117 protein-coding genes, 1 tRNA gene and 1 other RNA gene (1 of these 119 only partly in view) are annotated in these 112,746 nt (G+C 50.0%); 58 read left to right on the top strand and 61 right to left on the bottom strand.

The window, feature by feature from the left end:
* Positions 1-1,350 carry a chromosomal replication initiator protein DnaA gene (gene dnaA, locus AWQ22_RS00005; RefSeq protein ID WP_012305643.1) on the top strand — a complete coding sequence of 450 codons (1,350 nt, stop codon included), beginning with the start codon at positions 1-3 and terminating at the stop codon, positions 1,348-1,350.
* Between the two features lie 73 nt (positions 1,351-1,423).
* The gene (locus AWQ22_RS00010; protein ID WP_065709792.1) at positions 1,424-2,353 is read left to right on the top strand and encodes a cobalamin-binding protein; all 930 of its coding nucleotides are present in this window, start codon (positions 1,424-1,426) and stop codon (positions 2,351-2,353) included.
* A 478-nt stretch (positions 2,354-2,831) separates the two neighbouring features.
* Here the strand turns inward: AWQ22_RS00010 and nrtS2 are convergent, their stop codons facing one another.
* From nrtS2 to AWQ22_RS00045, 6 genes are all read right to left on the bottom strand, one after another.
* Positions 2,832-3,110, bottom strand: coding sequence for a nitrate/nitrite transporter NrtS2 (nrtS2, locus tag AWQ22_RS00020; protein WP_030008056.1), 279 nt, complete (start codon positions 3,108-3,110; stop codon positions 2,832-2,834).
* Between the two features lie 41 nt (positions 3,111-3,151).
* Entirely contained in the window at positions 3,152-3,406 is a 255-nt protein-coding gene (nrtS1, locus tag AWQ22_RS00025; protein WP_012305647.1) for a nitrate/nitrite transporter NrtS1, read from the bottom strand.
* A 34-nt stretch (positions 3,407-3,440) separates the two neighbouring features.
* Positions 3,441-4,133 (bottom strand): N-acetylmannosamine-6-phosphate 2-epimerase, encoded by a 693-nt coding sequence (locus tag AWQ22_RS00030; RefSeq protein ID WP_065709793.1) that lies wholly within the window; start codon positions 4,131-4,133, stop codon positions 3,441-3,443.
* Positions 4,134-4,151: 18 nt separating this feature from the next.
* Complete coding sequence (purN, locus tag AWQ22_RS00035) at positions 4,152-4,796, bottom strand: phosphoribosylglycinamide formyltransferase (RefSeq protein WP_065709794.1); 645 nt, start codon at positions 4,794-4,796, stop codon at positions 4,152-4,154.
* A 92-nt stretch (positions 4,797-4,888) separates the two neighbouring features.
* Positions 4,889-5,230 (bottom strand): phosphomannose isomerase type II C-terminal cupin domain, encoded by a 342-nt coding sequence (locus AWQ22_RS00040; protein WP_045442496.1) that lies wholly within the window; start codon positions 5,228-5,230, stop codon positions 4,889-4,891.
* 40 nt (positions 5,231-5,270) lie between these two features.
* Positions 5,271-5,630 (bottom strand): Spx/MgsR family RNA polymerase-binding regulatory protein, encoded by a 360-nt coding sequence (locus AWQ22_RS00045; protein WP_065709795.1) that lies wholly within the window; start codon positions 5,628-5,630, stop codon positions 5,271-5,273.
* A gap of 110 nt (positions 5,631-5,740) precedes the next feature.
* Between AWQ22_RS00045 and AWQ22_RS00050 the strand changes: the two genes are divergently transcribed.
* From AWQ22_RS00050 to AWQ22_RS00070, 5 genes are all read left to right on the top strand, one after another.
* Positions 5,741-6,823 carry a class I fructose-bisphosphate aldolase gene (locus AWQ22_RS00050; RefSeq protein ID WP_198166531.1) on the top strand — a complete coding sequence of 361 codons (1,083 nt, stop codon included), beginning with the start codon at positions 5,741-5,743 and terminating at the stop codon, positions 6,821-6,823.
* A gap of 226 nt (positions 6,824-7,049) precedes the next feature.
* Positions 7,050-7,619 carry a Uma2 family endonuclease gene (locus tag AWQ22_RS00055; protein ID WP_065709797.1) on the top strand — a complete coding sequence of 190 codons (570 nt, stop codon included), beginning with the start codon at positions 7,050-7,052 and terminating at the stop codon, positions 7,617-7,619.
* A 95-nt stretch (positions 7,620-7,714) separates the two neighbouring features.
* The gene (locus AWQ22_RS00060) at positions 7,715-7,948 is read left to right on the top strand and encodes a hypothetical protein (protein WP_065709798.1); all 234 of its coding nucleotides are present in this window, start codon (positions 7,715-7,717) and stop codon (positions 7,946-7,948) included.
* A gap of 118 nt (positions 7,949-8,066) precedes the next feature.
* Positions 8,067-8,822 (top strand): DUF1995 family protein, encoded by a 756-nt coding sequence (locus AWQ22_RS00065; RefSeq protein WP_065709799.1) that lies wholly within the window; start codon positions 8,067-8,069, stop codon positions 8,820-8,822.
* Between the two features lie 19 nt (positions 8,823-8,841).
* Complete coding sequence (locus AWQ22_RS00070) at positions 8,842-9,756, top strand: TIGR04168 family protein (protein WP_071925371.1); 915 nt, start codon at positions 8,842-8,844, stop codon at positions 9,754-9,756.
* On the opposite strand, the gene AWQ22_RS00075 is transcribed toward AWQ22_RS00070, so the two are convergent.
* Both AWQ22_RS00075 and AWQ22_RS00080 read right to left on the bottom strand, forming a co-directional pair.
* Positions 9,740-10,105 carry a VOC family protein gene (locus AWQ22_RS00075; protein ID WP_065711578.1) on the bottom strand — a complete coding sequence of 122 codons (366 nt, stop codon included), beginning with the start codon at positions 10,103-10,105 and terminating at the stop codon, positions 9,740-9,742. The two genes, AWQ22_RS00070 and AWQ22_RS00075, sit on opposite strands and share 17 nt — an antisense overlap.
* 82 nt (positions 10,106-10,187) lie before the next feature.
* Positions 10,188-10,490, bottom strand: a complete 303-nt coding sequence (locus AWQ22_RS00080; protein ID WP_065709800.1) for a hypothetical protein — start codon at positions 10,488-10,490, stop codon at positions 10,188-10,190.
* 719 nt (positions 10,491-11,209) lie between these two features.
* On the opposite strand from AWQ22_RS00080, the gene AWQ22_RS00085 reads away from it, so the two are divergent.
* Genes AWQ22_RS00085 through rsmD form a run of 3 tightly spaced genes read left to right on the top strand, consistent with a single transcriptional unit; the run spans position 11,210 to position 13,554 of the window.
* Positions 11,210-11,440: a hypothetical protein gene (locus tag AWQ22_RS00085; protein WP_030006814.1), complete on the top strand. Its 231-nt coding sequence runs from the start codon at positions 11,210-11,212 to the stop codon at positions 11,438-11,440.
* 26 nt (positions 11,441-11,466) lie between these two features.
* Positions 11,467-13,005: an AAA family ATPase gene (locus AWQ22_RS00090; protein WP_065709801.1), complete on the top strand. Its 1,539-nt coding sequence runs from the start codon at positions 11,467-11,469 to the stop codon at positions 13,003-13,005.
* Between the two features lie 9 nt (positions 13,006-13,014).
* Positions 13,015-13,554, top strand: a complete 540-nt coding sequence (rsmD, locus tag AWQ22_RS00095; protein ID WP_065709802.1) for a 16S rRNA (guanine(966)-N(2))-methyltransferase RsmD — start codon at positions 13,015-13,017, stop codon at positions 13,552-13,554.
* Positions 13,555-13,722: 168 nt separating this feature from the next.
* On the opposite strand, the gene AWQ22_RS00100 is transcribed toward rsmD, so the two are convergent.
* Together AWQ22_RS00100 and AWQ22_RS00105 are read right to left on the bottom strand one after the other, a co-directional pair.
* Positions 13,723-14,610 carry an alpha/beta fold hydrolase gene (locus tag AWQ22_RS00100; protein ID WP_065709803.1) on the bottom strand — a complete coding sequence of 296 codons (888 nt, stop codon included), beginning with the start codon at positions 14,608-14,610 and terminating at the stop codon, positions 13,723-13,725.
* 62 nt (positions 14,611-14,672) lie between these two features.
* Positions 14,673-18,833, bottom strand: coding sequence for an eIF2A-related protein (locus AWQ22_RS00105; protein WP_065709804.1), 4,161 nt, complete (start codon positions 18,831-18,833; stop codon positions 14,673-14,675).
* 81 nt (positions 18,834-18,914) lie between these two features.
* On the opposite strand from AWQ22_RS00105, the gene AWQ22_RS00110 reads away from it, so the two are divergent.
* From AWQ22_RS00110 to thiD, 3 genes are all read left to right on the top strand, one after another.
* Positions 18,915-19,763, top strand: a complete 849-nt coding sequence (locus AWQ22_RS00110) for a cell division protein FtsQ/DivIB (protein ID WP_065709805.1) — start codon at positions 18,915-18,917, stop codon at positions 19,761-19,763.
* 259 nt (positions 19,764-20,022) lie between these two features.
* On the top strand, positions 20,023-21,171 hold the full coding sequence (gene ftsZ, locus AWQ22_RS00115; RefSeq protein ID WP_083764478.1) for a cell division protein FtsZ: 1,149 nt from the start codon (positions 20,023-20,025) through the stop codon (positions 21,169-21,171).
* 4 nt (positions 21,172-21,175) lie between these two features.
* The gene (thiD, locus tag AWQ22_RS00120; protein ID WP_065709806.1) at positions 21,176-21,979 is read left to right on the top strand and encodes a bifunctional hydroxymethylpyrimidine kinase/phosphomethylpyrimidine kinase; all 804 of its coding nucleotides are present in this window, start codon (positions 21,176-21,178) and stop codon (positions 21,977-21,979) included.
* Here thiD and AWQ22_RS00125 read toward each other — a convergent pair.
* Positions 21,976-23,328, bottom strand: coding sequence for a GTP-binding protein (locus AWQ22_RS00125; protein ID WP_065709807.1), 1,353 nt, complete (start codon positions 23,326-23,328; stop codon positions 21,976-21,978). The genes thiD and AWQ22_RS00125 overlap by 4 nt on opposite strands.
* 142 nt (positions 23,329-23,470) lie before the next feature.
* On the opposite strand from AWQ22_RS00125, the gene AWQ22_RS00130 reads away from it, so the two are divergent.
* The 3 genes from AWQ22_RS00130 to AWQ22_RS00140 all read left to right on the top strand — a co-directional run bounded on the left by AWQ22_RS00130 (position 23,471) and on the right by AWQ22_RS00140 (position 25,229).
* The gene (locus tag AWQ22_RS00130; RefSeq protein ID WP_198166507.1) at positions 23,471-23,662 is read left to right on the top strand and encodes a hypothetical protein; all 192 of its coding nucleotides are present in this window, start codon (positions 23,471-23,473) and stop codon (positions 23,660-23,662) included.
* Complete coding sequence (locus tag AWQ22_RS00135; protein WP_065709808.1) at positions 23,616-24,023, top strand: hypothetical protein; 408 nt, start codon at positions 23,616-23,618, stop codon at positions 24,021-24,023. Before AWQ22_RS00130 ends, AWQ22_RS00135 begins: the two co-directional genes overlap by 47 nt.
* Before the next feature lie 126 nt (positions 24,024-24,149).
* The gene (locus AWQ22_RS00140; RefSeq protein ID WP_065709809.1) at positions 24,150-25,229 is read left to right on the top strand and encodes a glycerate kinase; all 1,080 of its coding nucleotides are present in this window, start codon (positions 24,150-24,152) and stop codon (positions 25,227-25,229) included.
* Positions 25,230-25,254: 25 nt separating this feature from the next.
* On the opposite strand, the gene AWQ22_RS00145 is transcribed toward AWQ22_RS00140, so the two are convergent.
* On the bottom strand, positions 25,255-25,872 hold the full coding sequence (locus tag AWQ22_RS00145) for a LysE family translocator (protein WP_012305671.1): 618 nt from the start codon (positions 25,870-25,872) through the stop codon (positions 25,255-25,257).
* 131 nt (positions 25,873-26,003) lie between these two features.
* Here AWQ22_RS00145 and csaB point away from each other — a divergent pair, with 131 nt between their 5' ends.
* From csaB to ssrA, 3 genes are all read left to right on the top strand, one after another.
* Positions 26,004-27,035 carry a polysaccharide pyruvyl transferase CsaB gene (gene csaB, locus AWQ22_RS00150; protein ID WP_065709810.1) on the top strand — a complete coding sequence of 344 codons (1,032 nt, stop codon included), beginning with the start codon at positions 26,004-26,006 and terminating at the stop codon, positions 27,033-27,035.
* Positions 27,036-27,196: 161 nt separating this feature from the next.
* Positions 27,197-27,664, top strand: coding sequence for a Dps family protein (locus tag AWQ22_RS00155; RefSeq protein WP_369009151.1), 468 nt, complete (start codon positions 27,197-27,199; stop codon positions 27,662-27,664).
* 98 nt (positions 27,665-27,762) lie between these two features.
* Positions 27,763-28,158, top strand: a transfer-messenger RNA (tmRNA) gene (ssrA, locus tag AWQ22_RS00160).
* A 75-nt stretch (positions 28,159-28,233) separates the two neighbouring features.
* Here the strand turns inward: ssrA and AWQ22_RS00165 are convergent.
* From AWQ22_RS00165 to AWQ22_RS00180, 4 genes are all read right to left on the bottom strand, one after another.
* Positions 28,234-29,553, bottom strand: a complete 1,320-nt coding sequence (locus AWQ22_RS00165; RefSeq protein WP_030006803.1) for a hemolysin family protein — start codon at positions 29,551-29,553, stop codon at positions 28,234-28,236.
* Positions 29,554-29,694: 141 nt separating this feature from the next.
* A complete protein-coding gene (locus AWQ22_RS00170; protein WP_157094555.1) occupies positions 29,695-30,540 on the bottom strand; it encodes a 3'(2'),5'-bisphosphate nucleotidase CysQ in 846 nt (281 codons plus the stop codon).
* Between the two features lie 31 nt (positions 30,541-30,571).
* Positions 30,572-32,125, bottom strand: a complete 1,554-nt coding sequence (lysS, locus tag AWQ22_RS00175; RefSeq protein WP_065709812.1) for a lysine--tRNA ligase — start codon at positions 32,123-32,125, stop codon at positions 30,572-30,574.
* 88 nt (positions 32,126-32,213) lie between these two features.
* Positions 32,214-33,182 (bottom strand): hypothetical protein, encoded by a 969-nt coding sequence (locus AWQ22_RS00180; protein ID WP_157094556.1) that lies wholly within the window; start codon positions 33,180-33,182, stop codon positions 32,214-32,216.
* 239 nt (positions 33,183-33,421) lie between these two features.
* Here AWQ22_RS00180 and trpS point away from each other — a divergent pair, with 239 nt between their 5' ends.
* From trpS to AWQ22_RS00195, 3 genes are read left to right on the top strand one after another with little or no spacing between them, the layout of a single operon-like run.
* A complete protein-coding gene (gene trpS, locus AWQ22_RS00185) occupies positions 33,422-34,432 on the top strand; it encodes a tryptophan--tRNA ligase (RefSeq protein WP_065709814.1) in 1,011 nt (336 codons plus the stop codon).
* A gap of 43 nt (positions 34,433-34,475) precedes the next feature.
* Complete coding sequence (locus AWQ22_RS00190) at positions 34,476-35,387, top strand: methylenetetrahydrofolate reductase (protein WP_065709815.1); 912 nt, start codon at positions 34,476-34,478, stop codon at positions 35,385-35,387.
* Positions 35,388-35,404: 17 nt separating this feature from the next.
* On the top strand, positions 35,405-36,307 hold the full coding sequence (locus tag AWQ22_RS00195) for a PhzF family phenazine biosynthesis protein (RefSeq protein WP_065709816.1): 903 nt from the start codon (positions 35,405-35,407) through the stop codon (positions 36,305-36,307).
* 80 nt (positions 36,308-36,387) lie between these two features.
* Here the strand turns inward: AWQ22_RS00195 and ftsH3 are convergent, their stop codons facing one another.
* The 3 genes from ftsH3 to AWQ22_RS00215 form a co-directional block, all read right to left on the bottom strand.
* Positions 36,388-38,250 carry an ATP-dependent zinc metalloprotease FtsH3 gene (gene ftsH3, locus AWQ22_RS00200; RefSeq protein ID WP_012305681.1) on the bottom strand — a complete coding sequence of 621 codons (1,863 nt, stop codon included), beginning with the start codon at positions 38,248-38,250 and terminating at the stop codon, positions 36,388-36,390.
* 141 nt (positions 38,251-38,391) lie between these two features.
* Positions 38,392-44,187 (bottom strand): translocation/assembly module TamB, encoded by a 5,796-nt coding sequence (locus tag AWQ22_RS00205; protein ID WP_065709817.1) that lies wholly within the window; start codon positions 44,185-44,187, stop codon positions 38,392-38,394.
* Between the two features lie 306 nt (positions 44,188-44,493).
* Positions 44,494-44,835 carry a hypothetical protein gene (locus AWQ22_RS00215; protein ID WP_065709819.1) on the bottom strand — a complete coding sequence of 114 codons (342 nt, stop codon included), beginning with the start codon at positions 44,833-44,835 and terminating at the stop codon, positions 44,494-44,496.
* Between AWQ22_RS00215 and AWQ22_RS16655 the strand changes: the two genes are divergently transcribed.
* Positions 44,834-44,971 (top strand): hypothetical protein, encoded by a 138-nt coding sequence (locus AWQ22_RS16655; protein ID WP_157094557.1) that lies wholly within the window; start codon positions 44,834-44,836, stop codon positions 44,969-44,971. The two genes, AWQ22_RS00215 and AWQ22_RS16655, sit on opposite strands and share 2 nt — an antisense overlap.
* Before the next feature lie 132 nt (positions 44,972-45,103).
* Positions 45,104-46,645 (top strand): FAD-binding oxidoreductase, encoded by a 1,542-nt coding sequence (locus AWQ22_RS00220; RefSeq protein WP_065709820.1) that lies wholly within the window; start codon positions 45,104-45,106, stop codon positions 46,643-46,645.
* Positions 46,646-46,668: 23 nt separating this feature from the next.
* Here the strand turns inward: AWQ22_RS00220 and AWQ22_RS00225 are convergent, their stop codons facing one another.
* Positions 46,669-47,346: a uracil-DNA glycosylase family protein gene (locus tag AWQ22_RS00225; RefSeq protein WP_012305685.1), complete on the bottom strand. Its 678-nt coding sequence runs from the start codon at positions 47,344-47,346 to the stop codon at positions 46,669-46,671.
* A gap of 479 nt (positions 47,347-47,825) precedes the next feature.
* Between AWQ22_RS00225 and AWQ22_RS00230 the strand changes: the two genes are divergently transcribed.
* The 5 genes from AWQ22_RS00230 to AWQ22_RS00250 all read left to right on the top strand — a co-directional run bounded on the left by AWQ22_RS00230 (position 47,826) and on the right by AWQ22_RS00250 (position 57,787).
* Positions 47,826-49,034 (top strand): response regulator, encoded by a 1,209-nt coding sequence (locus AWQ22_RS00230; RefSeq protein ID WP_065709821.1) that lies wholly within the window; start codon positions 47,826-47,828, stop codon positions 49,032-49,034.
* Between the two features lie 82 nt (positions 49,035-49,116).
* Positions 49,117-49,479, top strand: a complete 363-nt coding sequence (locus AWQ22_RS00235; RefSeq protein ID WP_030006793.1) for a response regulator transcription factor — start codon at positions 49,117-49,119, stop codon at positions 49,477-49,479.
* Between the two features lie 74 nt (positions 49,480-49,553).
* Positions 49,554-50,045, top strand: coding sequence for a chemotaxis protein CheW (locus AWQ22_RS00240; RefSeq protein WP_030006792.1), 492 nt, complete (start codon positions 49,554-49,556; stop codon positions 50,043-50,045).
* Between the two features lie 95 nt (positions 50,046-50,140).
* Positions 50,141-54,538: a GAF domain-containing protein gene (locus AWQ22_RS00245; RefSeq protein WP_232321408.1), complete on the top strand. Its 4,398-nt coding sequence runs from the start codon at positions 50,141-50,143 to the stop codon at positions 54,536-54,538.
* A 114-nt stretch (positions 54,539-54,652) separates the two neighbouring features.
* Positions 54,653-57,787, top strand: a complete 3,135-nt coding sequence (locus tag AWQ22_RS00250; protein WP_065709823.1) for a hybrid sensor histidine kinase/response regulator — start codon at positions 54,653-54,655, stop codon at positions 57,785-57,787.
* Between the two features lie 12 nt (positions 57,788-57,799).
* On the opposite strand, the gene AWQ22_RS00255 is transcribed toward AWQ22_RS00250, so the two are convergent.
* From AWQ22_RS00255 to AWQ22_RS00290, 8 genes are all read right to left on the bottom strand, one after another.
* Positions 57,800-58,453: a DUF3318 domain-containing protein gene (locus tag AWQ22_RS00255; protein WP_065709824.1), complete on the bottom strand. Its 654-nt coding sequence runs from the start codon at positions 58,451-58,453 to the stop codon at positions 57,800-57,802.
* A 117-nt stretch (positions 58,454-58,570) separates the two neighbouring features.
* Complete coding sequence (locus AWQ22_RS00260; protein ID WP_012305692.1) at positions 58,571-58,918, bottom strand: helix-turn-helix transcriptional regulator; 348 nt, start codon at positions 58,916-58,918, stop codon at positions 58,571-58,573.
* Between the two features lie 63 nt (positions 58,919-58,981).
* Positions 58,982-59,479 (bottom strand): acetyl-CoA carboxylase biotin carboxyl carrier protein, encoded by a 498-nt coding sequence (gene accB, locus AWQ22_RS00265; protein WP_065709825.1) that lies wholly within the window; start codon positions 59,477-59,479, stop codon positions 58,982-58,984.
* A gap of 85 nt (positions 59,480-59,564) precedes the next feature.
* Positions 59,565-60,122: an elongation factor P gene (gene efp / locus AWQ22_RS00270; RefSeq protein WP_012305694.1), complete on the bottom strand. Its 558-nt coding sequence runs from the start codon at positions 60,120-60,122 to the stop codon at positions 59,565-59,567.
* 68 nt (positions 60,123-60,190) lie between these two features.
* Positions 60,191-60,883 (bottom strand): ComF family protein, encoded by a 693-nt coding sequence (locus AWQ22_RS00275; RefSeq protein WP_065709826.1) that lies wholly within the window; start codon positions 60,881-60,883, stop codon positions 60,191-60,193.
* Positions 60,880-61,299, bottom strand: a complete 420-nt coding sequence (locus AWQ22_RS00280; protein ID WP_065709827.1) for a type II toxin-antitoxin system VapC family toxin — start codon at positions 61,297-61,299, stop codon at positions 60,880-60,882. Before AWQ22_RS00280 ends, AWQ22_RS00275 begins: the two co-directional genes overlap by 4 nt.
* A gap of 6 nt (positions 61,300-61,305) precedes the next feature.
* A complete protein-coding gene (locus AWQ22_RS00285; RefSeq protein WP_012305697.1) occupies positions 61,306-61,545 on the bottom strand; it encodes a FitA-like ribbon-helix-helix domain-containing protein in 240 nt (79 codons plus the stop codon).
* A gap of 95 nt (positions 61,546-61,640) precedes the next feature.
* The gene (locus AWQ22_RS00290) at positions 61,641-62,540 is read right to left on the bottom strand and encodes a hypothetical protein (RefSeq protein WP_232321410.1); all 900 of its coding nucleotides are present in this window, start codon (positions 62,538-62,540) and stop codon (positions 61,641-61,643) included.
* A gap of 281 nt (positions 62,541-62,821) precedes the next feature.
* Here AWQ22_RS00290 and AWQ22_RS16520 point away from each other — a divergent pair.
* Positions 62,822-63,531 (top strand): IS1 family transposase gene (locus AWQ22_RS16520; protein ID WP_397428282.1). Its coding sequence is split into 2 segments (ribosomal slippage): positions 62,822-63,107 and positions 63,107-63,531, totalling 711 coding nucleotides; the frame shifts between segments, so codons are not numbered across the junction.
* Between the two features lie 14 nt (positions 63,532-63,545).
* On the opposite strand, the gene accD is transcribed toward AWQ22_RS16520, so the two are convergent.
* Together accD and AWQ22_RS00305 are read right to left on the bottom strand one after the other, a co-directional pair.
* Positions 63,546-64,505 carry an acetyl-CoA carboxylase, carboxyltransferase subunit beta gene (gene accD, locus AWQ22_RS00300; RefSeq protein ID WP_062431589.1) on the bottom strand — a complete coding sequence of 320 codons (960 nt, stop codon included), beginning with the start codon at positions 64,503-64,505 and terminating at the stop codon, positions 63,546-63,548.
* A gap of 26 nt (positions 64,506-64,531) precedes the next feature.
* Positions 64,532-64,741: a hypothetical protein gene (locus tag AWQ22_RS00305; RefSeq protein ID WP_012305700.1), complete on the bottom strand. Its 210-nt coding sequence runs from the start codon at positions 64,739-64,741 to the stop codon at positions 64,532-64,534.
* A gap of 151 nt (positions 64,742-64,892) precedes the next feature.
* Between AWQ22_RS00305 and mutT the strand changes: the two genes are divergently transcribed.
* Positions 64,893-65,291, top strand: a complete 399-nt coding sequence (mutT, locus tag AWQ22_RS00310; RefSeq protein ID WP_065711581.1) for an 8-oxo-dGTP diphosphatase MutT — start codon at positions 64,893-64,895, stop codon at positions 65,289-65,291.
* A gap of 106 nt (positions 65,292-65,397) precedes the next feature.
* On the opposite strand, the gene rnc is transcribed toward mutT, so the two are convergent.
* Positions 65,398-66,123: a ribonuclease III gene (gene rnc, locus AWQ22_RS00315; protein WP_041443295.1), complete on the bottom strand. Its 726-nt coding sequence runs from the start codon at positions 66,121-66,123 to the stop codon at positions 65,398-65,400.
* A gap of 89 nt (positions 66,124-66,212) precedes the next feature.
* Between rnc and AWQ22_RS00320 the strand changes: the two genes are divergently transcribed.
* The 3 genes from AWQ22_RS00320 to AWQ22_RS00330 all read left to right on the top strand — a co-directional run bounded on the left by AWQ22_RS00320 (position 66,213) and on the right by AWQ22_RS00330 (position 71,373).
* On the top strand, positions 66,213-66,713 hold the full coding sequence (locus AWQ22_RS00320; protein WP_030006783.1) for a hypothetical protein: 501 nt from the start codon (positions 66,213-66,215) through the stop codon (positions 66,711-66,713).
* 43 nt (positions 66,714-66,756) lie between these two features.
* On the top strand, positions 66,757-69,759 hold the full coding sequence (locus AWQ22_RS00325) for a UPF0182 family protein (protein ID WP_065709830.1): 3,003 nt from the start codon (positions 66,757-66,759) through the stop codon (positions 69,757-69,759).
* A gap of 105 nt (positions 69,760-69,864) precedes the next feature.
* Positions 69,865-71,373 (top strand): bifunctional UDP-sugar hydrolase/5'-nucleotidase, encoded by a 1,509-nt coding sequence (locus AWQ22_RS00330; RefSeq protein WP_065709831.1) that lies wholly within the window; start codon positions 69,865-69,867, stop codon positions 71,371-71,373.
* Between the two features lie 86 nt (positions 71,374-71,459).
* Here the strand turns inward: AWQ22_RS00330 and AWQ22_RS00335 are convergent, their stop codons facing one another.
* Positions 71,460-71,714, bottom strand: coding sequence for a chlororespiratory reduction protein 7 (locus AWQ22_RS00335; protein WP_062436418.1), 255 nt, complete (start codon positions 71,712-71,714; stop codon positions 71,460-71,462).
* 37 nt (positions 71,715-71,751) lie between these two features.
* Between AWQ22_RS00335 and AWQ22_RS00340 the strand changes: the two genes are divergently transcribed.
* The gene (locus AWQ22_RS00340) at positions 71,752-73,182 is read left to right on the top strand and encodes a YdiU family protein (protein ID WP_065709832.1); all 1,431 of its coding nucleotides are present in this window, start codon (positions 71,752-71,754) and stop codon (positions 73,180-73,182) included.
* A 6-nt stretch (positions 73,183-73,188) separates the two neighbouring features.
* On the opposite strand, the gene AWQ22_RS00345 is transcribed toward AWQ22_RS00340, so the two are convergent.
* The 6 genes from AWQ22_RS00345 to AWQ22_RS00370 form a co-directional block, all read right to left on the bottom strand.
* Positions 73,189-73,431, bottom strand: a complete 243-nt coding sequence (locus AWQ22_RS00345) for an HNH endonuclease (protein ID WP_065709833.1) — start codon at positions 73,429-73,431, stop codon at positions 73,189-73,191.
* The gene (locus AWQ22_RS00350; RefSeq protein ID WP_065709834.1) at positions 73,431-73,826 is read right to left on the bottom strand and encodes a KGK domain-containing protein; all 396 of its coding nucleotides are present in this window, start codon (positions 73,824-73,826) and stop codon (positions 73,431-73,433) included. The genes AWQ22_RS00345 and AWQ22_RS00350 overlap by 1 nt, the downstream gene beginning before the upstream one ends.
* A gap of 8 nt (positions 73,827-73,834) precedes the next feature.
* Entirely contained in the window at positions 73,835-74,191 is a 357-nt protein-coding gene (locus AWQ22_RS00355) for a KGK domain-containing protein (RefSeq protein ID WP_071925372.1), read from the bottom strand.
* A 3-nt stretch (positions 74,192-74,194) separates the two neighbouring features.
* A complete protein-coding gene (locus tag AWQ22_RS00360) occupies positions 74,195-74,563 on the bottom strand; it encodes a KGK domain-containing protein (protein WP_065709836.1) in 369 nt (122 codons plus the stop codon).
* 1 nt (position 74,564) lies between these two features.
* Positions 74,565-74,966, bottom strand: coding sequence for a KGK domain-containing protein (locus tag AWQ22_RS00365; RefSeq protein WP_065709837.1), 402 nt, complete (start codon positions 74,964-74,966; stop codon positions 74,565-74,567).
* A gap of 83 nt (positions 74,967-75,049) precedes the next feature.
* On the bottom strand, positions 75,050-77,476 hold the full coding sequence (locus AWQ22_RS00370; protein ID WP_065709838.1) for a dynamin-like GTPase family protein: 2,427 nt from the start codon (positions 77,474-77,476) through the stop codon (positions 75,050-75,052).
* 283 nt (positions 77,477-77,759) lie between these two features.
* On the opposite strand from AWQ22_RS00370, the gene AWQ22_RS00375 reads away from it, so the two are divergent.
* Positions 77,760-77,939 (top strand): PCP reductase family protein, encoded by a 180-nt coding sequence (locus AWQ22_RS00375; RefSeq protein WP_065709839.1) that lies wholly within the window; start codon positions 77,760-77,762, stop codon positions 77,937-77,939.
* Positions 77,940-77,941: 2 nt separating this feature from the next.
* On the opposite strand, the gene lpxB is transcribed toward AWQ22_RS00375, so the two are convergent.
* The 4 genes from lpxB to AWQ22_RS00395 form a co-directional block, all read right to left on the bottom strand.
* On the bottom strand, positions 77,942-79,114 hold the full coding sequence (gene lpxB, locus AWQ22_RS00380; protein WP_065709840.1) for a lipid-A-disaccharide synthase: 1,173 nt from the start codon (positions 79,112-79,114) through the stop codon (positions 77,942-77,944).
* Between the two features lie 6 nt (positions 79,115-79,120).
* The gene (gene lpxA / locus AWQ22_RS00385) at positions 79,121-79,924 is read right to left on the bottom strand and encodes an acyl-ACP--UDP-N-acetylglucosamine O-acyltransferase (RefSeq protein ID WP_315862069.1); all 804 of its coding nucleotides are present in this window, start codon (positions 79,922-79,924) and stop codon (positions 79,121-79,123) included.
* Positions 79,925-79,967: 43 nt separating this feature from the next.
* Positions 79,968-80,435 carry a 3-hydroxyacyl-ACP dehydratase FabZ gene (fabZ, locus tag AWQ22_RS00390; RefSeq protein WP_012305711.1) on the bottom strand — a complete coding sequence of 156 codons (468 nt, stop codon included), beginning with the start codon at positions 80,433-80,435 and terminating at the stop codon, positions 79,968-79,970.
* A 118-nt stretch (positions 80,436-80,553) separates the two neighbouring features.
* Positions 80,554-81,894: a transposase gene (locus AWQ22_RS00395; protein ID WP_065709841.1), complete on the bottom strand. Its 1,341-nt coding sequence runs from the start codon at positions 81,892-81,894 to the stop codon at positions 80,554-80,556.
* Positions 81,895-82,483: 589 nt separating this feature from the next.
* On the opposite strand from AWQ22_RS00395, the gene AWQ22_RS00400 reads away from it, so the two are divergent.
* The 5 genes from AWQ22_RS00400 to AWQ22_RS00415 all read left to right on the top strand — a co-directional run bounded on the left by AWQ22_RS00400 (position 82,484) and on the right by AWQ22_RS00415 (position 85,049).
* Entirely contained in the window at positions 82,484-82,924 is a 441-nt protein-coding gene (locus tag AWQ22_RS00400; RefSeq protein ID WP_065709842.1) for a hypothetical protein, read from the top strand.
* A 26-nt stretch (positions 82,925-82,950) separates the two neighbouring features.
* A complete protein-coding gene (locus AWQ22_RS00405) occupies positions 82,951-83,229 on the top strand; it encodes a hypothetical protein (RefSeq protein WP_065709843.1) in 279 nt (92 codons plus the stop codon).
* A gap of 2 nt (positions 83,230-83,231) precedes the next feature.
* Complete coding sequence (locus AWQ22_RS16660; RefSeq protein WP_157094558.1) at positions 83,232-84,122, top strand: hypothetical protein; 891 nt, start codon at positions 83,232-83,234, stop codon at positions 84,120-84,122.
* A 185-nt stretch (positions 84,123-84,307) separates the two neighbouring features.
* Positions 84,308-84,841, top strand: a complete 534-nt coding sequence (locus tag AWQ22_RS00410) for a lysozyme (protein ID WP_198166508.1) — start codon at positions 84,308-84,310, stop codon at positions 84,839-84,841.
* Positions 84,831-85,049, top strand: a complete 219-nt coding sequence (locus AWQ22_RS00415) for a hypothetical protein (RefSeq protein ID WP_065709845.1) — start codon at positions 84,831-84,833, stop codon at positions 85,047-85,049. Before AWQ22_RS00410 ends, AWQ22_RS00415 begins: the two co-directional genes overlap by 11 nt.
* 108 nt (positions 85,050-85,157) lie before the next feature.
* Here AWQ22_RS00415 and AWQ22_RS00420 read toward each other — a convergent pair whose 3' ends face one another.
* The 4 genes from AWQ22_RS00420 to AWQ22_RS16665 form a co-directional block, all read right to left on the bottom strand.
* A complete protein-coding gene (locus AWQ22_RS00420) occupies positions 85,158-85,415 on the bottom strand; it encodes a TIGR03643 family protein (protein ID WP_065709846.1) in 258 nt (85 codons plus the stop codon).
* Between the two features lie 61 nt (positions 85,416-85,476).
* Entirely contained in the window at positions 85,477-86,313 is an 837-nt protein-coding gene (ylqF, locus tag AWQ22_RS00425) for a ribosome biogenesis GTPase YlqF (protein WP_012305713.1), read from the bottom strand.
* A gap of 180 nt (positions 86,314-86,493) precedes the next feature.
* A complete protein-coding gene (gene eno, locus AWQ22_RS00430; RefSeq protein WP_012305714.1) occupies positions 86,494-87,786 on the bottom strand; it encodes a phosphopyruvate hydratase in 1,293 nt (430 codons plus the stop codon).
* Positions 87,787-87,888: 102 nt separating this feature from the next.
* Positions 87,889-88,092: a hypothetical protein gene (locus AWQ22_RS16665; protein ID WP_143589370.1), complete on the bottom strand. Its 204-nt coding sequence runs from the start codon at positions 88,090-88,092 to the stop codon at positions 87,889-87,891.
* 74 nt (positions 88,093-88,166) lie between these two features.
* Between AWQ22_RS16665 and rbfA the strand changes: the two genes are divergently transcribed.
* The 4 genes from rbfA to AWQ22_RS00450 all read left to right on the top strand — a co-directional run bounded on the left by rbfA (position 88,167) and on the right by AWQ22_RS00450 (position 90,911).
* Complete coding sequence (gene rbfA / locus AWQ22_RS00435) at positions 88,167-88,562, top strand: 30S ribosome-binding factor RbfA (protein ID WP_012305715.1); 396 nt, start codon at positions 88,167-88,169, stop codon at positions 88,560-88,562.
* Between the two features lie 11 nt (positions 88,563-88,573).
* A complete protein-coding gene (locus AWQ22_RS00440; RefSeq protein ID WP_065709847.1) occupies positions 88,574-90,166 on the top strand; it encodes a glycoside hydrolase family 3 N-terminal domain-containing protein in 1,593 nt (530 codons plus the stop codon).
* Between the two features lie 186 nt (positions 90,167-90,352).
* The gene (locus AWQ22_RS00445) at positions 90,353-90,601 is read left to right on the top strand and encodes a DUF4327 family protein (RefSeq protein WP_065711582.1); all 249 of its coding nucleotides are present in this window, start codon (positions 90,353-90,355) and stop codon (positions 90,599-90,601) included.
* A gap of 67 nt (positions 90,602-90,668) precedes the next feature.
* Positions 90,669-90,911, top strand: a complete 243-nt coding sequence (locus AWQ22_RS00450; protein WP_012305718.1) for a DUF4327 family protein — start codon at positions 90,669-90,671, stop codon at positions 90,909-90,911.
* Between the two features lie 120 nt (positions 90,912-91,031).
* On the opposite strand, the gene AWQ22_RS00455 is transcribed toward AWQ22_RS00450, so the two are convergent.
* The 6 genes from AWQ22_RS00455 to AWQ22_RS00480 all read right to left on the bottom strand — a co-directional run bounded on the left by AWQ22_RS00455 (position 91,032) and on the right by AWQ22_RS00480 (position 95,064).
* A complete protein-coding gene (locus tag AWQ22_RS00455) occupies positions 91,032-91,421 on the bottom strand; it encodes a hypothetical protein (RefSeq protein ID WP_012305719.1) in 390 nt (129 codons plus the stop codon).
* A gap of 102 nt (positions 91,422-91,523) precedes the next feature.
* Positions 91,524-91,871, bottom strand: coding sequence for a hypothetical protein (locus AWQ22_RS00460; RefSeq protein WP_065709848.1), 348 nt, complete (start codon positions 91,869-91,871; stop codon positions 91,524-91,526).
* Positions 91,872-91,974: 103 nt separating this feature from the next.
* Complete coding sequence (locus AWQ22_RS00465; RefSeq protein WP_062431665.1) at positions 91,975-92,775, bottom strand: ion transporter; 801 nt, start codon at positions 92,773-92,775, stop codon at positions 91,975-91,977.
* A 13-nt stretch (positions 92,776-92,788) separates the two neighbouring features.
* On the bottom strand, positions 92,789-92,983 hold the full coding sequence (locus AWQ22_RS00470; protein WP_012305721.1) for a heavy-metal-associated domain-containing protein: 195 nt from the start codon (positions 92,981-92,983) through the stop codon (positions 92,789-92,791).
* Positions 92,984-93,058: 75 nt separating this feature from the next.
* Complete coding sequence (locus tag AWQ22_RS00475; RefSeq protein ID WP_232321413.1) at positions 93,059-93,736, bottom strand: peptidoglycan-binding protein; 678 nt, start codon at positions 93,734-93,736, stop codon at positions 93,059-93,061.
* 38 nt (positions 93,737-93,774) lie between these two features.
* On the bottom strand, positions 93,775-95,064 hold the full coding sequence (locus AWQ22_RS00480; protein WP_065709850.1) for a pitrilysin family protein: 1,290 nt from the start codon (positions 95,062-95,064) through the stop codon (positions 93,775-93,777).
* Between the two features lie 115 nt (positions 95,065-95,179).
* On the opposite strand from AWQ22_RS00480, the gene AWQ22_RS00485 reads away from it, so the two are divergent.
* Both AWQ22_RS00485 and AWQ22_RS00490 read left to right on the top strand, forming a co-directional pair.
* A complete protein-coding gene (locus AWQ22_RS00485) occupies positions 95,180-95,953 on the top strand; it encodes a biotin--[acetyl-CoA-carboxylase] ligase (protein ID WP_084448931.1) in 774 nt (257 codons plus the stop codon).
* Between the two features lie 78 nt (positions 95,954-96,031).
* Positions 96,032-96,697 carry an SDR family oxidoreductase gene (locus AWQ22_RS00490; protein WP_065709851.1) on the top strand — a complete coding sequence of 222 codons (666 nt, stop codon included), beginning with the start codon at positions 96,032-96,034 and terminating at the stop codon, positions 96,695-96,697.
* Positions 96,698-96,714: 17 nt separating this feature from the next.
* Here the strand turns inward: AWQ22_RS00490 and msrP are convergent, their stop codons facing one another.
* Positions 96,715-97,692, bottom strand: coding sequence for a protein-methionine-sulfoxide reductase catalytic subunit MsrP (gene msrP / locus AWQ22_RS00495; RefSeq protein WP_065709852.1), 978 nt, complete (start codon positions 97,690-97,692; stop codon positions 96,715-96,717).
* Positions 97,693-97,838: 146 nt separating this feature from the next.
* On the opposite strand from msrP, the gene AWQ22_RS00500 reads away from it, so the two are divergent.
* The 4 genes from AWQ22_RS00500 to AWQ22_RS00515 are packed head-to-tail and all read left to right on the top strand — an operon-like array spanning position 97,839 to position 100,531.
* A complete protein-coding gene (locus AWQ22_RS00500) occupies positions 97,839-99,092 on the top strand; it encodes an MFS transporter (protein WP_084448932.1) in 1,254 nt (417 codons plus the stop codon).
* Between the two features lie 28 nt (positions 99,093-99,120).
* On the top strand, positions 99,121-99,423 hold the full coding sequence (locus tag AWQ22_RS00505) for a hypothetical protein (protein ID WP_065709853.1): 303 nt from the start codon (positions 99,121-99,123) through the stop codon (positions 99,421-99,423).
* A gap of 31 nt (positions 99,424-99,454) precedes the next feature.
* Positions 99,455-99,952, top strand: coding sequence for a 2TM domain-containing protein (locus AWQ22_RS00510; RefSeq protein WP_065709854.1), 498 nt, complete (start codon positions 99,455-99,457; stop codon positions 99,950-99,952).
* Between the two features lie 39 nt (positions 99,953-99,991).
* On the top strand, positions 99,992-100,531 hold the full coding sequence (locus AWQ22_RS00515; RefSeq protein WP_157094559.1) for a Uma2 family endonuclease: 540 nt from the start codon (positions 99,992-99,994) through the stop codon (positions 100,529-100,531).
* 43 nt (positions 100,532-100,574) lie between these two features.
* On the opposite strand, the gene thrB is transcribed toward AWQ22_RS00515, so the two are convergent.
* From thrB to AWQ22_RS17230, 5 genes are read right to left on the bottom strand one after another with little or no spacing between them, the layout of a single operon-like run.
* Positions 100,575-101,492, bottom strand: coding sequence for a homoserine kinase (gene thrB / locus AWQ22_RS00520; protein WP_065709855.1), 918 nt, complete (start codon positions 101,490-101,492; stop codon positions 100,575-100,577).
* Positions 101,493-101,513: 21 nt separating this feature from the next.
* Positions 101,514-102,317 (bottom strand): hypothetical protein, encoded by an 804-nt coding sequence (locus AWQ22_RS00525; RefSeq protein WP_065709856.1) that lies wholly within the window; start codon positions 102,315-102,317, stop codon positions 101,514-101,516.
* Between the two features lie 30 nt (positions 102,318-102,347).
* Positions 102,348-102,671, bottom strand: a complete 324-nt coding sequence (locus AWQ22_RS00530; protein ID WP_030006753.1) for an MgPME-cyclase complex family protein — start codon at positions 102,669-102,671, stop codon at positions 102,348-102,350.
* Positions 102,672-102,724: 53 nt separating this feature from the next.
* Positions 102,725-103,465: a pyridoxine 5'-phosphate synthase gene (locus tag AWQ22_RS00535; protein ID WP_065709857.1), complete on the bottom strand. Its 741-nt coding sequence runs from the start codon at positions 103,463-103,465 to the stop codon at positions 102,725-102,727.
* Positions 103,466-103,494: 29 nt separating this feature from the next.
* Positions 103,495-103,623, bottom strand: coding sequence for a hypothetical protein (locus AWQ22_RS17230; RefSeq protein WP_254903487.1), 129 nt, complete (start codon positions 103,621-103,623; stop codon positions 103,495-103,497).
* 145 nt (positions 103,624-103,768) lie between these two features.
* Between AWQ22_RS17230 and AWQ22_RS00540 the strand changes: the two genes are divergently transcribed.
* The gene (locus AWQ22_RS00540; RefSeq protein ID WP_062431685.1) at positions 103,769-105,058 is read left to right on the top strand and encodes a glucose-1-phosphate adenylyltransferase; all 1,290 of its coding nucleotides are present in this window, start codon (positions 103,769-103,771) and stop codon (positions 105,056-105,058) included.
* Between the two features lie 119 nt (positions 105,059-105,177).
* Here AWQ22_RS00540 and rimI read toward each other — a convergent pair whose 3' ends face one another.
* Positions 105,178-105,732: a ribosomal protein S18-alanine N-acetyltransferase gene (rimI, locus tag AWQ22_RS00545; protein WP_012305736.1), complete on the bottom strand. Its 555-nt coding sequence runs from the start codon at positions 105,730-105,732 to the stop codon at positions 105,178-105,180.
* A gap of 269 nt (positions 105,733-106,001) precedes the next feature.
* Here rimI and AWQ22_RS00550 point away from each other — a divergent pair, with 269 nt between their 5' ends.
* The 6 genes from AWQ22_RS00550 to AWQ22_RS00575 all read left to right on the top strand — a co-directional run bounded on the left by AWQ22_RS00550 (position 106,002) and on the right by AWQ22_RS00575 (position 111,917).
* Positions 106,002-106,283, top strand: a complete 282-nt coding sequence (locus AWQ22_RS00550; protein ID WP_062431691.1) for a hypothetical protein — start codon at positions 106,002-106,004, stop codon at positions 106,281-106,283.
* Positions 106,284-106,380: 97 nt separating this feature from the next.
* Positions 106,381-107,769 carry a diaminopimelate decarboxylase gene (gene lysA / locus AWQ22_RS00555; RefSeq protein WP_065709859.1) on the top strand — a complete coding sequence of 463 codons (1,389 nt, stop codon included), beginning with the start codon at positions 106,381-106,383 and terminating at the stop codon, positions 107,767-107,769.
* A gap of 163 nt (positions 107,770-107,932) precedes the next feature.
* Positions 107,933-108,814, top strand: a complete 882-nt coding sequence (gene cdaA / locus AWQ22_RS00560; protein WP_012305738.1) for a diadenylate cyclase CdaA — start codon at positions 107,933-107,935, stop codon at positions 108,812-108,814.
* 15 nt (positions 108,815-108,829) lie between these two features.
* Positions 108,830-109,567 (top strand): isoprenyl transferase, encoded by a 738-nt coding sequence (locus AWQ22_RS00565; RefSeq protein WP_012305739.1) that lies wholly within the window; start codon positions 108,830-108,832, stop codon positions 109,565-109,567.
* A gap of 136 nt (positions 109,568-109,703) precedes the next feature.
* Positions 109,704-109,777 (top strand) — tRNA-Asp (locus AWQ22_RS00570).
* Between the two features lie 133 nt (positions 109,778-109,910).
* Positions 109,911-111,917: a caspase family protein gene (locus AWQ22_RS00575; protein ID WP_065709860.1), complete on the top strand. Its 2,007-nt coding sequence runs from the start codon at positions 109,911-109,913 to the stop codon at positions 111,915-111,917.
* Between the two features lie 165 nt (positions 111,918-112,082).
* On the opposite strand, the gene AWQ22_RS00580 is transcribed toward AWQ22_RS00575, so the two are convergent.
* Complete coding sequence (locus tag AWQ22_RS00580) at positions 112,083-112,415, bottom strand: YbaB/EbfC family nucleoid-associated protein (RefSeq protein ID WP_065709861.1); 333 nt, start codon at positions 112,413-112,415, stop codon at positions 112,083-112,085.
* Between the two features lie 127 nt (positions 112,416-112,542).
* Positions 112,543-112,746 carry the 3' end of a UDP-N-acetylmuramate dehydrogenase gene (gene murB / locus AWQ22_RS00585; protein ID WP_065709862.1) on the bottom strand. Its footprint extends 741 nt past the window's final position, so only the last 204 of its 945 coding nucleotides appear in the window; the start codon falls outside the window, past its right edge — the gene reads right to left on this strand; the stop codon is at positions 112,543-112,545.

The following is a 112,746-nucleotide window of genomic DNA, read 5'->3' on the forward strand; positions in this document are numbered from 1 at the left end:
GTGACTCAAAATCCCCAATGGCTTTGGCAAGAAGTCCTGACAAAACTTGAACAACAACTGAGTCGCCCCACCTACGAAACTTGGATTCAGCCGACGGCGATCCAACAGTGGCGAGAGGATGAAATCGTACTCTGTGCCCCAAATGCCTTTGTCCTGAACCATATCCAGAAATATTATGGTGCGTTGATCACCGAAACCATCGCCGAATTATTGCAGCAGCCCGTTAAGGTACGCCTCACTTCTCCAGAAGGGAATACCCTCGCAGCGACCCAGAGTTTCTATAGTTCCCGCAGTGGCCAATCGACCCGTCCAGGTAAAAAGACCCCAGAACTCAACTCGAAATATACCTTTTCACGGTTTGTGGTTGGCCCAACCAATCGCATGGCCCATGCTGCAGCTCTAGCGGTGGCGGAATCACCGGGGCGGGATTTTAATCCCCTGGTGCTCTGTGGGGGGGTGGGTCTGGGAAAAACGCACCTGATGCAGGCGATCGGCCATTACCGTTTGGATACCCAGCCGGATGCGAAGATTTTTTATGTTTCCACGGAGCAATTTACCAATGATTTAATTGTTGCGATTCGCAAGGATAGTCTGCAAACGTTCCGGGAGCATTACCGCACCGCCGATATTTTACTGGTAGACGACATTCAGTTCATCGAGGGGAAAGAATACACCCAAGAAGAATTTTTCTATACCTTTAATACTCTCCACGAAGCGGGTAAACAAATTGTTCTCGCGAGCGATCGCCCACCGCACCAGATTCCAGGCTTGCAACAACGGCTATCTTCCCGTTTTTCTATGGGGCTAATCGCCGATATTCAACCGCCTGATCTAGAAACCCGGATGGCGATCCTCCAGAAAAAGGCTGAGGCGGAAAATTTAAACCTATCGCGCTCGGTGATTGAATATATCGCCACCCACTACACGGCGAATATCCGCGAATTGGAGGGGGCGCTCCTGCGGGCAGTGACCCACATTGCGATCTCTGGGTTGCCGATGACGGTGGAAAACCTCGCCCCCATTTTGAACCCGACGGTGGAATATGCTCCGGCGGCCCCGGATGTGATCTTGCAAATTGCCGCCGAAGCCACGGGGGTGAGCATTGAAGATTTGAAGGGGGCTTCTCGACGACGGGAAATTAGTACAGCCCGGCAAATTGCAATGTATTTGATGCGCCAACACACCGATCTCAGCTTGCCCCGCATTGGTGAACTGTTCGGTGGCAAAGACCATACCACCGTGATGTACAGTTGCGACAAAATTGGTCAGTTACTGACGAAAAATCAAAAAATCTCCCAATTGGTGAGCCAAATTAGCGATCGCATTAACCACCACCACCAAAACCTCTAGGGACAAGCGGCCCACATCGTGCCAAAAAAGACACCGCTACAATGAGCAGTAGTTCATCGATTGTGTTTTATTCATGGTTGCTTCCTGCCGGATTGTTTCGCTCTTGCCCAGTGCCACCGAAATTTTAGATTGTCTGGGTTTAACTCCGGACGTGGTGGGCCGGAGCCACGAATGTGACTATCCCCCAGAGATTGGCGATCGCCCCGTGTGTACCGCTGCCCGCCTCGATTCAGAATGTCCCAGTGGCGAAATTGACCAAGAAGTTTTGGCCTTACTCCAAGGAGCCCTGGGGATCTATGAAGTGAAGCTCGATGTCTTGCAAGCCCTACAACCAACCCACATTGTCACCCAAGATCAGTGCGATGTTTGTGCCGTCACCCTGGCCGATGTGCAAAAGGCGATCGCCCAGTTGAGTGATCATCCGCCGCAGTTGATTTCGCTCCAGCCCAATACCCTAGCGGACGTTTACCAGGATATTCGCCGTGTTGCCCAGCAGTTTAACCGTGATCCCCAACCCGTTTTGCAGGATCTACAACAGCGGGTACAAGCTTGCCAAAAACGAGGCAAGACTTTAGCAAAACGGCCCCGGGTAGCAGCCATTGAATGGATTGATCCCCTCATGGGCGGCGGTAATTGGCTCCCGGAACTCATTGAACTCGCGGGCGGCGACAACATTTTAGGCAAACCCGGCAAACATTCCCCCTACATCAGTTGGGAAACCCTCCTGGCGAGTGATCCCGATGTGGTGGTGGTGATGCCCTGCGGCTTTGACCTCGAACGTACCCGCCAGGAAATGCTCGCCGACTTGGAGTTGCACCCTGAGTGGAAACAATTACGGGCGGTGCAAAATGATCAGCTATTTATCTGCGATGGCAACGCTTATTTCAACCGACCAGGGCCGCGCCTCATGGATTCCCTAGAAATTCTCACGGAAATTTTGCAACCGACTGGCGATCGCCTTTATCCAAAAACTGCCTGGCAAAAACTCTCTTTATTCAAATAAGTAATATTTCAACAAATAGTAACTATCCAAAGAAATATTACATCTGAGCCTAGTTTTACAACATTTTCTATCAAGTTTATGTTGGCAAAAAAGGAATTATTAGGACAAATTAGGGGATATTTTCGCAAAAACGAGCATCCTCCCCAAAAAAGCATCCCTTTGGCTTCGCCTGGGAATTTGGCACATTAAAGACATAGCAAGATTTTGAGGGCAGGCGTTTCGTGATGTACCGCCGCTTTGCGATTCAAAAAATATTATCTAAGGTGAGGATGCTGTCTATGTGGCTCAAAATTAGGCACCTAGTCGATCCTGTATTTCAATATCTCAATCAACCCGTGGGACACACAGATCGGCATACCGTATGGAACCCGAATCGGTTTTGGTATCTCTATAAAATCAACCTGTTAGAAAAATGCTGGCAAAAAGAAGCGGCCAACAAAGGCCAACATACCTATTAATCTCTTAACTTTGATGCCAGTTACGACGTCAATTTTTGGGGATCTGCTTGGGAACTCTCCTGGGTCGCTTCTGCTTCGGCTCGCAGTCGGCTGACCAATTGACCATGGACATTGACACAGTAGGGCACACAGTAGGTTATGGCCGCCGCCAGCCAGCGGGTACTGGTCATGGTGCCATTCAACACAGCAACACCATGGTTAATACAAAAGTGGACAGTTCCCACAAACAGGGCAACCCGAATCGCCGTTGGTCGAAAGGTGCGATCGCCTAAGGCCCGGAAATAGATTGTCAAGCGCATCGGTGCAATCCCCAAACTAATAAAAAAGTGGCTCTAGATCTTTATGGCTCGGAAGAGGGGTGGGCTTTGGCTTGCTGGCGCATCCGGCTGGCTATTTGGCCATGGAGGTTAACGCAGTAAGGCACAAAGTAGGTCAAAACCATGGATGTCCAACGGGTTCGGGTCATTGCCCCATGGAGAAAGGCACTACCGTGGTTAATGCAAAAAATCACAGTGCCCACAATTAGGGCGACGCGGATGGCAGTGCTGTGGAGGGTGCGATCGCCCAGGGTTTGAAGATAACTTTTTAGGCCCATCGGTGAACCTCTAATTTGTATATCTGAATTTTACTCATGGGTGGCCTGGGGCGATCGCCTGACAAAATTTTTGTGCCAAGAGATCAACACCGGTAATCGCTGTCCCAACAACGACGCTATCAGCCCCCAATTGGAAGGCTTTTTGCAGCATTTCTGGGGTGTGGATGCCTCCTTCGCAGATGATCGGCTGGTCAAAATCCTGAGCAAGTTTTTCAAGCAACCCAAAACCAGGGGGCGTTAAATCTTTGGTGTTCCCCGTATAGCCGTAGAGGGTCGTCCCCAAAATATCAGCACCAGCTTGGGCGGCCCATTGAGCATTTTCGTAGGTGTCGAGATCCGCCATCACCAATTTGCCTGTTTGCTGGTGAATCCCGGCGATCAGATCCGCGAGGGTTTCTCCGTTCGGGCGGGGGCGGGCCGTGGCATCAACGGCAACAATATCGGCTCCCGCTTCGACCACCGCCAGGGCATCTTCTAACCGGGGGGTAATGTAAACATCTGATGCGGGAAAAGTACGTTTCCACAAACCGATAATCAGGATCTGGGGTAGTTTGGCCCGCACAGCGCGGATGTGTTCGGGGCTATCGATGCGCACCCCAACGGCTCCTTGATTGACGCAAGCTTGGGCGATCGCCGCAATCATTTCAGGGTCATGGAGGGGAGAATCAGCGGGGGCTTGGCAGGAAATAATCAGGCGATTTTTAAACTGGGCAATCAGATCAGACATGGGCTTGATGGGAAATTTCTAGGAATATTGGGACACAGCTAAGGCGATCGCCGCTGGAAAAATACGGTGTTCTTGCACTTGAATACGGCGATGGAGCGTTTCAGGAGTATCATCGGCCAAAATCGGCACCACTGCCTGCATAATAATGTCGCCACTATCGACTTCGGGACTAGCAAAATGCACCGAACAGCCCGTCACTTTTACGCCAGCCGCTAAAGCCTGTTCTACAGCGCGAATCCCTTTAAAGCTGGGTAATAAACTGGGGTGAATGTTCAAAATCCGATTTTCGTAGCCCGTGAGCAAAACATCCGTAACGATGCGCATCCAACCCGCCATAATCACCCACTCCACCCCATGGGCGCGCAGGCAATCTAAAATTGCTTGGTCACAGGCTTCCCGCGAGGCAAACTCCCGGTGGTTAATCAGTTGGGTTTTCGTGCCAAATGTTGCGGCCCGTTCTAAAACCTTCGCCTTGGGGTTGTTGTAAATCAGAATCGGGATCTCTGCGTTAAGTTCTTTGGCGATCATGGCCTTGGCGATCGCCCCGTAGTTACTGCCGCTACCGGAGGCCAAGACTCCCAACTTTACCGGACGGGATAAGGGCACATCCGCCAGGGTTACAGGGGGAGAAATTAAAGCAGAATTTAGCGTAACATTACCCATCAATCGCGGTAATCCTCGGAAGTACAACCACTAAGCATATCGGTTCCCTAGTCGAAAGTCAGATATTTTTGCTCGGTGGCATCGGGGTAGGGCTAGGCTGAATCTCGATCCTCGAAACGAATAATATCTTCGTCTCCCAAAAATTCGCCGTTTTGAATTTCGATCATCACCAGATCAATTACCCCCGGATTTTCGACCCGGTGCCTGGTATTCATCGGGACATAGGTAGATTGGCGGGGAGTCAAGATAATTTCTTGGTCGTTGCAAATCACCTTCGCTGTCCCGGAAACGACGACCCAATGCTCGCTGCGATGGTAGTGCATTTGGGTGCTGATGTGGTGACCGGGTTTCACTTCGATGCGGTTAATGCGGTAGCGATCGCCTTCTTCGAGGATCGTGACTTTGCCCCAGGGGGGTGTGCGGGTTTCAAGCATAGGGATAAGTCCGGCGGGATTTCAAGATTATTTTAAAGGCTTACTGAGTACCGAGGCGATCGCTTAGTTCCGCTTCACTGGCCCGAAATCCCACCAAGACCGCCTGGTTATCCCGCACGAACAAAGGCCGTTTTAAGAGCATTGCATCTTGACTAAAAGCCTCGATCCACTGGTTATCATCCCAGGTTTTCTTTTCTTCTCCCAAGGCCCGATAGGATTGCCCAGAAGTATTGCGCATTGGTTTGCTGCCTAGTGTTTTGACCCATTGGGCGATCGCCTCTCTGCTGGGAGGTTGCTCTTTGGTATTGATAAATTCGTAGGAAATTCCGGCTGTTTCTAGCCATTTCAAAGCTTTTTTACAGGTGTTGCAGGTGGGAATGCCGTAAACTCGCAGGGCCATTTTGTGATCGGTTAAACAAAAGATAACTTTGTTTATTATCCATGATCCTCAGGGCAGCCCACTTTGGCAGAAGTGTTACAACGGAACTGTAGCAAGTCCCCAAATTTTTCATCATGACGACCATTTCTGCCGAAAAATCAATTGCAGCTTGGCTTGGAGAGGAAGCAGAAAGTCTCTTGGGTCACAGCGCGAAAATTAATCAAAATCTGCTCACCCTCCCTGGAGCCGATATCGTGGAACGGGTCTATGCCCAAAGCGATCGCCCCACTCCAGTGTTGCGGGCGTTGCAACAATTGTTTGGTACGGGACGACTGGCAAATACAGGCTATCTCTCAATTTTGCCCGTTGATCAAGGCATTGAACATTCCGGGGCGGCTTCCTTTGCGCCCAACCCGATTTATTTTGACCCCGAAAATATTATTCGTCTGGCGATGGAAGGGGGGTGTAACGGCGTGGCGACGACCCTCGGCGTGTTGGGGATGATGTCCCGCAAATATGCCCACCGCATCCCGTTTATCGTCAAACTCAACCACAATGAACTGCTCACCTATCCCAACGGTGCGGATCAAATTATGTTTGCGACGGTGGAACAGGCATGGAATTTGGGGGCGATCGCCGTCGGTGCAACGATTTATTTTGGCTCCCCAGAATCGAGCCGACAAATTCAAGAGGTTAGCCGTGCCTTTGCCCGCGCCCACGAGCTAGGAATGGCGACGATTCTCTGGTGTTATCTGCGCAACGATGTGTTTAAACAGGACAAGGATTACCATTTGGCGGCGGATTTGACGGGACAAGCGAACCACATGGGCGTAACCATTGAGGCGGATATTATCAAACAAAAATTACCAGAAACCAATAACGGTTACGGGGCGATCGCCAAAGCGACGGGCCAAAAATACGGCAGAACTCACCCCAAAATTTACGACGAACTCACCAGTGATCACCCCATCGATCTCACCCGTTATCAAGTGTTGAACTGTTATGGCGGGCGGGCTGGTTTAATTAATTCCGGTGGCTCCTCCGGCGAAAACGATTTTGCCCAAGCAATTCGCACTGCTGTGATCAATAAACGTGCGGGTGGTTGTGGTTTGATTTCTGGTCGTAAAACCTTCCAACGACCCATGACAGAAGGGGTTAAACTCTTTCACCTCATTCAGGATGTCTATCTTGATTCTGAAATCACCATCGCTTAAGGGGGTGTCGTCCTGGGGCAAAGGAGGACTGTTCTTTAAATATTGATCAAGTCTCAGTTCTCAGTAATGATTGCCATGGCATTTTTTAGGAGGCTTGAGCAAGAGATGATTATGCACGTTTTTTAGCCTGCCAAAAGCACCCTTAGCTCGTCATCTAATACCGCTTAAGTATCTTTGATTCCAGAAATGCTATAACGGTGAATATCCCGATTGCAAGAAAGACTATATGGTTATTGCTGAAGAAAAATTTCCCCGATTCACTCCTGACGAATATTTACGTTGGGAGGAACAGCAAGTCGAAAAATACGAATATATCGATGGTCAAATCTATGCCATGGGGGGCGGCAACAAAAACCATAGTCTAATTGCCGTGAGGCTGTCGAGTTTATTTTTTAATCATCTGGATGGTAGCGGTTGCGAAACCGGAAATTCTGATCTCAAAATCAAAATTCCTAACAGCCATAACTATACCTATCCAGATATCAGCGTCACCTGCGATGAGCGAGATCAGTCCACCACCCAATTCATTACATATCCTTGTCTGGTTGTCGAAGTTTTATCAAAAAGCACTGAGGCTTATGATCGGGGTGGCAAATTTAGACTCTATCGCCAAAATCCGGTCTTAAAAGATTATTTACTGGTGAGTTCTACCGCCATTGAGATGGATTTGTATCATAAGAATAAATCAGGAGAATGGCTGATCACTAACTATCAAGCCGGAGATATGGTCACCCTAGAAAGTATTGGCCTCACTTTTTCTATTGAGCAAGCTTACCAAGGACTAAGATTTTTATAAAAAAGAATAAGTTCAGCACTTTTTTAGGTCTTTGATAGCGTTAACAATACAAAATACTAGCTAGGATAGAAAGAGCATATTTTTTTAGTAAAATAATGAAAAATAACGATTCTCAATATTTAATTTCTCCAGAGAAAGTTCTTCGTGAGAAAACGCTTTTACAAGCACCCGTTGATTGGAAAAAACTCATCGATAATAGAATTTTAGAGAAGGTAGGGCTTAAAAAATATCGATGCCTTGTTAACTCCGATGAATTGACAGAGGAAGTCAGAGTAAAAATAGAGTCAGTAAAACAATGCACAACTGGGGTGATTATTGGCATTTATTGAAACATACTCAATGAGCCTCAAAGATTGTGGAAATTTAAAGTCATCCGTAGAAAGCTTTTGACGAAGCGATGGGGAACATTTGATAATGAATCGATGTTCTGTTGTGCGTCGGTAAACCATGTCCAATCTGCCCCAATCCTTTGAAGAAACCCTCGAACAAGCGAAAGCCGCAACCCTAAACAGTTTAGAAGCAGGCTGTGGGCGGATTTTAATTGAATTGTGCTTTCCTGAGATTGCCCTACAGGCCCAGGCCTTGGCGTGGAATTGGGCGCAACTATTTGTCGAAGAGTACGGTTCGGGACTGAAAATCTTCTTTCCGGATACGGGGGCAGCGGCGTTGGCGCGGCGGGATTGGGGCGAAATTCCCTTTAAGGTGACGGATATCGGCACGTCGCGATCGCCGATCGAAAATAAAATCGGCGATGATGACCAAATTTTTATTATTGTCTGCCCGTCGGCGGTGGAAGTTGCCCAGGTCGAAAAGCTCTGTAACTTTGCTGGCGATCGCCCGGTGATTATGCTGATTCCCCAACTGGAGGATGTGTCCATTGTCGGGATTGGCTATGCGGCGCGGCAACTGCGGGAACGGTTTATCAGCACCCTCGAAACCGCCTACTACATCCGACCCTACGAAAGCGCGATGGTTTGGCGTTCTTATCCCTCGGCGTGGGAAGTGTATCTCGAAAAAGAAGCAGACCAATACGAACTGATTGCCAGCGAAACGACCAAACCCCTTGGCGAATATTTAGAGCGGCTGCTGTTGGCGGCGGTGGAACCCGAAGCGGGGGAAGCGGCTAATCCCAACGCACCGAAAATTAAGAAAACAGGACTGCTTGGGGGTCTGCAAAACTTCCTAAAAGCCCTCAGCAATTAAGTTTGAGACCGCATAACTAATGATTGATAACCGTTCACTAACCATTGCCGTGGTGGGAGATGTCCATGACCAATGGGATGCCGTTGGCGATCGCCAAGCCCTAGAGATTCTTGGGGTAGATCTCGTGTTGTTTGTCGGGGATTTTGGCAACGAAGCGGTGAAATTAGTGCAACAAGTGGCGGATCTTCCTTTCCCGAAAGCCGTGATTTTAGGGAACCATGACGCCTGGTACACCGCCTCCGATTGGGGTCGCAAAAAAGCCCCCTACGACCATGCCAAAGAAGACCGTGTGCAAGCCCAGCTAGAGATTCTAGGAGAAACCCATGTGGGCTACGGCCATTTAGATTTACCGGAATTTCGGCTTTCGGTAGTCGGGGCGCGGCCCTTTAGTTGGGGGGGCGAAAAGTGGAAGAATAAGAAATTTTATGGCGATCGCTATGGCGTCCATGACTTTACGGAATCCACCGCGTTAATTGAGAAAAATATTGCGGCCTGTCAGTACGAAACCCTGATCTTTCTCGGACATAATGGCCCTACCGGATTGGGTTCGGAACCAGAAGATATGTGTGGTCGCGATTGGAATCCCCTGGGGGGTGATTTTGGTGATCCGGATTTTGCCCTGGCCCTGGCGATCGCCCGCCGTCAGAATAAGACAATTCCCCTAGTCACCTTTGGCCACATGCACCACAGCCTCCGGCACCGCAAAGATCGCCTGCGCACCCAATGCCAATTTTTAGACGAAACCCTCTATTTCAATGCCGCCCGCGTCCCCAGAATTCAAACCTACAATAATGGCGATCGCCGCCACAGTTTTTCTGTGATTACCCTCACCCAAGGCCGCCCAAGCAAAGCCGAACTGGTGTGGGTCAACCCAGCCAACCAGCAGCAAACGAGAGCAATCCTCTGGTCGCTGCCCCTCAGCTCTCTTCCGTAATCTCGATCACGTTGCCGTCTGGATCTTGCAAAAATAAGGCCCGTCGCCCCGATGCGCTCATCTCATAGGGATAATTTTCTTCGTCCAACTGCGATCGCACTGCGTTCAGATCCTTCACACCGAAAGCAATGTGGGGATTCCGACCTAACTTTTCTGGATTGGCTAATTTCGCCTGGAACGTCGGATCTTCGATCAAATGAACCTGCATCTGGGGTAATTGGTACCACACGCCACCGTAGTTAAAGGGTCGTTCTACCTTTGGTAGCCCCAGCAGTCGATCATAAAAGGCCGCTGCCCGCTGCACATCCGCCACCAAAATTGCTGTATGTAGACAACGGGTTACTTGAATCTGAGGCGTTACCATACTGAATTGCTTGCTTAATGCTTAGTTTGACTGCTCACGTTTCCTAAATTCAAGGGGAGACAACTCCCTAGGAATCCGTAGTTGCAAAATTAATCCAGCCTTCAATTTTAGGCCCGAGGCGAAACAATAGAGATTGGGCTAACCCTAAATGGTCAGCGACTAACAACAGTATCATTGCCTGGTCTTTTACGGTCGTCAGTTGGGTTGGGCAGGCCTCAAAATCTAGGGTTAAGACAGTAGATTCGCCCCAGACTTCACGATAAATTTGGCACCGACTGGGAAGCAGGGCCGTGAGTTGACGAAAGCGTTCTAAGGCTTCTTTTTCAAAGGCAGCACTACTACCTTGGGTCGAAAAAGGTTGGTGGTTCATAGGGGGATTGTCGTTGATGACAAAACGCTGGCTTCTTCTTTTACCTTAAGGGTTGCTTTGGGGCTGTGGGGGCAGGCGTTAGAATTGTTATCAGAAAAGTCGCAGTAAGACTCCGCTGTTCTAGGGCGGTGATATAAGATGATCGCCTGACGCGAGGCAGAAGCAATTCCAATATCTAGGCATTTTGCTACACTGAATTCTAGCGGATAGGGTAATCAACCGCTCTAAAAACCCAGTAGCCTCACGGCTCTACGCTGAACCTTGACAATCAAAGATATCGGGTTCTATCCAATAGTTCTAGGTTCCCCCGTTCGGCTGAGCTCACGCGGAAGTCTCACAGCCGAAGCCTGTGGATAGGTAAAATCTTTGCAGGAACTAGACGACCAGCATTTGAAACAAAGCGTTTCAAGTCAAACAAACATTGGACAAATCCAACTACCCAGGGGCACTGGGAAAGTAACGCTTGGGGAGAGACCCACCTCTGGTTAGGGCTTCGCAAGGAATCCTAGGTAAGTGGACTCGCTGAACCAAGAATCCTCTCGCCTTTAGGCAGGGGAGTGTCAACTTTGTGAATTGAGCATGACAATAGTATGAAGAAATATCCCGGTCTTTCTTCTGGGCTTAGAGAAAAATTTTAAATTTGGAGGGGGTTTGGGAAAATAACGTAAGATCAAAATACCGTTTTCTTTTCACGGCCAATGTTTTTGTGGGGAACCTCAATGGTTGAGTTTAATAGGCTGGTCAAAAAGGGAATTGATCGTAGTGTGAGACGGGGTCTCCTGAATCAAATTCGCCACGGCCTTGACATCAAATTTCCCCAGGATGCAGATCGCATTTTTGCCGATATTCAACAAATTCCCAGTCTGCACGGCCTCAAAATGATTGAGAATCAACTTTATCACCTCCAGACAGTCGAGGAACTCCGTTTGCTCTATCGCAATTTACTCTAAGTCGGGTCGGGAGTTTGGGGAGAACCATGGGCTTTTTGGATAACATTCACAGTTTAAAAACCTTCATCTGTGCGTTTCATCCGATCATCGTCATTGAGACTGTCGAAGAGGAACGGGTAGAGGCGCTCCTGCGGGAAGTGGTCAAAGATTTACACATGCCCTTATTTGAATGGACGGTGAATTTGGGACTGGCCCCGACCCCAGGGACAAAATATGCGCCCCGCACCAATGACTATGCTCGACCGGGGGCGAACAAACCGATCGCCTTTGAAAATACGGCAGATCCCCTCGATGTACTGAAATATATGGGCCAGATTGAACGCAATGGCATTTTTTGGCTCAAGGATTTTGCGCCCCACCTGGAGGATCCCAAAGTCATCCGGGAAGTACGGGAGTTGGCTGAGATTTATGGGGTTGTGAATTCGGCGATGGTGCTGACGGGGGAGTCGATCACTTTACCAAAGGCGATCGCCCACGATGCGGTGTATTTTGAACTGACCCTCCCGGATGGGGACGAACTGTACCAAACCCTGTCGGAGGTGATGCGGGAACTCAAGGTGCGCCACAAGCTAGCCATTACGCTCCAGGGGGAAGAACTGAATCAATTTGTTCACGCCCTCAGTGGGATGACCCTCAAGCAGGCGCGCCAGGCGATCGCCTATGCTGCCTTGATCGACGGAGAACTCAACGGGGCCGACATCCTCAAGGTGATCCACCGCAAGGCCCAGATCCTCCGGGAAGAATCTCTCCTGGAACTCTTTCCCGTGGAAGAAAATACGGCGAAATTGGGGGGCTTTGTGGGTCTCAAACAATGGCTCAAGCGGGCTCAAGTAGGCTTTAGCTCGGCGGCAAAACGGGTGAATCTCCCGGCTCCGAAGGGGATTTTAATCGTTGGGGTGCAGGGTTGCGGGAAATCCCTCGCGGCGAAAACCATTGCTAGGGAATGGCAACTGCCCTTGTTAAAACTGGATGCGGGCCGCCTGTACAACAAATTTGTCGGTGAATCGGAGAAAAATTTCCGCCAAGCAATCAAACTGGCTGAATCCATGGCTCCGGCGGTGTTGTGGATCGATGAAATTGAAAAAAGCTTTGGTAATCCCAGCGGTGAGGGCGATGGGGGTCTGAGTTTACGTTTGTTTGGTTCGTTTTTAACTTGGCTCCAGGAGAAATCCCAGGAAGTTTTTGTCGTTGCAACGGCCAATGATCTATTGCAACTGCCGCCGGAACTACTGCGGAAAGGCCGCTTCGATGAAATTTTCTTTGTGGACTTGCCCAATGCCCAAGAGCGGGCGGCGATCTTTTCGATTCACCTGGCGCGCCATCGACAAAATGTCCAAGAGTTTGATCTACGCATCCTGGTGACGGCGGCGGCGGGCTATAGTGGCGCAGAGATTGAACAGGCAATAATTGCCGGGCTATACCAGGCTCTCTACGCCCAAACTCCCTTAACGACGGATGCGCTGGTGGCCCAGATGAAAAGTACGGTGCCCCTGTCGGTGTCGCGGCGGGAAGATGTGGAAAAATTACGGGCGATCGCCTCGGAACGTTTTGTGTCAGCGCGGTAAAATACCGGGATGCGCATCTATGGCAATCGACAAATCAAAACTCTCCCTGGCGAACTAACGCGGCCCACCCTGGCAAAGGTGCGGGAGGCAATTTTTAATGTTTGGCAAGGACAGGTGTCTGGCTGCCGCTGGCTGGATCTTTGTGCGGGTTCTGGCTCCATGGGGGCTGAAGCATTATGTCGCGGCGCGGTGAAAGTTGTCGGCATTGAGAAAAATTCCCAGGCTTGCCGCATTATTCAAGAAAATTGGCAGAAAGTGGCTAAAGTTGACCAGGAATACCAAATTTTAAAAGGTGATCTCCTCAAACGCTTAGAAAATTTAGGGGGTGAAACCTTTGATTTGATTTATTTTGATCCACCCTACGCCGCGAAACTCTACGACCGAGTTTTAACCAAAATTGTTGATTTAGAATTGCTCGCTCCCACCGGAGAATTGGCCGTGGAATATGACCCGAAACTCTGGCAACCCCTTGAATTACCGGGACTAGAGCTATTTAAAGAAAAAAGCTATGGCAAAACGGCGATCACCTTTTACTGTCCTGCTGATTGACACTCCCCTGACCCCTCTCAAGAGGGGAATGGTTTGTGGGTGTTCTGGAAAGTCCCTAACATCCTCCCTAGAGGGAGGTGGCGCAGCCGGAGGGTGTTCTCTTCCCTGGAGGGGAATCAGAGGGGTGTCACCTAGAGGGAGGTGGCGAAGCCGGAGGGTGGAAGGGTGTTACCCCAAACGCTGCAACCAATCAAGGATCAAAGAATTAACCAAACTGGGATTTTCGTCGTGGGGACAGTGGCCTGCCCCCGGAATGGGATGAAACTCGACCCCGGCATTTTGCGCGGCGAGATCTTGGTAAATTTGCGAGCCTTTGATCGGTGTCCAGGGATCGCGATCGCCCCAAAGCACCAGTAAAGAATGTTGCCGTTTTGGTAAAAGTTCCGTCGGGCTATCCCCAGGAGGAGCCGTAATCACCGACGCAAAGACCTGTTGCGCCCCTGGATCACAGGAAGGTTCGTAGAGCATCTCGACCAATTCATCGGTGACGGCTTGGCGATCGCCATAGACTTGATAAAGGGTATTTTTGATGCGCGATTTTTGACGCACCTGATTAAAAATAAATGGCCCCGTTAATCGCGAACTAACCAATTTCGCGAAAGTACCCATCACCACCCGTAACGGTAGAGCCAGTTCATCGGGGCGATGGTTGAGGCCGCCCGCGCAGTTAATTAACACGCCCCCCGCACAGAGGTCAGGATAATTCGCTAACATCGCTAAACTGAGCAGACCGCCGATGGAATTGCCCACAAATACCGTGGGTTGCTGGATTTTCGCTTGCCAAAAATCGCGGAGTAAATCTTGCCATAGGTCGAGGCTATAGTCCCAGGCGGGTTTCGCTGAAGCGCCGAAGCCTAATAAATCTAAAGCAAAAACTTGATAACCCTGGGCTGCCAGGGCGGGAATGTTGTGTTTCCAGTGACCGATCGAAGCGCCAAACCCATGGATCAGCAGGAGCGGTTGACCTTTCCCTTGGACGGTGTAGCGGATTTGTTGGTCGCGCCAAGTCCAATCGAGGGGCGTTAGGGCGGAAAGAGGAGTGACGGCCTGGGTCATGGTTTTTGCGAAATGAAATCGGTGTAATGAAGTGAATGACTTACTTTTGTGAGTATAACGTGCTACTCCGGTGGGAGGTCGAGGAGGGCCGTACACAATTGGCGATCGCCTGGGCGTTGGCTGGGAGAAATTTTTAAATCGCCATAGATTAATAGTCGGCAACTTTTCTGGAGTAATTCATCGAGATCGAGATTCCAGAGAATGAGTTGATTGTTTTGATCTAAAGTGGCGATCGCCTTTCCTTGGGGCTGCCAGTGGAGTTGCGTGATCGGAGCTTGGTGCCCCGTGAGGCTGCCGAGGTAGGTGCCATCCAGTTGCCAAAATTGCAGATGATGGTTTTCTGTATTGGTGATCAACAAAGGTAAAGCACCGTAGAAACCGATGCGGTCGGGGCCATTGCTTTGGTGGTTGATTGCGCTGGGTTCCCCAAAGACGGGATTATTATTGTCGTAGGTCATTGGGTAAACGAACACCTGATGATTCCGCCCCGTCAAGCCAAGGTGACGACTATCCGCCCCAAATTGGAGATCCATGATTTCTGTGGCAAAGGGGGGAAATTGGGTCACAAGGAAGAAAGAATTATTCCGTCGCCGCTGCCAAATTTGCACGGTGCGATCGCCCGCTGCCGTCGCCAATAATTTTCCGTCGGGGCTGAATTGTAGGGCGGTAATTGGCCCCCGATGTTCCGTCAAGATCTGCAACAGTTCCCCAGTTTCCGTCCAGAGGCGCACCGTTTGATCCTGGCTGCCCGCCGCAAACATTTTCCCATCACGACTCCAGGCAACAACGTTAATTTTGTCCTGGAAGCCCCCCAGGGTTTGCAAAATCTGTCCATTTCTTTGGCGGAGCTTCACCCGGCGATCGTCTCCCCCGGTGACGAAGTGGTGACCCCGTGGTTGCCAGGCGAGATTGGTAATCGACTCATTGCTGGATTTTACGACTTGATCCTGGTGGGGCCACTGCCGCAAAGGTTGGTTGGGCTGGGCGAGCAGAAGCTGGAAACTATTCCCCACAAAGGCAAAGTCCGTAATGGGCACATCTGGGGCCATGGTTTGGCGATCGCCTGGGGGCCGAAAAACAGCCGGAATAAAATTTTGACTAAAGTCCCGCACCGTTGTTGCAGTAGTCGATGCAGCGAGGGTGCTGAAATTTTGTTCTAGGGCAAGGAGCACCTTAAGTCTGGTTGCGGGGGTAACGACATCATCGTCCTTATCATCCAGTCGTTGCAAGACCACCGCCGCCCGGATACTTTCCCGGAGAGCCTCGACGGGTTGGGCACCATCCTGGAGCACCTTGGCAGCCTCGGCCAATTTCATCAAAATGGCGTTTTGCGCCCCTTGCCACCGTTGGTACCGTTGTAGTTCCACCCAGCGCAGACCAAATCCCAAGGCGATCGCCACCAGCCCCAAGCGCCAAACGGTGCCTACAGACAGCTTCCACCAGCGCCGCCAGAGCATTTCCCGTTCCCGACCAGTGATGCGCTGGAGCCACTGTTGGGACTGAAAGGCTTGGTAGTGGTGCCGAATGGGTTCAACGAGATCGGGCCGGGCCAGTTGGTAGGACTCTTGGCCGCCATAGAGTTGAGCGCGAATTAGCCCCGTTGTTTTAAAAATATGCAAAATGAGTTCTGCCTTTTCTTCCCCCAGGCGGCGATCGCCAAGGAATTGACGACCCAGTTGGAGGATGTCCGCCTTGGTGAGCACCAGTTGACTATGGCGCAAATCCGTAAAGTAATGGAGAAATTGCCAGGCCAAATCACGGTTTTCATCGCCGCAGTAGCGAATGATCCCCAGCAGCGATCGCTCCAACAGCAGCAATTTAGGCGGAAAGCCCAACCCTAAATATTCTTCCCTGGTATAAAGATGATCCTGGTGCAGTTGCGCGCCGATGACCTGGAGTTCGAGGGGGCGAATTTCCCCGTGGCCATCCTGCAGATCCTGAATTAGTTGCTGCATTAACCCTTTGTCTAGGGGCAGTTTGGCCCAGGTTGCCACCTGTTCTAAAAGGGCGATCGCCGCATCGGGACACAGATTTCCCAGGCGATGGCGGAGACGGTGGTCAAAAAGATTGTGGTTCGCCTCCCCTAGATCCGCCCCTGCTTCCCAATCCAAAAGGGGCGCTAGGGCCTCGTTACGACAGGACAGGATTACTTTCACCGTTGGCAGTTGCAGACTTTGGGCCAAAAAGCGTAAAAAATCCTGACGCTCTTCCGGGTTGGGATATTGCAAGAAAAACTGCTCAAATTGATCAAAGATCAACACCGTCAAAGGGGCAAAATCTTGCTGCTGTTGGAGGTGAACGAGGGGATCTAAGCTGGGGGGATTGGGCCAGGGACAAAAAGGGCGATCGCCATGGAGTTGTTGCACCAGGCGGCGGGCCCACTGACCATAATTTTTAAAATAAATAACCTGTACTGGCCGTCCATCTAGGGGTTGGCTTTGGAGTCTGGGGATCAGTCCTGCTCGAAGAAGGGAGGTTTTGCCCACAGCGGTAGCCCCATGGAGCAAAATCAGGTTGGGTTGGGGGCGCTGCAACCGATGGAGCAAGGTCTGGAGATCCTGATCTCGTTGGGAACCCTGGAGCATCACCAGACTGAGAGGATCATAGGGCGAACACAGGTTCCGTTGCAGCTGATCTGGTAGGGGTTGAGTCCCCACAAAAGGCCGCCAACCCCAGCTTTGTTCGTATTGTTGGCGTTCCCAGGCGAGGTCAAAGGCCTGGCGATAGTCCTTACCTTGTCGGTAAAGATCACCCAGACAAGCAAAAATCTGATCATAGAGCCGTTGTTGCCAGTGGCCCCAGGGAATAGGTAATGTTTTGGGCGCTGTGAGTTGGCTGCGGCTGGGCGGCAGAATTTCTTCTAGGGTGGCGATCGCCTGGGCAAATTGACCAAGGGCTTGGTTTGCTTGGGCCAAAATAAAGGCACTCCAAGCTCTGACCACCACTGGGGGCGCTTCATCCAGGGCTTGGCAATGTTCTAGGGCTGTTTGGGCGAGGGTTTGAGCTTTGTGCCATTGTTGTTCCTGAAGGGCGATCGCCGCCATTAGACCGTAATGCTGGGCTAGTAGTTCGGGTGGCCAAGGCTCCTGAACCCCCTTAAGGAGTGACCAAGCCAAATCCCCTAGGGCTGACCTGCGCTGCCACTGCTGTAAAAATACGCCGATCAGTAAACTCAGTTGACTAACCCAAACCCATTGTTCCTGTCGTTCCCAGAGGCAACGGCTTAGGCGGAGATAATAGAGAGCTTGTTCTCCTTCTGGACTGGGGGCCTGATAATTCTGGGGGCGATCGCCTAGGAGTAGACCCAAATGAAACAAAATCAGAGCTAGTTGTTGACCCTGAGAACGCGATAATTGCTCTAGCAACGGCGAATTTGGATTGTCCCGCAGCACCTTGAGCCAATCGATCCCCTGCTCCCCACGGCAATAGTGGCGCAGACTATCCTGATAGGCTTGCCGGGCCGTTTGCCATTGCTGATCTTGGTGGGCTTGTCGTCCCTGGATAAAACAGAGCAAACCCGCGCCGTCACCCAGGGTCTTGGTGGCTAACTCTAATTCTCGATAACCCCGTTGACCGGGCGCTAAATTCCAGTGGCGATGATCGAGAAAAATTAGGGGGCCAGCGGCGGTTAGTCTTTGAAAGTAGTCCTGTTCTGTACGTTGCCAAAAATTCTGAAGCGCTTGGGAAGGCCAGGTAATTTCTCCCAAATCCGTTGCGGTGGCCAGCCCATCAGAAACTTGCCGTTGTTGATCATCTGCCGTTGGTAGCGTCACAATCCAGGGGAAAATTTGATGTTGAAACGTTGCCGCAGTTAAGTTAATGGCTGGGGTTAACCCAAAAACCATGGCTCCATTAATGTGAGACGGTTGGATACCCAGATTGGTTAGGGTTGTCTCTAACAGATTTAAAATCGCTCCGAGATCATCGGCCTGGGGTTCGAGCCACAGACAAAGTAGCCCCTGGGCGATCGCCTTTTTTTCTAAATCTGCCAATGCCTGGTCACTGTAGTATGCCGCCGTAAACTGAGAAAAAACCTGGTGCCATCGCAGTTTTAGATTGCCCTGGAGTTGTCCCAGAAGTTCCTGTTCTTGGGCTTGATAGTTGCAGCGAACAAGATAAAGTCCTGGTTGAGCATCACTACGGGGAGAAGACCACAATCGGTCGGCCAACCGCTGCACAATGGGGCGGGACGTGGGAAATGGCGGGCCAGGGCGATTGATCATGGCAAATCCAAGGGTAATTTCCAGGAAAGAGAACTAACTTCAGTAAGATAGTCATACATTGTGTCGGTTTTAACGTCACCTATGACAGAAATCACCATGGCAACACGGGAGCAGCTCCGGGAACAACGGAAGCAAAAACAACGACAGCGTACCCTCCGCTGGTTCCAGGGTCTATGGCGATCGCTGGCCCTGATAGGGTTGGCCTATGGGGCATTCTGGGTCTTAGACCGACCCGATTGGATTATCAAAAGTGCCGCCCAAATCACCATTGAAGGCAATCAAGTCCTGCCCGCAGAGCGGATTCGTCCCCTGATCCCCCTCACCTATCCCCAACCGATCCTAACCCTCAAGCCCCAGGAACTAGAGCAAGCCATTGAAGCCCAAGGGGCGATCGCCGAAGCCCTGGTTTCCCGTCGTCTGGTGCCCCCCAGTCTGGCGATCCAAGTCCAAGAACGCTTCCCCGTCGCCCGCTCCCAAACGCCCATCTCTAGCCAAGGCGATCGCCCCCTCGAACCGGGATACCTAGATGCCGAAGGGCAATGGTTACCCGCCGCAGTCTACGAACCCCTCAGTGAATATCAGCCCTTACCGACCCTCGAAGTGACCGGAATTCGAGAACTACAACTGTCCCTTTGGCCCGAACTCTATCGCACCCTAGGGCGATCGCCCGTTGAAATTTTGAGCATCAACTGGCAAGACTCCAACAATTTGATTTTGAACACCGAACTTGGTAGTTTTCACCTGGGGCCAGATCTGACGCAACTCGAGGCCCAATTAGCGGCGATCGCCAAGCTCCAACAAACCCTTGGCACAACCATTCCCGCCCAGGATATCCAATACATCGATCTGCAAAATCCTGACGAGCCGATTATCCAGAGCAACAAACCCATCCTTCCCCCAGCCTCCCAGCCCGAAACCCCCCAAACCTAAAAAAATGATGCCCCTGTAACAGCAACATTTCCCAAAACCTGGCAGTCTAAAAAAGCTTGAAGGTCTTATGATCTAAGAAATTTCTCCCAAAAGATACTTAATAAATCCTGTTAAACGACTAAACTTAAATATTCATATCCATCACACTTTTTTTGTGACCGTGAGCCAAAACCATCTATTCCAACCCCATAACGCCTCCTTCGATGCGACTGGAAATCATTCCGCCAGCGCCGAAGAAACCGCGTCGCAATTTCCGATCATGCCCAGCAGCGTTGCTCAAATCAAAGTCATCGGTGTGGGTGGTGGTGGCTGTAATGCGGTGAATCGGATGATTGAAGGGGGCATGTCGAGTATCGACTTTTGGGCGATTAATACCGATGCCCAGGCCCTAACCAACTCCAAAGCAAAAAAGCGCCTGCAAATTGGTCAAAAAATCACCAGGGGTCTTGGGGCTGGTGGTAACTCAGCCATTGGTCGCAAAGCCGCCGAAGAATCTCGCGATGAAATCGCCCAGGCCCTCGAAGGCGCAGATCTCGTCTTTATTACTGCTGGCATGGGGGGCGGTACTGGCACTGGCGCCGCCCCCATCGTCGCCGAAGTCGCAAAAGATTTAGGTTGTCTCACCGTTGCGGTGGTGACCCGACCCTTTAAATTTGAAGGCCGCCGCCGCTCGAACCAAGCCGAAGAAGGCATCAAAGAACTCCAGAGCCGCGTCGATACCCTACTGGTTATCCCCAATACAAAGCTCCTGGATATGATCCCCCAGGAAACGTCGATGTCCGAAGCCCTGCGCGCTGCCGATGAAGTGCTCCGCCAAGGGGTACAAGGGATTTCCGATATTATTACCATCTCTGGCCTGGTGAATGTAGACTTTGCCGATGTGCGGGCGGTAATGGCCGATGCCGGTTCTGCTCTGATGGGGATTGGTGTCGGTTCTGGTAAATCCAGAGCACGGGAAGCAGCCTTGATGGCTATTTCTTCGCCACTGATGGAGTCGTCCATTGAAGGAGCCCAAGGCGTTGTCCTGAATATTACCGGGGGCCACGATCTGACCTTGCATGAAGTCAATGATGCTGCGGAGGCCGTTTACGAAGTGGTCGATCCCAATGCCAACATTATTTTCGGGGCGGTGATCGACGAACATCTCCAAGGGGAAATCAAAATTACGGTCATTGCCACTGGGTTTGCTGTAGAGTCCCAAGCCGCAGAAACGCCCCAGCCTTTACCCCAACAGCGACGGATGCAGGCGGTTCCCCAGCCGGATCTTTCCCAGGCTCCACCAGTACCAGAAACCCCTAGGCCCCGTCCCGCTGCACCACCCCAGGCCCAGCAGCCCCCCGCCCCCCGGAATGGTTTTCCGGATATTCCTGACTTTTTGATGCGTCGTTCTAATCGTTCTAAGCAGTAGGTCGATGGCAATCACTCCGGCGATCGCCTTAACCATTGCCGGCTCCGATAGTGGCGGTGGGGCAGGCATCCAAGCCGATCTCAAAACCTTTGCCTTCCATGGTGTCCATGGCACCAGTGCGATCACCTGTATCACGGCCCAAAATACCATTGGCGTCACCGATGTGGTGGCCCTGAATTCAGCTATGGTGACTGCGCAAATTGAGGCAGTGGTCAAAGATATTGGCGTCCAAGCGGTGAAAACAGGGATGCTCCTGAACGAGAACATCATGGCGGCGGTTTTGGCGGCTGCAGCAATCGGTAGGCTCCCCAACTGGGTTTTGGATCCGGTGATGGTTTCCCGCACGGGGGTACAGCTCATCGACGACGGGGCGATCGCCTTTTTGCAAAAGCAATTAATCCCCCTAGCCCAGATCCTCACGCCAAACCGCTACGAGGCAGAGATTCTCAGCTGTCTAGAAATTACCGATCTCGCTACCATGGAACAGGCAGCCCAAAAAATTCACCAGCTTGGTTGTGGGGCAGTGCTTGTGAAAGGGGGAGCGATGACCGGGACATTGCAAGGGGTGGATGTGTGGTTCGATGGTGAACGGCTTGAAATTTTAAAAACGGAATGTATCCAGACCCCCCATACCCACGGCACTGGTTGTACCCTTTCGGCGGCGATCGCCGCTCGCTTAGCCCTGGGAGATCCTCCATTCCAAGCCGTTAACAAGGCAAAGACCTACGTCACAGAAGCCCTAAAACATAGCCTAGCCATTGGTCAGGGGACGGGGCCAGTGGGCCATTTTCATCCGATTTTGCCCTAAACTGCGGCGATCTCTGCTTGTAGTCGATATAGCAGGGTTTGGCGGTCGCACTGGGCGAGAATTTCTTTGATCGTCGTACTTGCCCCCAGGTTTCCCCAACTGCAGCCATTTTGCAGATAGGTCTGGGTCACTTTTCCGATCACGTAGCTACCATAGGCGGCAATTCCTCCCTGGGCGAGGGCGGCAGTGCCATAGAGACCGAGGGTACTCGGATTGGTTAGAGATTCAAAACTGAGGGCCGTTTTGCCTAAACCCAGAAAGACTCCGCTACCCAGTTCCGCCACAAACAAAATTCCCGCACTGATTAGAATATTGCGCCAGAGTTTGGCTGCCTCATGGCTGGTCATTGGCAATCCATACAAACGGGCGAGGGCACGGATCAAGGCTAAATCAGCAAAGGTCCCCCCAAGGAGATCCAAAAAGCCAATGGGATTTAGGGCGATCGCCGCACCTTTGGTTTTGGCATAGTTCCAGATCAATTCTTCGGCTTCAGTTTGGCGATGGGAAAGCGTTTTTTGGGCGATCGCCGTTTGCAAGTGACGCGCCTGGACAAGGGCATGGACAGCCATCAAAGATTTCCCTTCGCGGCTGAGGATCGTAAAAATCTTTTCCCGTAGGGGATCAATCTGGGCGTTGGGGGTTTCCCAAGCTTCTTCGACACGGCCATCGGGATGTTCGATGCGGACGGCGAGGGGTTGGGGTTCGGCGGCAACCATGACGATTTCTTCGGGACTGAGGGGAAACTGGGTGCCCGTTGATTCTTGGCTCAGTTGTTGGAGTTGCTGGAAAATACTTTGGCGATCGCAGTCGGGATAGAGATCAATTTTGTTAAATACCACGAGCAGTGGTTTGTGCTGTTGGCGCAGTTCGTAGAGAGATTCATATTCGGTGCGGGTAATATCGCCGGCGATGATAAACAAAATCAAGTCAGAGTTTGCCGCCACTTCCGCCGCCATTTTTGTGCGGGCTTCCCCGGCAATTTCATCGAGGCCTGGGGTATCGACTAATTCAATTTTGAGTTTTTCCGTTGTCAGGGGCCAACGCACCGCCCGTGGATATTGGGTTACCCCGTGGAGGGGGCCAGTTTCGAGCATTTTTTCGCCAATGAGGGCATTGATCACCGCTGATTTGCCGCGACTGACCAGGCCAAAGGTGGCAATGCGCAGGAGATTTTGATCGAGTTTGGCGATCGCCGTTTGGAGTTGTTGCAATTCGGGCCGTACAGCCGCTTTTAATGCTGGGTCGGGGGGATAGTGCCAATGGCGGCGGGTGTTGCCATACCAAGCCAGGGCCTGCTGGAGACTGGCCCGCGCTAGGGTAAAGTGCCTTTCCTGTTGTTGACTATCCATCGATGACACAAGAAACTACCTTTCCTATTTTCCATGATTTACGGTTTATCTACACAGTGATCATCATAGAATGACGAATAAAGCCATTGGGCGATCGCTGAACCGGATTTGCCACCAGTTAAAATTAAAATAACTTGAAATTATGACAAACGATATGGAAAAAGTTATTAAAAAAGCCCCCTTACATGAAAGAAAAAATGATCGGCAATTTTGGCTAACAAAATCTTATTTAGAACGATTAGCCGCCCTAGAAAATATCCGCAAAGAGTATCATCAATGGCAATACAATGCTGAACCAAGATTTCAAAGAATTTATACAATTTCTCAACGCTAATCAGGTTCGTTATTTAGTTGTTGGGGGCTATGCTGTGGCGTTCTACGGCTATCCTCGCTACACAAAAGACATTGATATTTGGCTTGAAGCTTCCCAGGAAAATGGCGTGAAAGTCATGCAGGCACTGCGGGATTTTGGTTTTGGTGACCTTGACTTACAAACAGAAGATTTTGCAATGGCTAATCAAGTTATTCAGTTAGGATATCCGCCGAGTCGTATTGATTTGCTGACTTCAGTAGACGGAATTCAATTTGCAGATTGCTATGATCTGCGGGTACCAGTTGAAATTGAGGGGACTGTCATTGATTTCATTGATTTGGAAAATTTGCGGTTAAATAAACGTGCTTCGGGTCGATGGTAGGATTTAGCTGATTTGGAAAATTTACAGGATTGAAGTGTCAAAGCGGGCCAACTTTTCGATCCGGTTTCAGGCATTTGGGTTTACCCTAAAGCCAAGTAATCGCCGGGACATGGGCAGAGTTTCATCATGCAACTGGAAACGATCTTAATCAACTGGTTAATGGCTCAAGAAACCCAAGCAGCAGACTTGCTCTACTTACTGGAACAAGCCCAAGCGGATCCAAACCAAGCTGCAGCCCTCAATTATGATCTGAGTCTGGCCGGCATTACCCATCGGGCTAAGGATTTTTTGGCGATCGCCCCGGAAATTCTCCAGCTTTGTAAGACTCTCAAATTCCACGATCAAGGCGCAATTCTCAAAACCCTCTGGGAACTGTGGTTGCCCCTGGCCCAACAAATTCGTACCGCTCGCCAACAGCAGGATCAACCGCTAATCTATGGCATCCTCGGCGGCCAAGGCACAGGCAAAACGACCCTCTGTCGGGTGTTGCAAACGATTCTGGCGCAGTGGCAATATCCCTGTGTGGCGATTTCCATTGATGATCTTTACAAAACCTATGCCGAACGTCAGGATTTACGGAAAGCTCAGCCGGAACTAATTTGGCGTGGCCCCCCCGGTACCCACGATGTAGACCTGGGCCTAGAAGTTTTAACGCAACTACAACGAGCCAACCTGGGGGATAAAATTGCCATTCCCCGCTTTGATAAGTCTTTACATAATGGTGCGGGCGATCGCCTTGGGCCGGAGTGGATTGATCCGGTGGAAATTGTGCTTTTTGAAGGGTGGTTTGTGGGTTGTCGGCCCGTTGCTCCGGAAGTTTTTGACACAGCCCCAGAGCCGATTTTAACCGCAGGCGATCGCCTTTTTGCCCGCCGCATTAACGAGGCTTTAGCAGAATATGTTCCCCTGTGGGAAAAGCTGGATCGGTTGTTGGTGCTCTCCCCGGAAGATTATCGTCTGAGTAAACAGTGGCGCAAGGATGCAGAACACCAAATGATCGCCCAGGGTAAAACGGGAATGAGTGATGCAGAAATTGATCAGTTTGTGGATTATTTTTGGCGATCACTCCACCCAGAACTCTTTATCCAGCCCCTCACCCAAAATCCCCATTGGACAGATCTGGTGATTGAAATTGATGCCGCCCATCGCCCCCACAAAATCTATCACCCCAGCGATTTAAAGTCAGTTTCTCTTTTCCCTCGCTAGATTCAACATGGGTTGTTGGCAAAAATCACTGCTTGAAAATCAGATAAGTGCCACCACAAACCATTGCTGTTCCTGCCGCGACCCTACCTGCTTTTTGAGCCTTGGGTGATTTGACTCGCTTGACTAATTGTTCTGCAAAATAAGCGTACACAGCTTTGACTCCTCCCACCGTCACAATGGTGGTAAGCACAATGGTGATTGCTTCAGAAGATCCAAGAGTTTTCAGATCAACGATTGCCGGAAATAAGCTGGCATAGAAAAAAATAGCCTTAAGATCCCCAAGGGTAAGAGCAAACCCACTCAGAAAACTTTCCAAAAAATTTGTGCGACGTTGATTGTTTACCTTGAATTCAAAAGTCTGTTTTGTCCGAATTAAGCCGATCCCCAGCCAAATTAGGTAAAGTCCCCCCATGATTTTAATGAGGGTAAATACTGAGCCGAGTTGTTGCGCTAACGCACTCAACCCCAACAAAGCAAGGCAGACAAAGACTAAATCTCCAGCGACAATCCCAGAGGCCACAGCCAAGCCATTGCGAAAGCCTGCCGTCGCAGAACGGGTCACAACAAGGGCAACACTGGTACTAGGCAGTGCCGCCAACGCGATCATTGTTGTAAAGAAATAAACAAAATTTAAATAGTCCATGGACGCATTCAAGCCTCTGTTGAAGATTTTTGTTTCTAGGGGGACATAGCCCGTCACTCAACTTTAGGCGGACAATTGGGCGCAATCAAACACGCCGATATAATAAAGCCTATCTTTTCGTTAACGACACAATGCCAAATGTTGTTCTGTGTGGCTATTACGGTCAGGGAAATGCCGGGGATGAAGCCCTGCTATTGACTCTGTTACAGATGTTGCCCCCTGGGGTGAAGCCCATTGTCCTCTCCCACAATCCAACCGCGACGACCCAAGCCTATGGTGTGACCGCAATTCCCCACAAATCCTGGGCAACCCTCAAGGCGATCGCCAAAGCAGATGGTTTTATCTTTGGGGGCGGCAGTTTATTGCAGGATGTCACGAGTTTAGGAAGCCTGCTATATTACGCTGGTTTGATGAAATGGGCGCAACTCCTAGGAAAAAAGACCATCGCCTGGGGCCAGGGCATCGGCCCGTTGCAGTCTAGTTTGGCGAATCAGGTTACGCGCTTTGTGCTGCGGGGTTGCACAGGAATCACTGTGCGGGATCAAGCTTCAGCAGATTTATTAAAAAATTGGCAGATTCCCCACAGGCTCGCCCCAGATCCGGTGTGGGCTTTAGCCGCAAAACCTTTTCTGGAAATGCCAGATTTACCCCATCCCCGCATTGCGGTCAATCTCCGCTCCCACCGCACTTTAACCGCCCCAAAAATTGCTGTTCTGGGGGAAGCCCTCAAACAATTTCAACGGCAGCATCAGGCCAGTGTGATTCTTGTGCCGTTTCAAAAAAGCCAGGATGAGGCGATCGCCAAGCAACTTTACGACGAATTAGCAGAACCCAAGGCAATCATTACCCCATTGCAACCGCAACAGTACAAAAGCCTGTTTGCCCAAGTGGATTTTCTGATTGGGATGCGCCTCCATAGTTTGATCCTCGCCGCCGCCGCTTGTCCCTGCTTTGCCCTGAGCTACGATCCTAAGGTGGCCCAGCTACAGCAACAATGTCACCTCCCTGGCCTTGATCTGGATCAACTCCCCCGCGATGCAACTGCGATTACCGAGCAGTGGACAGCCGCTTTGCAAACCGCCGAAAAGCTGACCCCAGCCCAGCAGCAAACGATTCAATCCCAGGTACAGACCCATCAGGAAATACTGACAATCTTTCTTTAAAAATGCGCTCGGTTTTGACACCTAGGATGCGATCGCCGAAAAAATTGTTGATAATGGGCGTAAAAGTACTCTAACTGGAAAATCTTCACATAATGGGTAGTAAATCCAAAACTAAGACCAAAGCCAAAGAAGAAGTAGCCATGAGCACTGTCTCTGGCCCGATGCCCATCAACACTGGCATTAGCGAAGCCGATCGAGAGGCGATCGCCAAAGGCTTAAGCCACCTCCTCGCCGACACTTACACCCTCTATCTCAAAACCCATAATTTCCACTGGAACGTCACTGGGCCAATGTTCCAGACTCTCCACCTCCTCTTTGAAACCCAGTACAACGAACTCGCCCTCGCCGTGGATCTCATTGCCGAACGCATCCGCGCCCTGGGTGTACCGGCCCCCGGTACCTACCAAGAATTTGCCGAACTCTCCGCCATCCCCGAAGGCACAGGAGTACCCACTGCCGAAGAAATGATTCGTCTTTTGGTAGAAGGCCAAGAAACCGTTGTCCGCACTGCCCGCTCCATCTTCCCCACCGTGGACAAGGCCAACGACGAACCCACCGCCGATCTGCTCACCCAACGGATGCAGGTTCACGAAAAAAATGCCTGGATGCTCCGGAGTTTGTTGGGCTAGAACCTCTTACGAAAAATAATGGGAGGCGATCGCGAACTTGATAGCGGGTTTTCCCTCCCTAAGAACCAAGGCCCAATGCTATACTAAATACATTGCACGGGGCCGCAACGGTTTCGACAGGTTGGCGAAAGCTTCCACTGTGATGCAGGTCGAGAGTGGGTCTCCTCTCGCAAATCAAAGATCCAAACAAAATGTAACTGCGAACAACATCGTTCCTTTCGCTCGCAAAGCTGCTGCTGTAGCTTAATAAGAACACCTTAACTTAGGTTCGAGCATTCATAATTCGACTCCGTTAAGGATTATGACTAAACCCCCAACGGATGCTCTCTAGGAATACATCTGGTTTGCACTAGAGCTAAGACTAGACCAGAGATTCTTGGCGACTCGGAACAAGCAGTCGTTCCCGTTCTGAGGATTAGAAGGACTAAACCTGTGAATGAGCTAGGGGTGAATACCCAGTTTGGACAGCAGTTCGACTCTGCTCGGCTCCATTTCATTTAATCAGTTACAACAAAAAGCCCCCTAAATTAAACGAGGGGGTTTTGTTTTGCGTTAAAGCCTAGCGAATTTTAAGCTTGGTCAAGTTCTTTGGCATCCAGCAGCGAAACCAAAACTTTGTCCACCCTTGCGCCGTCCATGTCCACCACCTCAAAGCGGATCCCACTCCACTCAAAATGCTCACCCGATTGGGGAATATGGTTTAGGAGGTGCGTCATAAATCCGCCTAAAGTATGGAATGCTCCTGTGTCTTCATCGGGGAGCGTTTTCTTTTCCAACAAGGCTTTCAATTCATCAATGTCTAAAAGTCCATCTAATAGCCAGGAATTGTCATCCCGCTGAATAATCATCGGTTCCTCATCGTGTTCCATAGAGGGCAAGTCCCCAACGATCGCCTCCATCAGGTCATTCAACGTCACCACACCTTCGATTCCGCCATATTCATCTGTGACCAAAGCAATGTGAATCCCTGTGGCTTTGAATTGTTCAATCACACTCAGGGTACGTGTTCCTTCGGAAATGTAAAGGGGAGGTTGGAGCATTGCTTGTATATCGATGGGCTGACCCGATAGTTGCGCACTCAATAGGGTTGTCCCTCGCACTGTCCCCAGGCAATGGTCAAGGGTGTCGCGACCTACAGGAAACCGGGAATGGTTACTCTCCATCACTTCTTTGAGGTTTTCTTCTAGGGGAGCGGTGATATCTAGCCACACAATGTCTGTGCGGGGAGTCATCATGGCTTTAATGGGGCGATCGCCTAGTCGAAAAACCCGTTGAACAATGTCATGCTCTGCCGCCTCAAAGAGACCGGATTCTGCCCCTTGACGAATCAAAACCTTAATTTCTTCTTCTGTGATGTCCGGTTCATTGGAATCCTGAATCCCCAAAAGATGTAACAGGGCCTCCGTTGAACTGCCCAAGATCCGTACTAATGGCGTTGTTAAACGAGATAGCCAGCGCATGGGCTTAGCGACAGTACAGGCAATTTTTTCCGGAGCATTAAGGGCAATCCGTTTTGGGACTAATTCCCCAATGACGAGGGATAGATAGGTAATAATCGTCACCACGATCACGACGCTAATGGCTTCACTGTAGGGTTGTAAGCGCGGAATATTATCGAAGGCAGGTTTGAGGCGTTGGGCAATGGTTGCACCACCCACTGCGCCGCTCAGGATACCGATTAAGGTGATGCCAATTTGTACAGTCGAGAGAAATTCATTCGGATTATTCGCTAATTTCAGCGCCGCTCTCGCTTTTACGTTTCCTTGCTCTAACAGTTGCTCTAATCGGATTTTTCGGGCAGAAACGACGGCAATCTCTGAACCGGAAAAGATGCCATTCAGGATCGTTAGCAGAAGAATGACCAAAATTTCAAGGACACTCGAAGACATGGTGGCAAATCAAAAACAAATGAGTCTCTTTAGCATAAGGGGTGATTGTGGGAAAAGGTGTAAATTCCTGGTTTAACCCTCGCCGTCGTTGAGATGGGTCATGACCCCTTGATTGATCCCAACCTTGCTTTTGGTGACAAACTATGTCCGATCTAGTTCTGCAAGGATGGCGATCGCCTGCTGACAAAGTTCTGCATGACACGGCCCATTAGACGCCATAATGCCGCCCCACTTCACTACATCGCCTTGGTTATAGAGCACTTCATTGCCCTCAAAGTAGCTAAATTTTCCCCCTGCTTCCGTGAGGATTAGTTCCGGGGCCGCAAAATCCCAATCTTTTGCTGCAGATTTCCCCGATAGAGAAATATAAACGTCAGATTTTTGTTCGAGAATATGGGCAATTTTACAACCGACACTCCCCACATAATTTCTATCTTTAAAGGGTAGGCGATCTAACAAATCCTGGAAGCGTTGATCCCGGTGGGTACGGCTGGCGACTAGATATAGATCTTCTGGCTGATGGCGCTCAGAAACTTTAATCGGGGTGACGGTGCCATCACGAGTTTCCACAAAAGTGCCATTCCCTTTCGACGCGAAATAAAGTTTTTCTGCTTCGGGGACAACCACTACCGCAATGACCGGGCGGCCTTCATGAACTAAACAAATGTGGACGGCATATTCTCCTGTTTGGTCAATAAAATCACGGGTGCCATCGAGGGGATCAATAATCCACACCCAAGGATGTTCAACTTTATTGCCGTCGTAGGTTTCTTCGCTGAGATAGGCAAAATCTTCAGTGCCTAACTTTTCTTGAAACGCTTCCAGAATATAGTGATTTGCTGCTAAATCTGCCTTGGTGACGGGGCCATCTTTTTTATCAGAAATATTTTTAATATCTCCTTTGTAATAACTTTGGAGAACATCCCCTGCGCCCCAACCGATTTGTCGGGCGATCGCCAAAACTTCTTCTAACCGTTGCTGATCCATTGTTCTCAAATTCTACCCAGGTAAATAAGCTTTAAACTGATGTTTTCTCTGCTGGAGAAATCTCCTCAGTTTCTTTGCGGTTTTTCAATAGCGGGAAGGCGATCACATCGCGGATACTTTCAGCATTAGTCAACAACATCACCAGGCGATCAATCCCAATCCCTAGACCAACCGTGGGAGGCATGCCGTATTCCAGTGCTGTGACAAAATCCTCATCCACATCACAAGCTTCCTCGTCCCCCGCTGCTTTCTTGGCCGCTTGTTCTTCCAACCGTTGCCGTTGATCGACGGGATCCGTTAACTCAGAGAAACCATTGGCAAGTTCTCGGCCCACAATAAACAATTCAAAACGCTCCGTTAAACCCGGTTTATCGCGGTGGGGCTTGGCGAGGGGAGACACTTCCACAGGATATTCTGTCACAAAAGTGGGCTGAATTAAAGTTGCTTCTACCTTTTGCTCGAAGGCTTCATTCAGTAATTGCCCGATGGTTTTACATTTTTCGGGAATGTGCATTCCTACAGATTCAGCGGCTTGCTTTGCGGCGTTAAGGTCATCAAAGCTGAGGAAATCGATCCCTGTGGCTTCCTGAACGAGGTTTTGCATGGTTTCCCGGCGCCAGGGAGTACCCACATCAACGATCACCTCACCATAGGGCAGTTGAGCTTGACCGACGACGTCCTTCGCAAGGGTACGAATTAGATCTTCTGTGAGATCCATCATGTCGAAATAGTCACCATAGGCTTGGTAGACTTCGATGGAGGTAAATTCGGGGTTGTGCTTAGTGGAAACGCCCTCATTGCGAAAGATGCGCCCTAATTCAAAGACTCGCTCAAAGCCACCGACCACTAATCGCTTCAGGTGTAATTCCGTGGCGATCCGCAGATAGAGCGGCATATCAAGGGTGTTGTGGTGGGTAATGAAAGGACGGGCTTCTGCGCCGCCAGCTTCGGCTTGGAGGACGGGGGTTTCAATTTCGAGGAAATCGCGGTCTTCAAGATAACGGCGGATGGCGGCAGTAATTTTGGCGCGACGGCGAAATGTCTCTTTAACTTGGGGATTAATAATCAGATCAACATAACGCTGACGGTAGCGTTTTTCGATGTCGGTGAGGCCATGCCACTTATCAGGGAGGGGCAGCAGGGATTTGGTGAGCATGGCAAATTGACTCACTTTAATGGAGAGTTCCCCTTTTTCGGTGCGCTTGATAATACCTTTGACACCAATAATATCGCCGACGTCGGTGAGTTTTTTGAGGTGGTTGAATGCGCCTTCGAGGTCGGGCATTCCGCCATTAATTAATTTCTTATCGAGGTAAAGCTGGATCGTGCCAGTTTCGTCCTGGAGGCTAAAAAACGCAAGTTTACCGAAGACACGACGGGCGAGAATTCTCCCAGCAATGGATACGGTGTCTTCGACTTCTTCTCCAGCTTCGATGTCTTTATATTTTTCCTGTAGTTCGGCGGTGTGGTGGCTGATCTCCCATTTGTAGGCGTAGGGATTCATGGCGATCGCCTTGAGTTGATCAACCTTTTCTAATCGGGTAGCACGAATGTCATCGAGGGAGGAATGGCTAGACTCAGACATGGGAAAATTAAAGACTGTGAAGGCTCGTCGCAGAACTCGGTTATTATAACGGCTTCGTTCTCAAAACAGAACCGCCACGGCCTTTAACTCACGGGGAGCGAGAATAGCTCAGGGGAATTTGGGGTGTGAGGTGCCGGAGGAAGCCGAGGAAAAATTGGGCCGCCGCTTCGGTGGCATAGGCACGGAAGGGCAGGGGGGGTTGAGGATTTCCGTAGCTCTGCACCGCTTTGATCACAATGGCAGGACAGTCTATTGCAGTAGCCAGGGTTGTGGTGGCGGCACTGCCGATATCTAGGCCAAATAGGTGAGTCTGGGTCGCAAAAGGATCCTCCTCGGTCTGGAAATTGGTATTGGTCACATCGGCGATCGCCCCTAGGTGGACTGCTGGAACTGCTGGATCGTGGGGGAAACCCGTCGCTAAATGGAGCGCGTGATTATCACGGATTAAATCGATGGCCAGGGCCGTGAGACGAACCGGGTCGGCAGTGAGTAATTTTTCGGTGACTAATTGCTCGAAAATCAAAGGCCAGTCGGGACAGTGATAGCGGCGCTCAGGGTGGGCCTGGGGTGGGGGGCAATGGTCAGGCTTGAGTTCGTGGTCGTAGAGAGTGTGGAGTAACCAGCCCCGCTGGTGCAAGCTTGATTTAGGACGCGGCGTTTGGATTTGCTGTTGCCAAGCGCTAGATTGCCCCAGAAGTCGCGTTTGCCAAGGTTGGGCGAGGATGTAGGCGGAGTCACTGGTGCGGTTTGCTGTTGGTAGCGTGAAAATTTTCTGGGCAACGATAATATCCCCTAAAACAACTTTGGCCGGATTGCCTCGACAGATGCCAACCATCACAACTAACTGCGGCTTTAGATGGTCGCCTAGGGAAATAAGACGCTGGGGATTAGCAAGGGATTTGGTAGAAAGATGCACAAGGGCGAGTTGTAACCCGTTGTAATCGGTGGCGAGGTAGGGAGTACCACAAGGGGTTAAGGTTTCCTGCCAGGGGTGATGGATCGCCCTTTGGAGCGCAAGAAACTCATCGGGAAAAACCGTAAGACAAAGAATTTTCATGGCATGGGCCGCAAGACAATACTGGCGCAAATGACCGCAGGAAATCTCAAAAATTGTGCCCTTAAAATTAACGGGAAAAAAGGGGCAAATTTTAGGATCCTGTATCTCTATTGTAATCTGACCTCTTGGTGATAGATCTCGCTAAAAGGAAGGCGATCGCCCCTGGGCTTTGTCAGGCAACTTTACAGTCTGAAACATTTGGCCGATAATCATTGGGGCATTCCACACCGTAGCGATCCATGGCGAAACAGCGCATTCTCTCTGGGGTACAACCCACCGGTAATCTTCACCTCGGCAACTATCTTGGGGCGATCCAAAACTGGGTGGAAATTCAACAGGACTATGACAGTTTTTTTTGTGTGGTAGATCTCCACGCGATTACGGTGCCCCATGACCCCAAGGTTCTAGCAAATAATACAAAGGCGATCGCCGCATTATATTTAGCCTGTGGCATTGATTCAGAGCACTCCACAATTTTTGTTCAATCCCACGTTAAGGCCCACAGTGAACTGGCTTGGTTACTAAATTGTGTGACCCCCCTGAACTGGTTAGAGCGGATGATTCAGTTCAAAGAAAAAGCCCAAAAACAAGGGGAAAACGTCAGCGTTGGCCTGCTCGATTATCCGGTGCTGATGGCCGCTGATATTCTCCTGTATGATGCCAATAAAGTGCCCGTGGGCGAAGACCAAAAACAACATTTAGAGCTGACCCGCGACATTGTGATTCGCATTAACGACAAATTTGGCACGAAGAAAAACCCTGTGCTGAAAATGCCGGATCCGCTGATTCGGACGACGGGCGCTAGGGTGATGAGTCTCACCGACGGCACCAAAAAAATGTCCAAGTCCGATCCCTCGGAACTAAGCCGGATTAATCTTTTGGATCCTCCCGATGTGCTGACGAAAAAAATTAAAAAGTGCAAAACCGATCCCGAACGGGGCCTAGAGTTTGACAATCCTAACCGCCCGGAATGCAATAACTTGTTGGGGTTGTATGCTCTGCTCAGTGGTAAACCCAAAGAAACTGTAGCCGCCGAATGTGCCGATATGGGCTGGGGTCAATTTAAACCCCTCCTCACAGAGACCGTCATTGCCGCCCTGGAGCCAATCCAAACGAAATACCATGACATTATGGCGAACCCCGATTACCTCGATCAGGTGTTGCGGGAAGGCCGGGAAAAAGCTGACACTGTTGCAAATGCGACCCTCAAGCAGGTGAAAGACGCCCTTGGTTTTCTGCCGTCCCTGTAGAATGGTTCATTACCTGTGATTTTTTTACCCTAAAACTGCTTCCATGACCACCCGTCTGCGTCGTGCCATCGAAAATCGAGACTTTGTCGTTACGGCTGAGGTTGCGCCTCCAAAGGGGGGTGACCCAACAAAAATGCTACGGATGGCAAAATTGCTTGGTGATCGCGTCCATGGGGTGAATGTGACCGATGGGAGCCGGGCCGTGATGCGAATGTCTTCTATTGCCGCCTCAACTTTACTCTTGCAAAACGGTATCGAACCAATTTTTCAGGTGGCCTGCCGCGATCGCAATGTCATTGGTCTCCAAGCAGATTTAATGGGCGCCCATGCCCTCGGTTTACGGAATGTGTTGGCCCTTACGGGGGATCCCGTCAAAGCGGGCGATCACCCCAAAGCCAAGGCGGTTTTCGATCTCGAATCGGTGCGTCTGTTAAAACTGATCACCAAATTAAATAACGGCCAAGACTTTAACGACAAAAAAATGCCCGATGGCCCCCTGGATTTGTTCCCTGGGGGTGCGGTGGATCCCCAGCTGAAAAGTTGGTACACCATTGAATCTCGCTTTGCCCGAAAAGTAGAGTCTGGGGCGCAGTTTTTCCAGTCGCAAATGATTACGGATTTCCAGCGACTCGAAGAATTTATGAACCGGGTGGCCAGTCAATATGATGTGCCCGTATTTGCGGGAATTTTTCTGTTGAAATCGGCAAAAAATGCTCAATTTATCAACCGCTGTGTACCAGGGGCGCAAATTCCCGATGCGATTATTGAGCGCCTAGCCCAAGCGGAAAATCCCCTCGAAGAAGGTCTCAAAATTGCGGCGGAGCAGGTAAAAATTGCTAAAAATCTCTGCCACGGTGTCCATATGATGGCCGTCAAAAAAGAAGATCTGATTCCGCAAATTCTTGATTTAGCGGACGTTTCCATTCAAATCTCCACGGCACCGGCCTTAGTTTAAGTTTATTTTTAACCTATATGTCACAAACCTATACTTTCCATACCCTCGATGTGTTTACAGAGCAAATTTTCGGGGGTAATCCCCTGGCGGTGTTCCCCCAGGCCCAAGGGTTAAGTTCGCATCAAATGCAGGCGATCGCCAAGGAGCTTAACCTTTCAGAAACTGTCTTTGTTTTCCCGACAAAAGATCCTGATACGGACTTTCAACTGCGGATTTTTACGCCCGCCGCCGAAATTCCCTTTGCGGGCCATCCCACCGTGGGAACCGCCTACCTTCTGGCCCATCTCGGTTATCTACCCGCAAATTGTCAGCTTGTGCGTTTCCAAGAAGAAGTGGGAATTGTCCCCGTCTCTATCTATTGGGAACAGGATCAAGTTCGTACCACTGCCCTAAGTGCGGCCCAGTTGCCCCAGTTTATTGAGCGATCGCAGCCCATCGATTACGCTTCCCTGGTAAATCTCCAGGCCCACGACTTACACCCGGTGTTAAAGCCGGCGGTGATTTCCTGTGGACTGCCCTTTTTATATCTGCCCCTCAAGGATCTAGACGCCCTGAGCCGTTGCTCCCTCAACCGCACCCTTTGGGAAGAAGCATACCAACATCAATTGACGGCCCACATCTATCCCTTTGTCGTAACCGAAGACAATCAAGTTTATGCGCGGATGTTTGCCCCCGGCCTGGGCATTGCTGAAGATCCGGCAACGGGTTCAGCGGCCACGAGTTTAGCAGGTTATCTACATCGCTACCTACCCAGCCAGGCGACATTACAAACTTGGCAAATTTACCAAGGCATTCAAATGGGGCGGCCCAGTCAACTAATGCTGACCATGCAACAGCAAAAAGGGGAATTGACGGAGATCGCCGTGGGCGGGTCTTCTGTGCTCGTCAGTGTCGGCCACATTAATGTGCCAACGTTTTAAGCCAAAAAAAGATCCCTAAAACAATTAGGGATCTCGTTTCTCACCGTAGTGATTAGCAATAATTCAATTTTCCGAGTTGCTTAAGCTGCAGTACTGGAGAAAGCGGCCATTTGCACGTCACTTTCCATGAGTAGGGTTTGTAACTCCTCAGCGTCAACGGTCTCTTTTTCGACGAGCATCGCTGCTAATTTATCGAGGACACTGCGGTTACCGACAAGCACATCTTTCGCGCGCTTGTAGGCTTCTTCCACGAGGCCCCGGACCTCTTCGTCAATTACGGCGGCTGTTTCATCGGAGAAGTCCCGATCAGAGGCAATGTCACGACCCATGAAAACGTTACCGTTTTGGCGACCCAAGGCCACAGGCCCCAGGCGATCGCTCATCCCGAAGCGGGTAATCATTTGTCGGGCAACATTAGCGACCTGCTGTAAGTCATTAGAAGCACCTGTGGTCACTTCTTCTTCACCGAAGATAATTTCTTCAGCAATGCGGCCACCGAGGGCAACGGCCATCTGGTTCTGTAAATAGGCACGGGAGTATAGACCAGAATCCATGCGATCTTCACTGGGGGTAAACCAAGTTAAACCGCCAGCACGACCCCGGGGGATAATGCTAATTTTTTGGACTGGGTCATAGTCAGGCATCAAAGCACCAACGAGGGCATGGCCCGCTTCATGGTAAGCAACAAGGGTTTTGCGCTTTTCACTCATGACGCGGTTTTTCTTCTCAGGGCCAGCGAGGACGCGATCAATTGCATCGTTCACTTCGTCCATGGAAATTTCCGTCAAATTGCGACGGGCTGCCAGAATTGCTGCCTCGTTTAGGAGGTTCGACAAATCTGCACCGGTGAAGCCGGGAGTCCGACGGGCAATTTTTTCGAGATCCACATCCTTCGAGAGGGTTTTACCCCGGGCATGGACATTGAGAATTTCTAAACGACCGGAATAGTCGGGGCGATCAACGACTACCTGACGGTCAAAGCGACCGGGACGCATTAACGCCGCATCCAAGACATCGGGACGGTTAGTCGCAGCAATGATAATGATGCCAGTGTTACCTTCAAAACCATCCATTTCTGTCAGGAGCTGGTTTAGGGTTTGTTCCCGCTCATCATTACCGCCACCGAGACCAGCACCACGGGAGCGACCCACGGCGTCAATTTCATCAATAAAGACGATACAGGGGGCATTTTGTTTGGCCTGTTCAAAAAGATCACGGACACGGGAAGCACCGACCCCGACGAACATTTCGACGAATTCAGAACCAGAGATGGAGAAGAAAGGTACACCGGCTTCCCCAGCAACAGCTTTCGCCAAGAGCGTTTTACCGGTTCCGGGAGGGCCAACGAGGAGCACCCCTTTGGGAATTTTTGCACCGATTGCAGTGAACCGATCAGCGTTTTTCAAGAAGTCAACAACTTCGGTTAACTCAAGTTTGGCCTGCTCAATCCCTGCCACATCACCAAAGGTGACTTGGGTCTGGGGTTCCATTTGAACCCGTGCCTTTGATTTGCCAAAGTTCATGGCCTGGGAACCGGGGCCACTCTGGGCGCGCCGGAGCAGGAAGAATAACCCCACGAGTAGTAGGATTGGGAAAATGAGTGTACTGAGGGCGCGGAAAATCCAATTGTCGTCACTCTGGGGCAACACGGCAATATCGACATTGTTTTCGCTGAGGATGTCGATCAACTCCGTATCACCGGGGGGGAGGTTGACGAGGATAGGCGTGCCATCTTGGGCCGGGACAAAAGCTTTAGTGCGATCGCCACTAATTTTGACACTTTCGATATTGCCCTGCTGGACTTCTTGGAGAAACTGACTATAACGCCAGGTCTCTCGACTTTGGGGTTGCTGATCCAAGAAAGACACAGCCAAGGAGATCACGACGATCGCCAATAGGGCGTAAAGCCCGGTACTGCGCCATTTTTTGTTATTTTTGTTCACTACTGAGAGCCTCCTAGGATTTGAGGATAAGCAGAATAATTATGCGATTCTTAAAAGAGCGTCTTATCCTGTGTTTCAGGTTGGTTATTAAATAATGTTAACGTTTCTCAGGAGAGATTGTTAAATTTTCTGCTTTTGTGTCTAAAATCGCAGGTCATATTCGACAGAAAAACGATTATCGTTGTTGAGATCCGTTGAGCCTCGGACAAAAATCTCATCGTTGACCCGATACCGGAGACCAAACTGAGCGGGCTGGCTACTATTCAGAATTTGCAGCACTGACAGGGACAAATCTGGGCTGATATTGGCACTGAGTTCTGCCCCCAGTCCCAAGGTTGAACTGCTCTCATCTTCATCTTCTGTAATCACCGTGGGGAAGAGGCGTAGTTCACTCAAACCAAGGGCATTGCCAATGACATCTTGGATATTACTCAAAAGGGCAGAACCAGCTAAGTTAGCCAAAGCTAGGGTTTCGTTGGTGCTGCCCCCGGTGAAGTTTTCTAAGAAAGATCCCCCCAAAAGAGAAATCAACTCCGTTTCACTACGGGGCGGACTACTGGTCAATTCAATATTTTCATCTAAATTGCTCGCCCGTCCCCGCACATTGGCTTGGATACGGATGGTTTCGACGGTGCCGATCTGGCTGGGGCCAAAGACGCTATTGTCACGAATTTCAGCAGAAAGGGGATCGGTAGTGGCAAGAAATGACCGGGAATTTTCCAATAGAGAAGTCTCTAGGGTGATGTCAAGCTCTGGATCGAGGCCAAAGTTGGGGGTAAAGGTCGCGGTATTACGATTGCCCGCAAGCCGCAGTTGGGCAGCAAAGAGATTGACCTGACCCCGATCTAACTGAATCACCCCGGCAGGACGCAGATCATTGAGGGTGCCATTGAGGGTTAAATCCCCCGTTGCGAGGAAGTTCAGAATCGGTTGCCGGGTAATTTGCACGCGATCGCCAAGGGTGATTTTCAGGTCTTTAAACTCTGTGATCGCCCGCAGATCGACATTGGAAACGCGTTTCGGTGTTGGGGATGTCCCTGGGTCAAGCTGTTTATTCCCGGCCGTGGTTTGTTGGTCTGTGGCTGCGGCTGAGTTGCCATTACCATTGCCATTTTCTTGGTTCCCTGCCAGCGAAATACGCCCTTCTCGGAGGGTTAAATCGCCCCCAATGGTCGGCTCTAGGCTTGTACCAGCAATGATCAGATTGCCCGCAACGCCCCCTTGGTAGAGATCAGGCAGCACAAAGTTGAGATCTTCTAGGCGCACATCGAGGGTTTGGCTCTCGGTCGTCGCCCTGGCGAGGGGCAGTTGCCCAGAGATCGCCACCTGGCCACCACTAAAATCACCGGTGAGTTCTTGGACGGTCAGGGTATCTAGATTAAAGTCAATTTGCCCATGGACATTGGTCAAGGGGGCATCAGGCAGTACCTGGGCTTGGATCTCTGCCTGGGCGATCGCCACCTGACCATCCGCCACCAGATCCACTGGCCGCCCCGTATCGGGATCAATTTCTCCGTCAATGGACAGATCCACTTCCCCTTCACCCCCCAGCCAAGCCACTTGACCCCGCGTCAAAATATTTAAGAGGGCAAATCCCTCATTCTCAAGGTTAAATGTGAGATTGAGCGCGTTACTCTCCGGGACAACCGTCGCATTGGGGAGTTGGTAAGGAATACTGCCTGTAATTTGGAGGGGGTCAGCCTCGGCCACCAGTTCACTATCAACGATGAAATCGAGGCGGGCATCATCATAGGTGAAGTTCCCCTTGACGCTATTGATCGGCGTGTCATTAATACTGGCGTTAGCCATGGTCATTTCGCCCCGGGCCGAGGGATCATCAGGAGTTCCCGCAAGGGCAGCATTGGCGTTAATAAAACCGTCGATCGCCACCGCCTCAGGTAAATCAACAAACTTTTCTAAAAAGGCTACAGGGACTTCGGTGAGGCGCAATTGTCCCGTTTGGGTATCGCCCCCAAAGCTACCAATAAAGCTTAGGCGTCCCCCGCCATCTTGTTCCGAGAGACGAATGCCCACGGGCCGCAACGTTAAGACCCGATCCCGCAGCACACCCCGCGCAATAATTTGGGGCATCGTGATTTCGCCCCACTGCCAAGGGGAACCGACAATTTGTGATTCGCCAAATACAGCCACTTCGCGGTATCCGCCAGTGAGATCAAAGTCTGCCTGGAGGCCAGTATCTGCATTGTAGGCAAGGCTCAAATCGCCGCTAAATTCCCCCCGTAGGTCTGCTAATTCTGCGGGCAGGAGTGGTTTACTCTCGGCGACATCTAAATTGAGTTGGCTTTGGACGCAACTGAGGAGAGCGATTCTTTCGGCAAAGGATTGTTGGCGATCGCCACGGCTGTAGAGGGCCGGATTTTCGCCATTATTTTCCGGCGGAGTCGCTTCAGCCATGCCGTTGAGGAGGGTATCACAACGATATTTTTCCCGTTCAGGGGGCGTGGCATCGGCTAATTCCAGGGTGGGTTGGGCTGGCACGGCCACAGACTCAATTTCAGTGGTAATGGGGGGCGGATCCTGGGGACGGTTGGCATAGAGATCGGCGCTCTGATCGAAGCGACTGGAACGGCCAAAATAATCCGGTAGGGACAAACTACCGAGATTTTGGAAATCACCGTAATCGAAAATTTGCAGGGCCGCTAAAACATCTTCAATCCGGCCTTGTTCGATGGTGCCCGTGGTTTGAATAGTTGGGTTAGGACGGTTTTCGTTGGCTAGGGCAATGGTGCTATCGACGCTGTAGAGGCCACCGTTTTGCGCCCATTGGAAATCCTGGAGCCTGAGGGTATCGTTGGCAAAGTAAAAGTTTCCACTGAGGCGATCGCCTTCAAGATAACCCAGCATCGGTTGGGCGATCGCCACCTGACCGGACACCGAATTCGCCTGGAGATCCGCCCGCAGTTCACTGGAGAGTCGTCCCCCCAAGACCATCGTTTCTAGGGGAAAATCAAGCCGTTGCAAAGCGGGTTGTCCCTGGGCCACCTGTTGAATCAAGGTAACGGGGAGGTTGCCACTACTCAGTTGGAGTCGGGTCGGTTCGAGGCCCGCTTGGTTGTACTCCAGGGCGAGGTCTAGGGTCGAGCCATCGAGCTTGAGTTCGGCCTGTTCTGGGCGGAGACGGGAATTCAGACGGGCAAAAATCTGGTCTTCTTCCCCTTCGATAGCGATAATGGTGCGGCGATCGCTGCGGGTTTGAATGGTGCCCTGGAGGGTGGGGTCGAGGGTTAATTCGGCTAACTGTACATTATTGAGAGCGACTTGACCATTGATCTGGGGCTGCTGGAGCGTCCCTTGGATCGTGCCCCGAAAATCCCCTTGACCTACAACATCGAGGGCCTGGGCCACCTCCGGTAAAGGCAGTTGCTGGAGATCGAGATTTTGGGCTTCTAGGTTGAGGGCCAATTGTGTAATTGCTTGGCTTGCATCGCGACCGAGGCGATCGCTATCAATGGTTAAGACCCCATCGGCCCGGAAATTTTCGGCGATCGCCCTTTGGATTTGCAGTTGCTGCCCATTCCAAGCCCATTGACTGGTTAACGGAGAATTAATCAGGGCGACTCCTTCACTGAGGCGCAGATCCCCTTCGGCCCGCACATTCTTCAGGTCTGGCTCGGTCACATCCGCCGTTAATTGCACAGCGCCACTGCCAATTCCCTCCAGGCTACTATTGAGGCGATTCAGAGCCAAATTTTGAGCGGTAAAATCCCCTTGGAGTTGGCCATTCTGGAGCGTTAACAATCCGCCGTCAATGACACCGCCTGCTAGTCTGGCGCTCAGGGAACCCTGGGCCAACATCCCCTCTACTGAGAGATCTTCTAAATTACCCCGCACTTCAAACTGACCCTGGCTGGGGACTGTATTTGCCACATTGGCCAATTGGGGGGCAAAGCTCACTAAATCTACATTATTTAGGGCGGTGCGACTGTACCATTCCCCCCCAGCGACGGTGACGCCCTCGGTGCGAATCTCGCCATTGCCCACCGTGAGGCGTCCGGAACCCGTTGCTTCGACGGTATTTAAGTTCACCTCAGCTAAGGTTCCCCCAGTCTGGAACTGGCCGGAGTAGTCCGCCACTAGGGTACGAGGAACAGCGGGTAAAATTTCTTTAAGATCGAGGTTATTTAAAGCCAGGTCAGCGCGCCACCGACCATCCCCAACGCGAATATTGCGGGCGATCGCCTGACCATTGGCAAAACTGGTGCGGGCCTGACCAGTAATGTCGAGGGAACCCGCTTGTGCCTGGGGTTCTGACTGGCCAAAGGTGCCCGCAACTTGGAAATCACCATTGACGATACTGCGCTGGAGAAAGGAGGGCAGTTCCTGTTCCGTAAGCTGGGCGAGACGCAGTCCCTGGGCGCGGGCAGGGGTTTGGAATTGGGTTTGGGTAATGCGCAGGTTGGGCATCGTCACCAGGCCCCCAGCCACGGGCACCACAGCGGTACCTGAGACGACAAATTCTGAGACTTGGTTCAGGGGCGCTTCAAACACCACATCCGTGCGGCCCGGCCCGGCAGTGACGGGTAAATTGAGTTCGTAGAGTTGGGCCAGGGCATTCGTCGGTAGTTGATCCCCCTGGGCTGCAATGGCGATCGCCCCAGGCGAATATGTATTTTCATCGGCCAATTGAATTACCCCTTGGCCGGTGATATTGCCTCCCAAGGTAGGTTGGGCGGTGAACTGCTCAACCAGAAAACGATTACCCGTAATGGTCAGATCGCCCTGAAAACGCTCCAGGGTCAGGCGATCAACTTTTAATTGGCTGGCATTCGTTGCCGCAACGGCCAATTGAATTTGTTCCAGTGGCCCCCCAAAGGTCACCGTCGTTGCCAATTGACCCTCTACCGGAAAGGCCGGGGATTCTAATTCAAAGGTGTCCAGGATTTGGGCAATTTCTGTGGGGGCAGTCTCAATTTGCCCCGTAAAACCCGTTTCAAAATTGATATTGAGATCGCCATTAAATGGAAGCGTCCCCAGGCGGCCTGTCGTCTGTTGGAATTGAAGTTCTTGGTTTTGAAAGCCAATTTTGCCGGAAAAATCTTCTACGGGTTTGGCAAGGGCCGGAACGATTAGGGTCGAACCCTCGGCCATTAACTCCCCATTCCAATCGCTGAGGTCGCCTTCTTCTAGGAATAACTCGATGGCACCATCTACTACACCACCGGAAAAGGTAACAGGGGGAACCACCAGGTTAGAAATGGCGACAGGGTCTAATTTCTGGGCGCGAATCCTGAGATTGCTGGTTTCTTGGTCAAAATCGAGGATTCCTTCGATGTTTAAGTCTCCCCCCGATGCCAACTTCCCCTGGACATCAAAATTGATCACTTTGTTTTGGTTCGTGAGGCGGCCTTTCCCGGAGGTGATCGCCAACTGCACAGGGGGACTCAGGGTGCCGGAACGTTGGCGGGCAATTAACGTCAGTTGACCCCGGCGGAGGCGGATGTTATTGATATTGACTTCGAGACCTTCGGTGTCTGGGTCATCGGGAGCAATGTTCAAATCTAGCCATCTGCGGGCTTGGTTTTGCTCAACGGTCACCTGGGGATTAATCAGGGTGAGGTTTAAGTCTAAGCGCCGTCGGGTAAGCAACGTCCACAGGTTAAAATCAACGGCGATCGCCTCAACCAGAAGCTGATCATTGGAATCCGCCGTTGGTGGCAGTTCAGACGGGCCAAACCGTAATCCCCCCAAGGAAAATCCTTGCACTGACCCCAGGTTAATGGGGCGATCAATTTGCTTATTAAGCTGCTGCTCAATTTGTGGCGATAGGCGCTGGTAGATGTAGTAACGCCCATAGCCTAGGCCCGCTCCCACGGCTAACACAAGGCCCACAGCCGCTCCTGTAATGAGACGTTGACGCCGACGGGATGGTGGAACTTGCACTGAGTTTTCGGAAGAAGGGGGAAGGTTTTGGCTCATGGTGGCAACAGTTTGCAAGTGTTGCGATCATTATAGAGAGGATGACCCTATCGCAATGGCTTTTGTCGCTTTTTAATTACCACAGATTTTGGATCTGCCCCAAACGGTCAGCGAAAAAAATTTTGGTACCGATTCCATGCAGCACAGATTCCCCATGGCCCCAGTGTCAAAGATTTATTTTTTGACCGTCGCCACATTAATAAATTTGTCACAAAAAAAGGGAAGTGATCACTTCCCTTTTTCAACCCTAAATCATGAATGGATGTCGTTGTCCCTGACAGAAATTCTGTTGGCTCAAGCCTCTTTCTAGAATTTGATGTTTTGGGCCATCGCTTTAAAAGCAGCCATGTTTGCCCCTGGGCGGCGACGATTGGAACGGTTGCCGGGTTTGAGGAGATAGTTTTCTGCAAAGGCTCCAACTTCTACTGTCTGTGCGAGGACGGCTTCTCGGCTTGCAGCTTGAATGGCGGCAACAATCACATCGGTGGGGTCATTAACATTGGGGGCCGGGACACTGGCTACGGGAGCGGGGGCCTCTTGGGAAGCTTCAGTAGTAGGGGCTTCTACCTGAGGTGTTTCCTGTACCCGCACTTCGGGCGCAACGGACGCTTCGGCGATTGTGTCGTTACCTTGGGAAGGTAATTCCATGAAAAAGTTATCTTTCTTTTTTCCTAAAATTTTTCCTAGCACGGGCAAGCTCCTGAATATTAAAAATGAATTAAAACAGCACTCAACGCACCAAATGATTAAGCCTGAATATTTTGGCGGTGTTAAGTTACGCTGATTCTATTGATTAAGTTTTATGAAGTCAAGGCAATCCCGGAAATTCAAGATTTTTTAAGTATTTATAACCATCACTCCCAGGGAAAATGATAAAAAAGAGCCACAGTGTGCAGAAAAATGAGAGGCGATCGCCATGGGTCAGGTAGAAACAATTTTGGGCGCAATGCCAGGGGATCCCCTCAATGGGCTACGGGCCGCTGATCAACGGTGGCAAAATTGGCGACAGGGTAAGATTGGCGCTCCGGCGATGGTGGAAATTGGTACGGAAGACTGCCCTGACTATGATTGTGATGTGCTCGTCTGCGGGGGCACTTTAGGCTTGCTCCTCGCGGCGGCCCTGCAACGGCGGGGATGGCGGGTGATTATCTTGGAGCGGGGGCCATTGCAAGGGCGCGTTCAGGAATGGAATATTTCCCGGAGTGAGTTGCAGACGCTTCTGGATTTAGAACTGCTCAGTGAGACCGAACTGCGCGAAGTCATCGCCACGGAATTCAATCCCCTGCGTATCCAATTCCATGGGGGAGATCCCCTCTGGGTGAAAGATATTTTAAATATTGGTGTGAGTCCCCGGCGATTACTGGCGGTTTTGAAGGAAAAATTCCTCACCTGGGGCGGCAAGATTTTTGAGAATCACCCTTGCACAGGGATTACGGTTTCGCCGCAGGGGGCGATCGCCAGGACTGAAAAATTCACGTTCCACACCCGCTTAATTTTGGATGGTATGGGGCATTTTTCTCCCATTGCCCAACAGGTGCGCCAAGGCCAAAAGCCCGACGGTGTCTGTCTAGTGGTGGGAAGCTGCGCCCAGGGGTTTGCAGCGAATAGTAAGGGAGATTTAATCTATTCATTCACGCCGATTCGCAACCAATGTCAATACTTTTGGGAAGCCTTTCCCGCCCACGATGGCCGCACTACTTATCTATTTACCTATCTCGATGCCCATCCCCAACGGTTTGACCTAGCTTTTCTCCTGGAGGAATATCTAAAATTACTGCCTGACTATCAACAGGTGGATTTAGCCGCCTTAGATTTTCAACGGTTTTTGTTTGGTTTTTTCCCAAGCTATCGTCGTAGTCCTCTGCATTATCCTTGGGACCGCATTTTGCCCATTGGCGACAGTAGTGGCGGCCAATCCCCCGTTAGTTTTGGTGGCTTTGGGGCAATGTTGAGGCATCTGGAGCGACTCACCAACGGTTTAGATGATGCCCTGACCCAGGACTGTTGCGATCGCCAATCCCTCGCCCAGCTACAACCCTACCAACCGAATCTTTCGGTCACCTGGCTGTTCCAAAAAGCGATGAGCGTGGGGGTCAACCAAAGCTGTCCACCAAACCAGATTAATGACCTGTTAAATGCGGTCTTTGGGGTGATGGCCCAGTTAGGGGAAGATACCCTCAATCCATTTTTGCAGGATGTGGTGCAGTTCCAAGGCCTAACGAAGACATTACCCAGGGTGAACTTTAAAACGGTGTTGCCCCTGTTGCCCCATTTGGGGGTGGGCGCGTTGGCCGATTGGTTGCGCCATTACCTTGCCCTGGGTCTCTACACTTCAAGCTATGCGCTCAGTCAGCGTCTGCCCATGGGAGATAGTTACCAGGCCAAACGACGGCGTGAAGCGTGGCAATATGGGTCGGGCCAAGATTTTCATCAGGCAGGACTCACGGAACAGGACTAAGTGCAGCCCGAAACGGCGAGGTCTCAAAAGGCGATCGCCCCCAGACGATTTTGCAACATCTGAGGAAACTGGGCGTAGTAGCGTTGATTTAGGGGGGATGGGTGGGGCAAAGGCGACAAAGTAACGATCTTTTGGTGTTCCATTCCCAGATCGTCCACCGCCCGGAGGGTCACTTGCAAGGATGTCTCAAAGCGATCGCCCCGCCGGAAGAACCCGTTTACCTCTCCCCGTCGTCCGTAGGGGTCAAACCACTTAAAGGCTTCCGTACCCAGGGTGATGATTTGGTTGCCCTGCCAGTGCAACACCAACAGCCGCTCCACAAAAGGGCGAAATCGTTCCTTAACCGACACCGGATAGGCCTTGTTGCCCGGTGGTTTGTAGGGCACCGTATTGGTCAGCAAAATGCGATCGCACACCGTCGCCAATTGCGCCTTGTCATGGATTTTTTTGTGGTGAACTGCATAATAAAATCCCTGGCGTACCAGGGTTCCCGCAGCACCATAGAGGGGTTGGCGGGCGTGCACCTCATCCCGTCCCAAATCCCGCCCAAAAAAACACAGGGATGCCTTGAGATTCCCCGCATAGAGCACTGGCTCCGTGGGATTAAGGCGTGCTGCTTGGTACACAGGCACATCAATGGGAAATGGTTCCCGCTCTGCCTCTGTCTTTACCTGGGCAATTAACGTCGCAATATCCGTCATGGTCTCAACTGGAGAGGGCTAGAAATCTATGTCATTGTTGGCGATCGCTACTGCCCTTTGTCAACCCAAATCATCGTTAACGGCGTCTTTTTCTCGCCTAGAACAGTAAAAGCTACATCAAATCTTCACAAAATTGTCTAGGAGAAATCTCTATAATTTTTTCTTAAGAATTACTTTCAAACGTCCCACAGTCAACATGTTCTTGAACTTCACAAAAGTTAAAACAAGCTTCAGTGTTTATACGTAGAAAGCAACAGCGGAATTAAGAACCGCCTCAATACTTGTGCGGCAATAAAAATCAAAATAAAGCGAATAAATTCCCATGCAAAGAAAATATTGTTTGGGTTTATTGTGCTGCTAATTGCTTGATTTCTAGGGTTTTAAATCAATAAATTGATTTGTGTATTGTTGCAAAGTTTTTGTTAGGTGATCGTGATGTTATGGGTATATTAAAATCGAGAATGCTCTAGACACAGAATATGACTGCTGCAGGCAATACACTCAGTTTCATCGCCGATCAACTAAACCAGTTGTGCCAAACCCGGGCTACGGGTGAGTTGATTGTGGGGAATAGTCAATACCAGGGGCATATTCATCTCCTGTCCGGGCGTCTTCTCCATGCCACCGCCGGTATCCACTCTACCCGTCGTTGGAACCGCATTACCCAACGGCTCGCCCCCCAGTGGACGCCAAATCCCCAAGAACTGATCAGCTCGCAAATGTGGGAATATCAGCTCCTTTACCAAGGGATCACAACCAAACAACTGACGGTCATGCAAGCGAAGGCAATTATTCGGGCGATCGCCCAGGAAGTCTTCTTCGATCTTGGTTGCTATGCCGATGCCACCATCGAATCCCATGAAACCCAAAAAAATGCCACAGAAATCGCCCTCAGTTTGTCCTTGTCTTACCTAGAAGTCGAACCCGACCTCAAGCGAGTGATGCAACTCCAACAACAATGGCAAGCCGCTGGTCTTGGCAACTTGAGTCCCACCCTCGCCCCAGTGCTAAAGGCAGGTATTGATGCCAGTGCCCTTGGCAGTTTGGGTCAGTATCTCAATGGACAATTCACCATGTGGGACATTTCTGTGTGCCTTGGTAAATCGGTTAATAGCGTTGCCAATGCCCTAATTCCCCTATTAAAAAAGCGCATTGTTCAACTGAAAAAAATTGCCGATTTACCCCCTCCCCTAGGCCATCTTGCAGAATCTACCGATGCTGATGGCCCCACTTCCGGCAGTCTGAGATCGCCCGAAAAGCGTGATGCCCTCATTGCTTGTATTGATGATAGCCCCGTGATTCTCCAAACCCTACGGAAAATCCTCGAAGGGGCTGGTTATCGCACCATCGGCATTAGTGAACCCATGCGGGGCGTTGCCAAGCTCATCGAGAGTCAACCAGACGTGATCATTCTTGACCTCGTGATGCCCAATGCTAGTGGTTACACCGTGTGTAAGTTTCTCAGGCAAACCTCTGTGTTTGAAAAAACGCCAATTATTGTCTTGACCAGCCGCGATACCTTGATTGATCGCAATCGAGCCAAGCTCGTGGGAGCTTCAGATTTTTTGGGGAAACCACCGGATCCAGAGAAAACCATTGCCTTAATTGAAAAATATTTAGATGAAGTTGCCGCACAGGATAATGAAACAGAAGATGTCACCTTAAAAGTTTCTAGCTCTACCCGATAAAATTTGACTTTTCAAAGTTTACTTAAGGGTTGCTCTCAAACAAAAATTGTTATTTAATTTGAATTTTTCTCAGAGGTTTGTAATGGCAACTTTATTATTAGTTGAAGATAGTCCGACAGAAGCACAAATTATCACAAGTTGCCTAGAAAATGCCGGGTTTAGCTTGCTAAAGGTGACGACGGCAGAGGCAGCGCGGGCCATCCTGGATCACAAAATGATCGATGGCATTGTCTTGGATGTGGTGCTGCCGGGCCAAAGCGGTTTTGGCTTTTGTCGTGAGGTGAAAAATAATCCAAAAACCCAAAATATTCCTGTCATCATGTGCTCTAGCAAAGCTGAAAAAATGGATAAAAAATGGGCCAGTAAACAAGGGGCCAATGATTATGTCACCAAACCCATTGACCAAAATGAATTGTTAAACGCGGTACGGCGTTGGATCCCTTAAGCTTGGCGCTGCCTGATTTGCCATCCCGTCTAGCGCAACTTTTGTTGACTGAAGTTTGATTTGGAGCGTTGTTTATGGCCCCTGTGACCTCTGCCCCGGAAAGTAGCACAACACAATACATTGGTATTCTTTTGGCCGATGGTTTTCGGGCCATGGTGCCCACGGCTCAATTGGTCGAAACGATCAATGTCGAGTTGGGACACATTGTGCAAATGCCAGATTTGCCGCCTGCGGTGGTGGGGGTCTGTGGCTGGCGCGGCGATGTGCTATGGCTGGTGGATTTAGCCTATGCCCTGCGTTTGCCTCCTTTATTGGCTGGTGATTATGGGCGATCGCAATGCCATGTTTTACGGGTTACGGTCAACCACCAGACATTCGGGATTCTCGTCGCCGAGGTGCAGCATCTCATACGCGGCGATCGCCTGGAGTTATTACCTGGTCCTCCAGGGCAAATCCCCCCTGAGGTTTCAGCTTTGGTGGCTGGCCAGTTTCGGACAGCTTCGGGGGAAACCATCTTGAGCATCAACCTCGAAGCCTTGCTAGATCACCTCAAATCCCCAGGCTGATTTTTCCAGACTGAATAATGAATCGGCCCAATGTTTTGGCCCCTCATTTTTTCATTTCCCTGCGTTTATCTAAATTGAAATTCCCTGAAACTGCCATGACTCAAGCTCCCTTCCGCCCCAACAGCTCCCAAGACAACCGTCTTCAGTCCCAATCCCTCGGCCACGACCGCAAAGAACGACCCATTGAAGAAACGGTGACCATTGTGCCGGTACAGGCCACCAACGCCAACAACGGCAAGCATTCCACCCTCACCTCAAAGGCTGGCACCCTTGTGAGTGAACTCAGTAATCTTCGTTCCAACATCGACATGATGACGGAAGAACTCCAATCTCTGTTAGCCACAGAACGGGCGGCAGTGGAACGGGCTGAGCTTCTCAATGCGATGACTTCCCACATTCGTGAGTCCTTAAGTTTTGAATATATTCTCAATGCGACGGTCTCGGATGCGCGCAATGCCCTAGATGTAGACCGGGTGGTGGTGTATGTCTTTGATGACCCAGATTGGCTCGGCAAAGTGATGTACGAGTCCGTGGAACGGCGGTGGCCCAGCGCTTTGGGAATGTCCTATTCTCTAGTGGGGTTATCAGACCATGCCATTCGGCTCTTTCAGCAGGGGCGGGTTGAAGCGTTCAACAATCTCGGCCACGGAACAACAACAGATGATACCCAACTGGATCAATGGCAACAATTGGAAGTCCAGGCAAGTTTAACGGCACCGCTGCTTTTGGGGGGAGAGTTGTATGGGTTATTGGTGGCCCACCAATGTGCGATCGCCAGGGAATGGTCAGAGTCGGAGATCGAATTTTTCCGGCAGTTAGCGGTACAGGTGGGTTATGCCCTCGACCAAGCTCAATTGTTAGATCAACAGCGGGCGGCAGCAGAACAGGCCCAATGGTTAAACCAAATCAGTGCGCGGATCCGGGAATCTCTCACGCCAGCGGATATTTTTGCGGCGGTGGTTCAGGAAGTGCAAACTGCGCTCCGGGGCGATCGCACGGTGGTCTATCAGCTCGGTGAAAATGCCCTTGGGGGTCAAGTGGTTGCTGAGGCTGTGGAACGGCAGTTTCCGACAATCCTGGGCCTAGAACTCGATCTTCCCTGGCTGGAGGCCTCCCACCAAGACGCCTATCTCCGGGGTCAGGTGACTGTCATCGAGGATATCTACGATGCCAATCTTGATGAAGCGGTGCTCAATCACCTAAAGGCGAAAGGGATTCGCGCCAGTGCGATCGCCCCCATTATCGCCCGCCAAAAACTCATGGGCTTTTTGATGGTGCACCAATGCTCACTACCCCGCCGTTGGGCCGATAGTGAACTAGAGATTTTGCGCCAGGCCGCCACCCAGGTCAGCACTGCCCTCGATCAAGCCTTTGCCCTCCAACAGCAAGAAAATGCCGCCCTCCAGGCCCAAATTCTCAATGAATTGTCGTCCCGTCTCGGTAGTTTTAACGACACCGCAGAGATCCTCGAAACAGCAGTAGACGATGCCCGCGAAGCCCTCCAAGCCGACCGAGTGCTCATTTTCCGGGTCGATGGCCCCCAAAAAGCCATGGCGATCGCCGAAGCTGCCGATCCCCGCTGGAAAAGCCTCATGGGCAAAACACTCCAGGACTGTGGCCTCGATGAACGCTACCTCAAGCAGGCCCAGCGCGGCAAACTCACCGTCCTAAATCGCCTCAGCGACATCGGTTTGAGTGCCTCCCAACTAGAAACCCTCGACCAGGCCCAGGTGCGGGCGATGATGATTGCTCCCATTACCATCGAACGCAATCTTTTCGGCCTGATCGTTGTCCACCGTTGCCAAGGTGCCCACCCCTGGCAAGAAGTCGATAGCAACCTGCTCCAGCAAATTAGCAACCAAATTAACTTTGCCCTCGAACGCATTAGCCTCATTGAACAGCGGCAGATGACTGCCGAGCGCGCCCAACGCCTAAGTGAGATGAGCGCCCGTCTCCAGGAATCCCTCGAAGTCCAAGAAATTCTCAGCGCCGCCGTCGAAGAAGCGCGAGACATCCTCACCGCCGATCGAGCGATCGTCTATCGCTTAGATCAAAACTGGCGCGGCCTGATCAATGCAGAATCCGTTGTGTCTGGTTTTGAGTCGATCCTGGGATTAAAAACCAACGAACCCCGTGTCACCGAAAAATTTGCCAAGGCCTACATCCGGGGGAAAGTGACGGCCTATGCCAACATCTACGAAGCCGACTTTATCGACTGTCACATCACCGAATTTGCGACCCATGCCGTTAAAGGCTACATGGCCGTTGGCATCGTCGCTAACCAAAAGCTCTATGGCATGTTGATCGTGCATCAATGTTCTGGGCCGCGCCAATGGACTGACCTAGAGATCAATACCCTAAAGCAAATTGCCCAGCAGATTGGCTATGTTCTAGAGCAGGCTTTCCTCAAGGAAGAACAAGACCGTGCCAAGCGCCTGAATGAAACCCGGATGCGACTCCAGGCCGCCTCGACGGTAGAGGCCATTCTCAATGTCGCCGTCGAAGAAGCCCAGGATCTTTTGGGCACAGACCGGGCAATTGTCTATGAATTTGATTCCTCTTGGAAAGGGCTGATCACCGCAGAATCAGTGGAGCAGGGCTACCCCACAACCCTCGGCTTACGCACCAATGAACCCCGGGTCACAGAAAAGCTCTCAAAAAATTACCAGAAGGGTCACATCGTCGCGATTCCCGATATTTTTAATGCTGATTTTGTTGACTGCCATGTGAATGAGTTTGCTCCCTATGGTGTCAAGGGTTATATGGCCACCGGGATTAGTGCGAACCAACGTCTCTATGGCATGTTGATTGTGCACCAATGTGCCAGCACCCGTCTTTGGAGTGAGGTGGAAATTGATATCCTCCGTCAACTCTCAGAACAGGTGGGGTATGCCCTAGACCAGGCCCTCCTCCGCCGGGAACAGGAACAGGCACTCGTCCGGACACGCCAAGTAAACCTCATCAGTTTCCGGATCCGTGAATCCCTCGATCTAGAACGGATCTTCCGGACTGGCGTCGAAGAAGCCCTCAAGCTCATGAAGTGCGATCGGGTCGTAGTTTATCGCTTTGATGACAACTGGGATGGCCGGATTAAATACGAAGCCGTCAAATCCGGTTGGCGCAAACTCAGCGAAGATATGATGACCTCCGGCGATGCCCCCTGTTTCCCCGAAGATTACGTTGAACCCTATCGCCAAGGGCGGGTGCAAGTGACCCCCGATGTCTCCCAAGCTGGCCTCACCGCTTGTCACGAAGAACAACTCGGTAAATGGCAGGTAAAGGCCAACGTGGTGGTTCCCATTCTCGTTAACCAAAAGCTTTATGGTCTTTTGGGGGCGCACCAATGTTCGAGTACCAGAGAATGGGAAGCTCCCCTGGTAGAGTCCTTCCGTCAGGTGGCGATCCAGTTGGGCTATGCCCTCGACCAAGCCCTCCTCCTCGAAGAAGTCGAAACATCCCGTCGCCAAGCAGAAGCCGTTTCCGAAGAACAGCGTCAACAGCGGGAGCAACTCCAAGGGCAAATTGAAAACTTCCTCGAAGAAATCGAAGAATCCTTTGAAGGGGATTTGACCGTGCGGGCTGGGGTCACTGAAGGGGAAATGGGCACTGTCGCTGACTTTTTCAACGCCACCCTTGAAAATCTCCAACTGCTGGTACAGCGGGTACAGGAATCGACAACCATTGTGTCAGACACTGCCCAAGAAAGTGAATCCTTGATTCAAAACCTGTCTGCGGAAGCGCTGCGCCAAGCCGAAAGCGTCAATGTGGCCCTCGATAAGCTCTTTAAAATGACTGGATCCATCCAAGAGGTCGCCAGCAACGCCCAGGAAGCCCAAGCCAAAGTCCAATTGGCGAACAAAACCCTCCAATCAGGGGACATGGCCATGAACCGTACGGTGCAAGGGATTGTGGCGATCCAACAAACCGTTGAAGCAACGGCCCGCAAGGTTAAAAATCTGGCGGATTCTTCCCAGAAGATCTCCCGGGTCTTAAACCTGATCCGCGAACTGGCCAACCAAACCAATTTACTCGCCCTGAATGCTTCTGTGGAGGCAACTCGCGCTGGGGAAGAAGAACAGGGATTTGCCGTCGCCAATGAAGTGCGCACCCTAGCGGAACAATCGGCCAACGCCACCAAGGAGATTGAGGCGATCATCGAAGAAATCCAGGCGGAAACCAACGAGGTAATCAAAGCCATGGATGTGGGCCGGAAGCGGGTCTTGATCGGGACGAAATTAGTGAAAGGGACACGCCAAGCCCTCACGGATCTTGCCAAGGTCAGTATGAGTATCAACCAAACCGTCGAAAAAATTGCGGATTCGGCGTCTACCCAGGTTGATATTTCCAATGAGCTGAACCAAACGATGCAGGATGTGGCCAATGTTTCTAATCAAACCTCCGCCCAATCGGTGAAGGTGGCGGAATCGTTCACCAAGCTCCTGGGGGTAGCCGGGGAACTGCAACAGAGTGTGTCTCGCTTTAAGGTGCAGTAGTTGTCGGGGTATCGGGGAGAGGCGATCGCCCTTTCCCCACCCTGTCGAGTAACATCGCATCGCAACATTATTTTTTATCATCACATCGGTTGAGTAGGGGATCATCATCCAATCATGGCCAAGGAAACAGTTGATACAAACGATCAAGCCTATGAATTCTTTGTCCAGGAATCACAGGCGCTTTTGCAGCACCTCGAAACGGGTTTGATGAACCTCTGCCAAGACCACGAAACACCGACAATCCATGGTTTGATGCGGGCCGCCCATTCCATTAAAGGGGGCGCTGCCTGTGTGGGCTTGATGGCCATCCAAGCGATCGCCCATGATCTAGAAAACGGCATCCGGGCTCTTTATAAAGAAGACACTGTATTCGATGTGGAGCTGGAAAACCTGTTGCTCGAAGCCTATGACGCCCTCCAAGACCCCATCAATCAGCAAATTCACCAAGGAGAATATGACCCTGACCACGCTTTAGGACGGGCAAAACCGATCTTTAGCCAGTTAGAAGAAAAGTTAGGCCATGCCCTAGATGAAGCGGCAGAACTGCCAGAAATGCAGATGGAAGGGGATATTACTGAATTTATTTTCAAAGAAGAAGTCCCCCAGGCCCTTGGTCGCCTCGAAAATTACGTCAACAAACCGCCGACGAAAAATCCTCACGGGGAACTCGTTTCCCAAATGGAAGTTTTGGCAACCCTAGGCGATATGTTGAACCTCGAAGGCTTTGCGGCGATCGCCCAGGTGGCCCAAGCGGCCCTCGCAGCCAATGCTGAACAGTATCTGGAGATTGCCCGCTGCGCCCTTGCTGATTTTCAAGCAGGCCAAGCCGCTGTCCTCGCTGGCGATCGCACCCAGGGAGGAGAACCCAGCGCCGCCCTCCAGCAACTCAGCCAAACCCAGACTCCCTCCCCGTCAACGGCACCAGAAACTCTTCCCCTAGAGACGGTCAATGACCTCGTGAATAACGGCAATGGCGAAGATTTAGGAAACGGTCTTTCCCTCGATGCCGATGAACTGGCCGCCCTCCAATTTTTAACCCAAAATGCCCGACCAGAAGCCGAGATGCGACCCGTCCTGGGTGACATTGATCTGGCTGAACTGATCCTAGAGGCCGATGATGCCCTAGGGGAGGTCGATGTGGATCTCACAAGCTTGGTGCTCATGGATGAACCGGAACCCAGCGAACCGATCATCCAGAATGATATTGTTTCCACCGAGGACGAGACTCCCCCCAGCTCTCCTGAGACTGAGGCGTTAGAACCCAAGTTAATTCCAAATTCTGCAGCAGCAGCTCCGGTTCCAGAAAAGGCTCCAGTTCCAGAAAAGGCGATCGCCCCCCCTGCCAATCCCGTTCTACCAAGCATTGACACCAATAGCCTCAGCGTGCGCCTCGACATGGGCCGCCTCAATCACCTCAACAGCCTGGTTGGCGAATTAGTCACCCAGGACAACAGCGCCCTACTCCGGAATAAACAAAGCAGCGATGCCCTCGATTCCCTCAAACGCTGGTATGGTCGCTTCGATAAAATTACCGCGCAATTCCAAGAATATGCCAAAGAACTGGTGGTCAAAAATCCCCAGGCCCGGGCTCAGTTGGCGCAATTTGTCATTTTTGCTTCGGCCATGACCGAGGAAATGGCCCAGCTCAGTGAAACCATTGAAGACACTACTCTTATTGCTCAGCAGGATCAGCAAGCCCTCAAACAACGACAACAAACCCTCAAACAACTAGAAAATAATCTAATCCAAGCGCGGATGTTGTCCATTGGGGAGCTTCTGAACCGTTTTCCGCGTACTGTGCGTGATCTTTCCGTTAAGGGTAATAAACCCGTCAGCTTGAACCTAGAAGGAACCGATACCCTTGTGGATCGAGCGATTTTATCGAAGCTCTATGATCCTCTGGTTCACTTAGTTCGTAATGCCTTTGACCATGGCATCGACTCCCCCGAAGAACGCCTTGCCCACAATAAATCAGAAGCGGGCACGATTACAATCAAAGCCTACAACCGGGGCAACTCTACCTACCTTGAAATCCAGGATGATGGTCGCGGCATTGACATTGAGAAAGTCCGTGCCAAAGCCGTGCGCAAAGGCTTAGTCAGTGCCACTGAAGCGGCGGAATTATCTCGGTCACAACTGTATGAATTACTCTTTGTTCCGGGTTTTTCAACAGCAGAAAAAGTCAGTCATTTATCGGGTCGGGGGGTGGGCCTCGATGCGGTACGTCTGCAAATTCGCGCCCTCAAGGGGAATATTTCCCTGACCTCTGAGCTAGGCCAAGGGACAACTTTTACCCTCCGGCTCCCCTGGAGTATGACCATTACAAAATTGTTGATTTTCCGTTGTCAGGAGAGTGTCTTTGCGGTTCCTATCAATAGTTTGTCGGCGATCGCCGCTGCCGAAAAAGCAGATCTCACAAAAGACGGTCACCAAGAACAGTTCCGCTGGCAGGGGAAAACAGTGCCCCTCGTCCAGGCCCTCCTGAGTGGCTTTAATTATCCCGCTTCGGCCATTGCCAGTCGCCAACAAATTGGCTCTTTAGCCCAGGGCAATATTAGTAATATTTGGAATCAAGTGGGCCAACAGATGGTTTTGGTCATGGCCCAGGCCAATGAAGTGATTGGTTTGCGGGTCGATCAAATTCTCCTCGAACAAGATCTGGTGATCAAACCCTTTGGGACGGCGATCGCTTCACCTCGGTATATTTCTGGTTGCACTATTTTAGGGGATGGTCGTCTCGTTCCTGTCCTAGATAGTGCTGCCCTCATTGAACGGGTCTGCCAAAAAGATAGCCACAACACAACCATCATTAATCCCCAATTCCAGACCCGCCAGCCAAAATTAACTTTGCCGACTGTCCTCGCCATTGATGATTCTCTAACGACCCGACAAACCCTCTCCACCACCCTGCAAAAGGCCGGTTATCGCGTCATCCAGGCCCAAGACGGTGCCGATGGCCTCAACCAACTGGAGCTTCACCCTGAAGTAGTCGGGATCATCTGTGACGTGGAAATGCCCAATATGAACGGCTTTGAGTTTCTCGGCCGCTGTCGCAAAAAACATCCGAAAGCGGAACTTCCGGTGCTGATGCTGACTTCCCGGGGCAGTAAACGCTACCGTCAGTTGGCCCAGCAGTTGGGGGCAAATGGCTACTTAACGAAGCCCTATTTAGATCAAGAGTTAATCGAAACCCTCCAAGGGGCGATCGCCGAAGCAAAGGCACAACCAGCGGCGATCGCCACCCCTTAATTACTACAGGAATTAGCTTATTTTCGGACGGCGTACCTGTTGGTCTTCCATCTGGGCCTTGGCTTTGGCTGCACTCTTCCGTAAGAACTGGAGCCGTGTTTCGTAATCTTTGCGTTTGCGGCGGTTGGGGGTTTGCTCAATCAGGGCTTTAAGGGCACTCCCCAAACTCTTGTAGGCATTGGGCAGGGTATAACCAAACCGAGTAGCGAGGCGAATCGCCTGTTCGTCGGCATCAATGGCGATGGTCATCCGTTTTTCACCGCTATTTTTTTGCCATAGTCGGTAACCCGAAAAACCACAAAGGGCGATCGCTAAAACCAAGAGCAAACCATCCTGGACCCAAAGCTCGCCCACAGCACCCCCCAGACCAATGGCGAGGGCTGCCATTTCCCAGCCTTCCCGGGGAATTGTATCGTTCTGGATCTTTGCAACTTCATGCCAAAACAAGAGGTTGCGTTGGTCAATGGCGAGATTTTCCCACTTCGCCAAATCAATTTGAATTTCGACTTCATCTTTACCTAATTCTTCGCAGCGGATGAGAGGGGGATTGACTTCTGTGCTGCCCTCAACCATCACCCAACTTTGCAACTCAGGGGGCAACAGCGTCTTGAGGCGACGCAGCTCACTCATTTCGGCTCTGGCAGAAAAAGTGGAATAGGAAGTCATAGGATCGGCAATCTGTAGGTGGGCTAGGGAATAAATTCTTGCTTCGTTATAACAATTGTAAACTTTCGTGACCTAATCCTTTTGTTAACCTTGGACAGCATCAACAAAGGCGATCGCCTAGGAAGTCAAAGAGGCATTGCGAAACTTCTTTGCCTGTTCTTCAATGCGCTCAGCCAAGCGATTACAAACTAAATTACACAGGTCGTAGATCAGTTCATCACTGACCCGATAATAGGCAGAAGTTCCTTCACTCCGTCGCTGTAAAATTCCTGCCTGGAGCATCACCTTGAGGTGTTTAGACACGTTTGCTTGGCTTGTATCCGTTGCCTGAACCAAATCCTGGACGCAGCGTTCCCCGTCCTGTAAAAGACCTAAAATCCTCAACCGCATCGGTTCTCCCAGAACACTAAAGTACGAAGCTACCTGTTGGAGAACTTCTGGGGGCATCTGATGGTCGTCAGGCATTGGTTTTCTCAGAAAAAGGAATAGATAGTTTAAGACTATTGTATCAATTGATTATTGGAATGCTTAGGTTGGGTTGACCCACATTAGGGTCTGACCAAATTCAATGGGTTCACCGTCTTCAACGGCAATTTTAACAACTTCACCGCTGACTTCTGCCTCAATCTCATTCATTAATTTCATCGCTTCGATGATGCAAACGGTTTGACCATTGCCAACGCGATCGCCGACGGCAACGAAGGGATCTTCACCAGGGGCCGGCGCGCGGTAAAACGTTCCCACCATGGGGGAGGTGATAGCGACCCACTTATCATCAATGCTTGCACTGGGAGCCGGGGTTTCCGCTTGGGGGGCTTCTGGGGTTGCAGTCGGTTGAGAAACAACGGGAGTGGACGTCGCTGGTTGGGCGATCGCCTCGGACATCACCATCGTCTGGGGAGCAGCCACAACAGTACCTTTGCTCACACGGAGTTCAAAATCATCGGTTTTGAGTTCAAACTCGGTGACATTGGTTTGGCCGATGGTGGATAGAAGTTCTTGGATCTCTTGTAAATTAATAGCCACAGAACAGGTTATTCCTCACAACTGCATGGGTAGGGGGGAGATCCAAGCCAGGATTAGTGCGGATCTCCAAAAAAGCTTTGGGGCTTTATTCGCGACCGAGATAGGTATCGGTGCGGGTATCGATCTTGATGCGCTCACCAATCGAGATAAAAAGAGGCACATTGACCTGGGCCCCTGTGGAAACGATGGCGGGTTTGGTGCCCCCTGTGGCCGTGTCGCCTTTCACACCAGGATCTGTCTCCGTGACTTCGAGGACAACGGTATTCGGGAGTTCAACGTCAATGACTTGGCTGTTCCAGAAGAGGACATTAACTTCCATTTCTTCCATCAAGTATTTAACGCGATCGCCAATTTGCGCTTCCGTTAGGCGGACTTCTTCATAGGTTTCCATATCCATAAAGACAAACTGCTCGCCCTCTTTATAGGTATGTTGCATGGTGCGTTTGTCGAGGATCGCTTGGGGAACGGTTTCACCAGCGCGGAACGTTTTTTCAACGACGCTGCCTGTTTGGGCGTTTTTTAGTTTTGTCCGGACAAAGGCGGAACCTTTACCGGGTTTAACGTGGAGAAATTCGACGACGCGCCACACTGAACCGTCTAATTCGATGGATGTACCAGTACGAAAGTCATTACTTGAAATCATGGAGCTTTAGCAACATTACGGGCTTGCATAATCAAACCATATTCTACCGTTGATAGGGAAATTTCCGGCTAAATTCCTCCACTGCTTTCGGGGGGAGGTGTTTTTCCAGTTTTAGGGGTGGCGATCGCCGCAATGCCGCAAACTTCTAAGCCCCCACGCACAAGGGTTTGTTGGGCTTCAGTGGCCGTTGTCCCCGTTGTGTAAATGTCGTCGATCAGCAAAATAGGCTGGCGCAATCCTTGGGATATAACTTTAGGGTTAAGGGAAAAAGCCCGTTGCAGTTCCCGTTGTCGTTGTGCCACCGTCAGTTCAAAGAGGGCTTGGGTTGCTTTTGGGCGTTGGAGAAGCTGGGCTTCGTAGCGCAATCCGGTGACTTGGGCAAATTGACGGGCGATAATTTCTGCTTGGTTAAAACCCCGTTGCTGTTGTTTTGCGGGGTGCATTGGGATGGGGATAACGGTTAATTTTTGCTGGTTTGGAAAGGATTTTCGCCATTGTGAACCCAATTGGGTACCGAACCAGCGTCCCAGTTGAGGGCAATTGTCATATTTCATTGTGGCGATCGCCCGTTTGAGGCTGCCGTCATACTGGCCCCAGACGAATAGCGGCAGATCGTTTTGCCAGTGGCGTTTAGGATTGATGAGCTTTGTTTTTTGTAATTGGCGATCGCAGTCCCGACAGACGATATGTTCTCCAGGGCGATCGCAGAGGGGACATTTATCCTGAAGAAATAGGGAAAAGAAATCTTGAAAAAGTTTCATGATTGCCAAGGATTAACAACATCGATGCCACAATGGTGAAAATCGTCAATGTTGCGAGTCGCGATAATACCTTGGTTGATCAAACAAATCGCCGCAATCTGAGCATCAAACTGAGATATTGGTCTTCCTTGTTTTCGCCGCGCAGATGAAATGTCTGCAAAAGCAATGGCGGCCTCATCATCAAAAGCGAGAATCTTATGGCGAAACTCCATTTGGAACATATTCCGAGCCGCTTGAGTGAGTTGCTCCCGTCGCTGCCCCTCTGGCAAAGTGGCAATACCATAAAGAATTTCCGCTTGAGTGATCGCCGTCATAAAAAGTTCTGTACGGTTTTTTTGGGCAATCCAAGCTTTCACCAGATGGGAGCCTTGGGGCTTCATGAGCTCAGAAAGAACATTTGTATCTAAAATAATCACCGTGCTTCAAGCGAGAAAGACATCGCGAATTTTTTCCCGGGGGGGTAAGGGAATTTCAAATTCATCGAATTCTTGGAAATGTTGGGCGATCGCCTCCACCAAATTTTGTGATGACTCCTCTGCCACTAAAGCTTTTTGCAATATATCAATAATTTCTGCTTCGAGGGTACGTCCATGTTTCTGGGCACGTTCTTGTAAACGCTCGCTGAGATGCCGATCTAAATCGTGAATTGAGATGCTGGCCATATTTTTTTAGGCGTAATTGTCTAACTTCGATTGTAATGTGTCATAAAAAACTCCCTCAGACAGAAGGAGTAATCTGCACTAACGAGTGTTTTTCATTACTTGGCGAATTGAATGTCTAGGGTACGCATATAAATTTGCATCCCTGCATCCTGTACCGGAAAAACAAAGGCATCTTCGTCAGACTCGTTGTGGTGGGAATGCCAAAGGCTCGGTGGCGTTACAAAAACGCTATTGGGCTGCCACATTACTTTCACTGGGTTGATGATATTGCCATCGTTATCAAGGGATTTGCCGATCAACGTGTAGGTATTTTCTTTCGCTGAAACCGCTAAATCTAAGGCAATGGAATTGTGACGGTGGGGCTTTTGGGAAGAATGGGGCGGCACCAGATTATACAAAGACCACATGGTGTGGGTGGCGGTGCGGGTTGCTTCGCTTTCGGGGTTGCCTAAAATTACACCGTTACGGTTGAGGTTGCGACGAATGCCTTCTTCCCGGATACGTTCAATTTCGCTGTTGAGATATTCGCTGGCGTAGAAAGCCGGTTCAAAGCGGGGGGCAGTGGGCCGAACGCCAAGATAAGCCAACATTGGTGCGTCGTGAACCCAATAGAGCGCACTATCTTCATCGGCATAGTGGGTAACGCCTGCATTCATTGGCAGGGTAAAGGAGTCGCCTTTTTTCCATTCGAGTACGCCATATTCAGTTTCGGTACGCCCGGCACCGCGCATCACATAAAAAACTTCAGAACTGGAAGCGGCGATCGCCGGAATCTGGTCCCCAGCATTAATCCGAATATAGTTAGCGAGAAGATTCGGAGTCGTGGCGGGGTATTTTGTCCCCAGTTCCACCGCAAGGTCGAGGGGAATGACCCGTGTTTCACCGGATTCATGGAGGCTGGCCGGAAATGCGCGAATGGGTACATCTGCTAAACGCGGATTGGCTGCCTTGTGATATTCCCAGCTGAGTGCTGTCTTCTGCCAAGTCTGATTCATGACATTTTCCATATCCCGACTCCCGCTCAACCTAAATTAATACCTAAAGAAAAATGTCTCTCCGCGACGCCCTATCAAGACATTGTTTGGGTCGATGCAAAGAGATGTTTAATCAAAGTTAACATGAATGCCAGTAATAACAGTACATTTAGCAACAAAATCCCTAAAGGGTGCCATTGTTTATGCTAATCACGGCAATGTTTTTTACTTACTTTGTCGGTGGTACTAAAAGGGTAATGACGGTTTTGTTAAGGTAGAACGGAAGTCATTGACTCCGACCCATGCCTCAATGTCCCAGCTGTCAATCCCAACATACAGTCAAAAATGGGCACATCCACAACGGTAAACAGCGCTTTCTCTGCAAGCAATGCGGTCGTCAATTCGTGGAACATCCCACCAATAAACTCATTGATGCTGAAACCCGCGCTCTGATTGACCGTCTGCTTTTCGAACGTATTTCGATGGCCGGCATCGCCAGAGCTGTTCAAGTTTCTGAACAATGGCTGCAAAATTACGTCAATATGAAAGCAGCACAAGTACCAAGAAGGGCCAAGGTTGTCCCCAAAAAAAGGGGTCTTTAAAGGTGCAGTGTGACGAACTCTGGTCTTTTGTTGACCACAAAGGCAATAAACAGTGGGTCTGGCTGGCCCTTGACGTTCAAACCCGGGAAATTATTGGTCTGCACGTTGGTTGCCGTGGTCGAGAGAGTGCAAAAGCACTGTGGGCGTCATTGCCTGGGGTATATCGGCAATGTGGAGTCTTCTACACGGATGAGTGGGAAGCCTACCGTGGCGTATTCCCTTCAAAGCGTCATCGGGTGGTTAGCAAACAGAGTGGTAAAACCAGTTATATTGAGCGCTTTAATTGTACTGTGAGGCAAAGGATGTCACGGTTTGTGAGACGCAGTCTAGCCTTCTCCAAGTGTGTATTTAATCACATTGGACTATTGTGGAATTTCATCCATCACTACAATTCCTCATTACCCCTTTAGTACTACCACTTTGTCTACTTGTAAAAGTCGTTGGTCGAAGTAGAGGCAATGGGTTCGTAAACTTTTTCTTTTTCTACATGGGGAGCCAATTGTAGCTCTGGCAGAATCGGGTGAAAGGGCTGATGGAGGCTAATCATTTGGGCGAGGGTTTTTTTCAATTCAGTGCGGGGCACAATCGCATCCACAAACCCATGTTGGAGTAAATATTCAGACGTCTGGAAATCGTCAGGAAGTTTTTCGCGCAATGTTTGTTCAATGACGCGGCGTCCAGCAAAACCGATGGTTGCTTTGGGTTCGGCAAGAATCAAATCTCCCAACATCGCAAAGCTAGCGGTGACGCCCCCGGTGGTGGGATTAGTCAAAACAGGGATGTAGAGTAATTTTTTGGTGCGATGGCGTTCGAGGGCACCAGAGATTTTCGCCATCTGCATCAGACTGAGCATGCCCTCTTGCATTCTTGCTCCACCAGAAGCACAAACAACCACCACGGGTAAACCTTCGGCGGTGCCATGTTCTACGAGGCGACAAATTTTTTCGCCGACAACGGATCCCATACTGCCGCCCATAAAGCCAAAGTCCATTACAGCGAGGGCCAGAGGCAAGCCGTCAATCAGTCCTGTGCCAGTGATCACGGCATCGGTGAGGCTTGTTTTTTCTTGGTAATCTTTGAGGCGATCGCTATAGGCTTTTTTGTCGCGGAATTTGAGGGGGTCGGTCGGCGCGACATTCTGACCAATTTCTGTCCAGGTGCCTTCGTCAATCAATTGGCGTACCCGTTCCCGACTGCCGACCCGGTTATGGAAGCCACACTCTTTACAGACCATTTGATTGTTGCGGAGGTCTTTGGTGTAAGTGAGGGCATCGCAGGATTTGCATTTCGTCCAGAGGCCATCGGCAATCTCGCGCTCCTGTTGGGGCTGGAGCTGGGTTTCAGAATTTTGGCGATTTGCGGCAAACCAATCAAAAAGAGACATAGGCGGTTAGGGCGAAACACAAGGGTTTAGGGGTCATCTTCTGGGGGACTGAGCAGGAGTAAGGCGGTCCATTGATCAGGCGATCGCACCTGGAGGGCAGCTTGGCTTCCTTGCCCAAAATAAATGCCCAGTCCAATATCTAAAACGCGGTTGGGGATACTGTGGGCGGTGAGAATTTCTCCCATCATCTCAGCTTCCCAACGGGCTTTTGTGGTTTTAATTGTAATCCAAGTCACAGTTTAGAAAAAGACAAAAGGTAGAGGTGCCCAAAGCACAAGGACAATTCTAAATGGTTTATTTCAACAAAAACCTCAATTGATCTGGGCAAATGCGGCGGGAACCATCTCCTATAATGATCGGGTTTATCTTGTGTGCGGAGTTAAAAAAATGTCGCCTTTGCCCCATAAGCAGATCGGTGTCGCCGTTATTCGCGATCGCCAGGGAAAAATTTTAATTGATCGCCGTTTAGACCAAGGGGAAATGGCGGGCCTGTGGGAGTTTCCTGGGGGGAAGATCGAACCAGGGGAAACAGTAGAAGCCTGTATTGCGCGGGAAATCCAAGAAGAAATTAATCTCCAGGTCGAGGTGGGCGATCGCCTTATGCTAATTGAATATGATTACCCGAAATTCAAAGTTTCACTCCATGTGCATTGGTGCAGTGTCCTGGCCGGAGAGGCCAAACCCCTTGAATGTGCAGAGATTTTGTGGGTCAATCCCGGCGAATTGGGGCAATACCAGTTCCCAGAAGCCAATCAAGCGATCATCGAGGCAATTCAGGAAAGCTAAATGGAACCCTAAATCTGGGCCAATCGTCTAGGACAGTAGTTTGGGTGTGAGGACAATAGAAGGGCGTCGGGGGATCGTAACTCAGGCCAGATCTCCGGGCGCTTTTCTATGGCTGGGGCGTGAAATTTTCGAGGGGGGCGATCGCCTCAAAGGCCATGCGGGCGGCAGCTTGTTCAGCGGCTTTTTTAGAACGACCAACCCCTTTACCGAGCAAGGTGTCCCCCAGCTTCACTTCCGCCAAAAACCGTTCTTCTTCGTGGCGAAATTCTGGATTTTCAGTCACTTGGTAGGTGGGGAGTTTTTGGTATTCCCCTTGGCTCCAGGTTTGCAGGGCATCTTTATAGTTTTCCCGGGCTGGATCTTGTTTAATCTCAGCGGCTTTGTGGCGGAGATGTTCGTCGAGCCAAGGATGCACAAGGCTTAAATCGTTGGTGGTGAGGAATAAAGCCCCCAACATTGCTTCAAAGGCATCGGCCAACAGGGAAATTTCCCCAGCACCGTGGTAATGGCCGTGGTAGGACAAATATTTTTTGAGATTGTAGCGGTGGGCAAATTCTGCCAGGGTGCGATCGCTCACGAGGATCGACCGGATGGCGGCAAATTCTCCCACGGGTTCAGCGGGATATTCGGCGTAGAGCACTTCAGACGCGGCCAGACGCACCACCGCATCGCCGATAAATTCTAACTGTTCATAATTTTTGTCGGGGGAAATGCTGGGGTGAGTGAGGGCCAGATCCAGTAAATCCCAGCGCATACCATGGTAATCGGGGAGGCCGAGGCGATCGATGAGGCGACGGAGGCTTTTTTGACGTTGGGGAGGAACCATGGAAATACTAAGATGGCAAAAGCAGGGAACTTTGCTTGGTGATTTTCGTCTACTCTCTACACCATAGCAATTTGAGGCAACATCAGCGGAGAATTATGGGCTTTTTTGGGCAACGGATCACACGGCTCACTCAGTTAACCCTAGGCTCTGCCTTGGTCGCGGCGGGCTTATTTCCCAGCTCCGGGGCGATCGCCAAACCGGATCGCAAACCCGAACCGACAATCGTGCAGCAATCTTCGGGGTCTAGTCAGGGGCTTCCTGGCCGCCAAACGTGGCAAGGCATCCTGGCCGATATTCGTAGTCAATATCAAACCATTCCAGACAGCCGCTTTACCCAGTTACAGGGGGATGATTTTTTTCGGAATCAGCTTTTTTCTCTGTTCTGGGGCCAAACGGGTGATCGCCGCACCATCCAAGAAATCCTTGTCGATCTGCTGCTGAATGGTTCCCGTTCCCAAACTTCCCAAGGCTATTACTTTTACGACGTGGATCGCCGCTGTCTCCCTCCGGGCCAACAACAACGCCTCGCCAGCGGGAAACCGATTCCCCCAGGCATCCTACAAAAATGCGGGCGGCCAATTTTCCGGAATTATTGATCGAGCGTGATTTTTAGGCCAGCAAGTCGATACAATCGGCACCATGGATAAAAAATGGTCACTAATTATCTATCTATGCTGTGCGATCGCCGCCGGCTGGGGTCTATTTGAATTAGTCTCCCGTTTCCTCGTTGAACAATTTTGGTTCGCTGAGCTAGGATATCGTTCTGTCTTTTTGAAGCAGGTTTCCCTACGCATCGGCCTGTGGAGCCTTGGTTTTTGTGGCTCCTTTGTGTTCCTCTGGATAAATTACCGGGTGGTTGACCGCCAGGAATGGCAAATAATCCCGGATCAGTCGGGGGGCGATCGCCAAACCAATGTACCCCGCCCTCCGTTGCAATGGTGGCAAAAATTTTTCCTCGAACCCATCCCCTATCACAAGAAAATTCCCGAATCACCGGCGATTAATTTTCGGGGGTTACTGCTGTTAATGGCTGGGTTTAGCCTGTTGATTGTCTTGATTTTGTTCCACTACGGCTCGGTGGTCTGGGAGATGGGACAACGGGACATGAGCCTGCCGCTAATTACCCCTGCTTTACCGGATCCCCTGGCATTCAAATCATTGCGCAGTTTGTGGCAATTTACCCAACAGCAAATCTGGCGTTTGGGGTTAGCTGCGGTGGTGTTGGGAGGCATCCTTTGGCAACGGTGGTTTTCTTTGCGGGCGATCGCCGTGGTTCTAAGTCTCTGTTTCGGGACGATCCTGGCGAATAATTGGGTGCGGATATTCCAGGGTTGGTTTGGAGTGCCCTTCAGTCAAATCGATCCGATTTATAACCATGATGCTGGTTTCTATGTTTTTACCCTGCCCCTGTGGCAAATCCTCGACTTTTGGTTTGAGGGTTTATTTCTCTATGGCTTGGTAAGTGTGACCCTGTACTATCTGCTGTCTGGCGATAGTTTTTCCCAGGGACAGTTTCCGGGCTTTAGTCCAGCCCAGTTACGGCATCTCAATCTCTTGGCGGGCCTCCTCTTCCTTGCCGTGGCCGGACGCCATTGGTTAGTACGTTATGAGCTGCTCTACTCCAAGCTTGGGGTGGTTTATGGGGTGAGCTATACCAATCTCAACGTCGATCAACACGTGGAAATTCTCCTCACAGTTTTGGCCTTGGCGATCGCCGCTTGGTGTTTAGGGCAATTCTGGCGCTATCCCCACCGCCGCACCGTTTCTATCCGTCGCCAACAGCCCCAGGTGTTAAAGGGCATTATTTTGTATATCGGCGTTATGGCCATCGGTGCCATTCTCTCTGCCGGGACCCAACGCCTCATCGTGCAACCGAATGAATTAGCCCGGGAGCGTCCCTATCTGGAATACAGCATCGCCTCCACCCGCAAGGCCTTTGGGCTAGATGCCATCGAGTCACGGGTGTTTAACCCAGAAGGAGAACTCACCGCCTCCGACATTGACAGCAATCCCCTAACCATCAACAACATCCGCCTATGGGACAGTCGCCCCATCCTGCAAACTAACCGCCAATTGCAGCAAATCCGGCTGTATTATCGCTTTTCGGATGCTGACATTGATCGCTATACCCTACGCCTAAACCCAGACCAAAATCCCAGCCAACAACAGGTGATCATTGCCCCCAGGGAGCTAGATTATGAAGCGGTGCCAGAACAAGCAAAGACTTGGGTGAACAAGCATCTCATTTATACCCATGGCTATGGCTTTACGGTGAGTCCAGTCAACCGGGCTGAGGAGACTGGCTTACCCCAATATTATGTACAGGATATTGGGGCTGGGGCGACGGCAGATAATGGCAATTTGACGACCTTAACCCCAGCGGTACGGGAGGCAATTCCCATTGGTCAACCGCGCATTTACTACGGTGAGCTGACCAATAACTACGTGATGACCGATACCAAGGTGCAGGAGTTGGACTATCCCAGTGGGGAAGATAACCGCTACAACACCTACGACGGGACGGGGGGCATTGCCTTTGGGAATCCCTTAAAGCGCTTGTTTTTCGCGCAATATCTCCGGGATTGGCGGATTTTGTTATCCAATGATCTCACCGGTGATACTCGCTTGTTGATGCGACGCAATATTAATCAACGGGTGCGGGCGATCGCCCCATTTTTGCGGTTTGACCGTGATCCCTACCTCGTGTCAGCCGACATTGGCGAGACCAATCGCCTCGGCGAAAAAAATTACCTCTATTGGATTTTGGATGCCTACACCACCAGTGACCATTATCCCTATGCCGATCCGGGGGAACATCCCTTCAACTACATCCGCAACTCCGTTAAGGTGGTGATCAATGCCTACAATGGCACAGTGCGTTTTTATATCGCCGATGCTGCCGATCCGATGATCCAAACTTGGGCAAGGGCCTTTCCAGAATTGTTTCGTTCCTTTGCCGAATTGCCCGATGGTTTAAAAGAACACCTGCGCTATCCAACTGACTTGTTCAATGTGCAGTCCGAACGCCTCCTGAGCTATCACATGCAGGATCCCCAGGTTTTTTATAACCGCGAAGACCAGTGGGAAATTCCCCAGGAAGTTTATGGAAATGAACCCCAGGAGATCGCCCCCTACTATCTGATCATGCGGCTACCCACGGCCACTTCAGAGGAATTTATTTTGCTCCACCCCTATACCCCCACCAGTCGCCCTAATTTAATTGCCTGGTTAGCGGGCCGCGCCGATGGAGAACATTATGGCAAGCTGTTACTTTACCAATTCCCGAAACAGAAGTTGATTTATGGGCCGGATCAAATTGAAGCCCTCATTAAACAAGACCCGGTTATTTCTCAGCAAATTTCCCTCTGGAATCGAGAAGGTTCCCGGGCAGTGCAGGGCAAGTTATTGGTAATTCCCATTGAACAGTCGCTCCTCTATGTGGAACCCCTTTACCTAGAGGCCGAAGAAAATAGCGTCCCGACCTTGGCACGGGTGATCGTGGTTTATAACAACCAAATTGTGATGTCCCGCACCTTGGAAACAGCCCTCAACACGATTTTTCGTCCGGAGCAAGTAACGCCCCAGGAGGAGACGATTTTTCGAGATCTAGAAACAGATGTGGTCGTTCCACCACCTGTCTAGGGAAATTGCCCTTCAGCGTAAATATCACAATTTATGAGCGATCGCCTTTTGCGGCGTTGACCTGAACCATCATGAAGGGATTAGTGATGGATTTGGTAATAACCCATGTTTTTTGATTGCTTTGGGAAGGTCGTTCGTTCTACGGTGCTGGTATCTGGGGCCATGGTCAGTTTGGCGATCGCCCCCCTATCTCTCTGGGCTGAAACGGTAGAATTGCAACTGCTTCACCTCAATGATGTCTATGAAATTACGCCCCTGGGTGGTGGGGCAACGGGGGGGCTGGCGCGGTTGGCGACCCTACGCAAGGAACTGCTCGCCGAAAATCCCCATACCTTCACCGTTTTAGCGGGGGATTTATTTAGTCCGTCGGCCTTGGGGACTGCGGTGGTGGATGGCGATCGCCTCGCAGGAAAACAAATTGTGGCGGTGATGAACCAAGTGGGCTTGGATCTTGCCACCTTCGGTAACCACGAATTTGACATCAGCGAATCCCAGTTCAAGCAACGCCTAGCAGAATCAGACTTCCAGTGGTTTTCGGGGAATGTCCTGACGGCGGCGGGGGAACCCTGGGATAATGTACCTCCCTACGTGATTGAAACCATTTATGGTGAGGCGGGAACTCCGGTGCGGGTTGGTTTTGTGGGGGTGGTAATTCCGAGCAATCCCGTAGATTACGTCACCTACCTCGACCCCCTAGAACAGATGGAAACCCTCGTCGCAGAATTAGAGACACAAACGGATATTATTGTGGCGGTCACTCACCTGGCGATGCAGGATGACCATTACCTCGCTGAAAATATCCCGGAAATTGACCTGATCCTGGGGGGCCACGACCATGAAAATATTCAACAGTGGCGTGGTGCGGATTTTACGCCGATTTTCAAGGCCGATGCCAATGCTCGCACGGTTTATCTCCACAATCTCAGCTACGACACAGAAACGGAGCAGTTTACAATTCAATCACATTTGCAACCGATTACCGGGGCGATCGCCGCAGATCCAGAAACAGAACAGGAGGTTAATTATTGGCAGCAACTGGCCTTTGATGGTTTTCGGGCTGATGGTTTTGAACCAGAGCAAATCATTACCGAAAGTCCAATCGCCCTAGATGGTTTGGAAAGTTCCGTGCGCAACCAACCGACGGCGTTAACGGACATCATTGCCCAGTCAATGTTAACGGCGACACCCGCTGCCGAATTAGCCATTTTTAATGGCGGCTCGATCCGTGTTGATGATGTGCTGCCTCCCGGCCCGTTGTCCCAGTATGATGTGATTCGGATTTTGCCCTTCGGGGGAAATTTAGCCACCGTTAAGATTAAGGGGGTAACTCTGGAACGAATTCTCAATCAGGGCGTGGCCAATCGCGGCACGGGGGGATATTTGCAAACGGCGGGGGTGACCTTTGTTCCGGAAAGTCAAACCTGGCAAATTGGCGATCGCCCTTTAGATCCCGAACGCATTTATCGGGTCGCAGCGACGGAATTTCTCATCTCCGGGCGGGAAACGGGCCTCGATTTCTTGACGCCTGAACATCCCGATGTGACTTTGCTCGAAACGGGAGAAGATGTGCGCTTTGCCTTCATTCAACAACTCCAGCAGCAATGGGCCGATTAGAACTTTCCCTTAGCCCCTCCAGCGGTGGGGAACAAGAAGTCTCCCTTCATAAGGGAGATTTAGAGGGATGTGGGGATGTGGATACCCTATTTTTCAAAGCGCACCGCATACCACTGCAAAAAACCCTCCTCGATTTCCAGTTCGCAATAATCTGCGAGGAGTTGATCAATTTGCTCAGCTTGGGAGGGGAGTTTGGCCAAATCGGCGGGCAATAGATCCGGCTGGGTACTGAGGAGCGTTTCAAAAAAGGTGCGGATCTCGTCGGGCTCCATCAATTGTTCTGGGTGGTCGTGGCGCAACACCACATAACCATCCACTTGGTACATAATCGGATCTGCCATAATATGCCTTAATGCTTTTTGGTTTAATTGTACGCCCATGGCCCCCATCAGTGAGCTCACCCAAAATCCCCTCGTTTGTCTGCCCTATGAACAGGTCTTTGCAAGCCTAGGCGATCGCTTTTCTGATGAAGTAACAGCGGCAGATTTTCCCCACCATGAGCTACGCTTCCGCAATGACGCCGTTTTAGAAAAATTGGGCCTCGAACCGAAACAAGTAGACGATCAAGATTTTCTCGAAGCGTTCGGTCAGTTCCAAGCGCCCCATCCCTTGCGGGCCATGTGTTACCACGGCTATCAATTCGGTCAGTACAATCCCCAGTTAGGGGACGGACGGGGTTTTCTCTACGGGCAGGTGCGCGCCCAGGATGGCTTACTCTACGATCTCGGTACGAAAGGTTCTGGTCAAACTCCCTATTCCCGCAATGGTGATGGTCGCCTAACCCTCAAAGGTGGTGTTCGGGAAGTTTTGGCGGCAGAGGCATTACACCAACTAGGCGTGAATACTTCCCGCTGTCTAAGCCTGATCGAAACAGGGGAATCCCTCTGGCGGGGGGACGAGCCTTCTCCCACTCGGTCTTCGGTGATGGTCAGGTTCCAGCGATCGCATATTCGGTTTGGCACCTTTGAGCGGCTCTATTATCTACAACGGCGGGACTTATTACAGCGACTCCTCGACCATGTGGTGGAACATTACTACGGCGAGTATGTTGGGGATGAGGATGCCTACGCCCTGTTCTACGCTGATTTGGTGAAGCGGGTGGCACGATTAGCGGCTCAGTGGATGGCGGCGGGCTTTTGCCACGGGGTTTTGAATACGGACAATATGGCAATTACGGGGGAAAGCTTTGATTATGGCCCCTATGCGTTTATTCCCAGCTATGACCGCAAGTTTACGGCGGCTTACTTCGACTACAGTGGTCGCTATAGCTACGGCAACCAACCAATGATCTGCCGCCTGAATTTAGAAATGTTGCAAATGCCCCTGGCGCTGGTGATGGATAAGCGGGATTTGGCGACGGGCCTCGTGAATTATGAAATCGAATATGAGCAAACCTATCGCCAGTTAATGCTCGAAAAATTGGGGCTGCAAGATTTGCCGGAAGATCTAGGGGCCGATCTGTTTGCCGCAACCCTGGCACTGTTGGAGGAAACCCAAACGGGCTACCACGACTTTTTCTATCAATTAGCGACCCAGTTTAATTACGCTTGGCGATCGCATTCCAGCACCATTTTGGAAAATAGTGATTTGTCAGGGCCGCTCTTTGAACAATGGCAAGGACTTTACCAGCGGGCTTTACAAGAAATCCCTGAACCTGAGTTGGCACAAATTGGCGATCGCCTGACCTCCCAAAACCCCAAAACAGCTTTGCTGCGTCCGGTGATTGAATCTATTTGGGAACCGATCACCACAGAAAATAACTGGCAACCCTTTTATGATCTGCTTACTGCAATTCAGCAACGTCAATAAAATTCCTCAAGTAAAGCGACGTTGGAAGCGGCGATCGCGACGGGTACCTTTTTTTTGATTGCAGTTTAAACATAGCGTTTGCAGATTGCTAATGTCGTTACTGCCACCTTTGGCTAGGGGAATAATGTGGTCAATGCTGAGTTGGGTTTCGTGATGTCGTGAACCGCAACATTGACATTGATAATTATCCCGTTGGTAAACGTATTTTCGGACAGAATCGGGAATTGGAAGACGCGGTGTTTTAGCCATTAAATTGATTCTTCCTCTGATTTTTTTGTGATTTCCTGACGAATGTCATCCAGAGGAGATTCAGGAATAAAATTTTTGCTGTCTTCTGAAGCTTCGACAATTAAGCGAAACCGGATTTTTTTGTTTTTCCAAACTAATTCACTATGTTCTGCGATTAAGCTTTTGATTTCATAAACAATTGAATTGTCCGTAGAATTTTTGATTTTCTGTAATTCAATAGATTCATTACTAAAAACATTATCGATCTCGTTTTCAATAGCAGATAATGATTCCGTGCAAATTTCATCAATAATATTCAAAAAAGTGCTGCTCTTCATGATGTCAGCTTCGGAGTTAATCTCAAAGACTGTGTTCTCTCCAAAGACATTTTCAATTGCATCAAAATTTTCAGACATAGTGAGTTTTACGGTTCGGATATAGATTGACGAATATCATCTAAGGGAGATTCTGCATTCCCCCTTTCCGTGGCATTGGGAATAAATTCAAGAGAAATTTTAATTTTAACTTTTCCCTTTTTCCAACCAGAGCCAGCCACATCTAATATTTCAGCTTCGTAGCCATCAGTAAACCATTGCTGATAAGGGATATAATGTTCTTTTTCCCAGTCATTTGGAGAAAATCCCAACAGTTTAGATTTGAGTGCTTTGAGAAAGTCGCCAACTTTAGCCATCGGCTGATTCATAAAAGATACTTTTACTGGTTCGAGAAAATGAATAACCGATGATTCTTGTGTGAGTAACTTTTTTTGAGTAGGTGACATAGTTTAATCTTCGGTTTTTTCTTGAATTGACTGGCGGATATCATCGAGTGGTGACTCTGGTTCTTGAATTTCAGGCTGGATCAGACAGGCTTCAAGAGAGGTTTTGAATTTTATCTGCATTTTTTGCCATCCTTCAGTTTTTCCAGGTTGAAGAATGTCAACTTCAAAAATCACACCTTCTTGCAATGAGTCTCTTAGATATTTAATGGATTTATTACAAGCTTGGTCTTTGATTTTTTGATGACTCTGGTGTGAGCAAATCCGAAGGATTTCCATAAATTCGGAAGCTCTTCTGAGAAAACTATTGGAGCCAAAATCAATTACGTCTTCTGAGTCAAGAATATCGTGAATAGGCTGAAAATTACTTTCCATTTTAGAATTCCTCAGAATTATTGATTGATTGCCGAATGTCATCTAGTGGTGAAGCTTCTGCAAAATCAGAGTTTTGAGATGAATCTTCCAATTCGATTTCCATGACGACTCGAAAACGAAGTTTTGCTTTCTGCCATCCACCACCGGAAGGGTCTAGTGTCTTACACTTTATACCCTCTTCAATAAACTCTTTGATAAACTGGTCATTAGAAGTATCTTTTGAGAAGACAACACCTTTATGCTGAAAGTATAAGATCAACTTAGAAGCCAAAACTTCTCTGAGAATTTGATCGATGTATTGAGTCAACTTTTGTAGAGTATAAACATTTCCTTCGTGATTACAATCAATTACTGCGTCCGCTTGAAGAACTTTTTCTATTGGTTGAAATTTATTGTTTTTCATGTCAACTATTTGCCAAAGGTTATCGAAATTTATGTTTTATATCGTTTCTCAATAATAGTGTTTTGCCTTGACTTAAAGAGAAATTATTCATTGTCTAAATTTTTATTGATGATTCCTTGAGAAATGTTCAAGTCTGATTCAAGGATGATCGGCAATTGTCGCTCATAGACCTGCATTTCCTGAAGGCATTGATTAATTGTTGTCGCAGCTTGATTATAGACCTCAATTTTATGTTTATATTCTTGTCGTAACTGAAGATTTCGAGCAATTTTTTCACGGGCTTCCTCTTCTAGAGTTTGTTCCAAATAACGCCGAGCTAGATTATATTGCTCTAAAATAAACTCTGATTGTTGTGCTGCCATTGGTGACAACTGAGTTTTTAGAGTTTGGTTGATCGTCTGTCGAAAGTTTTGACGAATGGTAGCGTTAACCTTGGGTTCAAAATCTAGCTTTAAAAGTTGACGAATCGCGGGTTCTGCTTCCACCATACTTTCACAATCATAGGCCTGAGAAGTCTGCTGGAGAGTTTGTCGAAATTGATAAATCGAAAAAGTTCCTTCATCATAAAATCTTGGACTTTCTCGCACATAGCGATCGCATTCTGTTCTCGCTTCACTTTGGAGTGCATAAATCAGTTGACCTTCGAGAGTTGAAATGGATTGTTCAAGACCTCCATCGTTTCCTAATAAACGATATAGTTTTCGATAATAATCAGATTGTTGAATGCGCTTCACTAAGCGTTGACAAAAATTGTGGATGAGAATGTCTGAAAATTCGATCAAAACATCTTCTAACTCATTTGCCAAATAATACAAAGCCTCTACTAAAATTGCAATTAGAGGTGCGGTTGCGTTGCGGGGATGTGAAAAAGTGGCTTGACTGTAAGCATTTTTGACAGAAAAAGTTTGCAGCAATTCATCTAAACGACTGACCATTTTTGCTTTAAGGGCCTGAAAATCCTCTTCAAAGGAAAAATCTTGGTTGATGATGATATTGTTGACTTCTTCAGTAATATGTTTTTGAAATTGAATACCGACCTCTTGTAATTCTTGGTTGAGGCGAGTTAACTCTTGAGCTTTCATCGCTTCGATCTCGTGGGGCTGGCTTTCTAACTCTCGATATTCAGAAAGTAAATGTTTCCGTAAAGCAATACATAAAGGCTGAAGATCATCTGCTAACGCAGCGAATAATTGTGGCCGTTTTTCTTCTTTAAGGTAGCAGGTAATACCTTGGCGAAATTCTTCGATACCACTGTCTTTAACAAGTTGTTCAATTAACGGTCTACCCCATTCACTTAAAATGCGGACGTAGTTTTCATTAGGAGTTTCATAACTGTTGACAGAAACTTTAAACGGCGTCCGTGTTAATTTGCCAGAGTTGGCACAATAATTGTTGAATTCACTTACGAATTGAGGCGTTTCTTCTTCGCCACCAAGATTTTTAACACTGTCCGCAAAAATACTATCAATACCAAAGCGATCGCCGCTGGCACTATCTTTAACTTGACTACCAAAAAAACCTAACAAACCACTTGTTTTGTAAATTCTTTCATCCCTTTGAAACTGACTTTGGATCAAACTATCAAGCCGTTGCCGTAGTTGCGTATTGTACCAAGTTTGATCGATACGATTAAAAACATAAAAAACACGGTCGCGAATGCCTAAGTTTGTACGCATTTTTTCCAGTAATTCTGTTTCTTCACTGGTCATATCCCCTTCCGAAGCGGGTTTGAGGACGCAGATTACCGCTGAAGTATCTGGATGAATAATTTTGTCATAGGTTAACTGGGCATCCCGTTTAACTGGAGCATCGATCCCTGGCATATCGACCAAAACATTACCATCCTCTAGCAATGGATGATGGCAATAATATTGCAATTTTTTCAAAACAGCGCTGTTACTACCCCGTCGTGCAAAATTTGCTGCTTCCGTTAGATTGGCAAAATTAAACTGCTCCATGGAATAAGTAGAATTTTGGCTAGGATGAATCCGCTCTTGATTGTGAAGATAGCCTTCGAGTAAAAGAAAAAGAGCTTTGGCTGTTTTGGCTTTGTCGGACTTGTTTTCACCCCCTTCCTCTTGCAAAATTTGTTGGCAATTATCTTGAAGGACAACAAGTTGTTGCTGGTCATCTAAAGTCTCAATTTTTAATGCGAGTCGTTGACAAAGTTGGTAGAGCTGCCCCTGAATTTCTTCGGTACTTAAAAAAGTCAGTACTACTCGCTCCTGATCTGGGGCCGCATATTCGATGTAACATTGGGTGCCTGTGGCATGGCCTTCGGCGCTGTAAAGTAGCTCCCGTTCGAGTAAGGCATTGATCAACATAGACTTACCCGCACTAAAAGCCCCAGCAAAGACAATTTCAAACTTTGGAGAGGTGGCCTTTTCGAGGGATGTGGCGATCGCTGTTGTATCCTGCTGGAAATGAAGTGTTGGTTCTTGCTGCCATAAATCGAGGAGTGCATTGACATTGGTGGTCAGGGATTGACAGGCAGGGATTAACTCGGACATTGATAACTGAGTTTGATAGGATATCTCTCAATCTATCAAAAGAATTTAAAAAAATGCCGATGCACTCGAAAATATATGACAAAATGAATTTCTGCTTGGTACCCGGAGCATAAATATCAGGCGATCGCTTCGAAAAAGATAGGAAAATTAATTTTTTTGAACCAATGCAACTATTATTTAGCTGACATAAAACTGGTAATTGCTTGAGGACTTGCTGATAGTGATTTGTCGGATAATAGTATTAAAGTACGAAGTCAAACAATTGATCACAGGAGAAATTCCGATGGAATGGACAGATGAAGCTAAAGAACTCTTTAAAAAAATCCCCTTTTTTGTGCGGCCCTTTGCTAAAAAGAAAATTGAAAAACTTGCCGAAGAAATGGGGGCAAAAATCATCGATAAGGAGATTTATATCCAGGCTAAAGCTCAATTTAATGACCCCAAAAAATCGGGGGAAACCTAATTTTATCGCCCGTGACTGGGAAAGGTAAGAATATCAACAGCCGCCACATCACAGGCTTTGCCATCGCCCATCACTGCCCGCATTTCTTGATAATCCTGCTGGAGTTGGGCTTGGCGATCGCCATCCTGGAGTAATGCCAAAGATTCCTGGACAATGCGGGGAGCGGTCGCTTCTGTTTGTAATAGTTCGGGAACAATGCGCCGCATCAGGGTCAAATTCACTGGACACATGAACGGAATCGAAAATTTCAGCAGATGTTTCGCAATCCAAGCAGTGACGGGATGTACTTTGTACAGCACCACCTGGGGGACGTCCAACAGGGCTATTTCGAGGTTTACGGTGCCCGATTTTGTGATCGCTAGATCCGCAGCGGCGATCGCCAAGGGAGTTTGGGCCGGATTATCAATCAAAATTGCATTTAAACCCGCCTCATTGACCGCTGTTTCTAGAATGTTGCGGTAGTGGGGCAAGGCGACGGGAATTAAAAATTTCACCTCTGGCACCTGACGCTGGAGAATTTTGGCCGCTTCCACCATCACAGGTAAGAGATATTTCAGCTCCTGGCGGCGGGAGGCTGGCAACAAGGTGATCAGGGGGCGGTCTTGGTTGAGACCCAGTTTTTCCCTAGCGGTGGCACGACGGGGACAGGTGGCCATTTTTGCTACGAGGGGATGGCCCACAAATTTTACGTCTATGCCGTATTCTGCAAAGTAACGGGCTTCTTCCGGGAAAATGGCAAGAATCCGGTCGGTGATGCGGGCGATCGCCTTTGTATTGTTGTCATTAAACGACCAAACCCAGGCCTGGGGCGCAATGTAGTAAATAATCGGCACCTGGGGCAACTGACGGCGAACAAAGTTACCGATACCAATATTCGGGCCAATGTAATCGATCAGCACCACCAGATCCGGCGGATTTTCTTTGAGATAGCGTTTCGCCTGCCGTTGAATGCGGAGGGTCGGAATGATGTAGGGCAGGGATTCGATCAGACCAATGGAGCCAATTTTTGTGGTGTTACCCAGGAGGGTTGCTCCCGCTGCGGCCATGCGATCGCCACCGAGGGCAGTAATTTTTAGGTCAATATTGAGCGCCTCGGCCTGACGAAAGAGCGCTTCCACCAAGAGACTCCCCTGGAGATCGCCGGATACTTCCCCCGTACTGATGAAAATATGCATTATCGCCTAGCTCCGTTTCCCCGGAATTAAACCCCGACGGCTGGGATCGAGGGCTTTTTCGAGAAACTGTTGGAGATGTTGGAGATGTTCATGGTCGCCGATAGTCGCAAGTTGGGCGATCGCCTCGGAGGTTTTGAGATCCGAGCGGTACAGTAAACGAAATGCTTGTTTGAGCAGACCCATTTCCGCCGGGGTTAAACCACTGCGCTTGAGGCCCACCAAATTCAAAGAACGCACCTTCGACGGGTTGCCTTCGACCAGCATAAAAGGTGGCACATCCCGATCAATGCGACTCATGCCCCCCAACATTGCCATCTTGCCGATATGTACAAACTGGTGAATGCCCAACATCCCACCAATCACCGCTCGCGATTCGATTTCCACATGGCCGGCGATCGCCACATTATTCGCAATGATGATGTTGTTTTCCAGAATGCAATTGTGGGCCACATGCACATAGGCCATCAGGAGATTGTCATTCCCAATGATCGTTTTTTCTCCCGCCGCCGTCGCCCGATTCACCGTCACATATTCGCGAATCGTATTGCGATCGCCAATTTCAACTAAACTGGCCGCCCCCTGATACTTGAGATCCTGTGGTTCTAAGCCAATGGCCGCCCCTGGGTAAATCCGATTCCCCTGACCAATGCGCGTATAACCATCCAAAATTGCATGGGCACCAATAACCGTACCTTCCCCAACCGTGACATATTCACCAATCACTGCATAGGGGCCAACCTGAACCGTTGGATGAATTTGAGCGTTGGGGTGAACCACCGCCGTCGGATGAATCAGAGTACTCAAAAGAATTCTCCAGTGTGCTCCATAGTAGTGTAGTGGGCCTCAGGGCCAATTATTCAAAATTCAGACGGGAAAAGAGCATCTCCCCTTCCACCGCCACTTGACCATCCACGGTGCCACAGCCCTTCATTTTCGCAATGCGCTTGGCCTTTACCGTGATCACTTCCACCGTCATAATTAGCTGATCACCAGGGACTACCGGTCGCCGAAACCGAACTTTATCAATCCCAGCAAACGCAAAAAAGCTATCTTCCATCCCCGGCATTTGGGTCAAAATAAACCCGCCCACCTGGGCCATCGCTTCCACCATCAGTACCCCCGGCATGATCGGGTGATTTGGGATGTGACCTTGGAAATGGGGTTCATTAAAGGTGATATTTTTCAGGCCCACAGCCTTTTCACCGGGAATATATTCGAGGATGCGGTCTACCAGCGAAAAAGGATAGCGGTGGGGTAATAATTTTTGAATCTCTTCGACGGGGATCGGCTGGGCCAAAGTTCCGGGATGTTCTGTGGTCATAGACGGTGATCAATTAATAACAGTCTGTGCGGCTAGTTTAGATTACCTTGTAAAGGAGTTATAAGCCAGCATTAAAACCCAGCAAAATGATTAGGTCAATCTTGCTGGGTTATTTTCCCTATTTAAGGGCGTTTTCTGCTGCTTTCCATGACGATAAGAGCCTAGCCCGGATGGATTCGCAGTGAGAACATTCCCCATCGGTTAGAGGCCCGCCACATAGGGAGCAGTTCCCTAATTCATTGGCGTGGTAATGAACTAAATCCACATACTCACCGCGCTGGACATAGCCGACTAGAGCTTTGAATAGTAATCGTGTGGCATGGGCGGCGGTTTTGGTTCTGAGAAGTCGGATCGGGATACCTTGTCGCTTGGGGGCATTCATCCAAAGATAGATCAGTTGAGCTACTGCGTTAGAGTCTCGCTGTTTGGCAATGGAAACGCGGGTAAAAACCCATAGCCAAAGCATTGATCGAGATATGTCAGACCCCCCTACGATTTGACGGTTATCTTTTTTCCCAGAAGCCTCACGACTAGGGGCAACGCCTAAACACTTCTCAAAGCGGCGGCGTGATATCTCGCGTTTCGTCTGTTTTTTGGAGTAGCGACCCCGCTTATAAATCACAATGCGATCGCCATTTTCATCTAAAAACCCTGTGATGGGGAAAATATGGGTAAGGATAACGGATTGAAGGCGATCGCCCATACCGAAAACATCAAAGACCACCAAGTAAGGCTTAAACCGTTCATCCTGTTTAAACCTCTCGGTTTCAATTTCTATCTGAATTTCTTCTTCAATAATCCTGACTAAGCGGCGGGCGTGGCTTCTGGCATCGTCGGTTAAGCCTAGGCCGCAAGTTTTGGCATATTTGCGATCAAAGGCAGATGATTTGTATTCCCCGGCAATCCATCTGATCCAGCGTGGGACGGACTTGCTACGGCGGGCTAACAGGTCTTTGTTGGCTATCTCTGGGAATTGCCATTCCAGATCCTGTTTTAAGCGGTTGATGATGGGGGATTGTACGCGGTTAAGGTGAGCCAGTCTTAAAACTTTCTCCCTGAGTTTGACGATAGTTTGATCTCTCATCTGTAGGAACCATTGGGGGTCATTTAAGTGAGTCCATCCATAATGAGCCAGCGCAAAGCTATCAAATTCATCATCTTTATCGGGAAAGCGCAAGAACTCACGATGTTTTTTAAGGCTATGGTGAGCAACTAGCCTCACTTCAACGCCATTTCGGGCTAAGTGAGTGCCCCAAAGCTTGCTGTAATTTGTGCCTGTGGGTTCCAAAATGGCGATGTCTGCTCCATAGGCCAATATCTCTTTAATGCCTTTTGGATCGGCGGTAAATTGGCGGTATTGTGCCCCATCTAGGGCATATTGCCGTGGGTTCTCTGGAAAGTGATCCAATAGGCAACAAGTGGCTAAACCACGTCCGATATCAATTCCTAAAATTTTCATGGTGCTTTAAAAAGGTGAACTTCCAAAAAATCCATAGAAAAGCCGACGTATCACCCGATAGCCCGAACAATGTGAGCCATATACCTTGTCACAGCAGTAAACGGCTCAAAGGCCGTCTATGGATTAAACCCTTATTGAGATGGGATGAGCCGACGTAATCTAGAAAGCCCTTAAGAGCCTGTTACTACAACACAGCCCGAAACCTCATCAAAGATAAGGGGTGAAAAGCTTTGGACACTTCCCACGACCGGGATAAGTTACCCGGTTTCGATTGGTAGTGAGTCAATCTCATCAGGTGGGGGTTGAACTGCGTTTCTTGATGTGGGGGCGATCGCCTTTTGTGTGGCGGGCCATCTCAAGCCGTTTAAATTCAGCAAAAATCATCTTTGCCCATAGGTTTGGGATTTCCTTGGAATGCCCGCTGGATAGGAAAATCACGTATTGCCCGCTGGCTTTACTACGGGTGATTTCTTCTATCAGGGCAAGGTTTAACCAACGAGCTGGAATGCGATCGCGTTCGATGTCATGGGCAACCGAATAGATCCATATCTTGACGAGGTTTTGCTTGGGTTGGAGCGGTTATCAAATCATGGTTAACCCGGTTTATCAGTTAAACCAAAATAACTGGGAGTTGTTTTACTCCGAAACAAAAGCAAGGGTTGTCAATGGGGAAGTGGCTTTTCCTATTGAAGATTGGGAAGCCGGATTATTAGCGGATGCTGAATTGTTGGCGGTCTACTGTGAGACAACGGAAGGTAGAGATTCATGGCGGTTTGGGGGATGGATTCGGATCGGATTTTCCACCGGGTTAACCGTTGGGGGCATTCCCGACGCGGAATCTTCCCAGGCCCGCCGGATGCAGCTCAATGCGGTAAAGCTTTTCCCCGTACAAAAATATGGCTCTGAATATTCGATAGGCTTTTCTGTCCCTTACTGGTTACCAGACATCACCATAAGAGTTTGGCAGTATATCGGCCCCATTGTTTACCCAGATTATGCGTTGCTGCAATCCATTGATTCTCGCGTGTAACCCTCATCCACTTATCAGGAAAAATCATGGATTTTGGCATATTGATTACGGTGGCGATCGCCTCTGGTTCGACGGTGGCGGCTCTGTTTCAGCAGATAGGGGCAATGGAGCGGCGGTTAGATCAGCGGCTCGACAAAATCGAATTGGCGATCGCCACGAAGATGCCAGCCCTAGAAAGCAGAATCCAACGGATTGAAAACAATCAAAATCAAGAGGCCCGGTCGGTGCGGGCGATGGTTTCCCAGTTGGAAAAATTCGCGGCGGCGGTGGCTAGACCCGTTCCGGTCAGCCTTGAGGAGTCATAACCATGGGGCAAGTGGTGGTTTGGGGCAATGGCGATACGGTGACGGGGCAGTTTAAGGTTCCCGCCGGGAAAACTGCTGTCAGTGCTGAGGCCGTCTCACAATCTGGGGGCGTTCGCGTTGATTGGGGCGGCGGTGATGTAGTGATCTTGCCTGGGGAAAGCTGGACAGAAACCCCAAGCCAAGCAACTTGCTGGGGGGTACGGCTGAGAACTGGGGGGTATCCCGCCCCAGGGACTGCGGCCCCATCTGGGGGCTATGGGGCGTTGATTATTGCGGATGGATATGGTCAAGCACTTTGGTATGGGGGGAGTTCCGCTACTTGTCCTTACAATTCAGCCCTGATTACTCCTCCAGAACCTACAGACTCTTTCCTAAATGGGCAAGCGTTATCAAGAGCCAATGGACATCAAAATTATTCTTTTGCCCTTATTAATCAGACTCCAGCTAACTATAGTTGCAATACAAATACAAATCCGCCGGAACCTTTTTCAGGGACGATTCTCAACTATGGGCTAGGGATTTATAGAAACGGATCGTTTGTTTATGAACGTCGGGCAGCTAGTGGATCATCAAGATTTTTCACAGAGATAGTTTCTGTAAAAAGATATGCCCTAAGAAGTGGCAATGTTTGGACTGTTACGACAAATACAGGGGCAACGGCTCAAAAAGCGCAAAGGACTTCTCCTGTAGTTTCTTCAGATAGCACACCCTGTAAGGTAACGATCACCTATTCAGATGCCAGCAATCAAGACATTGTTTTAACAAACTGCGCCGATTGGTCACGCATTGAAGATGCTAGCCAATGCCCGCCGGGGTCTTGCTCTTGTGACCATCGGGACTATCGATGCTGCATTGGCAGTAATGGACAAGTAATTAAAAAAATTAGGTTGTAATAAAAATCATGTTTCCAACGACAGCTACAAAGCTTACTGACTTAAACCCTGAGCAGGTTTTAGCATTACAAAAAAGCCTTTTTCTAGCAGGCTATCATTTGACAGTTGACGGCATTTTAGGCCCGGAAACTAAACAGATATTTGCTCAGTTTAAAAAGGATGCAAAGTTAACCCGACCATCTGAGATGGGGCCAACAACTTTAGACGCTCTGGTAGAGGCGATCGCCGAAAATCTCAGAACACCAACAGACTCGACAAAATCACCCGCCAAAGTAGATTTACAGCTTATTAAAAAGTGGGAGGGCATGAGGCTTAATGCTTACCTGTGTCCCGCCGGGGTCTGGACGATTGGGTATGGATGCACTTATCTCGCCAATGGGCGGCGGGTTAAAAAAGGCGATCGCCTAAATTCCAAGGCAGAGGCCGAACAACTTTTAGATCAGGTGTTTACCCGTGATTTTCTGCCTAAGCTGCAAAAAATCCCCCACTGGCAACAGATGAGCGGTGGTCAGCAAGCGGCCTTGGCTTCTTTCGCGTGGAACCTTGGCGCTCACTTCTATGGCAACGGAAATTTTAATTCAATCACGCGGGCTTTACGCGATAAAGATTGGGCGGACGTGCCTAGAGCATTGAGGCTTTATAACCGGGCGGGAAACAAGGTGCTTAAAGGCTTGGTGGATCGTCGTGAAGATGAGGTGAGAAGCTGGAATGCCCGATAAATTGCTGGAATTGGCCCATGGTGACGGGAAAATCAATCTTTATGATTGGATTTATTTCTTACAGGCGATCGCCCCTGTAGCAATCAGTGGTGTGTGTATCTGGGCCTTGATATGGGGCGATGTGAGTAGAGAAGTAGCCAGCGATATTAAATTCCTATTGGGCGGGTCTACCATTGCCACTACGCAGGTATTGAAGCGGAAACCATAGCGGAACGGATAGGGGATACTACAAAATGTTAATTCTGCAGCGCTTCTCCACGGCGGATCTGTATTAGTGCCCCATTTAGATGAAAATCAGGTCAGTCCATGGCTTCGATTAAGAACCCTTTTGGTTTGCGGAACGAAATCGCCCTTCTATGAAATCCCGCTTTTGGAGATGTTTTGTGTTCCGCCCGGTCACCCGCTTGCGCCACATCTTAAAACTAGAGTGTTTCATATAGCGCCGCATGATTTGAATCACTTCCTTTTCCTGAAGCCCAAATTGCATCTCAATGGCCTCAAAGGTGGTGCGGTCTTCCCAGGCCATTTCGATCACCCGGTCAATGGTGGCCTCATCTAGCGCCTCAAAATTCATTGTTGTCTTTTAATAAAAGTTCTATCTAAATCAGTTCCACGCTGTACTGTAGCGCAAATCTTTAATTTGGCAATTCGAGGGGGATTTGTCCCAAAATGCCCTTACGAAATTCATTGAGCAACGTAACTGCACTACGTTCCCTGTCGCCTTGGAAGCGATGGTCTCCGAGGGCAATGACATAATCTTCGCCAGACATATCGAGGGGGTCGAGGTCATAGCGCTCAGTCAGATGCTGTTCTAAATTCAGTTCCACGAGCAAATCCACCATGGCCGCTGCGACCAGTTGGTTGTCATAGGAGGCTGCGCCAATGTCCTCACAAATGGCTAGTTTCACCGCATTATGTTGATCATCGAGCTTCCAGGGAATTACCCCTGGGGCATCAAGCATTTCAATTTGGTCAGAGATTCTCACCCAGCGCAATTGTTTCGTCACCCCAGCTTTGCGGGCACTTTCGACGACTTTTTTACCGACTAAACGGTTAATCAGGGCCGATTTCCCAACGTTAGGTAAACCCATAACCACTGCCCGCACTGGACGGGGCCGCATCCCCCGGGAAATGCGGCGATCATTCATTGCTTTTCCAGCTAATTGGGCGGCTTTAATCACACCTTTAACCCCGGTTCCTTTTTTGGCATCGGTAAAGACAGGCTGAATTTTTTGGGCTTGGTACCAATCACGCCATTGACTGAGGGTTTCGCTGGGGATCATATCCCGCCGATTGACCACGACGACCCGAGGTTTTTCACCAATCCATTCATCGACTTGGGGGTGGTGGGATGCGAAGGGGATGCGGGCATCGAGGACTTCTAGCACCACATCAACGCGGTTGAGCTGTTCTTTGAGTTGGCGTTCAGCTTTGGCAATGTGGCCGGGATACCATTGGATCGGTTGGGGCATGGGAACGAAGTCAAAACGGTGTTTTTTATCATACTGCCTTGGGTTGGGTCGAAAATTGCTTAGGGGCAAATTAGCGGCGCTTTTGGCGACTCACCACAAAAAAGACCACAGCGATAGAACACTGTGATCCGGATGGGAGTATGAAAAAGTTAAGGCTGAATGTCTGTTCAGCGAGAAAGCTTAGAATTGGGGGCCAAGACCAACTTTAGGGGCATAAACTGCGCGATCGCCAAGTTCATCCTCGATGCGGAGTAAGCGATTGTATTTTGCTACCCGTTCACTGCGGCAGAGGGAACCGGTTTTGATTTGGCCAGCACGGGTTGCCACCGCCAGATCAGCGATGGTGGTATCTTCCGTTTCCCCAGAGCGGTGACTAATCACGGACTGATAGCCATTGCGGGTCGCCAGATCGATGGTTTCGAGGGTTTCAGTGAGGGTGCCAATTTGGTTGAGCTTGATAAGTACCGCATTACCTGCTTTTTTCTCAATGCCCTGTTGGAGTCGCACCTTGTTGGTGACAAACAAGTCATCCCCGACCAGTTGTACCCTGTGGCCGATGCGCGCGGTCAAAATTGTCCAGCTATCCCAATCATCTTCATGGAGACCATCCTCAATGGAAACAATCGGGTACTTTTCGACCATCGCCGTCAGGTAGTCGATAAATTCTGCCGGACTGTGGGCTGTACCGTCGTAGGTGTACTGACCATCGGCGTAAAATTCACTGGCGGCAATGTCGAGGGCGAGGGCCACCTGTGTACCGGGTTCGTAGCCCGCCGCTTTGATCGAATCCACGAGAATTTCGAGGGCTTCTTCGTTAGAGCCTAGGTTAGGGGCAAATCCTCCCTCATCCCCAACACCCGTTAATAAACCCTTGCTGTCAAGTACCTTGCTCAGGGCAGTAAAAACTTCCGCTCCCCAACGGAGTGCTTCCTTAAAGGAGCTGGCCCCCACCGGCACGATCATAAATTCTTGGAAATCAACGTTATTAGCGGCGTGGGCACCGCCATTGATCACGTTCATCAAGGGCACGGGGAGGACGTTAGCCAAAGGGCCACCGAGATAACGATAGAGGGGCAGGGCGAGTTCCGCTGCTGCCGCTTTTGCCGCCGCGAGGGATACCGCCAAAATGGCATTGGCCCCTAGATTAGATTTGTTGTCAGAGCCATCCCGGGCAATCATGGCGTAATCAACTGTCGTTTGGTCAAGGGCATCTTTACCGATTAGTTCCGGGGCAATTTTTTCTTTCGCATTGCGCACGGCCTTTAGTACCCCATTGCCGCCATAACGGGCTTTGTCTCCGTCCCGCAGTTCATGGGCTTCAAAACTACCGGTAGAGGCTCCACTGGGCACTTGGGCGAGACCTACTGCACCGCTTTCTAAACGAACTTCTGCCTCGACGGTGGGGCGACCTCTGGAATCTAAAATTTCTCTAGCATCTATTGCTTCGATGATTGCTTCGGATTTGTCCAGCATTTGGGATTACTCACTGACCATTGATATTCAGGTATAAACATACCCTGTTCTGGTGGATTTGTTGCTTTTTTTAGGGGGGATTTTGGGAACAAGCGTCCGTTGTCAAGGTTCAGGGATATATCTTGATATTTTCTTTAGGTTTGCGGCGATCGCCAACGGGAAGATAGCTAGGGAGTTGAAGGGTAGGGTTTTTTCAAGATACACTGAGGGCGTTGTCACACCGCCAAACCGACTTCGAGTCACATCAAGCCGCCACCGCGATCGCCACATTTTTTTTGCAGCTTTTTGAATCAATGGAAGACTCAAGGAAATGGCTAAGAAGCGACTGGGGTTGTAAGTGCCTGGAACGCGGTACAGGATTTTAGGAGGCGAATAGAGTCATGGCAAATAGTCGACGGGTATCAAAAGTGTCTTCGCTAATCAAGCGGGAAGTGAGTTTGATGCTCATGCAAGATATTAAAGATGACCGAGTTGGGGCGGGCATGGTGAGCATTACTGAAGTGGAAGTGTCTGGGGACTTGCAGCACGCCAAGATTTTTGTGAGCATCTACGGTTCCGAGGAAGCCCGGGCCGAAACGATGGAAGGACTGCGGGCCAGCCAAGGATTTGTGCGTCGTACCCTAGGTCAACGGATTCGCCTGCGGCGATCGCCAGAGGTTTTATTCATTGAAGACCGTTCCCTTGAAGAGGGAGACCGGATGATCCATCTCATTAACCAACTAGAAATTAAGGATCCAGAGGAACTAGAAGCCCAAGAATCCGAGGAAATGGTGTAGCGCCCTTGGTGATGGCTCCCCTCCCCCCGGTTGAATCCTTGTCTCTCCGACAGGCGATCGCCCAGATGATCGTTGTGCGGGGGGCTGGCTATTTATTTGACCACGAACGCCCCTACCCCCAGTGGGAAGCCGATCAAACGACCCTACAACGCTGGATCGAAGCGGGGATCGGTGGCGTAATCCTTTTGGGGGGGAGTGCCGCCGAGGTAGCCCAGAAAACCAAGCAATTGCAGAGTTGGGCCGAAATTCCCCTCCTGATTGCCGCAGATATCGAAGAAGGGGTCGGCCAACGGTTTCGCGGTGCGACGGAATTCCCGCCTCCCATGGCTTTCGGTGAGATTTGGCGTACGGATCCCCACCAGGCGATCGCCCTTGCAGAAACCATGGGCGCAACTACGGCCCAGGAAGCCCTCAGCCTTGGCATCAATTGGGTTTTGGCCCCGGTGCTGGATGTGAATAACAATCCCCACAACCCGGTGATCAACATCCGTGCCTTCGGAGAAACGCCGGATCAGGTGAGTGCCTTGGGTACTGCGTTTATCCGGGGAGCGCAACAATATGCTGTTTTAACGACGGCGAAACATTTTCCGGGCCATGGGGACACGGCAACGGATTCCCACCTCGCGCTCCCCACCATTTCCCACGGTGACACGCGCTTAAATACCGTCGAATTGCCTCCCTTCAAGGCCGCTATCCAAGGGGGCGTAGATGCGGTGATGAGTGCCCACCTCATGATCCCCGCTTGGGATCAACAATATCCAGCAACCCTTTCGCCAGCAATTCTTACGGGCCAACTGCGGCACAAGCTAGGATTTGCAGGGTTAATTGTCACCGATGCGTTGGTCATGGGGGGAATTACCCAATTTGCGGCTCCTGATACCGTCGTTGTCCAGGCGATCGCCGCTGGGGCCGATATTCTCCTGATGCCTCCCGATGTGGACGGAGCGATTATTGCCATCGAAACGGCGATCAAAACAGGTCAACTTTCAGAAAGTCGCATCTATGAATCCGTAGAACGAATTTGGCAGGCCAAGCAAAAAATCCTTACGGCAACACCATCAACTTTTCCCCAGGGGATCAGCGGGGATCGCCCGGAAACGAGAAAAACCGTTGCCATGGTGCTGGAAAGAGCGACTAAACATCAAAAATCCCCCGTAAAAATATCAAGTTTTCCTGACAATTTTGCGCGCAACTTAATTGTGGTGGATTCAGTTTTAAAAAGCCCTTTTTTGCGTCCCAATTGTCCGGTGATCGCCATTCCCCAACGCCACGGCTATGCCGCTGAAATTGTCGAATTAAAAACGCTCCCTCGCCTGCAGTTAGAAGCGATCCCTACCCTTATCCAGTGTTTTCTTCGGGGTAATCCGTTTACAGAAAAACTGGCAGATCCCATCGATGTTCTCCAAAAAATTGCCGCCCAAATACCGTTACAGGGCGTTATCTTTTACGGCAGTCCCTACTTCCTCGAAGCTTTACAAACGACTTTGCCAGAAATTCCCTGGTGGTTTAGCTATGGTCAAATGGCGATCGCCCAAGCCGAAATCTGCACATCCCTCTGGGAAGAAGCGCCCCAAGCGGATCCCAGCGCCGCCGAATTCATTTAAAAAGTTCGTCGGACGTTGGACAACAGATAATCAAACCTTAATGATCTTTGATTACATTACTTAAAGTTTCGCTAAAAACGTTATTGATAAGTATTGAAATATACAGCGTTTTCTGTATAGCAATGCCTTGCATAATCCAATAGAATAGGCATGGAACAAACATCAGCCACCCAAGAGGTAAATCCTATGACCACCACGACAATGCCTCCGGCGTCTCCTATCCCAAAACATTTTTCTATTGAAATGCTCAAGGACGAAGCCCGTCAGTTGGTCGAATCAGGAACAGTAGACTGCTGCCAGCCCATTTATGTCCTCTGTCAGTTCATTCCAGCCCGGGAATGGGTTTGCGTAGAATGTGAACTTGAACGAAATGGTTTTCTTCTCCGGGATCAAATTGCGGATCTAAATCCAGCCCAATGCTGGTCTGATGACTAAATAAATTCACTGTTGTCGGTATCTGGGTGCGCTGCCCAACGCCGACCATTTCCTTGGATGACTTTCCATGACTCAATCTGTCTTTGCATTGCGATCGCCTTTCTTTTTTTCATTGGGACAAATTCGCGATGAAGTAAAACAATTAGTCGAGCAAAATCGCATCAGTCGTCAACAGCCCCTCTATAGCCTTTGTGAATATATTCCTCCCCGCGAGTGGCACTGCATCGAAGTCGAGCTAGAACGCTGTGGCTTTCTTCTCCGGGACTGCATCGGGGATTTGTTAGGGGCAGAGCGATGGGAGAACGATTAAACGATTAATTGCTCTCGTCATTCTTGCTCTAGGAAATAGACAAAAAAATAGGGCAGAAATTTTAACTGCCCCAAGCGGTTGGACTCACATAAGATTTACCGACAGCTCCGCACTCGATGCCTAGTTTGGTTCGTTTTCTTGTTTGTCCTGACGGAGCGCCGCAAGCTCGCTTTTGAGGGTGACAATTTGATCTGTTAGGTTCTTTAGTTCGTTTTGCAGATCGCTATCTTTTACTTCCGTTGCCGTGGTCACGATTTCTTGGGTACCGGGTTCCCTGGCGGCTTTGTCTTGCTGGAAGATTTTTTCGAGGAATTTACGGGCTTCTTGCTCGGTCATTTCACCTTTTTCTGACCATTCTTCGGCGCGATTTTGAAGCTCTGTACGAAATTCAGAAATTGTCACTTCCCGTTTGGTGGGATCTTGGATCGTTTCGACTAAGGTGGCAGCGGCCCCAACGGTGACATGGAAGCCCTTTTGAAACAGTTCAAAGAAGTTTGTGGATGTACTCATGGCAACAGTTTTCTCGCTTGAGGGATTGAGATGGGACTAGAAAATTGCATTATTTATGTTTAGCCTAGCGCACCGCCACAAAAATCGCTGTTATCTTTCACACTAATCGGCCTGGGCCAGATAATTCTCTAAATCTTCGATTAAACGGGGTAATTCTGCTTCGCTGGTGAGCCGAATCCGATCATCCCGGAGGGTGATCAATACCTTGGCAGCGAAGGGACTGGGGTAAATATTCGGATTGCAAAAAATCTCTAAAAAAATGTCCCCAGTGTACTGATAATTCATGGATTCTTGGGGCTGGGGACGGCTTTTGGGGTTACTATTGCCGGCGATCGCCTTCATGCTGTGCATCAGTTGATCGATTTCTGCTTTGAGGGTTTGGGCGGCAGTGCTGGTGAACCGAAAGGTGACAGAACCTTGTAATAAATTGAGGGTGAGGGGCGTTGACATTCTGTTAGTTTAAACTCGAAAAAATAACGATGGTTTCATCATAGGAATTCCTGGGGCGATCGCCAATTGTTTGTGATCTTTTATTGAGCAATGTCGCTGAATGCTAATTTAATTGATTTTGCCGGAGGGCTGTGCCACATCGCTTACAAAATTGAGCATCTTGATCATGAAAAGCTAGACCACATTTAACGCAATCGATTTCCTGTTGATTCGCACTTTTGAGAAACTGGCGTACTAAATCCCCTAACTGCCAAGGAATCACCGCAATCCCCGTGAGAATCATCGTTAAAGTCACGACTTTGCCAATGTCTGAAATGGGCGTTTTATCGCCGAAACCCACCGTGGTCATCGTCACCACGGCAAAATACAAAGCATCTAAAAAATTGCCAAAAACAGCGGGGTTAATGTCATGTTCAACTTGATAAATTAGGCCAGAATAAACAAAGATAATTGTAAATAAGGTCAGGAGAATTCGGCTAAGAATAATGCTGTCTTCGGCCTTGATCTTGAAAATCGAGATTTCTAGGCGAAAAAATCGGATCAAGCGTAGTAATCGAAACCAGCGGAACAGCCGCACAAAACGAATATCAAGGAAGCCGAAAAATAACGGGGCGATCGCCAACAGATCAAGGTAGGAAAAAAAGCTAAAAATAAACTTCCGAGGTTCAGCGGCGCCCACACAGCGACAGCAATATTCCACGGCAAATAAAATCAAAATGCCTGTATCTAAATAATCCAAATATTGTGCCCAAACCGTTGGCAAAGGATAGGTTTGCGCCACAAAAATCCCCGACGAAATGAAAATCAGTCCACACAAAGCCAAATTGAGGAGGCGGCCTGTGCCACTGTCAAAATCATCGAGGTAACGGCCTAGTCTTAATCGCCAAGGCAATTGGCTTTCCATCGAAATTTCTTTCCTAGGCGGGAGTATGGCCTGCTTCGGTAATAATATTTTTTAAGGCCGTTTCAGAAAGCGTCGTCTGAATCGAAACTACTTTACTAGGAATATCGACGGCAACTTGGGCCTTTTGATCATGATTTTGGATGGCTTTTGTAATGGTTTGACCGCAGACTTCACAGGCGATTGTCGGCACAGTAATTGTAAATTCCATAAATATTAAAAAATAACGGTTTACGGTAAGTATTTAGTCAGTTTTAAAGCCTTTCGTTTGAAATTGATTTCAATGTTAGTTTAGTAACTTGCGCCAGGTTTGAGCACCAACAATGCCATCTCCATCTAATTTCAAGGCAGTTTGGGCCGCAATGACAGCGATGCGAGTATTCGGGCCAAAAATACCATCGATACGGCCTGTGTAATAGCCCAATGCTTGCAGGCGAGTTTGCAAAAGTTTCACCGAATCCCCTTCCATGCCTTCCTTTAACAGGGGCAGCGTATCTGGATCTGTACTGGTGGCCGTTTGATTTGTGCTGGAGCTGGGAGCTGCCTCGGCATCAGTTGCTTCCTGGACTGGGGTTGCGGGGGTTTCGTTCTGGGCTGTTGTTGGGCTACTGGCTGTTGGAGTTGGGGCTTGTTCCTCAGCAACGGGTAAATTCGGCGCCGAAATCGGAAATAATGTCTCCCAAGTGGTGCGATCCATGACTCCGGTCTGGGGGATTTGGGCCGCCTTTTGAAATTGGTAGACTGCGATCACAGTCGCTTCGTCATAGGTACCCGTGGTTTCGCCGCTGTAGTAGCCTAGCAATCGGAGGGTGGTTTGTAGCTCCTGAACTACAGTCCCCGTACTACCAATGCGCAATTCTGGCCGGGGGGATTGGGCGCTTACCAGGGGGCTAAGGCCGAGGCTACTTGCTAAAATCAGGGCCGTCGATAGACCTAAATTTAAAACGGTTTGACGCGCAGACATGACGATTTTCTTCATGATGTTTAGGGGGCGATCGCCTTTTACGATAGCTGAAGATCTTCGATCAGGGAAAGAGCCGTTTGGGAGCCCACCACCGACACATAGGGATGGCGGAAATGACGTTGGGCCGCTTGATGGGTTTCCGCCGTTGTGATCTTTTCGACGTGGTGCTGGAAAGCTTGATCAAAGTCGATGCCGAGGCCAATGCTCTCATACCATCCAAAAATTTGTGCCAATTCAGCATTGGTCTGTTTCCCCAGAGCATACTGGCCGAGGAGTTTATTCTTCGCAATTTGCAAATCCGCTTCCGATAGGGGGGCCGCCACCAGCCGTTGGATTTCTTGGTGTAATCCATTCAAGGCGATCGCCGTATTTTGGGGGGCCGTACCGATGTAAGTAATAAATTGAGATTGACTCAAGCGCGTGGGAAAAAACGCCGACACGTCATAGGCAAGCCCTTGTTTTTCTCGCAACTCCACAAATAGCCGACTCGATAAACCATTGCCCAGATAGGTGCTGAGGAGTTTCAACGCAAAAAAATCATCATCGGCCACCGTTCCCGTCAGATAACCCAAGATAATGATCGCCTGTTGACTTTCTTTTTCCTTTGTCCACACCCCTCCCTGGGGCTGTAGGGGCGCAATTTCTAAGCTTGGTAGCGGCGTTGTCGGGTTTTGCCAATCTCCTAAAGTCTGTTCCACGATTGCCTCTGCCTGTTCGAGGGTCAGCCGACCGGAGAGGCTAATCACCAAATTGTCTGGCCGGAAATGGGTTTGGTGGGCCTGTTGTAAATCTGCAGCCGTGAATCGCGCCACCGTTTCTGCCGTCCCTAAAATAGATTGGCCGTAGGGATGCCGGGGATACATCTGGCTCCGGAGGAGGTCATAGGCCACATTAAAGGGCTGCTCCATTTGGGAACGGATATTTTGTAGGGTAATTTTGCGCTCTAACTCCACCTCTTCGGGGGGGAAAGTCGGTTCCCGGAGGATTTCTGCTGCTAGCTTGAAAATTGTATAAAAATCCTTTGTGACTGTCTTGAGACTCAGGGCCACATAATCGTTGGACGCACTCGCGCCGAGGCTCGCGCCGATGGATTCGATTTGTTCGGCAATTTCGACAGCACTGTAACGGCTTGTTCCCTTCGTAATTACTGCTGCCAAGAGATGAAATAAACCCGCTTGGTCGAGGGATTCCCACCGTCCGCCCGCCTGGGGAAAAAATAAGCGCGCTGCCACCAAGTCTGCCACAGGATTTTCCGTCACAATTAGGATAATGCCATTTTTGAGGACGGTGCGGTGGGTCATTTGGGGAGACGTGGGGCTAGCAACCATGGGCAGATGAAACTTTCCGAAAAAGAACGCTGGCGTTTCACTTTAGCAAATTCCTGGGGTGAGGAACGCTGCAAGGTACGCTATTTGAGAAAAGCGATAAAAATATTTACTGACTGTGTTCCATCCTGACGCGATTCAAGGGGCCTTAAGCGATCTTCTCGCCTGTGAAACGACACTTCCCATCGAAGTTTTCCTGGAGCTTGACTCGACCAACGTGCTCCTGTGGCAACGGTATCAAGTACAATGCACAATGCCTAGGGTGGCGATCGCCTTAGCCCAGACAGCGGGGCGGGGCCAGTGGGGACGCACCTGGATTTCTGCACCAGGGGGATTATATTTGTCGGTTTTGTTGCCCATAAAATTAGACCCTCAATTCGCCTATGGCTTAACCCTGGCCAGCGTTTGGGGAATTGTTGAAATGTTCCAACAGCAAGGGCTTCCCGTACAAATTAAATGGCCCAATGATCTTCTCCTGCAAGGCAAGAAACTGGGGGGCATTAAAACCGAAACAAAAGTCTCCCAGGGGAAAATTAGCGCGGCCGTGGTCGGGGTCGGCATTAACTACCAAAATCCGGTTCCCCCGACGGGCATTAACCTCGAACAATTCTGGCAAGGGGAGCTAAAAATTAAAGGCGATCGCCTTGCTGCGTTGGTTATTGCCGGAATTCTGCAGGGGACGAAAAAACTAGCTCACAGTTCCATTGAAAATATATTGCCGGGCTATTTAAAACATCTCAAAAACCTAGGCGAGACAATCACCTACGAAAGCCATCAAGGAATCATTACCGGAGTCAATCAAAAGGGCGAACTCCTGGTTAAACTGACTGCTCCAGGGGCCAGTAGCATTGTAAAAATTCCCCCAGGGCAAATCTCCCTTGGTTATGAATAATGCCGTTTTAGATTTGACTTTCCCAGTGGAGCTTGCCACACTGCGAATCATGGCCTTGAAATAAGCATAAAGAGAAAGATGAAAACCTATCTGATTACCGGAGCAAACCGGGGCATCGGCCTGGAATATTGCCGTCAACTCAACGCCCAAGGCGATCGCGTGATTGCTGTTTGTCGGACGCCTTCTGAGGAATTGTTGCAACTGGGTGTAACGGTAAAAGCGGATGTGGATCTGACGAATCCCGATGCCGTCAAACAGCTTGCCCAAGATCTCCAGGGAGAAACTATTGATGTCTTGATTAATAACGCCGGGATTTTAGAACGGGTCGATTTGGATCAGTTAGATGTTGACAGTATTCGCCGTCAATTTGAAGTAAATGCGATCGCCCCGCTGCGTTTCACCCAAGCCCTTTTAGCGAATCTTAAATCTGGTTCAAAAATTATCCTGATGACCAGTCGCATGGGTTCCATCGAAGACAATACCTCCGGCGGCTCCTATGGCTATCGAATGTCAAAAGTCGCCCTTTCCATGGCCGGAAAATCCCTGGCGATCGATCTCAAACCCAGGGGAATTGCGGTGGGTATTTTACACCCTGGCCTCGTCAAAACGCGGATGATTAATTTCCGGGAAGATGGCATTAGCCCCGCTGTGGCAGTCAAAGGATTGTTGGCCCGCATTGAAGCACTAAATCTCGATAATACAGGCACGTTTTGGCACGCCAATGGGGAGATTTTGCCCTGGTAAGTGGTGCGTCATTTTTTCTAACTGTAGAGGCTGGCGACGTATTCCCCGTAGCCATTGTAGGGTAGAGTTTCCTTCATTTCCCAGCTAAATTCTGGGGTATTGCCAATAAATTTTTCGGTGGCCTGGGACCAGCGGGGATGGGGCACATTTGGCTCGACGTTGGCTTCAAATTTGTACTCGTGGCCATCGATGGTATTCCAATAGGTGGCGGGCTGTTCGGCAAGGAATTCGATTTTGACGATAGATTTTGCCCCCTTAAAGCCGTATTTCCAGGGAATGACCATGCGCAGAGGCGCGCCATGCTGTTTCGGCAAATCGTGGCCATAGATTCCCAGAGCAAAGAAAGCGAGTTCGTTATTCATCTCTTCAATGCGCAATCCCTCGGTGTAGGGCCAGGGCAAATTCCCCAAGTGAAAACTAGGGCCATAGGTAACATTTTCGTCGTAATAGCTGGTGAAGCGGACAAACTTGGCTTGGGTCTTGGGTTCGACAGCTTTGATTAATTCGCGCATGGGAAAGCCAATCCAGGGCAGCACCATCGACCAGGCTTCGACACAACGGAAGCGGTAGATGCGTTCTTCGAGGGGGAATTTTGTTTTCAGATCGTCGATATCGTAGGTTTGGGGGTTGTTCACGAGGCCGCCCACTTCTACTTGCCAGGGCTTAGTGGGGAGGTTTTGGGCGTTTTGCCAGATGCCTTTGGTACCGCCAAATTCATAGAAATTATTGTACTGACCGGCGAAGAGTTCTTTGGTGATGGGGCGATCGCCAATTTTCCGGAAGTCGGGATTTTTAATCGCGTCTAGTTTGGGCAAATCTAAAGTTTCACGGAGGGCACTGTACTGCTGATCCTGGGACTGACAACTCGCCAAGCCAATGCCCACCCCGGCCCCCAGGAGAGTTTTGATAAATTTGCGGCGGTTCCAATAGACGCTTTCGGTGGTGACGAGATTTTCGGAAAGGGTATAGCTGGGGGGGACTTTAAACAGCACCATGGCGGGTTTTGCAGAGGACGAGTAGGGTTATACGTTTTAAAAATCTAACGCATTTTGCCAAGGGTCTCCGGCCCCAACTTCGTTAACATCCCTTTACAATTTGAAAAGATATGTCATGTGTTCAAGCAATTGTTAGGGAAATTTAGGTGAAGGTTTTTTTGCAGCTCCAGTCGGAAATGCGCTGGAATTTGGGCTTGTTATTTTTAGCGGCCCTGGGATTTTGGTTGAGTATGACCAGTTTATTACCGGTGCTCCCGGCCTATATCCAAGATTTGGGGGCAACGGATCAGCAGGTGGGCTTTGTGATGGGTTGCTTTGCCATCGGTCTGCTTTTGGCCCGCACCCGCCTCGGCAAAATGGTCGATGAGCAGGGTCGCAAACGGGTGATTCTCATTGGTGCTGTGGTGGTGGCGATCGCCCCTTGGGGATATATTTTTTTAAATTCGATTCCCCAGATGATGGTGTGGCGAGCATTCCATGGGATCAGTATCGCCGCCTTTACGACGGGTTATAGTGCCCTGGTGGTGGATTTGGCCCCAGAACGAAACCGGGGTGAGGTGATCAGTTACATGAGTTTGGCGATTCCGGTGGGGATGTCCATTGGGCCAGTCTTGGGGGGCTATCTCTTGGGGGTCGTCGATTACCCGTGGATCTTTGCGGCGTCGGGTCTGTGTGGGGTGGGGGCTTTGCTCCTGGCCAGTCAAACTAAAGAATCTAATCCCCAGGCGATCGCCATTGATAAAAATTCCCTGACGCCCAACCAAGGGGAAACCAACCGTGATTACCCGGAACTGTTTCGCCATAAGGGACTCTACATTCCTTCCTTGATTATGCTCTGCATTGGCTTGGTATTCGGCGTGTTAGTGACGTTTCTCCCCCTGTACATTCGGGAACTGGGCTTAAATTTCAATACCGGACTGTTCTACGGGGCGGCGGCCATTTCCAGTTTTAGCAGTCGTATCCTCGTGGGTCGGGCGTCGGATACCTTGGGGCGGGGTTTGTTTATTAGCGGTAGTCTGCTCTGTTACGCCGCAACGATGCTGATCCTCACCAACGCCAGCGGGACAAATTGGTTTGTCCTGGCAGGGGCAGTGGAAGGTTTGGGGGCGGGTACGCTGGTGCCGATGATGATTGCCCTGATGTCGGATCGTTCCTCCAGTGCGGAGCGGGGAAAGGTTTATTCTATTTGTATTGGCGGCTTTGATGTGGGAATCGCCCTGGCGGGTTTATTGCTCGGCACCGTGACCCAGACCGTCGGTTATCAAGAGATTTTTGCGATCGCCGCCGGGTTGGCCCTGTTTTCTTTCTTTATTTTTCTCACCCAGGGCAATGCCAAAATTGGTACATCCCTCAAATTTGCCCTGGGGCGCACGGGCGATCGCTATGCCCAAAAATTTTAAAATCGGCTAATTATTCGCACAGTTCAAGATGAAACATCCCGAACCTCTTTCCCTACCTCCCCTTGCCCCCTACGAAGACCGTTTGCTCCATGCCCTTGCTTTTTTTCGGACAGGCCGGGCCGTGGAAACCCAAGCTCACCACTGCCTATCTATGTACCTACGCCAGGGGGAAGCGCGCGTGATAGGAGAAGTGGGCTTCTATGCCAAATTGCTCAAGATCAGTCCCGATGAATTATTGGAATTGATCTATTGCAATCCAAGCCAAGCCCAAACGCTGTTAGCCGAATTTGGGGCGATCGCCCCCGTCGCAGAGGAAAATCATTCGGCATAATGGAAGAAAACCATTCCGTTGCGATGCATCGATGAGCGCACCCCAAGGGCCCGACACCTATCAAGTTGAAGATATCCAAGCCATTCTCCGATTGGCGATCGCCCGCCGGGATACCGATGGCGAACTGACCCGCAGCCAACTCGAAGAAATTGCTGCTGACCTGGGCATTCCCCAAACCGACCTCGTCGCTGCCGAACAGACTTGGCTCGACCTCAAGGTTGAAACCAGCAAAAAGCAAGAATTCAATTTATATCGCCGTCAACGCCTCAAAAACCGCGCGATCCGTTTTGGTATCGTCAATAGCTTCCTCGTTGGCCTGGATACCCTCGATACCGGACATCCTTCCTGGTCTCTGTATGTGCTACTGCTGTGGGGGCTGTTTTTTACCCTACGCAGTTGGCGACTGTGGCAAACCAGCGGCACCGATTACGAAACGGAATTTCAGAAATGGGACCGCAAAATGCAACTCAAAGAATCTGTCCAAACCCTGTGGCAAAAAACCCAGGAATTCCTTAAGGGCATTTCTTAGGGCCACATTTAATCTAGTCATCATTGCTAACCCAAGCCCATGACCCAGATCCCTAAACCCATCGCGACTGAATTAGAGGATTTTTTACGTCAGAAAAATATCGAAGCTTCCCCTGCTTGGGAATTTCTGTTTGGGTCTGCAAAACAAAAGCCGATGCCGTCTCTGTTCCACTCCCGTCTCCAGCGCAATTTGGTAAACGCCATTAACCAGCAAACCACCCAGTATGAAGCGATTCAGGAGTTGCGTTGTATTGTGCCGCCCCTGTCGCCTGTGCCGGATATTGTGGTCGCCAAAGCAGAGAGATTAACAGAAGATGGCCCATTACAGGGAGCGCCGGACTGGCTAATTGAAATTCGCTCCCTCGACCAGAGCACCCTTGATCTTCAAAACAAAATTCTGCATTGTTTGGGGCAAGGAACAGAATTGGCTTGGTTAATTGATATTCAGCGGGAACGGGTTTGGGTTTGGGAACAGGATGAGCTACCCATTATTTACGCTGGCGATAACGTTTTACCGACTCTAGGGGCAATCAAAAATCTGACGGTTGCAACAGTGATCGCCATGACCCAGCAGCGTTAAACCTGAATTTTCCCGTTAATTGTCGAGCCTCGCAATCCACTCCCTAAAGGATGACCGTGCCCCGTTGGTCAATGTCTAAAACGTGGGCGATCGCCTTTACACCAATCCCTTCCCAAGCGGTTTGCATCGCCGTTGCGACTTTGGGGGCATTTTCTGGCGCCGCAAGCGCTAATAAAGTCGGGCCAGCGCCACTGATTACCATGCCATAGGCCCCAGCGGCGATCGCTGCCTGTTGCACTGGGTCATAGCCTTTAATCAGGTTTTTTCGGTAGGGCTGATGAATTTGATCATCTAGGGCTGCCGTTAAATATTCAGCCTTGTTTTGCGCTAATCCATGGGGCAACAAACCCAACCGCGACGCATTGAAAATCGCCTGGGCCCGGGCGTACTGTTGAGGCAAAACGGCGCGAGCTTCTTCCGTGGACAGCTCAAAATCAGGGATCGCCACCACAGGCACCACATTTTTATGCCAAACCCAAGGGCAAATTACCCAATCCTGCTGATGTTTCACCGACAGTTGACAGCCCCCCAGTAGGGCAGGCACCACATTATCGGGGTGGCCCTCCATTTCGATGGCGAGGTTCATAATTTTCCGCTGGCTCAGAGGAGATCCGGCCAGGGCATTGGCCCCCACTAAGCCGCCCACAATTGCCGTCGCTGAACTGCCCAACCCACGGGACAAAGGCACTTTGAGATCAATGGCAATATTTACATGGGGGACAGGCTGGCCGAGGCTTGCAAACACTTTCGCAAAGGCACGGTAGAGCAGATTGTCGGCTGTGGCTTCGAGTTTCTGGGTTTCCACATCCGCACCGACGAGTGCGAGGCTGAAAAATGGCTCCCTTTCCCCCGCAAGGCGAAATTGAAACTGGTTATGGAGACTAAGGGCAGCACCTAAGCAGTCAAACCCAGCGCCGATATTGGCAGTGGTAGCAGGGACTTGGACGTGGATAGAGGTCATAAACTTTTTCAAAAAAACAAATCAAAGGCTAATGTCGGCCTTCAGCAGAATGACTTGATCGGCAGGAACGGCGATCGCCCCGAGGCCATTTTGATTAAGACGATTTAACAATTCGGTGATCCGGGCGGCGTCTGCGGTGTGGGCCGCCAGTAGATAACCGCGTCCCCCGTAGGCGACCAAACCAATATTTTGACCCATTAAACGCTGCAACTGATTGGCGATCGCCAAATTCCCGCCGTATTCTACCAGCACCCCGAATCCCCCCCGGAGTCCTTGGGGTCGGAAGTTAGCTGGCCCTTGGGTTGCGGGGGGAGGCGTCGATTTTGCTTCCGCCTGGGGCTGGGCCGGGGGCAAAGCAACGTTACGGGTTGGTGTCTCGGTCGTTTCGACCACCACATCGGGGGCGATCGCCGTTGCCATGGGGGGAATAGTCGGCGCTTGGCTGGTTTCTAGGGCCAAATCACTATCTACTGGGGTGATCACCATCAAGGGCAAACCCACCGCTTCCCCAAAATATTCGGCCCACTGGGTCGCGTTTTCGAGGCTCGTAAAGCCCCCGACCCGACTGAGAACATTGCCATCGTATTCACAAACCACCGCCTGTTGGTTTTCCGGGAGGGTTTGACTCACTTGATTGCGCACTTCCGCCTGGAGGGGTTGGGATGGGGTAAATACCAATACCAAAAACTCTGCGCCCTGGGGCGGCTGACATTGGGATAAACCCCGCTGGGCAACACTGGGGGGGACAAAGGCGATCGCCGCAATACTCCCGATGCAAGCAGCACGCCCAAGCCTAATCAACGGTTGCCAGAAATTGCCCATCATAAGTTCACACGCCAGAAAGAATAGGGGAGTCTAAGCGGCTAGGGACTTGAGGGGCTCTGGAATTTCCTCAGAGGGAGCCTCAAATTCGCCGACGTAGATATACTCCAACCGTAATTTTAACCAAGTAATAAATTGCTTCTTCGTGGAGATGATCGCCACACAGGGTTTGGGGGTTTTTTCGCTGGCTTCTTTGAGGCTGGGAGCGTTGATAAAGGCCGGATTCTCCACTACCCAAAAATCCCGTTCTTTGCCTTGTTCTTCGTAGTGGCGGATGCGTTCTTTGATCACTTCCTCAAAGGGTTCTTCTTCAAAGAGAAATTTTTGGCTGGCCAGGGCAAAATGATAGGTCGTCATCACTTGTTCAATATAGAAAGATTTATAACTGTTTTTGTTCCAGTAAAGATACCCTACAATTGTCCCCACATGGCAAGCTTCATCTCCCGCACGGCCCGTTCTAAGCCCACCAACACAGCCCGGCTGATGATGGTATGCCCGATGTTTAACTCTTCCATGCCTTCGATACAAGCGACGGGGTAAACATTACGATAGGTTAAGCCATGGCCGGCGTTGACCCGTAACCCCAGGGTGATCGCCTGTTTTGCCCCAGTTTCTAAGGCTGCTAATTCAGTCTGCTGTGCTTCAGGATCGTGGGCCTCGGCATATTTTCCCGTGTGCAGCTCGATAAATTGCGCCCCGGTTTTCTGGGCCGCTTCGATTTGCTCTAGCTCAGCATCGATAAACCAACTGACAGGAATCCCGGCCCCCTGGAGCTGTTCAACCACTTCCTTAAACCGGGCAAAATTACCCACGATGTCGATCCCCCCTTCCGTGGTAATTTCCTCGCGTTTTTCGGGGACGAGGGTCACGTAGTCGGGTTTGATGTCTAAGGCGATCGCCACCATTTCCGCCGTGGGGGCCATCTCTAAATTCAGGTGGGACTGCACCGTCTGCCGCAGGATTTTGACATCCCGGTCTTGGATATGCCGCCGGTCTTCCCGGAGGTGTACCGTAATCCCGTCGGCTCCCCCTAGTTCTGCTAAGGTTGCCGCCGCCACTGGATCTGGTTCTACCGTGCGTCGCGCTTGGCGAATCGTTGCAACATGGTCAATATTCACACCGAGGGTCAGGCGAGGATTTGGGGAAACCATTAGGGAAAATAAGCTTAGAAGATAAAAAACTAAAAGCCCATTTTATCAGGGTTGCCAAAGGAGATGGAAGGGGCATTACGCAGAATTTGCAGGGGATTACCACGATCCCCCACTGGATCTCTGGGGGCGGCGATCGCCCTTAAATAAACGATTCCCAAATCTTAAAATGACGTCGGTGAAAATCAGACCTATGATGGATTCTGGGGAAAAAATCCCGAAAAAGTTTGAATTGTTACTTTTCGAGATCCCCCCTCCAGTCATACACTTGACACAGAGGTCAAAGGCAGTCGTGAGGTCTTTTTTGTGAAACGAGTCCTAGGAATCATACTTGGCGGCGGCGCAGGTACTCGCCTATATCCGCTAACAAAACTCAGAGCTAAGCCCGCAGTACCTCTAGCAGGCAAATATCGTCTCATTGATATTCCTGTTAGCAATTGCATTAATTCTGAAATTCATAAAATCTACGTTTTAACCCAATTTAATTCAGCATCTTTAAATCGTCACATTAGTCGAACCTACAACTTTACCGGCTTCACCGAAGGCTTTACCGAAGTACTCGCAGCCCAACAAACTAAAGAAAATCCCGATTGGTTCCAAGGCACCGCCGACGCTGTCCGACAGTACAGTTGGCTTCTAGAAGACTGGGATGTCGATGAATACATCATCCTCTCCGGTGATCACCTCTACCGTATGGATTACCGTGAATTTATCCAGCGCCACCGTGACACTGGGGCAGACATCACCCTGTCTGTGGTTCCCGTGGGCGAAAAAGTGGCCCCCGCCTTTGGGTTGATGAAAATTGATGCCAATGGTCGTGTCGTGGACTTTAGTGAAAAGCCCACCGGTGAAGCCCTTAAGGCGATGCAGGTGGATACCCAGTCCTTGGGTCTCGATCCAGAGCAGGCGAAAGAAAAGCCCTACATTGCGTCGATGGGGATCTACGTCTTTAAGAAACAAGTACTCCTCGATCTACTCAAAGAAGGCAAAGATAAAACCGATTTCGGGAAAGAAATTATTCCTGATGCGGCCAAGGACTACAACGTTCAGGCCTATCTCTTTGATGATTATTGGGCTGACATTGGGACCATCGAAGCTTTCTATGAAGCAAACCTTGGCTTGACGAAGCAGCCGATCCCACCCTTTAGTTTCTATGACGAAAAGGCACCCATCTACACCCGGGCACGCTACTTACCGCCGACGAAGGTGCTCAACGCTGACGTGACAGAATCGATGATCAGCGAAGGTTGCATCATTAAAAACTGCCGCATTCACCACTCAGTTCTTGGTATTCGCACCCGTGTCGAAGCGGACTGCACTATCGAAGATACGATGATCATGGGTGCAGATTATTATCAGCCCTATGAAAAGCGCCAGGATTGTCTCCGTCGTGGCAAGCCTCCCATTGGGATTGGTGAAGGTACAACGATTCGCCGGGCGATCGTCGATAAAAATGCACGCATCGGTAAAAACGTGATGATCGTCAATAAGGAAAATGTGGAGGAGTCAAACCGTGAGGAGCTTGGCTACTACATTCGCAGCGGCATTACAGTGGTGCTAAAGAACGCCGTTATTCCCGACGGTACGGTCATTTAAGATCTGTTGCGGTTCTTGTTTTAAAAATTTTTTTTAAATCACATTTTTTGTCTAGGCAATGTGCCCTGTCTCTCGGTGAGATGGGGTTTTTTTGTGGACAGAGATAACCTTTAGCATTTCTAAGCATCGAGAGACCAAGACCAGTGGTTTTGCTGGAGTCGTTGGGCAATGGTCGCTCCCCAGGCTTCTAATTGGACAGTAAATTCGGGCTGATCTAAACCCTTGCGCCACATGATCAGGGCGTCTTCTCCGGTGTCTTGGTAGTACCCTTTACGGCGTCCGGCCAGGGTAAAACCAAATTTTTCGTAGAGGGCGATCGCCCGCTGATTGGATTCTTTGACTTCGAGGGTCGCCCGTTCTAAACCCCGTAACCAAGCATCCCGGAGCAAACCTAACAAAATGAGTTGTCCCAAGCCCTGCCGTTGCACCTCCGGATGAACGGCCATGAGCGTAATGTGAGCTTCTTCGACAATCGCCCAGAGACAACCCAATCCCAATAATTTATTTGGATCATGGGGAGCCGGCACAATCAGCAAGGTACTATTTGGACTTTCTAGTTCCCGTAGATAACCATCCTTAGACCAAAGGCCACCAAAACATAATTGATCTAAAACCAATGCCTGGGGCAGTGTTTGTTCTGTCAGGGGCTGCACCGATAAAGCAACTGCACTCACAAATCTCACCACTCACTCATAAAAATACTTGAAAAGTTTATCAAATGCGAACAGCAGAAAAATTGAAAGACACCAGGTTAAGTAATTAAATTTTTATGTTCATGGTGGTGCCGAAAATAATCATCCATCATCCTCTCTCGGTAGCAAAGACAATTAGTTTATAAAAATTGTTAAACAGTTTTTTTATCCATTTGTACAATGACAGCAGATTTCACGCACAAACGATGCAAAAAAAAAGTAGAACTCTCAAAGCAATTACCTTAAAAAGTATGGCAGTTGTCGCTCTGTGTAGCGGCTCCCTCTTGGGGTTTAGTCACAATGCCATGGCCCAGGAATTTAACGGTGGCTCGATGACTGTATCGGAAGGAAGAAATGGTACAGAAATTACTATCAAAACTAAGAATGGTAGTACCATTCGAGTCCGTGTCAGTGAAAGTGGAGCTTCGAATGTCAACAATACTTCGAGCAGCGGTGAAAATACCAATACGACGACGGGGCGGGATGGTGATCAAACGACAACTACCAATGCCAATGAAAATTTAGACAAATAGCTGCCATTTCCATAGCAAGGGTGATTATTTTTTCGGTATCCTTATTTACCTATGATTCTATTGAATCTAGTAAAAGATAACCACAAAGTAATTGCTTATGTTAACCGCAGCCTCCACAGACAATACAGGTCGGCAATATTTGCCCCAAAATCCAGATGGCCTGTCTCCCAACCAAGCGTTAATGCCCCTGACCAGCACCGTAAATGGCCAGGATCACTTAGTGGTGGGAGGCTGCGATGTGACTGAATTGGTCAAGCAATATGGTTCTCCGTTATATATCCTCGATGAATACACCCTGAGAACCACCTGCCGTCAATACCGCGACAGTTTCCAAAAATATTACGGTGGTGAATCCCTCGTGATTTATGCATCTAAGGCCTGGAGCTGCATGGCCATCTGCGCCATTGTTGACAGTGAAGGGTTAGGCTTCGATGTGGTTTCTGGGGGAGAACTCTACACAACCCTCAAAGCTGGAGTCAGCCCGCAAAAAATTTATTTCCATGGCAACAACAAATCCCGCGAGGAACTGAATTTTGCCCTCGACCAAGGGGTGACGATCATTGTTGATAATTTCTTTGAGTTGGAATTGCTCAAGGCACTCACAGGCGATCGCCAAACAACGGCCAAGATTATTTTGCGCCTCACCCCCGGCATCGAGTGCCATACCCACGAATACATCCGGACGGGGCATTTAGATAGCAAATTTGGCTTTGACCCGAACCAAATTGAAGCGGCCTTTGCCCTGGTGAGCCAGGCTGAATTTTTAAACTGTATTGGTCTCCATGCCCACATTGGGTCGCAAATTTTTGAACAACAACCCCACAAAGATCTCGGTGATGTCCTCGCTGGTTGGTATAAAAAAGCCGCTGACTATGGCCTAAACCCAGAAATTCTCAACCTTGGGGGCGGTTTAGGGATTCGCTATACCGAATCCGATGATCCCCCCAGCATTGAAGCCTGGTCGCAAAATGTTGCTCAGTCCCTCGAAGCCGCCTGCCGGAGCCATGGGATTGCGCTACCGAAATTAATCGTAGAGCCGGGCCGCTCCCTCGTCGGCAGTGCTTGCATTACCGCCTATACCGTCGGGAGCCGTAAGGTTGTGCCAGAAATTCGTACCTACGTTTCTGTGGATGGCGGCATGTCTGATAATCCCCGTCCGATTACCTACCAATCTCTGTACCGGGCGGTCATTGCTAATCGCCTGTCGGCCCCCTGCGAGGAAACAGTCACGGTAGCGGGTAAACATTGTGAGTCGGGGGATGTGGTGATCAAGGATGCCCAACTGCCCACGCCCCAACCGGGGGATATCCTTGTGGTGCTGGCGACGGGAGCCTATAACTACAGTATGGCCTCGAATTACAATCGCATCGGTCGCCCGGCAGCCGTACTGGTGAATGAAGGGGAGGCCCAACTGATTATCCGTCGGGAAACCTTGGAGGATTTAGTGCGTCAAGATTGTTTACCGGAGCGGCTACGTCAAGGCTGATCTATTTTCATTGGTTAAACATTTTTGGGGTAACGGGGTAGATGGGGTAGCCACATTGGGGCGATCGCCAACCCCGTTTTTCTTTGCCCAAGGTTACCCCCGCCATGACATGATAGAGTCTGATGGCAAGTTGTTGGTTGTGCTGGAGTAGCGGTAATAGAGGATGCCAGATTGGCTGTTTGACATTGCGGATATTGCGCTGACATTGTTCTTAGTGTATGTGGCGGTTTTTGCCATTCGAGACCGACGAACCCTCTGGGTGATGCGGGGATTTTTGCTGTTGATGATTGCTGATAAAGCAGCAGAAATATATCAATTTGAATATGCGGCGGCTCTCCTCGATAAATTACTGTTGATCTCTGCGGTGGCGATCGCCCTAGTCTACCAAACCCAACTGAAGCGCCTATTAGAGAAATTAGGCCAAGGTAAAATCATGGAATTGCTCCGGCCCGTCGAGGCGCGGAATACGAACTCCGAAAATACCGTGCTCGACCGGATTGTTGAATCGGTTAAAGAACTCTCCCAATCCCGTACCGGAGCGCTAATTCTCATTGAAACCACCGCCATTCCCATCGATAAAAAAGGCATTGCCCAGCCCGGAGTCCCCATCGATGCAGAGGTCTCTAAGGAACTGCTCCAATCGATTTTCTACGACAAAAATCCCCTCCACGATGGCGCGATCTTGATCCGTGACTCCCGGGTGGTGGCCGCAAAGGTCTTCTTCCATTTGTCCGAAAAATCCGGCTTCCGTCAGTTAGGCACCCGTCACCTGGCCGCCCGCAGCATCACAGAACAAGCTGAAAACTGTGTCTGTGTGGTGGTTTCCGAAGAAACGGGTTCTATTTCCCTCGCAGACCGGGGGAACCTGAATCGCCCCCTCACCAGCAATGAACTCAAAGAACTGCTCTCGGAATATTTCACCACCGGCGATCGCGAATCTGTAACGCCATCCCTAGGTGACCTGGGTCGTCGGCTAAAATCTCAAGGGGAAGATTTACTCAAGTTTCTTCGGCAACTGAATCTCCCTTTCACCCACAAAGATTAACCTTTGACTGTAACTATGGTTCATCCTTTGCCCGCTGACCTCGATCCCCAAAAGCTTCCCAAACACATCGCTGTCATCATGGATGGGAATGGTCGTTGGGGCCAACAGCGTGGTTTACCTAGAATTATGGGTCACCAAAAAGGGGTAGACACAATCCGCAATATGCTCACCTACTGCCAGGACTGGGGAATCCATGCCCTCACGGTCTATGCGTTCTCCACCGAAAACTGGCGGCGTCCCCCCACCGAGGTGGAATTTTTGATGACCTTGTTTGAAAAGGTGCTGCGGCGAGAAATTAAAATTTGGGCGGCCAAAGGGATTCAAATTCGCTTTGTGGGGGATCTGACCTCCTTACCCTATTCCCTCCAGGCGGAAATTCAACGCTCCGTCATTCAAACCCAGCACAATAACGGCATTCAATTTACCGTTGCCACCAACTACGGCGGCCGCCAAGAATTAGTCCAAGCCTGTCGGGCGATCGCCACCAAAGTTGCTGCCGGAGAACTGCGACCCAGCGATATCAACGAAACTTTGATCAACGATCACCTTTATACCCACGGCATCCCTGATCCCGATCTCTTGATCCGCACCAGTGGTGAAATGCGCCTGAGTAATTTTCTGTTGTGGCAAATGGCCTATAGCGAAATTTATGTCACCCCTACCCTCTGGCCCGATTTTGACAAAACCGAACTCCACCGCGCCCTCTTGGCTTTCCAACAACGGGAACGTCGCTTCGGCAAAGCCACCGTTTAATCCCCTGAACAATGTCATAAAATCGCCATGCAGTTATCTAAGGCTGGGCTTCGGGTATTGTTTAAAAAAAATTGCGCCAAGGAGTTGACATATACAATTTCTGACTTTATATTATTAAAAGTGACCTAAACCACTTGGGACTGTAGTTCAGCTGGTTAGAATGCCTGCCTGTCACGCAGGAGGTCGCGGGTTCGAGTCCCGTCAGTCCCGTACAGTAAAGAAGAATATAATTCGCCCCTGGCTGTGGATGCAGATCTTGCAATACAGTGCGGTAAATAGCTCTAGCCAGGAATAGTGATGTACTGGTAGGCTGATATCAGAATTTCAAAGGCAGTGAACTAGGATGGCATGGCGTCGGCGTGATTTTTTACAAGCTTTGGGGTTGACCTGTGGTGCCCTGGGGTTTTCTTCGTTTTTACGGCCATCTGATCTCAAACAATCTGCCCAGGCTCTCAGTCAATTTCGGGGTCGCAAGATCGCGTTGCTCATCGGCATCGATCAATATGGTCAAGGGCCTAATTTGGGGGGTTGTCAGCAGGATCTAAAAATCCAGAAACATTTGCTGGAATCACGTTTTGGTTTTGCGGCGACGGACATCGTCACTCTCCGTAATGATCAAGCCAGCGGCAGCGGTATTTTTACAACGTTTCAAACAGACCTGAAGACAAAAGTGAAACCGGAGGATCTGGTTTTTGTGCATTTCAGTGGCTATGGTACTCGCTTAGTCACAGACCCAGCGGATCCAGAACCGATACCAGCCCTGGTGCTCCCGGGGAAATCTGGCCCTGAGGCGATCGCCCTGAGCACTTTTCAAGCCTTAATCCAAGATCTCAATCCAGCCCAAGGAATTCTCGTCTTGGATACCAGTTTTGATCCTACCTCCCGGCCTTCAGCCCCCTATTGGCGACCCCGCACTTATCCCGATGAAACAGCGATCGCCCCCGTTGTTGCCCCCGAAACCACCACTGTCAAATCAAATTCTAGTTTTGCGTTGGGGCGATCAGCTTTGATTCAACTGTGGGCTGCCACCGAGGGCATTACCCCAGAAGTGCAAATTAATGGTGTGATGACGGGACTATTTACGGCGGCCCTTGGGCAATATCTCTCCGCCTATGACCCGATGGTCACCGTCACTACGGCCCAGACGAACCTTGCTGTGCGTTTACCCAAGGATGAGACGCAACCGGCAACAATGACCTTTTTGGGTACTAAGACCGCGCCCCTCTATGGCACCCTCCCCAGCGATACGCTGCCAGCGACGGGTCAGATTTTTAGCCAAAATCCCACGGGGTTAGAAGTTTATTTGGGAGGCTTTGAACCGGAAATTTTGCAGGCGATCGCCCCCGGTAGTGAATTAACAATTCGTACCGAAACAGCACCGATTCTCCAACTCAGCGGCAAAGCAGGGGTTTTCGGCCAAGGGAAATCTTCTACGCAGAATGTCACCGTTGGCACAGCGATCCAAGAAACGAAACGCCATCTGCCCCGCAACCTCGCCTTAAAAATTGCCCTGGCTGAGGATCTCAGTCGCATCGAACGGGTGGATGCCACCAGTGCTTTTGCGAGTTTGACCAACATCGCCAGCGTCAGTAACCCCCAAGATTGGGTAGATTATGTTTTTGATGAAGCCTATCAATTGACCACCGTCCCTGGCAAAATTGTCCCCGGTGTAGTGCCAGCCAGCGATACCAACGAAGCGATCAAATCTTCAGTCAATCGACTCCTACCCCGCCTGGAACAATTATTAGCCTTAAAATGGCTCCGGTTGTTGGTGAATGAAACCAGCACCCAACTGCCTTTGAAAGTAACGGTCCAGCGTTTGGATCGTTTTTCGACCCTGCTGACGGCAAAAACAACACCCTTTAGCCTGGGGCAGTCGAAGAGCAATCCTAATCCTCAACCGACGTTTACGGTGGGAGAAAAGGGGCAATATCAATTGGAAAATACGGGGACGCAACCTCTATTTTGTCTAGGTTTTGCCCAAAGCCCGAAACAAGAATTACTGCTCCTGACCGCCAAAGAAGGTCTCAAGATCCCCCCAGAAACCGCAACCAGCCCCCTAGAATTAACGGCGCTACGTCCCTTGGGAGTGTGGACAATTTATTGGATCATTGGCGATCGCCCCTTTGAAAATTTCCAAGACCAGGCCACCCAACTTTTTGGGGATTTAGAGACCATTCCCCAGAAGCTAGAAAAATCCCTGCCCCTTATCCAAGGCCTCCTCAGTGATTTACAAGCGGTTCCCCCAGAAGGCACAGAACCCAATAAAGAAAATTATGTTTTCTCCACGACTCAGTGGGCGGGTTTGCGCTTTACCTACACCGTTGTGGAAACGGAAACTTCATCTTAAATTTTGGCGCTTGGCATGATTAAAAAAAATCAAATCAAACAATAAAAAACCCCAAGACAAAACCCTGGGGTCAAAAATTATTGTTTTTTTAAGTTGAAGGATTGGGTCTTGGTGTGGGTATTTTCCGCAGCCCAAACTTACCAGATGAATGATTTTTATTTTGAATTAAAGGCCGGGGAGGTTGAGACCACTGGTTAGCTCTTCCATCCGGGTGCGCATGGTTTCGGTGGATTTGGTATAGGCATCGGTCAGGGCTTCGGAAACGGCAGCCGAAAGTTCCTCTGCACCCTTGGCGATCGCCTCTGGGGAAATTTCTACGCCCCGTGGTTCCTGGTTACCGCTGAGGATTACCTTCACAGAACCGTCGGCATTGGTACCTTCAACGTCCATCGCTTCGAGCTCTTCTTGGAGTTTTTTCGCCCCTTCCTGTACCTTTTGGGCTTGCTGGAATGCGGCGGCCAGCTCTTTCATTTTCCCGAGTCCAAATCCTTGTGGCATAGTCTTTACAAAATAATAATGTTCGTGATTGTCTCGTCTAGATTAGACCCCTAGGGCATCTAATCCGTAACCTATCTTAATATCTCCCGGCACCATTTGACGTTTTCAGGGGAGTTTCTGCCGGGGCCTAGGAAAAATCCCCCAGAATTTTCACTTCGGGTTTCAGTAAAACCTGCCAGCTCTGCTCCACCTGGGCTTGGACGTGTTGAATGAGCTGAAAAATATCCATGGCCTTCGCCCCACCACAATTGACAATAAAATTAGCATGGCGTTCGGCCACCTGGGCTCCGCCAATTTGATACCCTTTCAATCCTGTTTGTTCAATTAAATG

This window comes from Picosynechococcus sp. PCC 7117, from assembly GCF_001693275.1.
Lineage (GTDB): Bacteria > Cyanobacteriota > Cyanobacteriia > Cyanobacteriales > MRBY01 > MRBY01.

Bases quoted from the DNA above. Each gene is read 5' to 3' on its own strand.
- AWQ22_RS00010 (WP_065709792.1), top strand. From the start codon at position 1,424: ATGGTTGCTTCCTGCCGGATTGTTTCGCTCTTGCCCAGTGCCACCGAA.
- nrtS2 (WP_030008056.1), bottom strand. From the start codon at position 3,110: ATGCGCTTGACAATCTATTTCCGGGCCTTAGGCGATCGCACCTTTCGA.
- nrtS1 (WP_012305647.1), bottom strand. From the start codon at position 3,406: ATGGGCCTAAAAAGTTATCTTCAAACCCTGGGCGATCGCACCCTCCAC.
- AWQ22_RS00030 (WP_065709793.1), bottom strand. From the start codon at position 4,133: ATGTCTGATCTGATTGCCCAGTTTAAAAATCGCCTGATTATTTCCTGC.
- purN (WP_065709794.1), bottom strand. From the start codon at position 4,796: ATGGGTAATGTTACGCTAAATTCTGCTTTAATTTCTCCCCCTGTAACC.
- AWQ22_RS00040 (WP_045442496.1), bottom strand. From the start codon at position 5,230: ATGCTTGAAACCCGCACACCCCCCTGGGGCAAAGTCACGATCCTCGAA.
- AWQ22_RS00045 (WP_065709795.1), bottom strand. From the start codon at position 5,630: ATGGCCCTGCGAGTTTACGGCATTCCCACCTGCAACACCTGTAAAAAA.
- AWQ22_RS00055 (WP_065709797.1), top strand. From the start codon at position 7,050: ATGGTTATTGCTGAAGAAAAATTTCCCCGATTCACTCCTGACGAATAT.
- AWQ22_RS00060 (WP_065709798.1), top strand. From the start codon at position 7,715: ATGAAAAATAACGATTCTCAATATTTAATTTCTCCAGAGAAAGTTCTT.
- AWQ22_RS00065 (WP_065709799.1), top strand. From the start codon at position 8,067: ATGTCCAATCTGCCCCAATCCTTTGAAGAAACCCTCGAACAAGCGAAA.
- AWQ22_RS00070 (WP_071925371.1), top strand. From the start codon at position 8,842: ATGATTGATAACCGTTCACTAACCATTGCCGTGGTGGGAGATGTCCAT.
- AWQ22_RS00080 (WP_065709800.1), bottom strand. From the start codon at position 10,490: ATGAACCACCAACCTTTTTCGACCCAAGGTAGTAGTGCTGCCTTTGAA.
- AWQ22_RS00085 (WP_030006814.1), top strand. From the start codon at position 11,210: ATGGTTGAGTTTAATAGGCTGGTCAAAAAGGGAATTGATCGTAGTGTG.
- AWQ22_RS00090 (WP_065709801.1), top strand. From the start codon at position 11,467: ATGGGCTTTTTGGATAACATTCACAGTTTAAAAACCTTCATCTGTGCG.
- rsmD (WP_065709802.1), top strand. From the start codon at position 13,015: ATGCGCATCTATGGCAATCGACAAATCAAAACTCTCCCTGGCGAACTA.
- AWQ22_RS00100 (WP_065709803.1), bottom strand. From the start codon at position 14,610: ATGACCCAGGCCGTCACTCCTCTTTCCGCCCTAACGCCCCTCGATTGG.
- AWQ22_RS00105 (WP_065709804.1), bottom strand. From the start codon at position 18,833: ATGATCAATCGCCCTGGCCCGCCATTTCCCACGTCCCGCCCCATTGTG.
- AWQ22_RS00110 (WP_065709805.1), top strand. From the start codon at position 18,915: ATGACAGAAATCACCATGGCAACACGGGAGCAGCTCCGGGAACAACGG.
- ftsZ (WP_083764478.1), top strand. From the start codon at position 20,023: ATGCCCAGCAGCGTTGCTCAAATCAAAGTCATCGGTGTGGGTGGTGGT.
- thiD (WP_065709806.1), top strand. From the start codon at position 21,176: ATGGCAATCACTCCGGCGATCGCCTTAACCATTGCCGGCTCCGATAGT.
- AWQ22_RS00125 (WP_065709807.1), bottom strand. From the start codon at position 23,328: ATGGATAGTCAACAACAGGAAAGGCACTTTACCCTAGCGCGGGCCAGT.
- AWQ22_RS00130 (WP_198166507.1), top strand. From the start codon at position 23,471: ATGACAAACGATATGGAAAAAGTTATTAAAAAAGCCCCCTTACATGAA.
- AWQ22_RS00135 (WP_065709808.1), top strand. From the start codon at position 23,616: ATGCTGAACCAAGATTTCAAAGAATTTATACAATTTCTCAACGCTAAT.
- AWQ22_RS00140 (WP_065709809.1), top strand. From the start codon at position 24,150: ATGCAACTGGAAACGATCTTAATCAACTGGTTAATGGCTCAAGAAACC.
- AWQ22_RS00145 (WP_012305671.1), bottom strand. From the start codon at position 25,872: ATGGACTATTTAAATTTTGTTTATTTCTTTACAACAATGATCGCGTTG.
- csaB (WP_065709810.1), top strand. From the start codon at position 26,004: ATGCCAAATGTTGTTCTGTGTGGCTATTACGGTCAGGGAAATGCCGGG.
- AWQ22_RS00155 (WP_369009151.1), top strand. From the start codon at position 27,197: ATGCCCATCAACACTGGCATTAGCGAAGCCGATCGAGAGGCGATCGCC.
- AWQ22_RS00165 (WP_030006803.1), bottom strand. From the start codon at position 29,553: ATGTCTTCGAGTGTCCTTGAAATTTTGGTCATTCTTCTGCTAACGATC.
- AWQ22_RS00170 (WP_157094555.1), bottom strand. From the start codon at position 30,540: ATGGATCAGCAACGGTTAGAAGAAGTTTTGGCGATCGCCCGACAAATC.
- lysS (WP_065709812.1), bottom strand. From the start codon at position 32,125: ATGTCTGAGTCTAGCCATTCCTCCCTCGATGACATTCGTGCTACCCGA.
- AWQ22_RS00180 (WP_157094556.1), bottom strand. From the start codon at position 33,182: ATGAAAATTCTTTGTCTTACGGTTTTTCCCGATGAGTTTCTTGCGCTC.
- trpS (WP_065709814.1), top strand. From the start codon at position 33,422: ATGGCGAAACAGCGCATTCTCTCTGGGGTACAACCCACCGGTAATCTT.
- AWQ22_RS00190 (WP_065709815.1), top strand. From the start codon at position 34,476: ATGACCACCCGTCTGCGTCGTGCCATCGAAAATCGAGACTTTGTCGTT.
- AWQ22_RS00195 (WP_065709816.1), top strand. From the start codon at position 35,405: ATGTCACAAACCTATACTTTCCATACCCTCGATGTGTTTACAGAGCAA.
- AWQ22_RS00205 (WP_065709817.1), bottom strand. From the start codon at position 44,187: ATGAGCCAAAACCTTCCCCCTTCTTCCGAAAACTCAGTGCAAGTTCCA.
- AWQ22_RS16655 (WP_157094557.1), top strand. From the start codon at position 44,834: ATGAAAAAGTTATCTTTCTTTTTTCCTAAAATTTTTCCTAGCACGGGC.
- AWQ22_RS00215 (WP_065709819.1), bottom strand. From the start codon at position 44,835: ATGGAATTACCTTCCCAAGGTAACGACACAATCGCCGAAGCGTCCGTT.
- AWQ22_RS00220 (WP_065709820.1), top strand. From the start codon at position 45,104: ATGGGTCAGGTAGAAACAATTTTGGGCGCAATGCCAGGGGATCCCCTC.
- AWQ22_RS00225 (WP_012305685.1), bottom strand. From the start codon at position 47,346: ATGACGGATATTGCGACGTTAATTGCCCAGGTAAAGACAGAGGCAGAG.
- AWQ22_RS00230 (WP_065709821.1), top strand. From the start codon at position 47,826: ATGACTGCTGCAGGCAATACACTCAGTTTCATCGCCGATCAACTAAAC.
- AWQ22_RS00235 (WP_030006793.1), top strand. From the start codon at position 49,117: ATGGCAACTTTATTATTAGTTGAAGATAGTCCGACAGAAGCACAAATT.
- AWQ22_RS00240 (WP_030006792.1), top strand. From the start codon at position 49,554: ATGGCCCCTGTGACCTCTGCCCCGGAAAGTAGCACAACACAATACATT.
- AWQ22_RS00245 (WP_232321408.1), top strand. From the start codon at position 50,141: ATGACTCAAGCTCCCTTCCGCCCCAACAGCTCCCAAGACAACCGTCTT.
- AWQ22_RS00250 (WP_065709823.1), top strand. From the start codon at position 54,653: ATGGCCAAGGAAACAGTTGATACAAACGATCAAGCCTATGAATTCTTT.
- AWQ22_RS00255 (WP_065709824.1), bottom strand. From the start codon at position 58,453: ATGACTTCCTATTCCACTTTTTCTGCCAGAGCCGAAATGAGTGAGCTG.
- AWQ22_RS00260 (WP_012305692.1), bottom strand. From the start codon at position 58,918: ATGCCTGACGACCATCAGATGCCCCCAGAAGTTCTCCAACAGGTAGCT.
- efp (WP_012305694.1), bottom strand. From the start codon at position 60,122: ATGATTTCAAGTAATGACTTTCGTACTGGTACATCCATCGAATTAGAC.
- AWQ22_RS00275 (WP_065709826.1), bottom strand. From the start codon at position 60,883: ATGAAACTTTTTCAAGATTTCTTTTCCCTATTTCTTCAGGATAAATGT.
- AWQ22_RS00285 (WP_012305697.1), bottom strand. From the start codon at position 61,545: ATGGCCAGCATCTCAATTCACGATTTAGATCGGCATCTCAGCGAGCGT.
- AWQ22_RS00290 (WP_232321410.1), bottom strand. From the start codon at position 62,540: ATGAATCAGACTTGGCAGAAGACAGCACTCAGCTGGGAATATCACAAG.
- accD (WP_062431589.1), bottom strand. From the start codon at position 64,505: ATGTCTCTTTTTGATTGGTTTGCCGCAAATCGCCAAAATTCTGAAACC.
- mutT (WP_065711581.1), top strand. From the start codon at position 64,893: ATGTCGCCTTTGCCCCATAAGCAGATCGGTGTCGCCGTTATTCGCGAT.
- AWQ22_RS00320 (WP_030006783.1), top strand. From the start codon at position 66,213: ATGGGCTTTTTTGGGCAACGGATCACACGGCTCACTCAGTTAACCCTA.
- AWQ22_RS00325 (WP_065709830.1), top strand. From the start codon at position 66,757: ATGGATAAAAAATGGTCACTAATTATCTATCTATGCTGTGCGATCGCC.
- AWQ22_RS00330 (WP_065709831.1), top strand. From the start codon at position 69,865: ATGTTTTTTGATTGCTTTGGGAAGGTCGTTCGTTCTACGGTGCTGGTA.
- AWQ22_RS00335 (WP_062436418.1), bottom strand. From the start codon at position 71,714: ATGGCAGATCCGATTATGTACCAAGTGGATGGTTATGTGGTGTTGCGC.
- AWQ22_RS00340 (WP_065709832.1), top strand. From the start codon at position 71,752: ATGGCCCCCATCAGTGAGCTCACCCAAAATCCCCTCGTTTGTCTGCCC.
- AWQ22_RS00345 (WP_065709833.1), bottom strand. From the start codon at position 73,431: ATGGCTAAAACACCGCGTCTTCCAATTCCCGATTCTGTCCGAAAATAC.
- AWQ22_RS00350 (WP_065709834.1), bottom strand. From the start codon at position 73,826: ATGTCTGAAAATTTTGATGCAATTGAAAATGTCTTTGGAGAGAACACA.
- AWQ22_RS00355 (WP_071925372.1), bottom strand. From the start codon at position 74,191: ATGTCACCTACTCAAAAAAAGTTACTCACACAAGAATCATCGGTTATT.
- AWQ22_RS00360 (WP_065709836.1), bottom strand. From the start codon at position 74,563: ATGGAAAGTAATTTTCAGCCTATTCACGATATTCTTGACTCAGAAGAC.
- AWQ22_RS00365 (WP_065709837.1), bottom strand. From the start codon at position 74,966: ATGAAAAACAATAAATTTCAACCAATAGAAAAAGTTCTTCAAGCGGAC.
- AWQ22_RS00370 (WP_065709838.1), bottom strand. From the start codon at position 77,476: ATGTCCGAGTTAATCCCTGCCTGTCAATCCCTGACCACCAATGTCAAT.
- AWQ22_RS00375 (WP_065709839.1), top strand. From the start codon at position 77,760: ATGGAATGGACAGATGAAGCTAAAGAACTCTTTAAAAAAATCCCCTTT.
- lpxB (WP_065709840.1), bottom strand. From the start codon at position 79,114: ATGCATATTTTCATCAGTACGGGGGAAGTATCCGGCGATCTCCAGGGG.
- fabZ (WP_012305711.1), bottom strand. From the start codon at position 80,435: ATGACCACAGAACATCCCGGAACTTTGGCCCAGCCGATCCCCGTCGAA.
- AWQ22_RS00395 (WP_065709841.1), bottom strand. From the start codon at position 81,894: ATGAAAATTTTAGGAATTGATATCGGACGTGGTTTAGCCACTTGTTGC.
- AWQ22_RS00400 (WP_065709842.1), top strand. From the start codon at position 82,484: ATGGTTAACCCGGTTTATCAGTTAAACCAAAATAACTGGGAGTTGTTT.
- AWQ22_RS00405 (WP_065709843.1), top strand. From the start codon at position 82,951: ATGGATTTTGGCATATTGATTACGGTGGCGATCGCCTCTGGTTCGACG.
- AWQ22_RS16660 (WP_157094558.1), top strand. From the start codon at position 83,232: ATGGGGCAAGTGGTGGTTTGGGGCAATGGCGATACGGTGACGGGGCAG.
- AWQ22_RS00410 (WP_198166508.1), top strand. From the start codon at position 84,308: ATGGGGCCAACAACTTTAGACGCTCTGGTAGAGGCGATCGCCGAAAAT.
- AWQ22_RS00415 (WP_065709845.1), top strand. From the start codon at position 84,831: ATGCCCGATAAATTGCTGGAATTGGCCCATGGTGACGGGAAAATCAAT.
- AWQ22_RS00420 (WP_065709846.1), bottom strand. From the start codon at position 85,415: ATGAATTTTGAGGCGCTAGATGAGGCCACCATTGACCGGGTGATCGAA.
- ylqF (WP_012305713.1), bottom strand. From the start codon at position 86,313: ATGCCCCAACCGATCCAATGGTATCCCGGCCACATTGCCAAAGCTGAA.
- eno (WP_012305714.1), bottom strand. From the start codon at position 87,786: ATGCTGGACAAATCCGAAGCAATCATCGAAGCAATAGATGCTAGAGAA.
- rbfA (WP_012305715.1), top strand. From the start codon at position 88,167: ATGGCAAATAGTCGACGGGTATCAAAAGTGTCTTCGCTAATCAAGCGG.
- AWQ22_RS00440 (WP_065709847.1), top strand. From the start codon at position 88,574: ATGGCTCCCCTCCCCCCGGTTGAATCCTTGTCTCTCCGACAGGCGATC.
- AWQ22_RS00445 (WP_065711582.1), top strand. From the start codon at position 90,353: ATGACCACCACGACAATGCCTCCGGCGTCTCCTATCCCAAAACATTTT.
- AWQ22_RS00450 (WP_012305718.1), top strand. From the start codon at position 90,669: ATGACTCAATCTGTCTTTGCATTGCGATCGCCTTTCTTTTTTTCATTG.
- AWQ22_RS00455 (WP_012305719.1), bottom strand. From the start codon at position 91,421: ATGAGTACATCCACAAACTTCTTTGAACTGTTTCAAAAGGGCTTCCAT.
- AWQ22_RS00460 (WP_065709848.1), bottom strand. From the start codon at position 91,871: ATGTCAACGCCCCTCACCCTCAATTTATTACAAGGTTCTGTCACCTTT.
- AWQ22_RS00465 (WP_062431665.1), bottom strand. From the start codon at position 92,775: ATGGAAAGCCAATTGCCTTGGCGATTAAGACTAGGCCGTTACCTCGAT.
- AWQ22_RS00470 (WP_012305721.1), bottom strand. From the start codon at position 92,983: ATGGAATTTACAATTACTGTGCCGACAATCGCCTGTGAAGTCTGCGGT.
- AWQ22_RS00475 (WP_232321413.1), bottom strand. From the start codon at position 93,736: ATGTCTGCGCGTCAAACCGTTTTAAATTTAGGTCTATCGACGGCCCTG.
- AWQ22_RS00480 (WP_065709850.1), bottom strand. From the start codon at position 95,064: ATGGTTGCTAGCCCCACGTCTCCCCAAATGACCCACCGCACCGTCCTC.
- AWQ22_RS00490 (WP_065709851.1), top strand. From the start codon at position 96,032: ATGAAAACCTATCTGATTACCGGAGCAAACCGGGGCATCGGCCTGGAA.
- msrP (WP_065709852.1), bottom strand. From the start codon at position 97,692: ATGGTGCTGTTTAAAGTCCCCCCCAGCTATACCCTTTCCGAAAATCTC.
- AWQ22_RS00505 (WP_065709853.1), top strand. From the start codon at position 99,121: ATGAAACATCCCGAACCTCTTTCCCTACCTCCCCTTGCCCCCTACGAA.
- AWQ22_RS00510 (WP_065709854.1), top strand. From the start codon at position 99,455: ATGAGCGCACCCCAAGGGCCCGACACCTATCAAGTTGAAGATATCCAA.
- AWQ22_RS00515 (WP_157094559.1), top strand. From the start codon at position 99,992: ATGACCCAGATCCCTAAACCCATCGCGACTGAATTAGAGGATTTTTTA.
- thrB (WP_065709855.1), bottom strand. From the start codon at position 101,492: ATGACCTCTATCCACGTCCAAGTCCCTGCTACCACTGCCAATATCGGC.
- AWQ22_RS00525 (WP_065709856.1), bottom strand. From the start codon at position 102,317: ATGATGGGCAATTTCTGGCAACCGTTGATTAGGCTTGGGCGTGCTGCT.
- AWQ22_RS00530 (WP_030006753.1), bottom strand. From the start codon at position 102,671: ATGACGACCTATCATTTTGCCCTGGCCAGCCAAAAATTTCTCTTTGAA.
- AWQ22_RS00535 (WP_065709857.1), bottom strand. From the start codon at position 103,465: ATGGTTTCCCCAAATCCTCGCCTGACCCTCGGTGTGAATATTGACCAT.
- AWQ22_RS00550 (WP_062431691.1), top strand. From the start codon at position 106,002: ATGGCAGTTGTCGCTCTGTGTAGCGGCTCCCTCTTGGGGTTTAGTCAC.
- lysA (WP_065709859.1), top strand. From the start codon at position 106,381: ATGTTAACCGCAGCCTCCACAGACAATACAGGTCGGCAATATTTGCCC.
- cdaA (WP_012305738.1), top strand. From the start codon at position 107,933: ATGCCAGATTGGCTGTTTGACATTGCGGATATTGCGCTGACATTGTTC.
- AWQ22_RS00565 (WP_012305739.1), top strand. From the start codon at position 108,830: ATGGTTCATCCTTTGCCCGCTGACCTCGATCCCCAAAAGCTTCCCAAA.
- AWQ22_RS00575 (WP_065709860.1), top strand. From the start codon at position 109,911: ATGGCATGGCGTCGGCGTGATTTTTTACAAGCTTTGGGGTTGACCTGT.
- AWQ22_RS00580 (WP_065709861.1), bottom strand. From the start codon at position 112,415: ATGCCACAAGGATTTGGACTCGGGAAAATGAAAGAGCTGGCCGCCGCA.